At 63.1% G+C, this 111,903-nt stretch carries 109 protein-coding genes, 1 tRNA gene, 1 other RNA gene and 2 pseudogenes (2 of these 113 only partly in view); 46 read left to right on the top strand and 67 right to left on the bottom strand.

Translation table 11 applies throughout. The features are described from left to right. Positions 1–14 carry the start of a MarR family winged helix-turn-helix transcriptional regulator gene (locus AC56QP_RS14220; RefSeq protein WP_057143123.1) on the bottom strand. Its footprint begins 337 nt before the window's first position, so the window shows 14 of its 351 coding nt (coding positions 1–14); its start codon is at positions 12–14; its stop codon lies beyond the left edge, outside the window. Positions 15–140: 126 nt separating this feature from the next. After that, positions 141–1,505 carry a leucyl aminopeptidase family protein gene (locus AC56QP_RS14225; protein WP_489859315.1) on the bottom strand — a complete coding sequence of 455 codons (1,365 nt, stop codon included), beginning with the start codon at positions 1,503–1,505 and terminating at the stop codon, positions 141–143. Between the two features lie 125 nt (positions 1,506–1,630). On the opposite strand from AC56QP_RS14225, the gene AC56QP_RS14230 reads away from it, so the two are divergent. After that, entirely contained in the window at positions 1,631–2,452 is an 822-nt protein-coding gene (locus tag AC56QP_RS14230; RefSeq protein ID WP_489859314.1) for a tetratricopeptide repeat protein, read from the top strand. 91 nt (positions 2,453–2,543) lie between these two features. Here AC56QP_RS14230 and AC56QP_RS14235 read toward each other — a convergent pair whose 3' ends face one another. From AC56QP_RS14235 to AC56QP_RS14275, 9 genes are all read right to left on the bottom strand, one after another. After that, positions 2,544–3,566: a type II secretion system F family protein gene (locus AC56QP_RS14235; protein WP_489859313.1), complete on the bottom strand. Its 1,023-nt coding sequence runs from the start codon at positions 3,564–3,566 to the stop codon at positions 2,544–2,546. 9 nt (positions 3,567–3,575) lie between these two features. Continuing rightward, complete coding sequence (locus AC56QP_RS14240) at positions 3,576–4,589, bottom strand: type II secretion system F family protein (RefSeq protein WP_489859312.1); 1,014 nt, start codon at positions 4,587–4,589, stop codon at positions 3,576–3,578. Between the two features lie 29 nt (positions 4,590–4,618). Next, the gene (locus AC56QP_RS14245; RefSeq protein WP_489859311.1) at positions 4,619–6,124 is read right to left on the bottom strand and encodes a TadA family conjugal transfer-associated ATPase; all 1,506 of its coding nucleotides are present in this window, start codon (positions 6,122–6,124) and stop codon (positions 4,619–4,621) included. Positions 6,125–6,153: 29 nt separating this feature from the next. Then, positions 6,154–7,437, bottom strand: coding sequence for a CpaE/TadZ family protein (locus AC56QP_RS14250; RefSeq protein ID WP_497100441.1), 1,284 nt, complete (start codon positions 7,435–7,437; stop codon positions 6,154–6,156). Positions 7,438–7,483: 46 nt separating this feature from the next. Continuing rightward, positions 7,484–8,215 (bottom strand): CpaD family pilus assembly protein, encoded by a 732-nt coding sequence (locus AC56QP_RS14255; RefSeq protein ID WP_489859310.1) that lies wholly within the window; start codon positions 8,213–8,215, stop codon positions 7,484–7,486. Positions 8,216–8,229: 14 nt separating this feature from the next. Beyond that, positions 8,230–9,747 carry a type II and III secretion system protein family protein gene (locus AC56QP_RS14260; RefSeq protein WP_489859309.1) on the bottom strand — a complete coding sequence of 506 codons (1,518 nt, stop codon included), beginning with the start codon at positions 9,745–9,747 and terminating at the stop codon, positions 8,230–8,232. Beyond that, a complete protein-coding gene (gene cpaB, locus AC56QP_RS14265; protein WP_489859308.1) occupies positions 9,744–10,556 on the bottom strand; it encodes a Flp pilus assembly protein CpaB in 813 nt (270 codons plus the stop codon). Before cpaB ends, AC56QP_RS14260 begins: the two co-directional genes overlap by 4 nt. Before the next feature lie 213 nt (positions 10,557–10,769). Beyond that, entirely contained in the window at positions 10,770–11,288 is a 519-nt protein-coding gene (locus AC56QP_RS14270) for an A24 family peptidase (RefSeq protein ID WP_497100440.1), read from the bottom strand. Between the two features lie 180 nt (positions 11,289–11,468). Beyond that, a complete protein-coding gene (locus AC56QP_RS14275; protein ID WP_489859307.1) occupies positions 11,469–11,645 on the bottom strand; it encodes a Flp family type IVb pilin in 177 nt (58 codons plus the stop codon). Between the two features lie 335 nt (positions 11,646–11,980). Between AC56QP_RS14275 and AC56QP_RS14280 the strand changes: the two genes are divergently transcribed. The 3 genes from AC56QP_RS14280 to AC56QP_RS14290 all read left to right on the top strand — a co-directional run bounded on the left by AC56QP_RS14280 (position 11,981) and on the right by AC56QP_RS14290 (position 13,788). Further along, positions 11,981–12,403: a pilus assembly protein N-terminal domain-containing protein gene (locus tag AC56QP_RS14280; RefSeq protein WP_256748916.1), complete on the top strand. Its 423-nt coding sequence runs from the start codon at positions 11,981–11,983 to the stop codon at positions 12,401–12,403. A gap of 136 nt (positions 12,404–12,539) precedes the next feature. Continuing rightward, positions 12,540–13,121 (top strand): TadE/TadG family type IV pilus assembly protein, encoded by a 582-nt coding sequence (locus AC56QP_RS14285; protein WP_489859306.1) that lies wholly within the window; start codon positions 12,540–12,542, stop codon positions 13,119–13,121. 46 nt (positions 13,122–13,167) lie between these two features. Continuing rightward, positions 13,168–13,788, top strand: a complete 621-nt coding sequence (locus AC56QP_RS14290; protein WP_489859305.1) for a TadE/TadG family type IV pilus assembly protein — start codon at positions 13,168–13,170, stop codon at positions 13,786–13,788. A gap of 6 nt (positions 13,789–13,794) precedes the next feature. Here the strand turns inward: AC56QP_RS14290 and AC56QP_RS14295 are convergent, their stop codons facing one another. Next, positions 13,795–14,715: a phosphate/phosphite/phosphonate ABC transporter substrate-binding protein gene (locus tag AC56QP_RS14295; protein WP_489859304.1), complete on the bottom strand. Its 921-nt coding sequence runs from the start codon at positions 14,713–14,715 to the stop codon at positions 13,795–13,797. Between the two features lie 265 nt (positions 14,716–14,980). Here AC56QP_RS14295 and AC56QP_RS14300 point away from each other — a divergent pair, with 265 nt between their 5' ends. From AC56QP_RS14300 to AC56QP_RS14340, 9 genes are all read left to right on the top strand, one after another. Beyond that, complete coding sequence (locus AC56QP_RS14300; protein WP_489859303.1) at positions 14,981–16,240, top strand: phosphopentomutase; 1,260 nt, start codon at positions 14,981–14,983, stop codon at positions 16,238–16,240. Next, a complete protein-coding gene (gene mutM / locus AC56QP_RS14305; RefSeq protein WP_489859302.1) occupies positions 16,233–17,123 on the top strand; it encodes a bifunctional DNA-formamidopyrimidine glycosylase/DNA-(apurinic or apyrimidinic site) lyase in 891 nt (296 codons plus the stop codon). The genes AC56QP_RS14300 and mutM overlap by 8 nt, the downstream gene beginning before the upstream one ends. Positions 17,124–17,156: 33 nt before the next feature. Further along, positions 17,157–17,930 carry an enoyl-CoA hydratase gene (locus tag AC56QP_RS14310; RefSeq protein WP_489859301.1) on the top strand — a complete coding sequence of 258 codons (774 nt, stop codon included), beginning with the start codon at positions 17,157–17,159 and terminating at the stop codon, positions 17,928–17,930. A 159-nt stretch (positions 17,931–18,089) separates the two neighbouring features. Next, the gene (gene rpsT, locus AC56QP_RS14315) at positions 18,090–18,356 is read left to right on the top strand and encodes a 30S ribosomal protein S20 (protein WP_091579634.1); all 267 of its coding nucleotides are present in this window, start codon (positions 18,090–18,092) and stop codon (positions 18,354–18,356) included. A gap of 850 nt (positions 18,357–19,206) precedes the next feature. After that, a complete protein-coding gene (gene dnaA, locus AC56QP_RS14320; RefSeq protein ID WP_497100439.1) occupies positions 19,207–20,751 on the top strand; it encodes a chromosomal replication initiator protein DnaA in 1,545 nt (514 codons plus the stop codon). Between the two features lie 303 nt (positions 20,752–21,054). After that, on the top strand, positions 21,055–22,173 hold the full coding sequence (dnaN, locus tag AC56QP_RS14325; protein ID WP_256748923.1) for a DNA polymerase III subunit beta: 1,119 nt from the start codon (positions 21,055–21,057) through the stop codon (positions 22,171–22,173). 209 nt (positions 22,174–22,382) lie between these two features. Beyond that, on the top strand, positions 22,383–23,522 hold the full coding sequence (recF, locus tag AC56QP_RS14330; protein ID WP_489859299.1) for a DNA replication/repair protein RecF: 1,140 nt from the start codon (positions 22,383–22,385) through the stop codon (positions 23,520–23,522). Between the two features lie 99 nt (positions 23,523–23,621). After that, positions 23,622–24,377: a molybdopterin-synthase adenylyltransferase MoeB gene (locus AC56QP_RS14335; protein ID WP_489859298.1), complete on the top strand. Its 756-nt coding sequence runs from the start codon at positions 23,622–23,624 to the stop codon at positions 24,375–24,377. A gap of 3 nt (positions 24,378–24,380) precedes the next feature. After that, a complete protein-coding gene (locus tag AC56QP_RS14340) occupies positions 24,381–24,869 on the top strand; it encodes a GNAT family N-acetyltransferase (protein ID WP_489859297.1) in 489 nt (162 codons plus the stop codon). Between the two features lie 46 nt (positions 24,870–24,915). Here the strand turns inward: AC56QP_RS14340 and AC56QP_RS14345 are convergent, their stop codons facing one another. Further along, positions 24,916–25,917 carry a 2-hydroxyacid dehydrogenase gene (locus tag AC56QP_RS14345; protein WP_489859296.1) on the bottom strand — a complete coding sequence of 334 codons (1,002 nt, stop codon included), beginning with the start codon at positions 25,915–25,917 and terminating at the stop codon, positions 24,916–24,918. Positions 25,918–26,063: 146 nt separating this feature from the next. On the opposite strand from AC56QP_RS14345, the gene AC56QP_RS14350 reads away from it, so the two are divergent. Continuing rightward, positions 26,064–26,624 carry an SH3 domain-containing protein gene (locus tag AC56QP_RS14350; protein WP_489859295.1) on the top strand — a complete coding sequence of 187 codons (561 nt, stop codon included), beginning with the start codon at positions 26,064–26,066 and terminating at the stop codon, positions 26,622–26,624. Between the two features lie 47 nt (positions 26,625–26,671). Here the strand turns inward: AC56QP_RS14350 and AC56QP_RS14355 are convergent, their stop codons facing one another. Both AC56QP_RS14355 and irrA read right to left on the bottom strand, forming a co-directional pair. Next, the gene (locus AC56QP_RS14355; protein ID WP_489859294.1) at positions 26,672–26,989 is read right to left on the bottom strand and encodes a DUF4260 domain-containing protein; all 318 of its coding nucleotides are present in this window, start codon (positions 26,987–26,989) and stop codon (positions 26,672–26,674) included. A gap of 52 nt (positions 26,990–27,041) precedes the next feature. Next, positions 27,042–27,473, bottom strand: coding sequence for an iron response transcriptional regulator IrrA (gene irrA / locus AC56QP_RS14360; protein WP_489859293.1), 432 nt, complete (start codon positions 27,471–27,473; stop codon positions 27,042–27,044). A 243-nt stretch (positions 27,474–27,716) separates the two neighbouring features. On the opposite strand from irrA, the gene fabA reads away from it, so the two are divergent. From fabA to AC56QP_RS14380, 4 genes are all read left to right on the top strand, one after another. Next, entirely contained in the window at positions 27,717–28,235 is a 519-nt protein-coding gene (gene fabA, locus AC56QP_RS14365; RefSeq protein WP_091579611.1) for a 3-hydroxyacyl-[acyl-carrier-protein] dehydratase FabA, read from the top strand. A 37-nt stretch (positions 28,236–28,272) separates the two neighbouring features. Further along, positions 28,273–29,493, top strand: a complete 1,221-nt coding sequence (fabB, locus tag AC56QP_RS14370; protein WP_489859292.1) for a beta-ketoacyl-ACP synthase I — start codon at positions 28,273–28,275, stop codon at positions 29,491–29,493. A gap of 12 nt (positions 29,494–29,505) precedes the next feature. Further along, entirely contained in the window at positions 29,506–30,318 is an 813-nt protein-coding gene (fabI, locus tag AC56QP_RS14375) for an enoyl-ACP reductase FabI (protein ID WP_489859291.1), read from the top strand. A 124-nt stretch (positions 30,319–30,442) separates the two neighbouring features. Further along, entirely contained in the window at positions 30,443–31,987 is a 1,545-nt protein-coding gene (locus AC56QP_RS14380) for a putative bifunctional diguanylate cyclase/phosphodiesterase (protein WP_497100437.1), read from the top strand. A gap of 48 nt (positions 31,988–32,035) precedes the next feature. Here AC56QP_RS14380 and AC56QP_RS14385 read toward each other — a convergent pair whose 3' ends face one another. From AC56QP_RS14385 to rimP, 10 genes are all read right to left on the bottom strand, one after another. After that, positions 32,036–33,055, bottom strand: coding sequence for a class I SAM-dependent methyltransferase (locus AC56QP_RS14385; protein WP_489859290.1), 1,020 nt, complete (start codon positions 33,053–33,055; stop codon positions 32,036–32,038). A gap of 71 nt (positions 33,056–33,126) precedes the next feature. Further along, on the bottom strand, positions 33,127–35,274 hold the full coding sequence (gene pnp / locus AC56QP_RS14390) for a polyribonucleotide nucleotidyltransferase (RefSeq protein WP_489859289.1): 2,148 nt from the start codon (positions 35,272–35,274) through the stop codon (positions 33,127–33,129). 279 nt (positions 35,275–35,553) lie between these two features. Beyond that, positions 35,554–35,823: a 30S ribosomal protein S15 gene (rpsO, locus tag AC56QP_RS14395; protein WP_006337962.1), complete on the bottom strand. Its 270-nt coding sequence runs from the start codon at positions 35,821–35,823 to the stop codon at positions 35,554–35,556. 193 nt (positions 35,824–36,016) lie between these two features. Continuing rightward, on the bottom strand, positions 36,017–37,111 hold the full coding sequence (gene corA, locus AC56QP_RS14400) for a magnesium/cobalt transporter CorA (protein ID WP_489859288.1): 1,095 nt from the start codon (positions 37,109–37,111) through the stop codon (positions 36,017–36,019). 43 nt (positions 37,112–37,154) lie between these two features. Further along, the gene (gene truB / locus AC56QP_RS14405; RefSeq protein ID WP_489859287.1) at positions 37,155–38,123 is read right to left on the bottom strand and encodes a tRNA pseudouridine(55) synthase TruB; all 969 of its coding nucleotides are present in this window, start codon (positions 38,121–38,123) and stop codon (positions 37,155–37,157) included. Next, positions 38,123–38,563, bottom strand: a complete 441-nt coding sequence (gene rbfA, locus AC56QP_RS14410; protein WP_489859286.1) for a 30S ribosome-binding factor RbfA — start codon at positions 38,561–38,563, stop codon at positions 38,123–38,125. Before rbfA ends, truB begins: the two co-directional genes overlap by 1 nt. Before the next feature lie 110 nt (positions 38,564–38,673). After that, positions 38,674–41,244, bottom strand: coding sequence for a translation initiation factor IF-2 (gene infB, locus AC56QP_RS14415; protein WP_489859285.1), 2,571 nt, complete (start codon positions 41,242–41,244; stop codon positions 38,674–38,676). Beyond that, on the bottom strand, positions 41,241–41,891 hold the full coding sequence (locus tag AC56QP_RS14420) for an RNA-binding protein (protein ID WP_091580046.1): 651 nt from the start codon (positions 41,889–41,891) through the stop codon (positions 41,241–41,243). Before AC56QP_RS14420 ends, infB begins: the two co-directional genes overlap by 4 nt. A gap of 38 nt (positions 41,892–41,929) precedes the next feature. Beyond that, positions 41,930–43,525, bottom strand: coding sequence for a transcription termination factor NusA (gene nusA / locus AC56QP_RS14425; protein WP_489859284.1), 1,596 nt, complete (start codon positions 43,523–43,525; stop codon positions 41,930–41,932). A gap of 48 nt (positions 43,526–43,573) precedes the next feature. Then, the gene (rimP, locus tag AC56QP_RS14430; RefSeq protein WP_256748941.1) at positions 43,574–44,209 is read right to left on the bottom strand and encodes a ribosome maturation factor RimP; all 636 of its coding nucleotides are present in this window, start codon (positions 44,207–44,209) and stop codon (positions 43,574–43,576) included. Between the two features lie 287 nt (positions 44,210–44,496). On the opposite strand from rimP, the gene AC56QP_RS14435 reads away from it, so the two are divergent. Next, on the top strand, positions 44,497–44,661 hold the full coding sequence (locus AC56QP_RS14435) for a hypothetical protein (RefSeq protein ID WP_256748942.1): 165 nt from the start codon (positions 44,497–44,499) through the stop codon (positions 44,659–44,661). 6 nt (positions 44,662–44,667) lie between these two features. Here the strand turns inward: AC56QP_RS14435 and AC56QP_RS14440 are convergent, their stop codons facing one another. From AC56QP_RS14440 to AC56QP_RS14455, 4 genes are all read right to left on the bottom strand, one after another. Further along, positions 44,668–46,224, bottom strand: a complete 1,557-nt coding sequence (locus AC56QP_RS14440; RefSeq protein WP_489859283.1) for a tripartite tricarboxylate transporter permease — start codon at positions 46,222–46,224, stop codon at positions 44,668–44,670. A gap of 25 nt (positions 46,225–46,249) precedes the next feature. After that, positions 46,250–46,735 carry a tripartite tricarboxylate transporter TctB family protein gene (locus tag AC56QP_RS14445; RefSeq protein WP_489859282.1) on the bottom strand — a complete coding sequence of 162 codons (486 nt, stop codon included), beginning with the start codon at positions 46,733–46,735 and terminating at the stop codon, positions 46,250–46,252. Beyond that, positions 46,732–47,676 carry a Bug family tripartite tricarboxylate transporter substrate binding protein gene (locus tag AC56QP_RS14450; RefSeq protein ID WP_489859281.1) on the bottom strand — a complete coding sequence of 315 codons (945 nt, stop codon included), beginning with the start codon at positions 47,674–47,676 and terminating at the stop codon, positions 46,732–46,734. Before AC56QP_RS14450 ends, AC56QP_RS14445 begins: the two co-directional genes overlap by 4 nt. A 308-nt stretch (positions 47,677–47,984) precedes the next feature. Continuing rightward, a complete protein-coding gene (locus AC56QP_RS14455; protein WP_489863602.1) occupies positions 47,985–49,049 on the bottom strand; it encodes an ABC transporter substrate-binding protein in 1,065 nt (354 codons plus the stop codon). A gap of 119 nt (positions 49,050–49,168) precedes the next feature. Between AC56QP_RS14455 and AC56QP_RS14460 the strand changes: the two genes are divergently transcribed. Both AC56QP_RS14460 and AC56QP_RS14465 read left to right on the top strand, forming a co-directional pair. Next, positions 49,169–49,843 carry a response regulator transcription factor gene (locus AC56QP_RS14460; RefSeq protein ID WP_489859280.1) on the top strand — a complete coding sequence of 225 codons (675 nt, stop codon included), beginning with the start codon at positions 49,169–49,171 and terminating at the stop codon, positions 49,841–49,843. A gap of 11 nt (positions 49,844–49,854) precedes the next feature. Continuing rightward, a complete protein-coding gene (locus tag AC56QP_RS14465) occupies positions 49,855–51,258 on the top strand; it encodes a sensor histidine kinase (protein WP_489859279.1) in 1,404 nt (467 codons plus the stop codon). Here AC56QP_RS14465 and trmB read toward each other — a convergent pair. The 18 genes from trmB to AC56QP_RS14555 form a co-directional block, all read right to left on the bottom strand. Then, positions 51,234–51,935 (bottom strand): tRNA (guanine(46)-N(7))-methyltransferase TrmB, encoded by a 702-nt coding sequence (trmB, locus tag AC56QP_RS14470; RefSeq protein WP_489859278.1) that lies wholly within the window; start codon positions 51,933–51,935, stop codon positions 51,234–51,236. The genes AC56QP_RS14465 and trmB overlap by 25 nt on opposite strands. Before the next feature lie 21 nt (positions 51,936–51,956). Continuing rightward, positions 51,957–53,222, bottom strand: a complete 1,266-nt coding sequence (gene metK, locus AC56QP_RS14475) for a methionine adenosyltransferase (RefSeq protein WP_269906113.1) — start codon at positions 53,220–53,222, stop codon at positions 51,957–51,959. Positions 53,223–53,390: 168 nt separating this feature from the next. Continuing rightward, positions 53,391–53,810, bottom strand: coding sequence for a helix-turn-helix domain-containing protein (locus AC56QP_RS14480; RefSeq protein ID WP_091579562.1), 420 nt, complete (start codon positions 53,808–53,810; stop codon positions 53,391–53,393). Positions 53,811–53,948: 138 nt separating this feature from the next. Beyond that, positions 53,949–55,541 carry an apolipoprotein N-acyltransferase gene (lnt, locus tag AC56QP_RS14485; protein ID WP_489859277.1) on the bottom strand — a complete coding sequence of 531 codons (1,593 nt, stop codon included), beginning with the start codon at positions 55,539–55,541 and terminating at the stop codon, positions 53,949–53,951. Positions 55,542–55,657: 116 nt separating this feature from the next. Further along, positions 55,658–56,128, bottom strand: a complete 471-nt coding sequence (locus tag AC56QP_RS14490; RefSeq protein WP_489859276.1) for a VOC family protein — start codon at positions 56,126–56,128, stop codon at positions 55,658–55,660. A 16-nt stretch (positions 56,129–56,144) separates the two neighbouring features. Next, positions 56,145–57,221: a hemolysin family protein gene (locus AC56QP_RS14495; RefSeq protein ID WP_489859275.1), complete on the bottom strand. Its 1,077-nt coding sequence runs from the start codon at positions 57,219–57,221 to the stop codon at positions 56,145–56,147. 28 nt (positions 57,222–57,249) lie between these two features. Beyond that, positions 57,250–57,756, bottom strand: a complete 507-nt coding sequence (gene ybeY, locus AC56QP_RS14500; RefSeq protein WP_489859274.1) for an rRNA maturation RNase YbeY — start codon at positions 57,754–57,756, stop codon at positions 57,250–57,252. An 18-nt stretch (positions 57,757–57,774) separates the two neighbouring features. Further along, positions 57,775–58,767, bottom strand: coding sequence for a PhoH family protein (locus AC56QP_RS14505; RefSeq protein WP_256749320.1), 993 nt, complete (start codon positions 58,765–58,767; stop codon positions 57,775–57,777). An 83-nt stretch (positions 58,768–58,850) separates the two neighbouring features. Further along, entirely contained in the window at positions 58,851–60,260 is a 1,410-nt protein-coding gene (miaB, locus tag AC56QP_RS14510) for a tRNA (N6-isopentenyl adenosine(37)-C2)-methylthiotransferase MiaB (protein WP_489859273.1), read from the bottom strand. Between the two features lie 86 nt (positions 60,261–60,346). Then, positions 60,347–61,147: a lyso-ornithine lipid O-acyltransferase gene (gene olsA, locus AC56QP_RS14515; RefSeq protein WP_489859272.1), complete on the bottom strand. Its 801-nt coding sequence runs from the start codon at positions 61,145–61,147 to the stop codon at positions 60,347–60,349. A 20-nt stretch (positions 61,148–61,167) separates the two neighbouring features. Next, on the bottom strand, positions 61,168–61,662 hold the full coding sequence (gene rimI, locus AC56QP_RS14520) for a ribosomal protein S18-alanine N-acetyltransferase (RefSeq protein ID WP_091579544.1): 495 nt from the start codon (positions 61,660–61,662) through the stop codon (positions 61,168–61,170). A 61-nt stretch (positions 61,663–61,723) separates the two neighbouring features. After that, complete coding sequence (gene tsaB / locus AC56QP_RS14525; protein ID WP_489859271.1) at positions 61,724–62,401, bottom strand: tRNA (adenosine(37)-N6)-threonylcarbamoyltransferase complex dimerization subunit type 1 TsaB; 678 nt, start codon at positions 62,399–62,401, stop codon at positions 61,724–61,726. A gap of 111 nt (positions 62,402–62,512) precedes the next feature. After that, on the bottom strand, positions 62,513–63,619 hold the full coding sequence (locus AC56QP_RS14530) for a DUF1513 domain-containing protein (protein ID WP_489859270.1): 1,107 nt from the start codon (positions 63,617–63,619) through the stop codon (positions 62,513–62,515). 65 nt (positions 63,620–63,684) lie between these two features. Next, positions 63,685–64,764: an imelysin family protein gene (locus tag AC56QP_RS14535; protein WP_489859269.1), complete on the bottom strand. Its 1,080-nt coding sequence runs from the start codon at positions 64,762–64,764 to the stop codon at positions 63,685–63,687. After that, the gene (locus AC56QP_RS14540; RefSeq protein ID WP_489859268.1) at positions 64,764–66,365 is read right to left on the bottom strand and encodes a di-heme oxidoreductase family protein; all 1,602 of its coding nucleotides are present in this window, start codon (positions 66,363–66,365) and stop codon (positions 64,764–64,766) included. Before AC56QP_RS14540 ends, AC56QP_RS14535 begins: the two co-directional genes overlap by 1 nt. A gap of 9 nt (positions 66,366–66,374) precedes the next feature. Continuing rightward, entirely contained in the window at positions 66,375–66,860 is a 486-nt protein-coding gene (bfr, locus tag AC56QP_RS14545; protein ID WP_489859267.1) for a bacterioferritin, read from the bottom strand. After that, the gene (locus tag AC56QP_RS14550; RefSeq protein WP_489863601.1) at positions 66,826–67,137 is read right to left on the bottom strand and encodes a (2Fe-2S)-binding protein; all 312 of its coding nucleotides are present in this window, start codon (positions 67,135–67,137) and stop codon (positions 66,826–66,828) included. The genes bfr and AC56QP_RS14550 overlap by 35 nt, the downstream gene beginning before the upstream one ends. Before the next feature lie 133 nt (positions 67,138–67,270). Continuing rightward, positions 67,271–68,563, bottom strand: a complete 1,293-nt coding sequence (locus tag AC56QP_RS14555) for an imelysin family protein (RefSeq protein ID WP_489863600.1) — start codon at positions 68,561–68,563, stop codon at positions 67,271–67,273. A 460-nt stretch (positions 68,564–69,023) separates the two neighbouring features. Here AC56QP_RS14555 and AC56QP_RS14560 point away from each other — a divergent pair, with 460 nt between their 5' ends. From AC56QP_RS14560 to AC56QP_RS14570, 3 genes are read left to right on the top strand one after another with little or no spacing between them, the layout of a single operon-like run. Further along, positions 69,024–70,277, top strand: a complete 1,254-nt coding sequence (locus AC56QP_RS14560; RefSeq protein ID WP_489859266.1) for an NAD(P)/FAD-dependent oxidoreductase — start codon at positions 69,024–69,026, stop codon at positions 70,275–70,277. 37 nt (positions 70,278–70,314) lie between these two features. Next, entirely contained in the window at positions 70,315–70,545 is a 231-nt protein-coding gene (locus AC56QP_RS14565; protein ID WP_489859265.1) for a ribbon-helix-helix domain-containing protein, read from the top strand. 5 nt (positions 70,546–70,550) lie between these two features. Beyond that, on the top strand, positions 70,551–70,877 hold the full coding sequence (locus AC56QP_RS14570) for a type II toxin-antitoxin system RelE/ParE family toxin (RefSeq protein WP_489859264.1): 327 nt from the start codon (positions 70,551–70,553) through the stop codon (positions 70,875–70,877). A 54-nt stretch (positions 70,878–70,931) separates the two neighbouring features. Here AC56QP_RS14570 and AC56QP_RS14575 read toward each other — a convergent pair whose 3' ends face one another. Next, entirely contained in the window at positions 70,932–72,209 is a 1,278-nt protein-coding gene (locus AC56QP_RS14575; protein ID WP_489859263.1) for a 4-aminobutyrate--2-oxoglutarate transaminase, read from the bottom strand. A 58-nt stretch (positions 72,210–72,267) separates the two neighbouring features. Continuing rightward, positions 72,268–72,621 (bottom strand): hypothetical protein, encoded by a 354-nt coding sequence (locus AC56QP_RS14580; RefSeq protein ID WP_489859262.1) that lies wholly within the window; start codon positions 72,619–72,621, stop codon positions 72,268–72,270. Between AC56QP_RS14580 and AC56QP_RS14585 the strand changes: the two genes are divergently transcribed. From AC56QP_RS14585 to AC56QP_RS14595, 3 genes and pseudogenes are all read left to right on the top strand, one after another. Beyond that, entirely contained in the window at positions 72,587–73,573 is a 987-nt protein-coding gene (locus tag AC56QP_RS14585; RefSeq protein WP_489859261.1) for an efflux RND transporter periplasmic adaptor subunit, read from the top strand. The two genes, AC56QP_RS14580 and AC56QP_RS14585, sit on opposite strands and share 35 nt — an antisense overlap. Beyond that, entirely contained in the window at positions 73,570–74,652 is a 1,083-nt protein-coding gene (locus AC56QP_RS14590) for an efflux RND transporter periplasmic adaptor subunit (protein ID WP_489859260.1), read from the top strand. The genes AC56QP_RS14585 and AC56QP_RS14590 overlap by 4 nt, the downstream gene beginning before the upstream one ends. Beyond that, positions 74,649–77,751 (top strand): annotated as a pseudogene (locus AC56QP_RS14595) (efflux RND transporter permease subunit). The gene AC56QP_RS14590 and the pseudogene AC56QP_RS14595 overlap by 4 nt, the downstream one beginning before the upstream one ends. A 6-nt stretch (positions 77,752–77,757) precedes the next feature. Here the strand turns inward: AC56QP_RS14595 and AC56QP_RS14600 are convergent. From AC56QP_RS14600 to ffs, 12 genes are all read right to left on the bottom strand, one after another. Continuing rightward, entirely contained in the window at positions 77,758–78,507 is a 750-nt protein-coding gene (locus tag AC56QP_RS14600; protein ID WP_489859258.1) for an ABC transporter ATP-binding protein, read from the bottom strand. Next, entirely contained in the window at positions 78,504–79,352 is an 849-nt protein-coding gene (locus tag AC56QP_RS14605; RefSeq protein WP_489859257.1) for an ABC transporter ATP-binding protein, read from the bottom strand. The genes AC56QP_RS14600 and AC56QP_RS14605 overlap by 4 nt, the downstream gene beginning before the upstream one ends. Next, complete coding sequence (gene nikC / locus AC56QP_RS14610) at positions 79,349–80,275, bottom strand: nickel transporter permease (RefSeq protein WP_489859256.1); 927 nt, start codon at positions 80,273–80,275, stop codon at positions 79,349–79,351. Before nikC ends, AC56QP_RS14605 begins: the two co-directional genes overlap by 4 nt. 196 nt (positions 80,276–80,471) lie before the next feature. Next, positions 80,472–81,533 (bottom strand): ABC transporter permease, encoded by a 1,062-nt coding sequence (locus AC56QP_RS14615; protein ID WP_489859255.1) that lies wholly within the window; start codon positions 81,531–81,533, stop codon positions 80,472–80,474. 18 nt (positions 81,534–81,551) lie between these two features. Beyond that, entirely contained in the window at positions 81,552–83,195 is a 1,644-nt protein-coding gene (locus AC56QP_RS14620) for an ABC transporter substrate-binding protein (RefSeq protein ID WP_489859254.1), read from the bottom strand. A gap of 263 nt (positions 83,196–83,458) precedes the next feature. Beyond that, entirely contained in the window at positions 83,459–84,709 is a 1,251-nt protein-coding gene (locus AC56QP_RS14625) for a lytic murein transglycosylase (protein ID WP_489859253.1), read from the bottom strand. 25 nt (positions 84,710–84,734) lie between these two features. Continuing rightward, positions 84,735–85,340, bottom strand: coding sequence for a recombination mediator RecR (gene recR, locus AC56QP_RS14630; protein ID WP_091584573.1), 606 nt, complete (start codon positions 85,338–85,340; stop codon positions 84,735–84,737). Between the two features lie 190 nt (positions 85,341–85,530). Then, positions 85,531–86,526 (bottom strand): cell wall hydrolase, encoded by a 996-nt coding sequence (locus tag AC56QP_RS14635; protein ID WP_489859252.1) that lies wholly within the window; start codon positions 86,524–86,526, stop codon positions 85,531–85,533. 133 nt (positions 86,527–86,659) lie between these two features. Continuing rightward, the gene (locus tag AC56QP_RS14640) at positions 86,660–87,067 is read right to left on the bottom strand and encodes a hypothetical protein (RefSeq protein WP_489859251.1); all 408 of its coding nucleotides are present in this window, start codon (positions 87,065–87,067) and stop codon (positions 86,660–86,662) included. A gap of 19 nt (positions 87,068–87,086) precedes the next feature. Continuing rightward, positions 87,087–87,410: a YbaB/EbfC family nucleoid-associated protein gene (locus AC56QP_RS14645; protein WP_477225316.1), complete on the bottom strand. Its 324-nt coding sequence runs from the start codon at positions 87,408–87,410 to the stop codon at positions 87,087–87,089. A 30-nt stretch (positions 87,411–87,440) separates the two neighbouring features. Continuing rightward, complete coding sequence (locus tag AC56QP_RS14650) at positions 87,441–89,264, bottom strand: DNA polymerase III subunit gamma/tau (protein ID WP_489859250.1); 1,824 nt, start codon at positions 89,262–89,264, stop codon at positions 87,441–87,443. Between the two features lie 105 nt (positions 89,265–89,369). Next, an RNA gene (gene ffs / locus AC56QP_RS14655) (signal recognition particle sRNA small type) lies at positions 89,370–89,466 on the bottom strand. Positions 89,467–89,621: 155 nt separating this feature from the next. Between ffs and AC56QP_RS14660 the strand changes: the two genes are divergently transcribed. From AC56QP_RS14660 to AC56QP_RS14670, 3 genes and pseudogenes are all read left to right on the top strand, one after another. Beyond that, a complete protein-coding gene (locus AC56QP_RS14660) occupies positions 89,622–90,041 on the top strand; it encodes an HIT family protein (protein WP_091584565.1) in 420 nt (139 codons plus the stop codon). Between the two features lie 54 nt (positions 90,042–90,095). Then, positions 90,096–91,037, top strand: coding sequence for an NAD(+) diphosphatase (nudC, locus tag AC56QP_RS14665; protein WP_489859249.1), 942 nt, complete (start codon positions 90,096–90,098; stop codon positions 91,035–91,037). Between the two features lie 37 nt (positions 91,038–91,074). Further along, positions 91,075–91,379: pseudogene (locus AC56QP_RS14670) on the top strand (Dabb family protein). On the opposite strand, the gene AC56QP_RS14675 reads toward AC56QP_RS14670, so the two are convergent. Both AC56QP_RS14675 and AC56QP_RS14680 read right to left on the bottom strand, forming a co-directional pair. Continuing rightward, entirely contained in the window at positions 91,376–92,239 is an 864-nt protein-coding gene (locus AC56QP_RS14675) for a prephenate dehydratase (protein WP_489859248.1), read from the bottom strand. The pseudogene AC56QP_RS14670 and the gene AC56QP_RS14675 overlap by 4 nt on opposite strands. A 43-nt stretch (positions 92,240–92,282) precedes the next feature. Further along, positions 92,283–93,011, bottom strand: coding sequence for a 3-deoxy-manno-octulosonate cytidylyltransferase (locus AC56QP_RS14680; RefSeq protein WP_489859247.1), 729 nt, complete (start codon positions 93,009–93,011; stop codon positions 92,283–92,285). 193 nt (positions 93,012–93,204) lie between these two features. Between AC56QP_RS14680 and AC56QP_RS14685 the strand changes: the two genes are divergently transcribed. From AC56QP_RS14685 to AC56QP_RS14715, 7 genes are all read left to right on the top strand, one after another. Next, complete coding sequence (locus tag AC56QP_RS14685; protein ID WP_489859246.1) at positions 93,205–93,876, top strand: c-type cytochrome; 672 nt, start codon at positions 93,205–93,207, stop codon at positions 93,874–93,876. Between the two features lie 169 nt (positions 93,877–94,045). After that, positions 94,046–95,923 carry an extracellular solute-binding protein gene (locus AC56QP_RS14690; RefSeq protein ID WP_489859245.1) on the top strand — a complete coding sequence of 626 codons (1,878 nt, stop codon included), beginning with the start codon at positions 94,046–94,048 and terminating at the stop codon, positions 95,921–95,923. Beyond that, the gene (locus AC56QP_RS14695) at positions 95,923–97,791 is read left to right on the top strand and encodes an extracellular solute-binding protein (RefSeq protein WP_489859244.1); all 1,869 of its coding nucleotides are present in this window, start codon (positions 95,923–95,925) and stop codon (positions 97,789–97,791) included. Before AC56QP_RS14690 ends, AC56QP_RS14695 begins: the two co-directional genes overlap by 1 nt. A 30-nt stretch (positions 97,792–97,821) precedes the next feature. Continuing rightward, the gene (locus AC56QP_RS14700; RefSeq protein ID WP_489859243.1) at positions 97,822–98,916 is read left to right on the top strand and encodes a microcin C ABC transporter permease YejB; all 1,095 of its coding nucleotides are present in this window, start codon (positions 97,822–97,824) and stop codon (positions 98,914–98,916) included. Continuing rightward, on the top strand, positions 98,916–100,061 hold the full coding sequence (locus AC56QP_RS14705; RefSeq protein ID WP_489859242.1) for an ABC transporter permease: 1,146 nt from the start codon (positions 98,916–98,918) through the stop codon (positions 100,059–100,061). Before AC56QP_RS14700 ends, AC56QP_RS14705 begins: the two co-directional genes overlap by 1 nt. Then, positions 100,058–101,689 carry an ABC transporter ATP-binding protein gene (locus AC56QP_RS14710; protein ID WP_489859241.1) on the top strand — a complete coding sequence of 544 codons (1,632 nt, stop codon included), beginning with the start codon at positions 100,058–100,060 and terminating at the stop codon, positions 101,687–101,689. Before AC56QP_RS14705 ends, AC56QP_RS14710 begins: the two co-directional genes overlap by 4 nt. A 29-nt stretch (positions 101,690–101,718) precedes the next feature. Then, positions 101,719–102,660, top strand: a complete 942-nt coding sequence (locus tag AC56QP_RS14715) for a 2-hydroxyacid dehydrogenase (RefSeq protein ID WP_489859240.1) — start codon at positions 101,719–101,721, stop codon at positions 102,658–102,660. A gap of 13 nt (positions 102,661–102,673) precedes the next feature. On the opposite strand, the gene AC56QP_RS14720 is transcribed toward AC56QP_RS14715, so the two are convergent. The 3 genes from AC56QP_RS14720 to AC56QP_RS14730 form a co-directional block, all read right to left on the bottom strand. Further along, positions 102,674–103,201: a P-loop NTPase family protein gene (locus AC56QP_RS14720; RefSeq protein ID WP_489859239.1), complete on the bottom strand. Its 528-nt coding sequence runs from the start codon at positions 103,199–103,201 to the stop codon at positions 102,674–102,676. 66 nt (positions 103,202–103,267) lie between these two features. Further along, a complete protein-coding gene (locus tag AC56QP_RS14725; protein WP_489859238.1) occupies positions 103,268–103,564 on the bottom strand; it encodes a hypothetical protein in 297 nt (98 codons plus the stop codon). Positions 103,565–103,748: 184 nt separating this feature from the next. After that, a complete protein-coding gene (locus AC56QP_RS14730) occupies positions 103,749–104,666 on the bottom strand; it encodes a class I SAM-dependent DNA methyltransferase (RefSeq protein ID WP_489859237.1) in 918 nt (305 codons plus the stop codon). Between the two features lie 107 nt (positions 104,667–104,773). Here AC56QP_RS14730 and AC56QP_RS14735 point away from each other — a divergent pair, with 107 nt between their 5' ends. Both AC56QP_RS14735 and AC56QP_RS14740 read left to right on the top strand, forming a co-directional pair. Then, positions 104,774–105,781 carry a ligase-associated DNA damage response exonuclease gene (locus tag AC56QP_RS14735; RefSeq protein WP_489859236.1) on the top strand — a complete coding sequence of 336 codons (1,008 nt, stop codon included), beginning with the start codon at positions 104,774–104,776 and terminating at the stop codon, positions 105,779–105,781. A 4-nt stretch (positions 105,782–105,785) separates the two neighbouring features. Continuing rightward, complete coding sequence (locus tag AC56QP_RS14740; RefSeq protein WP_489863599.1) at positions 105,786–107,387, top strand: cisplatin damage response ATP-dependent DNA ligase; 1,602 nt, start codon at positions 105,786–105,788, stop codon at positions 107,385–107,387. A 15-nt stretch (positions 107,388–107,402) separates the two neighbouring features. Here the strand turns inward: AC56QP_RS14740 and AC56QP_RS14745 are convergent, their stop codons facing one another. Then, entirely contained in the window at positions 107,403–108,542 is a 1,140-nt protein-coding gene (locus AC56QP_RS14745; protein WP_489859235.1) for a hypothetical protein, read from the bottom strand. A 333-nt stretch (positions 108,543–108,875) separates the two neighbouring features. Here AC56QP_RS14745 and AC56QP_RS14750 point away from each other — a divergent pair. The 7 genes from AC56QP_RS14750 to AC56QP_RS14780 form a co-directional block, all read left to right on the top strand. Next, positions 108,876–108,951 (top strand) — tRNA-Thr (locus AC56QP_RS14750). 120 nt (positions 108,952–109,071) lie between these two features. Then, positions 109,072–109,260, top strand: a complete 189-nt coding sequence (locus AC56QP_RS14755; protein WP_489859234.1) for a YodC family protein — start codon at positions 109,072–109,074, stop codon at positions 109,258–109,260. A gap of 214 nt (positions 109,261–109,474) precedes the next feature. Next, entirely contained in the window at positions 109,475–109,942 is a 468-nt protein-coding gene (locus tag AC56QP_RS14760; RefSeq protein WP_489859233.1) for an EF-hand domain-containing protein, read from the top strand. Between the two features lie 45 nt (positions 109,943–109,987). Continuing rightward, a complete protein-coding gene (locus AC56QP_RS14765; protein WP_489859232.1) occupies positions 109,988–110,530 on the top strand; it encodes an RNA polymerase sigma factor in 543 nt (180 codons plus the stop codon). 149 nt (positions 110,531–110,679) lie between these two features. After that, on the top strand, positions 110,680–111,102 hold the full coding sequence (locus tag AC56QP_RS14770) for a hypothetical protein (RefSeq protein WP_489859231.1): 423 nt from the start codon (positions 110,680–110,682) through the stop codon (positions 111,100–111,102). Next, entirely contained in the window at positions 111,099–111,554 is a 456-nt protein-coding gene (locus AC56QP_RS14775; protein ID WP_489859230.1) for a periplasmic heavy metal sensor, read from the top strand. Before AC56QP_RS14770 ends, AC56QP_RS14775 begins: the two co-directional genes overlap by 4 nt. A 108-nt stretch (positions 111,555–111,662) precedes the next feature. Beyond that, a protein-coding gene (locus tag AC56QP_RS14780) for a GCG_CRPN prefix-to-repeats domain-containing protein (RefSeq protein WP_489859229.1) crosses the window boundary here: on the top strand, positions 111,663–111,903 show its 5' portion. It continues 44 nt past the right edge of the window; only the first 241 of its 285 coding nucleotides appear in the window; the start codon lies at positions 111,663–111,665; its stop codon lies off the right edge, out of view.

The raw sequence follows: 111,903 nt of genomic DNA on the forward strand, positions 1-111,903 counted from the left end.
ATCGCAATCGACATCCGGCCAGCATGACGACAAATTGTTTCGGTTCCGTTTCAGTCACGAACCTTCTTGTTGAAGCAAGATCTTATCCGAAGGCCGTTTCCCACTTTTTGCTTCGCTGCCCCTTCGGTTCGCGATCACGGTCAGCCGTAGCGTGTCGAGATGATCCGCTCCAATGCGCGAATGCCTTGCGCCTCGCCGCCGGCAGGGCCATGCGCACGATCGGCGGGGTTCCAGGCGAAGATGTCGAAATGCGCCCAACTCGCGGTCTTCTCGACAAAGCGCTTGAGGAACAGGGCCGCGGTGATCGAGCCGGCGAAACCGTCCGTGGTGACATTGTTGATGTCGGCGATCCTCGACGACAGCTTTGCATCGTAAGGCCGCCACAACGGCATGCGCCACAGCGGATCCTCGACCGTCAGCGATGCCGCGGCCAGCTCCGAGGCCAGCGCCTCGTCACCGGTGTAGAACGGTGGCAGGTCGGGGCCGAGCGCGACACGAGCAGCCCCGGTCAGCGTCGCCATGTCGATCAGCAGCTGCGGCTCCTCCTCGTCGGCCAGCGCCAGGGCGTCCGCCAGCACCAACCGCCCTTCGGCGTCCGTATTGCCGATCTCGACGGTGATGCCCTTGCGGCTCGTCAGCACGTCGCCGGGCCGGAAGGCGTTGCCGGCGATCGAATTCTCGACCGCGGGAATGAGCACGCGCAGCCGCACCTGGAGCCTGGCGGCCATGATCATCGAAGCCAGACCAAGCACATTGGCGGCACCGCCCATGTCCTTCTTCATCAACAGCATCCCGGAGGACGGCTTGATGTCGAGACCGCCAGTGTCGAAACAGACGCCCTTGCCGACCAGCGTCACCTTCGGCGCGCTTGGCGGCCCCCATCTCATGTCGATCAGGCGCGGCGCTCCGGCCGACGCACGGCCGACGGCATGGATCATCGGGAAATTCTGCCTGAGCAGATCGTCGCCCTTGATCACGGAGACATCGGCCTTGTGCGCCCCGGCCAGGGTCCGCGCCGCCTTCTCCAACTCTTCCGGGCCCATGTCGCTGGTTGGCGTGTTGACCAGATCGCGCGTCAGGAAGACGCCGTCGGCGATGCGGCGAACACGCCCCGCATCGACGCCGGTCGGCAGTTCGAAACGCAGCGCCTTGCCAGGCTTCTTGCCGTATCGGGTAAAGACATAGCCGCCGAGCGCCAACGCGATTGCCGCGAGTTCCGGCTCGGCAGGTGCCGAAGCGAAATGCCAGTCGCCTTCCGGCAGGGCTTTCGACAGCGCGCCGAGAGCGAGTGCGCCCTCGCCCTCGCCGACGCCGAACAACGCACCGCCGAGCGCTCCGTGCTCACCGGGTACGGCAAGCGTTTTGCCTGCCTCGCCCGAAAAGCCATTCGCCTTGGCCCAGGCGACAGCGGATGGCGATAGGCCGGCGGTCTCCACATCGTCCCTGGCGACTAGGTGGACCGGCAGCGCACCCTGCATTTTCTTTTCGACGAGTTCGACAGGCATTCAATGTTCTCCGTCCGACGGATTCCGAGTCGGCGTTCTTAACCATCCGTTAGGGTTAACAGAATATTTCTGCGGGAGGAAAGACGGCCACGCAATGGCCGCGCATGAATGGAGGCCCGGTGCCGATGCCTACCAACCGCAAGATCAACGCCAAGGGAAAGCGGCTCATCACCACGGTCCTCATGCTGGCGCTAGCGGCTGGCGTTGCCGGCTGCGGAACCAGCAAGCTCACCACCGGCTCGATTGGTCGTACCAGCGGCAAGCCGCTGGAAACCATGTCAGCCGGAGAACTGCACACCGCCACCGCGTCGCTTGGCCAGTCTTACGCCAGGAACCCCAACGACAAGCGAATCGCGACAAACTTCGCCGCCGCGCTGCAAATGGACGGCGACGCCGACCAGTCGCTTGCCGTCATGCGCAAGCTGGCGATCGCCTTGCCGAAGGATCGTGACGTGCTCGCCGCCTATGGCAAGGCGCTGGCCGCCAATGGCCAGTTCGAAGCCGCGCTGGACGCCGTACGCCGCGCTCAGACGCCGGAATATCCCGACTGGAGGCTGGTGTCGGCCGAAGCAGCCATTCTCGACCAGATCGGCCAGAAGGCCGACGCCCGCCAGCTTTACCGCAAGGCGCTCGAACTCAAGCCGAACGAGCCCTCCGTGCTCTCCAATCTCGGCATGTCCTATGTGCTGGAAGGCGACCTGCGCACGGCTGAAACCTATATGCGCTCCGCCGCGCAGCAGCCCAGCGCGGACAGCCGGGTCCGTCAGAACCTGGCGCTGGTCGTTGGCCTGCAAGGCCGATTCGACGAAGCCGAGAAGATCGCCTCGCAGGAACTGTCGCCCGAACAGGCGCAGGCGAACGTCGCCTATCTGCGCCAGATGCTGGCCCAGCAAAATGCCTGGAGCCAACTCAAGGATCAGGATAAGCCCAAGTCCGCGACCAACTGAGGCGACGATCTGCAGCGACCCTGAATTGACAGAGAAGCGGCGCTGCGTTCAGCGCGGCTTCTTCGCCTTTCGTGGAGGACATGCCTTGCCGCTACTTGGCAGATGATGCCGATCCCGAATGATCGCCGAAGACGCCGCGCTGGCTGACCTGGATACCGGCAGGGCCCAGGATGATGGCGAAAAGCACTGGCAGGAAGAACAAGATCATCGGGACGGTGAGCTTTGGCGGCAGGGCAGCGGCCTTCTTCTCGGCCGCATTCATGCGCATGTCGCGGCTTTCGGCGGCAAGCACGCGCAATGCAAGCGCGACCGGCGTGCCGTAACGCTCTGCCTGAACGAGCGCTTGCGAGACCGACTTGACCGATTCCAGGCCGGTGCGGCCTGCCAGGTTCTCATAAGCCTGCTTGCGCTCCTGCAGATAGGAAAGCTCGGCGTTGGTGAGGATGAATTCTTCCGCCAGCGGCACTGATTGCGCGCCGATCTCGTCGGCGACCTTGCGCAGGGCCGCTTCCACCGACATGCCGGATTCGACGCAGATCAGCATCAGGTCGAGCGCGTCCGGCCATGCCATCTGGATCGACTGCTTGCGCTTGGTGGCACGGTTGTTGACATAGACAACCGGTGCGTAGAAGCCGCCATAGGCAACGAGGATACAAACGAAAAGCTTGATGACGAGCGGCTTGTCGGGCAAGCCGCCGAGCACGAACAGGTAGACCAGCGCCAACCCGAAGCCGACAAAAGGAAGCACGAGGCGGAAGAAAAGAAATCGCGTCAGCGGATTCTGCCCGCGAAACCCCGCCACCTTGAGCTTCTGCAAGGTGCCCTCGTCGGCCAGTGCGCGCCGCAGGTCCAGCCGGTCGACAATGTTGCGCATGCCAACCGACTGTTCCTCGCGTAGGCCCTTGCGACGGCGATCCGCCTCGACGGCAAGCCGGGCGCGCTGCTTGGCGCGCAGCTCGTCACGCTCCAGCGCAACCGATTTCATGCGCGACTTGAGCTGGTTTCCGCCAAACGCCGGCAGCAAGGTGAAGACGGTCGCAAACACCGCTACACCGACCAGCAGCGCTATCAGGAAGCTCGGATCCGTCAGGGATTTGACGACTTGGTCGGTCATGCTGACATCCTAGACATCGAAGTTCATCATCTTGCGCATCACCAGGATGCCGATCGACATCCAGACCGCCGCGCAACCAAGGATCAGATTTCCAACGCTGGTGTTGAACAGCGGCATCAGGTAGGTCGGGCTCGACAGGTAGACGAGGAACGCTACAATGAAAGGCAGCGCGCCGATGATGGCGGCGGACGCCTTCGCCTCCATCGACAGTGCCTGGACCTTGGCTTTCATTTTCTTGCGATCGCGCAGCACGCGCGAAAGATTGCCCAGAGCCTCGGAGAGATTGCCGCCAGCCTGGGACTGAATCTGGATGACGATGCCGAAGAAGCTTGCCTCCGTGCAAGGCATGGTTTCGGGCATGCGCAATGTCGCTTCGGGAATCGACAGGCCCATCTGTTGCGAATCGACGACGCGGCGAAACTCGGTCTTCACGGGCTCTGGAGATTCGCTGGCGATCAGGCGCACGGCATCGTTCAGCGGCAGTCCCGATTTGACCGCGCGCACGATGATGTCGAGCGCATTTGGAAATTCGTTGAGGAACGCCTTGACCCGTCGGGCGCGACGAAACGAGACGAACCAGCGTGGCAGGCCGAGGGCGCCGGCCAGCAGAACACCTGGCAAGAGAAACAACGGTGCTCCAGCTACAAAGGCGACAATCGTCAAAGCGAGGCCGCATATGGCGGAGTAGATATAGAAGCGCTCGACGGTGGTTTTCAGGCCGGCCTGACGGAGCAGGGCTTTCAGCGGCGGTTTCTTGACGGCGCTGTCCTTGGACTTCTGCTTCGCATCGAGCTCGTTCAGCGAATCCTGAACCGATTTGCGCCGCTTGGCGGCTTCCGCAACGCGGTCACGCGAGGCCTTGACGACGGAACGGTCCGTCTCGGCGCTCTTGATCGTTTCAAGCCGCTTGCCGACCTGTTTCTCGTTGCTGATCCGGGTGAACAGGAATGCATAGGCGACCGCGCCGGCGCTGAGGCCGGCGAGCACGACAAACGCCAGTACGGTGCCGTCAATTCCGAACATTGGCCAGAACCTTCACGCCTCCAGATGCGTCAGTCAGCGCGTTTCTCCATCGCCTCGAGCGCGATGGCGAGGCGCTGTTCCTCGCCATAGTAGCGAGCCCGCTCCCAAAAATGCGGGCGGCCGATGCCGGTCGATACATGCTCTCCCAGCAGCCTGCCATTGGCGTCCTCGCCCTTGATGTTGTACAGGATAATGTCCTGCGTGATGATGACGTCACCCTCCATTCCAATCACCTCGGTGATGTGGGTGATGCGACGCGATCCGTCGCGCAGGCGCGCCGCCTGGATGATCACGTCGATGGAGCCGACAACAATTTCGCGCACGGTCTTCTGCGGTAGCGAATAGCCGCCCATTGCAATCATGGATTCCATACGGTTGAGACATTCGCGCGGACTGTTCGAGTGGATCGTTCCCATCGAGCCGTCATGGCCGGTATTCATCGCCTGCAGAAGGTCAAACACTTCGGGTCCGCGCACTTCGCCGACGATGATGCGCTCTGGCCGCATGCGCAGGCAGTTCTTCACGAGGTCGCGCATCGTCACCTCACCCTCACCCTCGAGATTGGGTGGACGGGTTTCGAGGCGCACGACATGCGGCTGTTGCAATTGCAACTCGGCCGAGTCCTCGCAGGTGATGACGCGTTCGTCGCGATCGATATAGTTGGTCAGGCAGTTGAGCAGCGTCGTCTTGCCGGAACCGGTACCGCCCGAGATAACGATGTTGCAGCGAACACGACTGATGATCTTGAGAACCTCGGCTCCCTGCGGTGAAATGGCGCCGAACTTGACCAGCTGATCGAGCGTCAGCTTGTCCTTCTTGAACTTGCGGATGGTGAGCGCGGCGCCGTCGATGGAGAGCGGCGGCGCGATGACATTGACACGGGAGCCATCGGGAAGACGCGCGTCGCAGATCGGGCTGGATTCGTCGACACGGCGGCCAACCTGGCTGACGATGCGTTGGCAGATGTTGAGAAGCTGCTGGTTGTCACGGAAGCGGATGCCGGTCTGCTCGACCTTGCCGTTGACTTCGATGTAGACGTTCTTGGATCCGTTGACCATGATGTCGGCGATGTCGTCGCGTGCAAGCAACGGCTCGAGCGGCCCATAGCCGAGCACATCGTTGCAGATGTCCTCGAGCAGTTCTTCCTGCTCAGCGATGGTCATCGCGAAATTCTTGATAGCGATGATGTCGTTGACGATGTCGCGGATTTCCTCGCGGGCGCTTTCGGGATCAAGCTTGGCGAGTTGCGACAGATCGATCGTGTCGATAAGCGCGGAGAAAACCTGGCTCTTGGTGTCGTAATAGGTTTCGCTCTTTTCGCGCTGTGCCCGCTTCGGCTCCGGCGCCAATGGCGGCGGCTCGACGGCGCGGCGGGCCGGCGGCGCGACCGGTGCGCTTGGCGGCGGAGCCGTAGGCCGGGCCAGGACCGCCGTATCCACAGAACTTGCAGCCGCCGGCGCGACAGGCGCCGGTGCTGGCTGGCGAAATTCCGGCTTGAACCGGTTTCCGTCGTCGCTGCCTCTTTTACCAAACATGATCGGCTACCGATTCCACTGCTGAAACGTCACTTCTTGTTGCGCGAGAGTTTGCCGAGCAGATTACCAAGCCCCGCTTTCTTCTTCGCCTTGATCTCACTGCGCCCGGTCAGCACATGCGCAATTTCGTTGATCATTGCGACGACCGGGTTCTTGGCATCCATTTCACCGAGCATGCGTCCGTTGTTGGCGGCATTGCCGAACAGCAGCGGATCGAAACCGATCACCGACATCGGCGACAAGCCCAGCGGCTCGGCGAAATCGGATGGCGAAATCTCCGGGCGTTTGGGGACGCCAGCCTGGTTGATGATCAGCTTCGGCGGCGGGTCGTTGGGACGAAGCCGCTTGAGCATGTCGACCAGGTTCTTGGTGTTGCGCAGATTGGCCAGTTCCGGCGTCGCGGTGATGACGATCTCGTCGGCCTTGATCAGGGTGTTCTTGGCCCAGCCCGTCCAGACATGGGGAATATCGAGCACCAGGAGCGGCACGCTGCGCTGGGCGGTATCGATGAGCTGGGCGAAGGCCTCGGGATCGAAGTCATAGACCCGTTCCAGGGTCGAAGGTGCCGCCAGCAGCGACAGGTGCTCGGCGCACTGGGTCAGCAGCCGGTCGAGATAGACTTCATCTATGCGTTCGGGTGAAAACACCGCCTCTGCGATGCCCTGAGCCGGGTCCTGATCGAAATTGATGTTGGCCGTCCCGAAAGCGAGATCGAGGTCGGCGACGACCACTTCGGATTTGAACAGCGAGGACATCGCCCAGCCGACATTGTGGGCAATCGTCGAGGAGCCGACGCCGCCCTTGGCGCCGACAAAAGCAATCGAGCGGCCAAGCGGCTCGGCTTCCGGATCGACGAAAATCGACGACACCACGCTGACGATGTCGGCCATCGAAACCGGCGCGATCACGTATTCGGAAATGCCATTGCGGATGAGCTCGCGATAGAGGCCGACGTCGTTGTAATGACCGATCACCACCACTTTCGAGGTCGGATCGCAATATTCCGAGAGCTGGGCGAGCTGCTCCAGCAGTTGCTTCGGTTCGCTGCGCGATTCCAGCAGGATCAGGTTGGGTGTCGGCGCCGACTGGTAGAATTCGATGGCGGTGGGGACGCCCCCCATATGGACCTTGAGGTGCGCCTTCGCCATGCGGCGGTCCTCGCCGGCGCGCTCGACCGGATTGGCAACGCCCTCGGTCTCGCAGAACGCCTGGATCGAGATGCGCGGAATCGGCCGCAATGCCTGCATCGCGGCGATGTCCTGCTGCGAGGTGTCGCTGCTATCCACCGAAGCGTCGTAGGCAAGGTTGCTCATGATCATGCTCTTTCCCGTGGCCTGTTCTTTCCGAGACTGGCGTGGCTCAGTACGTCACTTCCGAATTGCCGAGGAACTCGTCCGAAATGCCTCTCGTACGGTAGATATCGATCACCGCGCCGCGATTTTCGGCATCGATGGTGGAAGACTTCCGCGGGCCGAGCAGATCGGCCGGGTTGGCCATCTGGGCGGCAAGATTGTTCTGATAGGAGCAGCCGAAGTCGGCGTAGTGCTTGTTTTCCGACGTATCGACCAGGTCAGCGGGCCAGCGTCCGCATTTGTCGGTCTGCGCTCTCACTGCGATATAGGAGACGCGAACCGGGGCGGATGTTTCGCTTGAGCCGGCTTGATAGTAGGTCACGACAATCCGGTTGCGCTTGACGCCGGCGGCGACCGCCAGCCGGGCGAAATCGCGGCCTGCCGCCGCTGCGGCAACCTCGTTTGCCGACCCGCTCGGGACCTGGATCGTCAATGTAGCAGCGGCACTCTTGTCGTAGCCGTCAAGGAAACCCAGGAGCGTATCGCGCTGGGAGCCGGTCATGCCGCGATCACCGGCGCCGACCGGCAGGTCGATCTTCAGATTCTTCTCCGCGATCACGATCGGATGGTTCGTGCGATAGTCGTCCGGGATGGCGCCGACAGTGATGCTGTCCCTATGGGCACAGCCGGCCAGCAATGCCGCGACCGCAACCGCCAGGACTGGAACGGCTCGCCGGTGCAAACGACCGACGCGCATCGTCTTGGCGATAGCCCTTGCCTTCAATGCCGACTGGAACATGTCCGCTTCCCCGCTCACTTGTAGATGAAGCCGACAACGCCGTGGTAGCGGCCGTTGGGCTTGTCGGTTTGCATGGTGCCGTAGACACGATTGACGCGGCCAAGGAATATGCCGGCGCCATCGCTGGCAGCGTTGAAATTGTCGTCCGGTTTGGCAAGGTCGTTGCGCGCTACCGGCTTCACCAGATAAGGCGTGATGATGATGACCAGCTCGGTCTCGTTGCGTACGAAGTCCCTGCTTCGGAAGAGCGCGCCGAGCACTGGAATCTTTGTCAGTCCGGGCAACCCGTTGACCGCTTGCCTGACATCGTCGCGAACCAGGCCGGCGATCATCATGGAGCCACCCGAGGGCAATTCGACCGTCGTATCGGCGAGACGCTTGCGCAGCGACAGCGCGTTCATGCCGGGGCTCGTCACGCCCTCGGACAGCGACACCGACCCTTCTGTCGTCGGCTCGGAAACCGAGGTTCTGACTTTCAGGCTTATGCGGCCGGGCGACAGAACCACCGGCTGGAATTCCAGGCCGATGCCGTATTCGATCTTGTCGATGGTATAGTTCTTCAGACCGGTCTGATTGTCGGTGGATACGTTCTGGGAGACGCTGCTCACCATGTTGTATTCGCCACCAACCTTGAAGGTCGCCTTCTCCCCGGACACGGCGGTCAAGGTCGGCTCAGCCAAGGTCTTCATGACCCCCGACTGCTCCATGGCGTTGACATAGGCCTGCAGCCCCGAGGCGCCGATGTTGAAGCCTGAATTCGAGAGATGCTTGCCAAGGCCGGTGAAATTGTCACTGAGCGCGCCGTAGCTGATGCCGTTGCTGCCGCCGCTGCCGACCATGTTGACGCCGAGCTGCTTCATCACGGAGCGGCTGACTTCGGCGACCGTCACCTTCAGCGTGACCTGATCGTCGCCGATGATCTGCAACAGGTTGACGATCTTGCTGACGCGACGCTCCTGGTCGGGATTGTTGATGTCGACACCGCCCTGGGCAGAGCCGCCTGACGCCGTCTGCGAATATTGTCCCGTCGTCGCCTCACCACCCGAGACGAAGATCGTCGCCAGATCGACCGCCCGTTTCGCGTCCAGAGGCGTGTCGACCGTTCCGGTCAGGACGACGTTGTCGTTCAGCAGCTCAACCTTGATGGTCGACGTCGGAAGGAAGCGCTTGATATAATCCTCAAGGCCGGCGACATCGCGTTCGACGGCCAGGTCCAGGCTGACGATCTGTTCGCCATTCGGACCGAAGACGAAGATGTTCGTCTCGCCGACCGCCTTGCCGAACAGATAGATGCGCCTCGCGGTGCGGGTCACCGCATCGGCGACCGCCGGGTTGGCGACAAGAATGTCGTAGGCATCGCTCGGCAGGTCGATGACCACCGATTTGTTGAGGCCGAGCTTGACACGCTGGGTGGCTGTCGATGCAGTGACCTGCGCGTTCTTTGCCTCGACAACGCCTTGCACATTCGTTCCGATGAGCAGCAGGCCGAATGCCGCAGCCATGATGGACGGTAGTTTACCGCTTAGCCTCATTTCCTTGCCCCTACTTCGGAAACTTCGCCCGACTTGATCAGCCTCACCGTTCCCCTGCGGCCATTGCCGGAAACGAGATAGTCGGCCTCGTCCAGATTCTTTTCCTGGGTGTCCGAGATCGCCCGCAGCGCCAGGGTCAGGCGATCCGCCATCTGCTGGGCAACCGTGATGATCTCAGCCTGCCGCGGTGTCAGTTCCAGCGTGGCGGTCTGCCCCACTCTGGTCTTCTTGCCTTCCTCATCTTCCTGGATGGTCTGGTCAATCGCCAGGACGCGAATGTTCTTGAGGATGGTTTCGGTGTTGAAGCTGGTGCCGCCATTGCCGGCGTCAGCCTTGCGGGTCATGATGACATCGACAAAATCGTTCGGGAGAATGAAGCCGCCGGCCGACGTGTCGGCTGAGATGGCCGTGGCCACCGCCCGCATACCGGAAGGAAGGATCGACGACATGAAGCTCTGCCCCTCGCCGATCAGCTTGGAGCGGCGCAGCGGCTCCCCGGCATACATCGTCATACGGGCAACGGACCCCTTCAGCTTCTCCAATGCTTCGGGTTCGGCAGCGCGGGTGATGAAGTTCGCGTTGATGCCGTCGGCCGGCCAGGATTGCCAGGCTATGTTGTTTTCGAGTTGGTTGCCCATCGGAACATCGCCCGAAAGCACAAGTACATCTTGCAGAGCCACCGCCGGCGCCTTGGGGCCGGATTCGACGGTGACCTGCGGCGGCGGCGCCACCATGTTTTTCGCGACATAGCCAGCGCCACCCGCCGCGGCAACCGCCACGCTCAGAATAATCAATCGCGATGCTGGCATCTGTCCGAACCCTCGCCCTGGCAAACCACGTAGCCAAGCGGGACTTTGCAGCGGCAATCGTCAAAACAAGGTTAATGTAATGCTTACGATCGTGATTAATTTAAGGTTTACATAAATTAGCTGAAATGTGTGTGGACCGGGCAGGATAGCGGCCCCGACCTTGTTAAGGCCGGCTGCGGCAAAGCAGATAGTCCATGGAAATCAGGGGCGCGTTCAGGTCGCCAGCCTTGTCAGCGCCCACACCATCAAAGGCGAATCCGGATAGGTTATCAACCCGCCAAGGCCAAGCGCGATGCCATAGGGAACACCAGTCGTCTCGTCGGCGAAATGGCGCAGAAACGGGTTTCGGCCGGTAACGGTCGAAAGCGGGGATTTCCGGTAAAGGAGGACGGCGAGCGTCAGCAGGCCGCCGATGAGTGTCGAGGCCACGAGATACTCGACGAGATGCACGTTGAGGCCCATCCACACCGCGGTGGCGGCCAGCAGTTTGGCGTCGCCGCCACCCATGCCACCCATCGCGAACAGGCCGAACGTCACGGCCAGGACAAGGGCGCCGGCGGCGAAGTGCGCGCCATAGGCAGCCCACCCCATATCGGTCAGGGGGGCGACCAAAGCAAAGACGACGACGAGCAGCACCGACACGCGATTGGCGATCGTCATCGACAGCATGTCGGAGATCGCGGCAAACAGCATGCAGAACGGAAAGACGACGAAGATCAGGGCTTCAAGCATCGGCGCTATACCTATTGTCCGATTCCACGGGGTCCAATCTAGGCATCTTCAATTAACGATTGATGAGGCTCGGACCAAAAAGACGACTGGTATTGGCTGCGGCATAGAACAAGGGCCGCCATGTGGCGGCCCTTGTCCAGAACACAATCCGAGCGCCTGGGCGCTCAGCAATACGACAGATCAGCCGCCGCTGGTGTTCAAGGTGGACCCGATAGAAGTGAACTTGGCGTTGATTGCATTGCCGAGCGCGCCGGCGCCGACGATGATGGCAAGCGCGATGAGAGCGGCGATCAGACCATATTCGATAGCGGTCGCGCCGGATTCGTCCTTCACAAAACGTGCAACGAGTTTAGACATTTGAGAGCTCCTACTCCACGTGTTACAGCACTTCCGTCAACTTCTGTGATGGTTGATCGGATGCTGCCAATCTAGGGAGAAGCTCTTTCGATCGGCTTAATAAACAGCCTTACCGATTCCTTTCCCGGTTCGAACCTATTGCGTGGTTAATCCCGAGCTAAGTGCTGTCCGAACCTTCCGTTTCCCACGTCGGTGGAGCTTGCGATCCGTCCCCGACCACGTCACGCAAGTACTCATGTCAGCCAAGGCACCATCGGCAAGAGCGCCCGCTTAACAGTTGGTTCACCAATCTCGTTCATGTTCCGTTGAACAGTCCGCATGCGTGGAGCGCCTCAATGGCCGAGCCGAGATCATCAATTCTGGTTGCAGTGCTTCTTGCCGCCACGACCTTCGCCATGCCAGCCATGGCCGGCGCCGGCATCGAGGTCACGATGAACCAGGCCAAAATTGTCAAACTGTCGCGTCCCGCCGACACGATCGTGGTCGGCAACCCGGCTATCGCCGACGCTTCCGTCCAGGACGCCTCGACGATCGTGCTGACCGGCAAGGGCTTCGGCGTCACCAATCTGGTCGTACTCGATCCGGAAGGCAGCCCGATCGTCGACGAGCAGGTGACCGTCGTGCGGCAGGCCGCCTCGTCCGTGCGTATCTATCGGCGCGCCGAAATCCAGACCATGTCCTGCACGCCCTATTGCGAAAGCTCCTACAAGAGCGACGCGGAGAAATCCTCCGAAGCCGAGATGAGTGTCAGCCGATAGTGTGGCGCGGCCGAATGCTCTGGTTATCAGCCGGTTAAGACGCCAACGCCGACTTTAACGATCATTCAAACCGGACTTCAATTGGTTTCCGCTAATACTCCTTCCGAGACCCTTCAGAGATCGGCAGGATCGGGACATGAGCAAGGAAATCGAGACCGCGGGCGAGCGCAAAGCGAGACACCCACGGTTTTTTGATCGCTTTATGCGCGACCGGCGCGGCAGCACGGCGTTGGAATTCGCAATCCTTGCAATCCCATTCGCGCTGCTTGTCTTTGCGATTCTGGAAAGCTGCATTTCATTTGCCGGCCAGGAAGTGATGGCCAACATCACCGACGATATCGCGCGCCAGTTGCGCACCGGCCAGTTAAGGGCGGCAGACGTCGCCGGAAACAATTTGAGGGACAAGATCTGCGCAAAACTGGAGATCATCGTCTCCCAGGATTGTCCCAATCAGCTGCTGGTGGATCTTCGCCAATATACGACGTTCGCCGACGCGGCCTTGGCTGGCTTCAAGATCCAGAACAACGACGTCGTGCTGACCCAGGGCTCCGCCACACAGTCCTTCACTGTTGCGCCGGGTCCGGCGGAATCGAGGAACATGCTGCGGGTCTTTTACAAATGGCCGATCATGACCGATCTGTTGGCCCAGTCGATGGGCGGTAACAAGACGCTGCATTTCGCATCGGTGACTTGGCAGAATGAACCGTTCGGCAGCTAAGGTCGTGGCGGATGCACGTACTGCAAAAGAAAAAAGGGTAATGGGCATGATGCGTGCGGGGGCACATCCGGGGATTACAGGAACCTGGCGGAAGGCGATCCGGTTCTGGTCCGATCGCCGTGGCATCGCGGCGGTCGAATTCGCCTTGATCATGCCTATCCTGCTGATCATGTATTTCATCACCATGGAGGCGTCCCAGGCCATCGAGACCAGCAAGAAGGTCAGTCGTGTCGGCAGCATGGTGGCTGATCTCGTCACGCAGCAGACGACCATCGTCAAGGCGGATGTCGACGCCATCATGAAGATCGGCACCGTCACCCTTCAGCCCTACACCCGCTCGACGCCGAGCATCACGATCACGGCAATACAAGTTACGACCGATGCAACGCCGAAGGTGCTGGTGGTATGGTCACGCAAGCTGGTCAATGGCGTCACCGGCGTCGGCGCTGCCGCGAACTCGACCACGACGGTCCCGGCAACGCTCAAGGTCGCCGGCACATTCCTCATCCGCGTCGAAAGCAATCTCGACTACAAGCCGGTCATCACCTGGTCGTCGGGCAGTCAGCAGCAGCTTGGGTTGACCTCGGCTTTCAATGCCATATCGATGGGCGAAACCTACTATCTGCGTCCCCGCAGAAGCGTGACGATCCCTTGCGGCGACTGCTGACGGTCTTTATCGCCGCGAGCCGCCATCCGAGACCAGACGCACGATGGCTTGCGCCATCTCGTAGTCCGCGGCGGCGGCGGCGGTGAAGCCACCGGAATGCTTCGATTCCAGAAGATCGTAGACGTCCGGCGTCATCGACTTGAGGTTGGTGAGGAACACGGTAAGCCGGCGCTTCGCTTCCGGGTCGAGATCACTGCGGACGGCATGGGGACCGTATCTCAAGAGGCCCGACATCCACACAACCTGAAGTGCCGTTGCTGAAAGCCCTGCCGCTTCGAGCCTCGCCTGCGTGCCCGATGCTTCCGGCTGGCCGTCGGCAGCGGCCGTCACCCAGCCGAACAAGGCATCGGCCTTGCCATCGACCAGCATCGTTTCCGCTGCCTCGGCCGAATCGGCATGGACCAGAAATGGTGCATCTTCCGGGACTTTGCGGCCTTCCGCGGCCAACGCCGCCAGCGGCAGGAGAGAACCGCCGACGCTGCTCGAAGGCGCCATGGCGATACGATGGTTCTCCATTGCCGCCAGATCAGGCAGCTTGCCGTCCAGCGTCAGCAGAACGGAGCGGATGCCGATCGCGCCGTCGGAATCAACCGGAGCCACAAGTGGCTCGACACATCCGCAGCGCTGCGAGGCCGTCGCATAGGCAGTCGCCGAATAGATCGCATATTCGATGCGGGCATTGGCCTGCGCCTCGATCAGAGCGCCATAGTCGCTGGCGACGACAAACTCGACCTTCATGCCCAAGGCCTTGGTGTAGGCATCGGTCAACAGCGCCAGTCCCGGAACGGTGTTGCCGGCGCCGGGTTCGGCGACGATGCCTATGCGAAATATGCCGATATCTTCGCGCCAGTCGGCCCGCGCCGGACCAGACCAGACCACGCCCTGCGCGACCATGAGGGCAGCACACGCCTTCAGGGCAGCTTTCATGACAAGACGGCGTCTGTCATGATCAGACGGTCGTCTGTCATGACAAGCCGGCCCTCTGTTTTCTTCGATCCATGTCGTCCCATGCCCGGCGTGTCGCGACACTATAGTCTTCTCTATTGTGCATGTCGTTGTCCCAAAACCGCTGGGCACTTTTGGGCGAGATGCACCAGACTATCGTGCCAAGCCGTTGCCGTTTGGTTTCCGAATTGCCAATGCGGCCGGGGAACCCTATGTCTGGTCGTCCAAACCGGCAACAATGGCTCCGATGGCGCGTGCTTTCCTCTTCGTTCTGGACTCCTTCGGCATCGGCGGCGCGGCCGACGCCGAGCGCTATGGTGACGCCGGCGCCAACACATTGGGGCACATCGCGGAAGCCTGCGCGGAAGGCCGCGCCGACCGCGAAGGACTCCGCAACGGGCCTCTGTTCGTCCCGCACATGGCCTCGCTCGGGCTTGGCAAGGCTGCCGAAACCGCGACGGGGCTAGGCTTCGACACCGGTGGAAAGGATCTGCTCGCGACTGCCTTCCACGGCGCGGCGCAGGAGGTTTCGAGCGGCAAGGACACGCCGTCGGGCCACTGGGAGATCGCCGCCCTGCCGGTGCGCTTCGACTGGGGCTATTTCCCGGATACGGTTCCCGCCTTTCCGGCCGATCTGACCGAGGCCATGATCCGCATGGGCAAGGTGCCGGGCATTCTCGGCAATTGTCACGCGCCGGGCACCGAGATTATCGAGCGGTTCGGCGAGGAGCACATCCGTACCGGCAAGCCGATCTGCTACACATCGGTCGACTCCGTCCTGCAAATCGCGGCGCATGAAGTTCATTTCGGCCTGGAGCGGCTTTATGAATTCTGCAAGGTGGTGCGTAAGCTGGTTGACCCACTGAGGATCGGACGGGTGATCGCGCGGCCGTTCATCGGGGAAACCGCCGCCACCTTCGAGCGAACCTACAACCGGCATGACTATGCCGTGCCGCCGCCGGAGCCGACCCTGCTCGACCGGCTGACGGCGCGTGGAAGCCGCGTCATCGCCGTCGGCAAGATCGGCGACATCTTCGCCCATCGTGGAATCTCGGAAGTGCGTAAGGCGGCGGGCAACATGGCCATGTTCGATGAGGCGCTGGGGGCAATGGACGACGCCGGCGACGGCGACCTGGTCTTCGCCAATTTCGTCGACTTCGACACCGAATTCGGACATCGCCGCGATGTCGCCGGCTATGCCGCTGCGCTCGAGGCCTTCGACCGGCGACTGCCGGAGGCTCTGGCAAGGTTGAAGCAAGGCGATCTTCTCATCCTGACGGCCGATCACGGCAACGATCCGACCTGGCGCGGCACCGATCATACGCGTGAACGCATCCCGGTGATTGGCACCGGACCAGGCTTCAAAGGCGGCGACATCGGGCTGAGAGCAACATTTGCCGACATCGGTGAAACCGTGGCCGAGCATCTTGGGCTGGCGCGCGGCCGGCATGGCACTTCCTTCTATAAGACGATTGGCTTCCATAAGACGATTGGCGGTCATGCCTGAATTGCCCGAGGTTGAAACGGTCCGCCGCGGGCTGCAGCCGGTCCTGGAAGGCGCCACCATTACCCGTATCGAGACGCGCCGACCGGATCTGCGCTTTCCATTTCCGGAAAAATTCTCACAGCGGCTGACCGGCAGGACGATCACCGCGCTCGGCCGCCGGGCCAAGTATCTGACGATGGATATCGAAGGCGGCCCGGCGCTGATCTGCCATCTCGGCATGTCCGGCTCATTTCGTATCGAGACGGCGGATGACAGCGAAATGCCTGGCGTGTTCCATCATGAGCGCTCGAAGAGCACGGCACACGACCATGTGGTGTTCGATGTGGCGTCCCCGGCCGGCGCCAGATCCCGGGTGATCTTCAACGACCCGCGCCGCTTCGGCTTCATGCTGTTTTCGGAAGGGCCGCCCGACACGCATCCGATGCTGAGCGGGCTGGGCGTCGAGCCTACGGGCAATATATTGGACGGTGTGCTGCTTGCATCGCTGATGAAAGGGCGGCGATCGCCGCTGAAGGCAGCACTTCTCGACCAGAGATTGATCGCCGGGCTGGGCAATATCTATGTCTCCGAGGCCCTGTGGCGCGCCGGCCTGTCGCCGCTGCGCGAGGCCGGCACGATAGCCAAGCCGGGAAAGAAGGCCCAGGCTCAAAGCGAAGGCCTTGCCGAAGCCATTCGCTCGGTCATATCAGATGCGATCGCGGCCGGCGGATCCTCGCTCAGGGATTTCATGCAGACCGACGGATCGCTGGGATACTTCCAGCATTCCTTCGCCGTCTATGACCGCGAAGGCGAACCCTGTTCCAAGCCCGGCTGCGGTGGTCACATCGAGCGCGTCGTGCAGAGCGGCCGCTCGACCTTCTATTGCCGGACGTGTCAGCGGTGAGTTAGACGATGGGTCGAGCGAGGAGATGCAGCCATGCCCTATGAGACAATCATCACCGAGACGCGCGGCAAGGTCGGGCTGATCACCTTGAACAGGCCGAAGGCGCTCAACGCGCTGAATTCCCAGATCCTCGCCGAACTGGTGGCAGCCGTGAACGGGTTCGGTGCCGATGCCGGGATCGGTGCCATGGTCATCACCGGTTCCGAAAAGGCTTTCGCCGCCGGCGCCGACATCAAGGAGATGCAGTCAATCTCCTATGCGGATGCCTATAGCCAGGACTTCTTCGTCGGCTGGGAAGAATTTACGCGGGCACGAAAGCCGATCATCGCGGCGGTGGCCGGCTATGCGCTCGGCGGCGGCTGCGAGCTGGCGATGATGTGCGATTTCATCATTGCCGCCGACAACGCCAAGTTTGGCCAGCCGGAGATCACGCTCGGCGTCATCCCAGGCATGGGCGGATCGCAGCGACTGACCCGCTTCGTCGGCAAGTCGAAGGCGATGGACATGTGCCTGACCGGGCGGATGATGGACGCAGCCGAAGCCGAACGCTCGGGCCTGGTGTCGCGGGTCGTGCCTGCCGGCGACCTCGTCGAGGAGGCGCTCAAGGCGGCAGCCAAGATCGCCGATTTCTCGCTGCCATCGGTGATGATGGCCAAGGAGGCCGTCAACCGCGCCTTCGAGACGACGCTTGCCGAGGGATTGCGGTTCGAACGACGGCTGTTTCACTCGCTGTTCGCGCTCGATGACCAGAAGGAAGGCATGGCGGCCTTTGCAGAGAAGCGGAAGCCGAATTTCACCAACCGCTGACGCCCGCCCGATAGCCGCCAAAAAGAAGGCTAGGCAGCGTTGACGCGCCGGAAAAGCTGAACTATAAGCCGCACCAACCGAGGCGGCCCCGTGGCTGCCCGTTTGTTTTTTGCGCCCTGCGGCATGCCGCATGCGCCGACAGATCAGAAGAGAGGCATCATGGCCAACACATCCTCGGCCAAAAAAGCAACGCGCAAGATCGTACGCCGCGCAGCGATCAACAAGAACCGCCGTTCGCGCGTCCGCACCTATGTGCGCCAGGTCGAGGAGGCACTTGCCTCCGGCGACAAGGCCGCCGCACAGGCAGCCTTCAAGATCGCAGAGCCCGAATTGATGCGCGCCGCAACCAAGGGCGTGATCCATAAGAATACGGCATCCCGCAAAGTTTCGCGGCTGGCCCAGCGGGTCAAAGTACTGTCGGCCTGACATTACTTTCCTAGACTGACGTTCTTCGAACCCGGCCGATTGTGCCGGGTTTTTTTCGTTTGCCGGCAAGCACTTAAAAAGAATACTCGAAAATGGCGTCTGTTGCGGATTCCGCCGTTCGAAATGCTTTGCCGGCACAGCCGTGCAAGCCAATGGCCGATATCCCTGAAAAGCGACTGCAAAGATAAAGTCGGCACTCAGAAATAGTCTTTATTTTTCAGATAGTTACCGATGGTCATCCACAGCTTGTTCACATCGAGCCGGGGCGATGGGGGACAAGTGGCTGTCAAGCAAATTATTTCAGAAAATTTCAGATCGCACCGGCTTTTTCATATTCGCCGGAAAAGGGTTTGAATCACAATGGCTTTGTCAAAATATGCCGTTGCGGCGCCGCGTTCCAACCTCTCTGCGGTAACCAGATTCCTTAAAAATCGGTTAGTAGTGGCCTTGCCCTATCCACAGCGATTTCGGTAATGTCGACAGATCGAAAGGGACGGGCCCTTGGCCCTCAACCCAGCCTGAACTGGCCAGCTTAAATTGGCGGGATTTGCAACGCGGATCAAGTCCGCGGATGGGTTGGTTTGTCTTTTTTGATGTGGGTAAGGGGACTGGCGTAACGAGACATGGCAGGTAGGCAGCGCGCCGGCGCGATTTCGCCGGACGGTGTTGTATTGCCCTGACATACCAAAAACGCGGACTGGCTTCCATGGCCGGCACCGGTTTCCCTGGATAGTGGGCGACGTTCATTGCCGGCGGCGGCAGCGGACATCGTAGCGAAGATGCAGGTCGCTGGAACAAGGATGCAGGAGGCGCATCCCCAGCGGAAAACAGGTACAGAAAGGCAAGGATCATGCAGAGCGGCATCGAAAGGGAGCTTACGGGCGACCTCCCATTTCCAGGAACTTTGATCGGAGCAAGCGACATGGCTGTTTCCAGCGACGCGGAGCAGAAGTTCGACCGGGTCAAGGCTCAGTTGAAGGCGCGCCTGGGAACCGAAGTCTATTCGAGCTGGTTCGGACGCATGAAGGTCGCGGAAGCTTCCAAGGGCATCGTCCGCATCTCGGTGCCCACCGCCTTCCTGCGCTCATGGATCAACGGTCACTATCTCGACCTCATTTCCGAACTGTGGAAGCACGAGGATCCGGATGTCCTCAAGATTGAAATCGTCGTACGCACGGCCACTCGCCAGGGGCGCAGCCAGGCCGAGCCCGAGGTGATCCCGGCACGCAAGATGACACGACAGACGCAGACGGCCCTCGCCGCCGGCACTGTCAGCCCCGGCAGGACAGATCGTGCACCGGCTCCGCGTCCGGGCACACCGATCGAGAGCGAGTTCCGGCACAACGTGCTCGGCTCTCCGCTTGATCCGCGCTACACATTCGGCTCCTTCATCGAGGGGCCGTCGAACCGGGTGGCCTTCGCCGCGGCCAAGGCGGTAGCGGAATCGCAGTCAAGCGCGGTGCGGTTCAATCCGCTTTTTCTTCACGCAACCGTCGGGCTAGGCAAGACCCACCTTTTGCAGGCCATCGCAGCGGAATCGCTGAAGCAGAACCCAAAATCGCGCGTCGTCTATCTGACGGCCGAGTATTTCATGTGGCGCTTTGCCACCGCGATCCGCGACAACAATGCGCTGACGCTCAAGGAGCAGCTGCGCGACATCGACCTGCTCATCATCGACGACATGCAGTTCTTGCAGGGCAAGTCGATCCAGCATGAATTCTGCCACCTGATCAACATGTTGCTGGACAGCGCCAAGCAAGTCGTTGTTGCCGCCGACCGGCCGCCGTCGGAACTGGAATCGCTCGAACCGCGGGTGCGGTCGCGCCTCAATGGCGGCGTCGCGCTCGAAATGTCGGCGCCCGATTTCGCCATGCGCATCGGCATGCTCAAATTGCGCCTTGCGACCGCCAGGATCGATGACGCGTCGCTCGACATCTCGGAGGAAATCCTCAATCACGTCGCCCGCACCGTGACCGGCAGCGGACGCGAGCTGGAAGGCGCATTCAATCAGCTGCTGTTCCGCCAGTCCTTCGAACCGCAGATCACCATCGACCGTATCGACGAGATACTCGGCCACATCTATCGCACCGGCGAGCCGAAGCGGGTCCGTATCGAGGATATCCAGCGCATCGTCGCGCGCCACTACAACGTGTCGAAAACCGAATTGCTGTCCAACCGGCGCACGCGCACCATCGTCAAGCCGCGGCAGGTCGCCATGTACCTGTCGAAGGTGATGACGCCGCGCTCACTGCCCGAGATCGGGCGCCGCTTCGGCGGCCGCGATCACACCACCGTGCTGCACGCCGTGCGCAAGATCGAAGACCTTTCCGGCAACGACAACACGCTGGCGCAGGAACTCGAACTGCTGAGAAGGCTGATCAACGACCAGGCCTGACTGGCCCGGGAAGCGCGAGCCGGAACAACGCGGGAATTCAATGGGTTACCTGTGCGGGCCTGAACCCGAAATGGGCTCGTTGGCCAGCCCGGAAGCGGTCCGGATTTCGGATTTTCCACACCGGCTCCCGGACTTCGTGCCGTTTATCCCCAGAAAGCCCGCGCAGCCGGCCAGAACCGGTGGCGCGGGCTTGCGTTTGCTGGTTTTTTCCTGTCAGTTTACGCAGATTCTGAGCCTGTTCAGACTTTTCGCGGGACGCCGCTTGCCGGAGCCCGTCATTCATTCAAGCGAGCCTGTTTCGTCATGCGTGTTATCCTGGAACGGTCAAATCTCCTGAAGTCGCTTAACCACGTCCACCGCGTGGTCGAACGGCGCAACACCATTCCGATCCTTTCCAACGTGCTGCTCAGCGCCGAGGGCGCCAGCCTGGAAATGAAGGCGACCGATCTCGACCTGGAGGTGACGGAAGCGACGCCCGCCAAGGTTGAGCGGGGCGGGGCAACGACGGTTCCGGCGCATCTGCTGTACGATATCGTGCGCAAGCTCGCCGACGGCGCCGAAGTGATGCTCAAGACAGACGAGGACGGCAACGCCATGACGGTGACGTCCGGCCGCTCGAGCTTCCGCCTGCAGTGCCTGCCGCAATCCGACTTCCCAGAGCTTTCGGCCGGATCCTTCTCGCATATCTTCCGTCTCGACTCGGTCGCCCTGAAAGGCTTGATCGAGAAGACCCAGTTCGCCATCTCCACCGAAGAGACGCGCTACTATCTGAACGGCATCTACCTGCACACGCATGAGGTTGGCGGCAAGCTGAAGCTGCGCTCGGTGGCGACCGACGGCCACCGTCTGGCGCGCGCCGAGATCGACGCACCGGCAGGCTCCGAGGGCATGCCGGGCATCATCATTCCGCGCAAGACGGTGAGCGAGTTGCAGAAGCTGGTGGATGACCCGGACGTCGCCGTGACCACGGAACTGTCGGACACCAAGATCCGCTTCACCATCGGCAGCGTCGTTTTGACCTCGAAGCTGATCGACGGCACCTTCCCCGATTATCAGCGGGTCATTCCGACCGGCAACGACAAGAAACTGATCATCGACCGCCAGAGTTTCGCTGCCGCGGTCGATCGCGTCTCGACCATTTCCTCCGAACGCGGCCGCGCGGTGAAGCTTTCGATCAGCGAGGGTCAAGTGACGCTGGCGGTCAACAATCCGGATTCCGGCAGCGCCACCGAGGAACTGGCCGCCGACTATTCATCCGACCCGATCGAAATCGGCTTCAACGCCAAGTATCTGCTTGACGTCGCCGCGCAGTTGACCGGCACGGAGGCCAAGTTCATGCTGGCCGACGCCGGTTCGCCGACGCTGATCCACGACATGGCCGACGAAACCGCGCTTTATGTGCTGATGCCGATGAGGGTGTAGCCGGCGCTGCATCATCAATCCGGGTCTGCCATGAGACCGGCAACGGGAACGATGGTGCGGCGACTTCTGGAGCAGTTCCAGGAAAAGTGTGAAACGGTTTTCTCGGGAAAAGCGCACAGCGCTTTCCCTTGGAGATTGCGTGAAAACAAAGAGATAGGGCGGTTTCGCGTTTCCGTGAAACGACGAGCCGCTCTATAGGCGGATGGCGGTTGCCGGTACAGACTCATATAAGTAAGCTTACACTTACCAACTTTCGCAACTACGCTGCATTGGCGATCGACCTCGCTCCCGGCGCCGTGGTTTTTTCCGGCGATAACGGCGCCGGCAAGACCAATCTTCTCGAAGCGATTTCCTTTCTGACGCCGGGACGTGGCTTGCGCCGCGCTCCATACGCGGATGTAGCACGCGAGGGCGGTGACGGCGGCTTCGCCTTGCACGCCCGGCTCGATGGACCCGACGGCCCGGTCGAGATTGGTACTGGCATTTCAGGCGGCGACAGTGCCGGCGAGGGCGGCAGACGGGTACGCATCAACGGGGCTGCGGCGCGTTCGACCGAGGACATGCTGGAATGGCTGCGCGTGGTGTGGCTGACGCCGGCCATGGATGCGTTGTTCACCGGACCGGCCGCGGATCGCCGACGCTTTCTCGACCGACTGGTGCTGGCGATCGATCCGGGCCACGGCCAGCGCGCGCTCGACTACGAGAAGGCGATGCGCGGCCGTAACCGGCTGCTTACTGAAGGCTCCCGGGACGATCGCTGGTTCGATGCGATCGAGACACAGATGGCCGAGACGGGTGTGGCGATCGCCGCCGCACGTGCGGAGACGGTGCGCCTGCTGGCCGCGATGATCGACAAGCTGCCCGACACAGGGCCGTTTCCGCAGGCCGACATCGGCCTTGCGGGCGAACTGGAAGCCGCGGTTGCCACCACGCCGGCGGTCGATGTCGAGGAGCGATTCCGCCGGGCGCTCGTCGAGGGCCGCGACCGCGACCGCGCCGCCGGGCGCACTCTAGAGGGCCCGCACCGTTCGGATCTCGTGGTTCGACACCGTCCCAAGGCGATGCCGGCCGAGCTCTGTTCGACAGGCGAACAGAAAGCGCTGCTGGTCGGCATTGTCCTGTCGCACGCCCGGCTGACCGGCGAAATGTCGGGCATGACGCCGATCCTGCTGCTTGACGAAATCGCCGCGCATCTCGATGGCGGCAGGCGCGCGGCGCTGTTTTCCATTCTGGAGGAGCTTAACTGCCAGGCGTTCATGACCGGCACCGACGCGGCGCTGTTTTCCAGTCTCAAGGGACGTGCGCAGTTCCTCACCGTCGACCACGGTACGGTTGGGCCAACTGTCTAGATTTTGTTGCATGATGTCGGCATTCCAAAACCGCTCCGCACCTTTGCGCGACATGCATGAAGGCCTGACAAGGTTTTCCAGCCACTATATGGTCCGGCGATGACCAGCTCCGCCCTGACCGCCGACGAGATCGAACGCTATGCCCGCCACATCGTGCTGCCCGAAATCGGGGGCGCCGGCCAGCAGAGATTGAAGCGGGCGCGGGTTCTGGTGATCGGCGCGGGCGGGCTGGGCGCACCGGTGCTTGAGTACCTTGCCGCCGCCGGCGTCGGCACACTCGGCGTGGTCGATGACGACACCGTGTCGCTCTCCAACCTGCAGCGCCAGGTGATTCACGGCACGGATGCTGTCGGCATGCTGAAAACCCACAGTGCGCAGGCGGCGATCGCTCGCATCAATCCCAACACCATTGTCGAAACGCACACATTCAGGCTGACCCCGGACAACACCGCGGCCCTCGTCGCCCGTTATGACATCGTCGTTGACGGTTCCGACAATTTCGAAACCCGCTATGCGGTGGCCGATGCCTGTGAGAGCGAAAGGAAACCGCTGGTGCACGCCGCCGTCGGGCGCTTCGACGGCTCCGTGACCGTGCTGAAGCCATTCGAGGACGGCAAGGATGGCAAGCCCAACCCAGGCTACCGCGACCTGTTTCCGGAAGCGCCGCCTCCCGGCGTGGTGCCATCCTGTGCCGAGGCCGGGGTGCTCGGTGCGCTGACCGGTGTCATCGGCACGCTGCAGGCGATGGAGGCGATCAAGCTGATCACCGGCATCGGCGAGCCGCTGGTTGGCCGGCTGCTGCTCTACGATGCGCTGGCCGCGCGCTTCGAAACGATCCGCTACAAGAGAAACTGACCCGTGGGCCGGACCGGAGCCGTTTCCGTTACCCAGATCCCAGCCGATTTCGACCGTTGGAACGATGTGCTCGCATTGATCATGCGTGCCTTCGCTTCGATGGAGGGCGTCATCGACCCGCCCTCCTCGGCGCACCTGCTTACCGCCGACACTCTGCGCGACAAGGCGCGGCGGGAGACCGGTTTCGTGGCCTTGAAGGGCGACAGGATCGTCGGCTGCGTCTTTGCGCTTGAGAAGGAGGCGGAGTTCTATGTCGGCAAGCTCGCCGTCGCGCCGGACTGTCAGGGGCAAGGCATTGGCCGGCGGCTGATGCAGGCGGTCGAAGATCTTGCCCGCAGGCGCGGCAAGGCCGCCCTCGAGCTTCAGACCCGGATCGAGCTGACCGGAAACCATGCGGCCTTTGCCCGCTTCGGTTTTCGCGAGACCGAACGGACAGCACATGCGGGCTATCCCAGGCCGACTTCGATCACCATGCGCAAGGTACTCGCGTAAGCCCGGGCTTTCATTTGAAAGGCCGCGAAATGTCGCTTCGATAGGATCAGGATCTGAGCGGCAGCACGCGGTCCGGCGGGCGGTGGCCGTCGACGAACGCCTTTATGTTGATGATGACCTTTTCGCCCATGTCGATGCGGCCCTCGAGGGTCGCCGAGCCCATATGCGGCAACAACACGACCTTGCCCTTGGCGGCGAGCCTGAGCAGCTTGCTGTTCAACGCCGGCTCGTGCTCGTAGACATCGAGGCCGGCGCCGGCGATCTTGCCGTCCTGGATCAGCTTGACCAGCGCTTCCTCGTCGATGATGTCGCCGCGCGCGGTGTTGACGATGTAGGCCGTGGGCTGCAGCAGCGCCAGCCGCCGCGCCGAAAGCAGGTGAAAGGTTGCCGGCGTCGACGGACAATTGACCGAGATGATGTCCATGCGGGCCAGCATCTGGTCGAGGCTTTCCCAATAGGTCGCCTCCAGCCCGTCCTCGACCTCCGGCAGCACGCGATGGCGGTTGTGGTAGTGGATGGAAAGGCCGAACGCCTTGGCCCGCCTGGCGACCGCGGTTCCAATGCGCCCCATGCCGACAATGCCGAGCCGCTTGCCCCAGATGCGCCGCCCAAGCATCCAGGTCGGCGACCAACCGGCCCATTTCTTGTCACCGGTGAGCACATTGGCGCCTTCCACCAGCCGCCGCGGTACCGCCAGCATCAGCGCCATGGTCATGTCGGCGGTATCTTCGGTCAGCACGTTCGGCGTGTTGGTGACGGTGATGCCCCGCTTCGCGGCAGCCGCCACGTCGATCTTGTCGACGCCGTTGCCGAAGTTGGCGATCAGCCTGAGGTTGTCGCCAGCCTGGGCGATCAGCGCCGCGTCGATCTGGTCGGTCACGGTCGGGACGAGGACATCGGCCTCCTTGACGGCCGCAACCAGTTCCGGCTGTGTCATCGGCCTGTCCTCGACGTTCAGCCGGGCATCGAACAGCTCGCGCATGCGGGTCTCGACCGGGTCAGGCAACTTTCGCGTGATGACCACGAGAGGCTTCTTTTTGCCTACCATTGTTTCCCTCGTTGAGACCTCTTTAACCAAGACCGGCGAAACTGAGAGCCGGTCGCGGTGCCGATTACCCATGTAACAAGCGGTGCCGCCGAAGACAAAGAAAAAGGGGCGCCGACGCCGGCAGGCAAGCGCCGAAAGGAATGAAAGTGTCTGGTTTCGCGTCGCTTCGCCTGACCCTCAGCGCAGCATTTCTCGGCGCTCTCCTTTATTCCCCGCAACTGGCCGCACAAGGTGCGGCGGCACCCGCCCAGAGCGTCGTCACGCTCGGGCCGAGCGGCCTGCCGCTGCCGCGATTCGTCAGCCTGAAATCCGGCCGCGTCAACTCACGCGTCGGCCCCGGCGCCAACTACTCGGTCGACTGGATGTATATGAAGGCTGGCCTGCCGATGGAGATCATCCAGGAATTCGATACATGGCGCCGCGTGCGCGATGCCGACGGTTCGGAAGGCTGGATCAACCAGTCGCTGCTTTCAGGCAGGCGCACGGCGATCGTCGCGCCGTGGCAACGCGGCAAGGGCGGCCAGATCAACATGGTCAACAGCCCTGGAAAAGACGCAAGGGTGGTCGCGCTCGTCGAGCCGGGTGTCATGGGCACGATCAAATCCTGCGACGGCCAGTGGTGCGAAATGACGCTCGACGGCCACACCGGCTGGCTCGCCCAGTCACTTGTCTGGGGCGCCTATCCCGGCGAACGGGTCAAGGATTGATTTTCTGACTGTCTGACGTCGATCTTTCCCAGAGACAGGGTCCCGATCTAGCGCCCGATACGGCCGAGATGAGTGTCCTGAAACCCAGTTGACAGCTTCAGGCCGTAGCCCAGCGCCCGGTCGATGGCGATGTGGGCGATCCAGATCAATGCAACCGCCATCGCGGCCGCATTGCCGGACATGTGCCCCGCAAGCAGCAGCAGCACCGGTACAACAAGGATGTGCAGGGCGTTATAGGCGATGGCGCCGACGCGCGGCCCGGCAAGATAGCCCAACATCGACAGGTCCGGCGCCAGGATGAGCAATCCGAAGAGCCACCAAGAAACACCGACCGATCCGTAGAATAAGACGGCGGCGACCGCCACGGCGGCCCATTCTAGCCGGATTATCAAATCGAGGGGTATCATTCCTCGCGGATCATGTTGGGCGTTTGGGGCGCAGCCTCACCACGATGTCGACATTGGCGATCTCCATCCCCTCCGGCGGCTCCGGCAGGTTGGCAACAGTCACGGGACCGCCGGCGATGTCGAATATCCGGTTTTCGCCTTCGACGTAGAAATGGTGGTGGTCGGAAGTGTTGGTGTCGAAATAGGTCTTGGCGCCCTCGACCGCGAGGATGCGCAACAGCCCGGCCTGGGTGAACTGGTGAAGGGCGTTGTAGACGGTGGCCAGCGACACCGGCACGCCGGCGGCAACCGCCTCCTCGTGCAGTTCCTCGGCCGACAGATGGCGGTCGCCCTTGGCGAAAAGCAGGTCGGCCAGCGCAATGCGCTGGCGTGTCGGCCTCAGGCCGGCTTCACGGACCCGCTTGTCCACAGCGACATTTTCCTTCCGGCAGCCCAGGTCCATCTATTCGTCCAAGCTCACAGTTCCGCCTCAAGACGCGCCCAGAATGGCAAAAAAATGAACGCCTGCCCAAACCGGACCCCTGCTGACATATATTCTGTCGTCCGAATGCGATCAATAGCGCGCATTGACCCAGGCAGACGGGCGGGTTAAGCGCAAACGCCGGTTTCCGGCCTGAAACAGATTGTGTTAGGAAACCAACGACAAGGGCGCGCTATAGCCCAAGACGACATGGGGACGAGATTGATGGCGGGTTCGAAATCCAGCTACGACTACGATGAATTGCTGGCCTGCGCCCGCGGCGAACTGTTCGGACCGGGCAATGCCCAACTCCCCTATCCGCCCATGCTGATGTTCGACCGCATCACCGAGATCAGCGAGACGGGCGGTGCCTTCGAAAAGGGCTTCATCCGTGCCGAATTCGACATCAAGCCGGACCTGTGGTTCTTTGCCTGCCATTTCATCGGCAATCCGATCATGCCGGGATGCCTCGGCCTCGATGCGATGTGGCAGCTGACGGGCTTCTACCTCGGCTGGCTCGGCGAGCCGGGCAAGGGAATGGCGCTGTCGACCGGTGAGGTCAAGTTCAAAGGCATGGTCACGCCCGCCGTGAAGAAGGTGGAGTATGGCATCGACTTCAAGCGCGTGATGCGCGGCCGGTTGGTGCTCGGCATCGCCGATGGCTGGCTGAAAGCGGATGGCGAACCCATATACTCGGCAACGGATTTGAAGGTCGGTCTGTCCAAGCAATCGGCGGCCGGCTGACCGGTCGCTGACCGGGCCCCCCTGGAAGGAGTTGCGAATGAGACGTGTCGTAGTCACAGGCCTCGGCATTGTGTCGTCGATCGGCAACAATGCCAACGAGGTGCAGACCTCGCTGCATGACGCCAGATCCGGCATCAGCTTCTCCGATTCCTTCGCCGAGCATGGCTTCCGTTGCCAGGTGTGGGGCGCGCCGACGCTCGACCCATCCGCCATGATCGATCGCCGTGCGATGCGGTTCCTGTCGCAAGGGGCGGCCTGGAACCACGTCGCCATGGATCAGGCGATCGCGGACGCTGGCCTCGGAGAGAGCGACATCACCAATGAACGCACCGGCATCGTCATGGGATCGGGCGGGCCATCCACCCGCACCATCGTCGAAGCGGCTGAAATCACGCTGAAGAACGGCAGCCCCAAGCGCATCGGCCCGTTCGCGGTGCCGAAAGCGATGTCGTCGACCGCATCGGCGACGCTTGCCACATGGTTCAAGATCCACGGCGTCAACTATTCGATCTCGTCGGCCTGTTCGACCTCGGCGCACTGCATCGGCAATGGCTACGAATTGATCCAGTGGGGCAAGCAGGACATGGTCTTTGCCGGCGGCCACGAGGACCTCGACTGGACGATGTCGGACCTGTTCGACGCCATGGGCGCCATGTCGTCGAAATTCAACGACAAGGCATCGACTGCTTCGCGCGCGTATGACGCCAACCGCGATGGCTTCGTCATAGCCGGCGGCGCCGGTGTGCTGGTGCTCGAAGAGCTGGAGCACGCCAAGGCGCGCGGCGCCAAGATCTACGCCGAGATCGTCGGCTATGGCGCGACCTCGGACGGTTACGACATGGTGGCGCCGTCGGGCGAAGGCGCGATCCGCTGCATGCGCCAGGCGCTGTCGACGGTTTCCACGCCGATCGACTACATCAACACGCATGGTACGTCGACGCCGGTTGGAGATTCCAAGGAGATGGGCGCGATCCGCGAGGTGTTCGGCGAGAAGATGCCGTACATCACCTCGACGAAATCGCTGACAGGCCATTCGCTCGGTGCCGCCGGCGTGCAGGAATCGATCTACTCGATCCTGATGATGCAAGGCGGCTTCATCGGCGAAAGCGCCCATATCGAGAACCTCGATCCGGAATTCGAGGGCATGCCGATCGTGCGAAAGCGCATCGACAACGCCAGGATCGACACCGTTTTGTCAAATTCGTTCGGTTTCGGTGGCACCAACGCAACGCTCGTTTTCCAGCGCTATTCCGCATAAGGACTGCCGACCATGGACGGATTGATGAAGGGCAAGCGCGGGCTTGTCATGGGTGTCGCCAACGACCATTCGATCGCCTGGGGCATCGCGCGGAAATTGTCCGAACATGGGGCGGAACTCGCCTTCACCTACCAGGGCGACGCCTTTGGGCGCCGGGTCAAGCCACTCGCCGACAAGCTCGGCGCCTCGCTGGTCGTTCCCTGCGATGTCGAGGACAGTGCTTCGGTCGCCGCCACCTTCGAGACCTTGGGCAAGGAATGGGGCGGGCTGGACTTCATCGTCCACGCCATCGGCTTTTCCGACAAGAATGAGCTGAAGGGCCTCTACGCCGACACCAGCCGGGACAATTTCGTCCGCACCATGGTGATCTCCTGCTACTCCTTCACCGAGATCGCCCGCCACGCCGCGACCTTGATGCAGGACGGCGGATCGATGATCACGCTGACTTATGCGGGGTCGGTGCGCGTCATGCCGAACTACAACGTCATGGGCGTCGCCAAGGCCGGACTGGAGGCCAGTGTGCGTTACCTCGCCAACGACTACGGTCCGCGCGGCATCAGGGTGAACGGTATATCGGCCGGACCGGTGCGCACGCTTGCCGGCGCCGGGATTTCCGACGCGCGCCACATGTTTTCCTACCAGCAGCGCAACTCGCCGCTGCGCCGCACCGTGACCATCGACGAGGTCGGCGGCTCCGCGCTTTATCTGTTGTCCGATCTCGCCTCCGGCGTTACCGGTGAAATCCACTATGTCGATTCCGGCTATCACATCGTCTCGATGCCGACGCTCGATGAATTGAAGCAGACCGACGGCGCGCGGGAATAGGCTGCGCTGGGAAATAGTCTTTCCCAGTAAAGAGATGATTCCTTCCAATAAAATTGGACGCATTCGCGGAAACTCATTTTAAGGAGGTATCTGCTAGAAAGCCCCGCACTCTGGGGACCTTTGAATGCCCGCTGTCAGCAACCCGAAGCGAACACCGGTGTTCCGGCTGCTCACCATAGCAAGCTCGGGCATTGGCAGTTTCGTCCTCGGTATCTGGGGTCTGAAGCTCGGTCTCGGCGATGGCATTGCCGGAATAACCGCGGGCATGATGGTCGCGATCATGGCCGCCCTCTGCGCCCTGGCGGCGGCGGGAGCCGCGATGTCCTTCTTCGCCGGCGTCGATGAATCGGCGGATTTCGTCTTCAACGAAACTCACTTCGACAAGCTGACCGGCCTGCTGGCACGCCCTGCGATGGTTGGCAAGATTGCCGAGGCGGCATGCACGACCAGCCGGACCGGCGAACCGATGTTCCTCATCGACATCGACATCGATCGGTTCAAGCAGGTCAACGACGCGATCGGCTACAGTCAAGGCGACGAATTGATCCGCGCCTTCACCAAGCGACTGAAGGCTTGCGTGCCTCAGCGAGCGCTGATCGGGCGTATCGGCGCCGGCGAGTTCGCGGTGCTGCTCCCCGACAATCAGGTGCAGGGGACGCTGGAAAGCTTCATCGAAAGGCTCATCGACGAGATGATGGAGCCCTATGAGCTCAGCACCCACATGCAATCGGTCAGCCTGTCGGTGGGCATAGTGGCGACGCCAAAGGACGGTATCGATCCCGTCCTCATCCTGCGCCGCTCCAATCTGGCGCTGCAGAACGCGCGCGCCAGCGGGGTCGGCAACTGGTCTGTCTTCCATGCCGAAATGGGCAGGGTTGCCGACCATCGCCAATGGATCGAATCCGAGTTGCATACTGCCTTCGAGCGCGGCGACTTCGATCTTCACTACCAGCCACAGCTGGATCTCCCGACTGGCCGCATCATCGGTTACGAAGCGCTGATCCGCTGGCGGCATCCAGAGCGCGGCATGATCCCCCCAATGGATTTCATACCGATCGCCGAGGAAACAGGCATGATCGGTCCGATCGGCGAATGGGTGCTGCGCAAGGCCTGCAGTGACGCCCGTCATCTGCCCGACGACTGCTTCGTCGCGGTTAACATCTCGCCCGTGCAGTTCATGACCAAGGACTTCGTCGGCATCGTGCGTGACACCATGACGAGCACCGGTATCAAGCCGTCGCGGCTGGAGCTGGAAGTGACCGAGACGGCGATGATGCAGGACCGTGACCGCGCCGCCACCATCCTGAAGCAGCTTGCCGACATGGGCATCTCGGTCGCTGTCGACGATTTCGGCACCGGCTATTCCAACCTGAGCTACCTGATCGATTTCTCGTTCGGCAAGCTGAAGATCGACCGCTCTTTCGTCAGCCGCATCGACACCGATACCAGCTCCGGCGCGGTCGTCTCGACCATCGTCGGGCTTTCGCGCGCGCTCGGCGTCAGCATCATTGCCGAAGGTGTCGAGACCGAAAGCCAGGCGACGCTGCTGAGGGCAGCCGGCTGCGACGTGGTGCAGGGCTTCCTGTTCGGCAGGCCGGCGCCACTCAAGTTCAGGGCTGGCGACGGGTATGCCACCGACGAGGTCCGGCGCGTCGCCAATCTGCATTGAGCACGGCGCGGCGCCTGCCCACGCGGACCTTCGGTTCGGACCAATGCTTCAACGACGTGCCGAAAGCACCTTGAACATGCCGTCGCGGGCAAGCTCGGCATGGCTCGAGAAGGCGGCCGACAGAATTGGCTCATAGGGAAGCTGACGGTTGGCCACCATGAACAGCCGCCCTCCAGGCTTCAAGGCCTTGGCTGCCGCGCGGATCATGCCGGCCCCGATCTCGGGCTCGGCCGCGCGGCTGCGGTGAAACGGCGGGTTCATGACGATCGCGTCATAGCGCCGTTCGACCGGCTCGCTCAGCAGATCGGTCCAGAAGAAATTCCGTGTGATCGACTGGCTAACCCCTGCCAGATTGAGCTTTGCAGCTTCGAGCGAGGCGAAGTCGGCCTCATGAAGGTCGAGCGCCAGAATGCCCGGCGAGCGCGCGGCGACTTCGGCTGCCAGGTAGCCCCAGCCGGCGCAGAAATCCGCTACGCTGCCACGCAGATCATCGGGCAAGTTCTCGACCAGCAATTTCGAGCCGGTGTCGATCCGGTCAAAGGAAAACATGCCCGGTGCGGTATGGAAGCGGCCCTCCACCAGCAAGGCTGGATTGGCGGCGCGCAGTTTTTGCGCCGCTGTCAGATCCGCGGGACGGCGGAGCCAGAAGGCAATGCCGTGATATTTCGGCAAATGGCCGTCGAGCGGCACAAGCTCGTCAATGCGCTTGCGCAGGCTGGCGATACCATCATCCTTGCCGCCGGCAATGACAATCAACCCACCCGGCGCCACGCTCTCGAGCGCCTGGGCGATACGCAATTCGTTGAGGCCGCGATGGCGGCCGGCAAGCACAAGCGCCATCCCAAAGCCATCGCCTTCCGCTTGCGGCGTGACGACGACACCGGAAGCCTGCAGCGCGCGAAAGTACGGCCGGAAGCCTTGCACGAGGTGAAGCTCCGCCTCGAAACCGTCAGGCAGGCGAAAGCCCGGTTCTGCGCCGAGAAAGAGAACGCGCTCGCCCGTTCGCGGCAAGGCGACAGCCTCGGCCTCGAATGGATGGAAAAGCGTCTTCAGCGCCTCAGCCGGCATTCCGATGTTCCTTCAAATGAAAACGGGCGCGACCTACCGGCGCGCCCGTTTTGATTTACTGGCCGGACCGATCAGGCGGCGTTTTCTTCGCCTTCGGTCTTCTTGTCGCGAGCGAGTTCCTTGCCGGTGGCCTGGTCGACGACCTTCATCGACAGGCGAACCTTGCCGCGCTCGTCGAAGCCCATCAGCTTGACCCAGACCTTGTCGCCTTCCTTGACAACGTCCGAGGTCTTGGCGACCCGGTCATTGGCAAGCTGCGAGATGTGGACGAGGCCGTCACGCGGGCCGAAGAAGTTGACGAAAGCGCCGAAGTCGGCGGTCTTGACGACCGTTCCTTCGTAGATCTCGCCGACTTCCGGCTCGGCGACGATGGTGTGGATCCACTTCTTGGCCGCCTCGATCTCCTTGGCGTTGGACGAAGCGATCTTGACCGTGCCGTCATCCTCGATGTTGATCTTGGCGCCGGTCTTCTCGACGATCTCGCGGATGACCTTGCCGCCCGAACCAATCACGTCGCGGATCTTGTCGGTCGGGATGTGCATGACCTCGATGCGCGGCGCGAACTCGCCGAGTTCGGGGCGGGCGCCGGTCAGGGCATGAGCCATTTCGCCGAGGATGTGCTGGCGGCCATCCTTGGCCTGGTCCAGCGCGATCTTCATGATCTCCTCGGTGATACCCTCGATCTTGATGTCCATCTGCAGCGAGGTGATGCCGTTGGCGGTGCCGGCGACCTTGAAGTCCATGTCGCCGAGGTGATCCTCGTCGCCAAGGATGTCGGAGAGCACGGCGAAGCGCTCGCCTTCCTTGATCAGGCCCATGGCGATGCCGGCGACCGGCTTGGCCAGCGGAACGCCCGCATCCATCAGCGCCAGCGAGGTGCCGCAGACGGTGGCCATCGACGACGAGCCGTTGGACTCGGTGATCTCCGAGACGACGCGCAGCGTGTAGGGGAACTGGTCAGCGCTCGGCAGCATCGGGCGAATGGCGCGCCAGGCGAGCTTGCCGTGGCCGATTTCGCGGCGGCCCGGCGACCCCATGCGGCCGGTCTCACCGACGGAATAGGGAGGGAAGTTGTAGTGCAGGAGGAACTTCTCCTTGTACATGCCGGTCAGCGAATCGACATACTGCTCGTCCTCGCCGGTGCCGAGCGTGGCAACGACCAGTGCCTGGGTCTCGCCGCGGGTGAACAGCGCCGAACCATGGGTACGCGGCAGGACGCCGACTTCCGAGACGATCTTGCGGACCGTCTTGAGATCGCGGCCATCGATGCGCGAGCCGGTGTCGAGGATGTTCCAGCGCACGACCTTGGCCTGGAGTTCCTTGAACACGGTGCCGATCTGCTCGGAGGTGTACTTGGCCTCTTCGCCTTCAGCCGGCGCAAACGCGGCCTTGACCTTGGCCTTGACGGCGTCGACGGCGGCGTAGCGCTTCTGCTTGTCGACGTTCTTGTAAGCGTCGCGAAGTTCGCCTTCGACGATCTTCAGCATCTCGGCTTCAAGCGCGGAATAGTCCGGCGCGGTGAAGTCGCGCGGCTCCTTGGCGGCAACTTCGGCCAGCTTGATGATGGCGTCGATCACCGGCTGGAAGCCCTTGTGGCCGAACATGACGGCACCGAGCATCAGCTCTTCGCCAAGTTCCTTGGCTTCGGACTCGACCATCAGTACGGCGTCGGCGGTGCCGGCGACGACGAGGTCGAGTTTCGATTCCTGCATCTCGTCGACATGTGGGTTGAGCACATATTCGCCGTTGATGTAACCAACGCGGGCACCGCCGACCGGGCCCATGAAGGGCACGCCCGACAGGGTCAGCGCCGCCGAGGTGGCAACGATCGACAGGATGTCGGGATCGTTCTCGAGGTCATGCTGAACGACGGTGACGACGATCTGGGTGTCGTTCTTGTAGCCTGCTGCGAACAGCGGGCGGATCGGGCGGTCGATCAGGCGGGAAACCAGCGTTTCCTTTTCGCTCGGGCGGCCTTCGCGCTTGAAATAGCCACCCGGGATCTTGCCGGCGGCGTAGGTCTTTTCCTGGTAGTTGACGGTCAGCGGGAAGAAATCGAGGCCGGGCTTCGGCTCCTTCATCGAAACGACGGTGGCGAGAACCTTGGTCTCGCCGTAGGTGGCGAGCACCGCGCCGTCAGCCTGGCGCGCGATCTTGCCGGTTTCGAGGATGAGCGGACGGCCGCCCCATTCGATTTCCACTTTGTGGTAATTGAACATGTCTTGTCCTTAATAAGCGGAAAGGGCCGCGCCGTTTCACGGTGCGCGGATGCCCTTTCCCTGGCTTCCTTTCTCGGGCAGCCACGGGCAAGACAACGGGAAGCTCGGGTAATTTCGGCGCGGCGAGCGCGCGCGAGCGTCCTGCAATCCTGCCCCATGACCGTCCATGGGCGGTTTCGAGTGGCCCTCTGCACGCTCGAAACCGGGTCTGGCCAATCGATACGATTGGCAGAATGCGCGACCGGCGGGCTCTCCGAAGAAAGCCCGCCGGTCAATTCGTCAACGGCGCAGACCGAGCTTCTCGATCAGCGTCTGATAGCGCGCGTCGTCCTTGCGCTTGAGATAATCAAGCAGGCTGCGGCGCTGGGAGACGAGAGCGAGCAGACCACGGCGGGAATGGTTATCCTTCTTGTGGTCCTTGAAATGGTCGGTCAGGTTCTTGATGCGCTCGGAAAGGATGGCCACCTGGACTTCCGGAGACCCGGTATCGCCCTTGGCGGTTGCGAATTCACCCATCAATTCCTTTTTGCGCTCGGCAGTAATCGACATCGTGTTTTTCCTTATCTGTTTGAGGAAACGGGTCGCCCTCAGCCGGGATGTCGTCCAGCAGGGGCCGGTGCACGCAACGCGTCAGGGCGCGATGCTGCGGCGCATATAGTGCAATTCCCCGGAAAACACCAGCCCAATTCACAAGCCGGCTTCGTCGCAGCTTTTGTGGTCCAAAAGAAGACTTTCGCCGCGGCTAGAGCCACTTCTTCCATCTGAAGAAGGCGATCAGCCCGATCGCGACAAGCAGCATGAAGACGAGTGCGGCCGGATAACCGTAGTAGGATCGCAGTTCCGGCATGTTCCATGGAGAGGCGTCGGGACTGAAATTCATGCCCCACACGCCGACCAGGAAGGTCAGCGGCATGAAGATGACGGAGACGATGGTCAGGTAGCTGATGACATCATTGGTGCGCGCCTGGCTCAGCGACAGATGCATCTCGATCAGGCCGGTCAGCATGTCGCGCTGGGTTTCCACCAATTCGATCAGCCGCAGCGAGTGATCGAGCGTGTCGTTGAGGAAGACCTTGGTCTCGGCCTTCACGTAGGGCACGTCGTTGCGGATCAGGGTCGCCAGCGCATCGCGCATCGGCCACAGCACGCCCTTCAACACATTGGCGTCGCGCCGCAATTCGTGCAGCTGCCGCATCTGATGCTTGTGCGGCATATTCATCATCTCGTCCTCGATGCTGTCGACCAGGTCGCCGGCAGTCTCGATTGGCGGGAAATAGCTGTCGACGATGGCATCGATCAGCGCGTAGGCAAGATAATCGGCGCCACGCGCGCGCAGCCGGTTGGGCGCCGAGCTCTCGATGCGCTTGCGCACCGGATCGAACGGATCGCCTTCCCGTTCCTGGAAAGTGACTACGAAACCCTTGCCGAAGAAAACGGCGATCTGCTCGTAGCGGTGCGCGGTGACGTCGTCGATCATCCTGACGACGACGAAGGCATGGTCCTCGAAGAAATCCACCTTCGGCCGCTGGCCAGTGTTGACGACGTCTTCCAGCGCCAACGGGTGAAGGCTGAAAATGCGGCCGATCTCCTCAATCAGCGAAATGTTGGCGAGTCCGGTACAATCGAGCCAAATGATCGGCCATTTTTCGCAATTGGCGGCGACGTCGTCGATGCTGGCGTTGTCGATGGTCTTGAACTTTTGCGGCGAGATCAGGGTCAGCCGCAGTTCCGAGCGCCGCGCCGTCGGGTCAGCGATCAGCGTGCCGGGCGACGCGCCGACCGGTGGCCGCCGCGTCCTCACGGGCGCCCGCTTCTTGACCGTCTCAGCCTTTGTCATGATCCCCTCGCGCGTCGTGTCGAAAGAAACTAGACGAGCGCCGTCACCCGGCAAAGACCCGCTTGGGCTTGAACATGCCTTGCTCGATCGCACCGATGGCGACCAGCTTGCCGCGTGCGGTGGCGCAGGCTTCTTCCGCTTCGACCGGCGCATCGCGCCCGCGAATAATGACCGGATTGCCGAGGCGGATCCTTGTCGCCGCATCGTCGCTGATGGCGATCTGCGGCAGACAGTCGAGCGCGGCCGACGTGTCGACCAGCAGCGCGTCGATCGCACCGAAATCGATCGGCTTTTCCACTTCATCGGCCGTTTCCGAACCTTCGTCGCCCTTTTCACCGAAGCGAGCAGCTTCCAGCTCGGCGATGGTGACGAAGTCTTCCGGCGTGAACGGCTCGACCTCGACCCGGCGCAGTTCGGAAATGTGGCCGAAACAGCCGAGATCGCGGCCCATGTCGCGGGCCAGCGAACGCACATACGTGCCCTTGCCGCACTCGACCTCGAAAACAGTGTGGTCGGCCTCGTGCTCGACAAGATCGAGACGGCCGATCTCGACCTCGCGCGGCGGGATGTCGACCGTCTCGCCCTCGCGGGCCAGGTCATAGGCGCGCTCGCCGGCGATCTTGATGGCCGAGAATTGCGGTGGCGTCTGCATGATGACGCCGGTGTATTTCGGCAGCAGCGCCAACACCTCGGCCTCCGACGGACGCTGGTCAGAGTCCTTGGTTACCGGACCCTCGAGGTCGTCGGTCGAACGCTCCTGCCCCCAGGCAACGGTGAAACGATAGATCTTGGCGCCATCCTGCACGTAAGGCACGGTCTTGGTGGCTTCGCCGAGCGCGATCGGCAGCATGCCGGAAGCCAGCGGATCGAGCGTGCCGGCATGGCCGGCCTTGTCCGCCTGGAACAGCCACTTGATCTTGGAGACGGCTTCGGTCGAACCCATGCCGACCGGCTTGTCCAGCACCAGCCAGCCCGAGATCGGCCGGCCCTTCTTCTTGCCGCGACGCGCCACTATTCGGTGTCCTTGTTGTCGTCTTTGTTCTGGTCGGCTTTATCTTGGTCGTCCGGGTCCAGGTCGCGCGCCACTTCGGGCGACTTGAGGAGCTCATTGATCCTCGCGAAATTGTCGAAGGAGGTGTCGAGCTTGAAGCGGAACTCCGGCATGAACTTCATCTGCCGCAGCGCGCCGGAGACACGGCCACGCACGAATTTCGCATGCTTGTTGAGCGCCTCGACCACCGCTCCGGTGTCCTTGGCGCCGAGTGGCGAAACGAAAGCGGTGGCGACCCTCAGATCGGTAGACATACGCACTTCCGAGACCGAAACCACGGTATTCTCGATCAGCGGATCGATGATCTCACCGCGCTGCAAGGTTTCGGACAGCGCATGGCGCACCTGTTCGGCGACACGCAGCATGCGCTGGGATGGGCTTGAAGTGGTTGGACGGGGCATTTTTCTCAATCCTGAAAGCGTGAGGCGCGGGATGGGACCGTGCCGCATGTCTCATATGTGTTGGGCGGCGGTCTTTCGACCACCGCCCGGTATGGACAAGTCACTCGAACTCAGAGCGTCCGGGTCACCATCTCGACGCGGAAGCACTCGATGACGTCGCCGACACGCATGTCCTCGTAGTTCTGGAAGGCCATGCCGCACTCCTGGCCGCCTGGAACTTCCGAAACCTCGTCCTTGAAGCGCTTCAGCGTCTTCAGCGTGCCTTCGTGGATGACGACGTTGTCGCGGATCAGGCGCACGCCCGCGCCACGCTCGACCTTGCCTTCGGTGACACGGCAGCCGGCGATCTTGCCGACCTTGGTGATGTCGAAGATCTCGAGAATCTGCGCATTGCCGATGAAGGTCTCGCGGCGTTCCGGCGACAACAGGCCCGACAGAGCCGCTTTCACGTCATCCACAAGATTGTAGATGATCGAGTAGTAGCGGATCTCGATGCCCGCCGCCGCGGCAGCGGCACGCGCCTGGACGTTGGCGCGGACATTGAAGCCGATAATCGCCGCACCCGAAGTCTCCGCCAGCGACACGTCGCTTTCGGTGATGGCGCCGGCGCCGGCATGAACGATGCGCGCACGCACCTCGTCGGTGCCGAGCTTGTCCAGCGCCGCGTTGATCGCCTCGATCGAGCCCTGCACGTCGCCCTTGATGACCAGCGGGAATTCCTTCAGTCCGCTCGTCTGCAATTGCGACATCATCTGCTCGAGCGAGCCGCGCTGGCCGGCATGCTTGGCAACCGCCTTCTCACGCGCCAGACGCTGGCGGTACTCGGTGATTTCGCGGGCACGGGCCTCGTTGTTGACCACGGCAAAGCGGTCGCCGGCCTGCGGCGTGCCTTGCAGGCCAAGCACTTCGACCGGCATCGCCGGCGGCGCTTCCTTGATCTGCACGCCACGATCGTTGACCAGAGCACGCACCCGGCCCCATTCGTTGCCGGCGACAAGGATATCACCCGGCATCAGCGTGCCGGTCTGCACCAGCACGGTGGCAACCGGGCCACGGCCCTTGTCGAGCTGAGCTTCGATGACAACACCCTCGGCGGTGCGGTCCGGATTGGCCTTCAGGTCCAGAATTTCGGCCTGCAGCAGGATCGCCTCGAGCAGCTTATCGAGATTGGTGCCCTTGGTCGCCGACACTTCGACGTCCAGCACTTCACCGCCCATCGATTCGACGAAGACCTCGTGGCGCAACAGTTCCGAACGCACCTTCTGCGGATCGGCATCATGCTTGTCGATCTTGTTGATCGCCACGATGATCGGAACACCGGCCGCCTTGGCATGGCTGATGGATTCGATCGTCTGCGGCATCACGCTGTCGTCGGCCGCCACCACCAGGATGGCGATGTCGGTTGCCTGGGCACCGCGGGCGCGCATTGCCGTGAAGGCGGCGTGGCCGGGCGTGTCGATGAAGGTGATCTTGTGACCATTCTTCTCGACCTGATAGGCGCCGATGTGCTGGGTGATGCCGCCGGCCTCGCCGGACACGACATTGGCGTTGCGGATGGCGTCGAGCAGCGAGGTCTTGCCGTGATCGACATGGCCCATGATCGTCACCACAGGCGGACGCGACACCAGGTCCTCGGCATTGTCGGCGATGTTGAACAGGCCTTCCTCGATGTCGGATTCGGCGACGCGGCGAACCGTGTGGCCGAATTCGGTGGCGACCAGCTCGGCCGTGTCGGCGTCGATGACGTCGCCCGGCTTCAGGATCTGGCCCTGCTTCATGAAGAACTTGACCAGGTCGACGGCGCGCTCGGACATGCGTTGCGCAAGTTCCTGGATGGTAATGGTTTCTGGCAGGATCACTTCGCGCATGACTTTCTCGCGCGGCTCATTGTGCATCGCGCGCTTGAATTTCTCCTGGCGGCGACGCATCGACGACAGCGAACGAGCCCGCGCGTCTTCGTCGGACAATGCTGAATTCAGCGTCAGCTTGCCCCGGCGGCGGTCTTCCTCGCTCTTGGTCGGCTTGGCCGGGCGCGCCACTTCGGGCGTGACCGGACGGCGCACCGGCGCACCGGCGCCAGTCCGCTTCGGCTTGACCTCTTCCTCGTCGTCGACCGTCGCCAGTTCAGCGGCCAGCGGCGCACGGCGGCGTGCCTCTTCCTCGGCCCGGCGGCGGGACTCGGCCTCGGCCTGCAACCGCGCCTCTTCCTCGGCCTGGCGGCGGGCGGATTCCTCGCGTTCGCGCTTGCGGCGTTCTTCGTCCTCGGCGCGGCGCTTGGCGTCCTCGGCGGCGCGCTGACGGTCCTCGACCTCACGCACCTTCGAGCCTTCGAGCGCCCTGCGGCGCGCTTCCATTTCACTGCGCGACAGTTCGTTCAGCACCATGCCGCTGCGCTCGACCGGAGGCTGCGGCGGTGGCGGCGGCGCCTTGGGCGCTTCCTGCACGACGGGCGCTGCCACGACCGGCGGCTTCGGCGTGAACACCGGTGCGGCAACCGGCTCCGGCTTGTCGCCGGGCATCGAGAACTTGCGCTTCTTGGTTTCGACGACGACCTGCTTGGTGCGGCCGTGCGAGAAGTTCTGGCGCACAGTGCCCTGTTCCATACCGGGGCGCTTCAGCGTCAAGGTCTTCTTCGGCGTCACACTCAGCGTATTGTCGTCACCCGATTTCGTATCGCTCATTCCATATCCTCTGCGGCATCATCTTCGTCAGCAACAGCCGCAAGCATTGCCAGATCGTCCGGGGAACCGCCCCGATACCGGTCGAGCGCAACCATGCGCTTCTGGACCGCCCTGCCCGCGTCTCCCGCGAGAACGGCAGCATGTATCACATTTGTACCCCCCAATGCCAAGCTCAACTCGGCCTCGGAGAAAAGTTTGTAGGCAAGGATAGCAGGCCCGCCGAGATGGACTGTCGCCCGCCGCGCCTGGCTGATCTTGCGTACGCCGTCGTCGGATGCCTCGGCCGCATGGAGCACGAAAAGCGCCAGCCCGCCGCGCACCGCGCTCTCCACCTTGGTGGCGCCAAGCGAAATTGCGCCTGCCTTGCGTGCAAGCCCCAGCATGCCCAGGGCGTATCTGGAGAGCAACCCGTCGACCATGCCGCCAAGATCGGGCGGCACGACCACCTGTGCCTTGAAGGCGCGGGCAAAGAGGTTTTTCGCCGCAGCCTTGTCGATATGTAGGCGGTCGGCGCTCACCCAGCAACCACGGCCGGGCAGATTTCTCTTGATGTCTGGAACGACGGCCGAATCCGGGCCGACGACGAACCGGATCAGTTCATCCGGTTCGGCCTGCCTGCGGGTGACGATGCAGGTGCGATCGTTCATCTCGTCCAAGGGCGGGTTCGGTGCGATGCGGTTTCACCTCACGCACCAACGGCTTCGTCAGCCGGTTCTTCTTCGGCTGCAAGCTCGTCTTCGGTGATCCAGCCGGCCTTGAGGCGGGCGGCCAGAACCATCTGCTCGGCATCGGCGCGCGTCACGCCATGGCTGGCGAGCACACCCGGAAATACCTTTGTCTCGCCGTCCTTGCGTTCCTTCCAGCCGGTCAGGTCGTCAGCCGCGTAGCCAGCGAAATCCTCGATCGTCTTGATGCCGTCCTCACCGAGCGTCACCATCATGGCGGTGGTGATGCCGGGAATTTCGCGCAGCTCGTCCTTGACGCCCAGCGCCTTGCGCTTGTCGTCGTGCTCGGCCTCGATCTTCTCCAGATACTCGCGGGCGCGGGTCTGGATCTCCGAAGCAGTGTCTTCGTCGAAGCCATCGATCGAGGCGATCTCGCCGGCATCGACATAGGCGACTTCCTCGACGCTGGTGAAGCCTTCGGAGGCCAGCACCTGGCCGACCATCTCGTCGACGTCGAGGGCTTCCATGAACAGCGACGAGCGCTCGACGAATTCCTTCTGGCGGCGCTCGGATTCCTCGGCCTCGGTCAGGATGTCGATATCCCAGCCGGTGAGCTGCGAGGCGAGCCGCACGTTCTGGCCGCGGCGGCCGATGGCCAGCGACAGCTGGTCGTCGGGAACCACGACCTCAATGCGTTCGGCATCCTCGTCGAGCACGACCTTGGCGACTTCGGCCGGCTGCAGCGCGTTGACGATGAAGGACGCGGCGGAAGGCGACCACGGAATGATGTCGATCTTCTCACCCTGCAATTCGCCGACGACCGCCTGGACGCGGCTGCCGCGCATGCCGACGCAGGCGCCGACCGGATCGATCGATGAGTCCCGCGAGATGACGGCGATCTTGGCACGCGAGCCCGGGTCGCGGGCGACCGACTTGATCTCAATGATGCCGTCATAGATCTCAGGCACTTCCATGGTGAACAGCTTCGCCATGAACTGCGGATGGGTGCGCGACAGGAATATCTGCGGGCCGCGCTGCTCGCGACGCACATCGTAGACATAGGCGCGGACGCGATCGCCATATTTGTAGTTCTCGCGCGGGATCAGCTCGTCGCGACGGATGATCGCCTCGCCACGGCCAAGATCGACAATGACATTGCCGTATTCGACGCGCTTGACCGTGCCGTTGACGATTTCGCCGATGCGGTCCTTGTATTCGTCGTACTGGCGGTCGCGCTCTGCCTCGCGCACCTTCTGCACGATGACCTGCTTGGCCGACTGGGCGGCGATGCGGCCGAAATCCATCGGCGGCAGCTGTTCGGCGATGAAGTCGCCGAGCTGGGCGTCGGGATTGCGCTCACGCGCCGAGGATATGGCGATCTGCGTGGCGTAGTCATCGACCTTCTCGACCACTTCCATCAGCCGCTGCAGCTTCATCTCGCCGGTGTTGGGATTGATGTCGGCACGGATGTTGGTCTCCTGGCCGTAACGCGAACGCGCTGCCTTCTGGATCGCATCGGCCATGGCGGCGATGACGATCGACTTGTCGATCGACTTTTCACGCGCGACCGCATCGGCGATCTGCAGCAGTTCAAGCCTGTTGGCGCTTACAACCATGTTTTTTCTCCCGAGCTTGTTGCCGAGCTTTTACGCCCGGCAGCCCAATCACATTTCCTGTTCGGTTTCGTTTTCCGCGCCCTCTGGCGCCTCGTCTTCCGGCTCGCCGCGGCGTTTCTTCGCTTCCTTGCGCGCCCTGTTGTCCTTCGACAGCGCGTCACGGATGAGATCGTCGGTCAGGATCAACCGGGTTTCGGCGATCGCATCGTAAGGTACGCGCACCGTCGGCTCTTCGCCATAGGCGGCCTTGTCGCGCTCGATCAGCACGTCATTTTCACCGGCCTCGACGATCTTGCCCTTGAACCGCTTGCGATCGGCGACAATGATCGATGTTTCCATCTTGACCAGATGACCCGTCCACGTCGCGAAATCAGACTTGCGGACCAATGGCCGGTCGATACCGGGCGACGAGACCTCGAGATGATAGGCCTTTTCGATCGGATCATCGACATCGAGCGCCGGCGACACCGCGCGGCTGACCTCTTCGCAATCCTCGACGGTCATGGTGCCGTCCTCGCGTTCGGCCATGATCTGCAGCGTCAGCCCGTTCTGGCCCGACAGATGCACCCGCACAAGGCGGAAGCCGATCGCGCGCAGCACCGGCTGGACGATCAACGCGATGCGCGCATCGATGCCGCTCTCGCGGATGATGCGATCGTCGCCCTCGCTTGCCGTTGCAGTCATTCGATCCCTGTCGTTCGATTCGAAGCTATCGGCAGGTAACAAAAAAGAGCGGGACCGGGTGGACCCACTCTTCGTCATACCGACCAAGAATTTGAAGCTGATATAAACGAAGGTGGCGCGCCTTTCAAGTCCCGTAGGCGGCAGCGCCCCCCGAACGGAATTCAACCGACTGTTGCAGCACGCGCATGGCAAGCATGCAGTCGCGCCACTAACCGGCTGTCTTTCCAGTACCTATGTGCTGTGGGTCGTGCAATTTCGATGATGCACGGCAGCAAGGAAGAAAACAAATGAATACCTACAAGCCGTTTGGCGCTATTGGCGAACTGATCCGCCTGTTTGGCAGTGCAATTACCGTATCGGCTGCTGTTGAGCGCGGTCGCCGTCCCGACAATCGGGACCTGGTGGCGCTGGGCATCGAACCGCGCGATTTCCACCGAATCCGGCGCTTCTAGAGCCTGTCAGTCCTCATTGGCGCCAAGCTGAGCCAGAACCTTGCCTCGGCCACGGGCCCGCAGATAGAGCGGCAAAAGCACCGCGGTCGCCGCTAGCAGCAACAGAATCACCGCAATCGGAGATCCGACCAGGATCAACAGATCGCCCTGGCTGATGGCCAGCGCGCGGCGCAGTTGCTGCTCCGCCATCGGCCCCAGGATCAATCCCACCACAACCGGCGCAATCGGATAGCCGAAGCGGCGCAGGCCGTAGCCGAGCAGGCCGAACGCCAAAAGCATGCCCAGTTCGAACGAAACGGGCAAAGTGAACAGACCCAGGACGTTGACCTGCGACACGGCTGCATTGGCACCGATCGTTCCGAGCGTCGCAAACGTCAGGATGCCGGCATAGAGCCAGGGTGTCGGTATCGTCAAAAGCTTGATCCAAACACCGATCAGCGGCAGGTTGAGCACCAGAAGCATCAGATTGGCAACGAGCAGGCTGGCAATCAGACCCCAGACAAGCTGAGGATTCGTGGCGAACAGCAGCGGGCCTGGTTGCAGCCCGAACTGCTGGAAGCCAGCCAGCATGATCGCAGCCGTGGCCGTGGTCGGCAGTCCCAGCGTCAGCAACGGCACCAGCGTGCCGGCAGCCGAAGCGTTGTTGGCCGCTTCCGGACCTGCAACGCCTTCGATCGCGCCGTGGCCGAATTCTTCCGGTTTTTCCGCAAGCTGCTTTTCCACCGAGTAAGAAAGGAACGTGCCGATTTCGGCGCCACCAGCCGGCATTGCGCCGATCGGGAAGCCTATGGCGGTGCCACGCAGCCAAGGCTTCCATGAGCGGCGCCAGTCCTCGCGGGTCATCCAGACCGAACCCTTGACCGCCTGTATGGTTGAACTGCTGCTCTTGCCGGCGGCAACGCTCAGTGCTTCGCCGATGGCAAAGAGCGCCACCGCTAGAGTGGTCACCTCGATACCATCGAGCAGGTCGGGAATACCGAAGGCGAGACGCGCCTGCCCTGTCTGCAGGTCAATACCGATCAACCCGAGCCCCAGACCGATGAACAGCGCGGTGAGACCGCGTAGCGTCGAGTCGCCGAAGGCAGCCGAAACGGTCATGAAGGCGAGGATCATCAGCGCGAAATATTCGGCCGGACCGAACGACAACGCCATCTTGACGATCGTTGGCGCGATGAAGGCGAGGCCGATAGTGGCAATCAGCCCGGCGACGAAAGAGCCAATGGCGGCCGTCGCCAGTGCCGGCCCGCCGCGCCCGGCGCGAGCCATCTTGTTGCCTTCCAGCGCGGTAACGATCGAGGCACTTTCGCCCGGCGTGTTGAGCAGGATCGACGTCGTCGAGCCGCCATACATGCCGCCATAGTAGATGCCGGCAAACATGATCAGCGAGCCGGCCGGGTCCAGTTTGTAGGTAACCGGCAGAAGCAGCGCCACGGTGAGCGCCGGGCCAATGCCGGGAAGAACGCCGACAGCCGTGCCGAGCGTGACGCCGATGAGCGCATAAAGCAGGTTCATCGGCTGGAGAGCCGTCAACAACCCTTGCGCCAGCAGACCGAACGTATCCATCAGGGCCGAACTCCCACGAAAATCGCTAGAACAGCTGTTCGAGCGGGCCGGCAGGCAGCGAAAGCTGCAGCCCCTTGGCGAAGATGATCCAGATGATGAATGACAGGACGAAGCCGATCGGGATCGTCTGCCACAACGGGCCACGGCCAAACGCGCGCGCGGTCGCGGCAAAAAGCAGGCCCGTGGCAATCGCGAAGCCGGCCACCTTCAGCAGCAGCATCTGGGCCACGAGGCCGCCGACGATCCACAGGATCGGACTGATCTCCTGATGTTCGCGTTCGGGAAAATCGCCGCGAAAGGCCTCGAAAGCCGTCCAGATCGACAGACCAAGAAACACCGCGGCAATGAAGTATGGAAAGGTCGTGGGGCCGACGCGCGCATAATTGGCCCCGGCACCGTGGCTGGCGGTGCTCCACGCAATCACCACGGCCACGATGGCGAGGGCGGCGGCGATGACAAGCGCCGCCCGATCCGGGCGGCGCTTCGCTTGCTGGTGGTCGGTCTGGCTCATTTCACCAGACCGATATCTTTCAGGATCGCCGCCGTCGCTTCGGTGTCCTTCTTGAGCTGGGCGGAGAATTCGTCACCGGCGAGATAGGTGTTGGCCCAGCCCTTGTCGGCGAGAATCTTCTTCCACGACGCCGACTGCACCATTTTGTCCACGTCGGCAAGCACGGCGGCTTTCTGATCGGCGGAGAGGCCGGGAGCGGCAGCAACCATGCGCCAGTTCTGGATGGAAACATCCACACCGCCTTCCTTGAAGGTCGGCGCATCGATGGCTTCGACCTTGGTCTCGCTGGAGATGCCGATGATGCGAAGCTGACCGGCCTTGATCTGCGATTCGAATTCGCCATAGCCCGAAATGCCGACCGTCACCTGGCCGCCAAGAATGGCGGCAAGAGCTTCACCACCGCCGGAAAAGGCGATGTAGTTGATCTTGGTGGGGTCGACGCCAACGGCCTTGGCAAGAAGGCCCGCGGCAATGTGGTCGGTCCCTCCGGCAGAACCGCCGCCCCAGGAGACCGCGCCCGGATCAGCCTTGAGCTTGGCAACCAGCCCGGCCATATCCTTGATGTCGGACGCGGCCGGAACAACGATCGCTTCATATTCGCCGGTCAGGCGGGCGATCGGGGTGATCTGGTCGAGCGTCACCGGCGAAGCGTTGGTAAGGATCGCGCCGACCATGACATAGCCACCGACGATGAGCTGGGTCGGATCGCCATTGGCCTGATTGACGAACTGCGCGAGGCCGATGGTGCCGCCGGCTCCAGGAACGTTGTTGACCTGCACGCTGCTTGATATCTTTTCGTCCTGGAGCGCGGTCTGCATCGAGCGTGCCGTCTGGTCCCAACCGCCGCCGGGGGCTGCGGGAGCCATGATCTTGTAGTCGGCCGCCGCGGCCGGCAGGGCGAGTGCGCCCGCGATGATGGATGCCAACACGAATTGCTTCATTTGCCGTTCCTCCCTTGCTACCCGCATGTGCGGGGCAAATGCTTGTTCAGTTTCGAAGCCCGCGTCAGGCAGCGTCCCGAAATAACAAGGAAGGAGCTGGCCGGCTCAGCGTCCGGCCACTATGGGCAGCGTTTCCAGGCCACCTGCACGGCGGCAGTGCCGGCCGTCGGTAGTCTTTGCGGAAACGTGTTCGAAGTCCTCCCGAACTTTCCGAGCCTCGCCGCCTCCACGGATGGGCCAAAACCTACCTAGCATGGCAACCTGACATCAGACTGACACCGATGCAACAGGATAGGCATATCGCGCTATCAGGGACTGCGCAGCGCCGCGTTCCAGCGTTCGATGAGGCGCATGCGCTTTACCTGGTCGAGATAGACCATCAGGCCCGGGCTGACCGGGACCGGACGCAATTGTGCGCCGAGAACCTCCTGCATCCTGTTTGCCGTGTTCTCACCCGATACCTCTGGATTGACGGCAGCGATCTCGAGTTCGCGCGCCATCACCGTCTGTCCTTCCGCGGACATGAAATATTCAAGATAGCGGCGACCGAGGTCGGGTGAGTGGGAGCCGGTCGGCACCAGCCCGATGCGCGACATCACTACCGTATAGTCCTTGGGCAGGACAATGCCGACGTCGGGATCTCTGGCGGCCCAATCGGCGGCATAAGAACCCAGGATGTTGTAGCCAAGCACAAAGCGGCCATCGGCGATCCGCTCGAGGATGGCGGAGCTGGTCGAATAGAGCTTCACTCCTGCCGCTCCCATGGCGCGGATCACCGACCAGATGTCCGGATATTGCTCCTGGTCGCGCGCCATGAACATGAAACCAACGCCGGAACGCTCGATGTCGTAAGTGGCGATGCGGCCATAGACCTTGTCGCCCTGGGTCCTGAGGAAATCGACGAACTGGCCGCGCGTGGCCGGCGGCGGAACGTCCTTGAAGCTCGGCTTGTGATAGACGAACACCGCGGGCTCGAAGGTCAGCGCATAGGCCGTGTCGCGCCAGTTTGCCCAGCGCGGCCAGCGATCGGAGAGCGGCAGACGGCTTTCCTGAGCATAGCCGTCATTGGCGAGCTTGACCTGGAGGTCCATGGCCGAGGAAAAAGCAATGTCGGCGGTGCCCTTGCCGGCGTCCGTTTCGGCCACGACACGATCATAGATGTCGGTCGTCAGCAAATCCTCGTAGCGCACGGCGACATCGGGATTGGCCCTCTGGAAGCCGTCGATCATCGGTTTGGCCAACGGCGCGTCAAGCGAGGAATAGACGACCAGCGTGCGTGCATTCGAAGCGCCGTCAAGTGCGGGAAAGAGGGTGACCTCGGCCCGCGCGGGCGGCGAAAGACAAACCAGAACGGTGAGTATGGCCAAGCGCATGGTCGCCAGACCATGCATCAACAATGCGGGTCGTACAACGGCGACACGCGATGGACGCAAATGACGCGGCTCTGGACCTTTGCCTGTCGAATAGGCATCGTCCGTGCAGGGAGAACCCAGTGCGCATTCTGGTGGTAGAGGACAATCAGACGTTGGCCGATGGACTTGCAGCCGTGCTGAGAGGCAGCGGCTACGCCGTCGACGTGGTCGGCGATGGTGCGTCGGCGGTGGCGGTACTTGCCACCGAGCGGTTCGACCTCGTCATTCTCGACCTTAACCTGCCCCAGATGGATGGTCTCGAGGTGTTGCGCACCATGCGCGGCCGCCAGCATGACGCGGCGGTGCTGATCCTGTCGGCACGCCACTCGCTGGACGAAAGGGTCAAGGGGCTCGACCTTGGCGCCGACGACTACATGGTCAAGCCCTTCGATGTGGGCGAACTGGAGGCGCGGGTCCGCACGTTGCTGCGCCGTCGCGCAGGCCTCAAGGCAGCCACCGTTGCCTTTGGCGAGGTGGTGCTCGACCTCAACACGCGCAGTTTCTCGTCCCAGGGCGCAGCAATCGACATTCCCGCGCGGGAGCTGGCGTTGCTCGAAACGCTGTTCATGCGCGCCGGCAAGGTGGTGGCCAAGCAGGCGATTATCGAATCGCTTGCCGGTTTCGACGAGGACCTGAGCGCCAACGCCATCGAGCAATATGCCAGTCGCCTGCGCAAGCGGCTGGCGCCTTACGGACTGACGGTCAGAACCGCACGCGGCATTGGCTACTATCTCGAAAAGATCCCAAGCGCCTGATGGTGCGGACAATGCCATATTCGCTGCGAGGGCGGCTGCTGGTCTGGCTGCTGGTGCCGCTGGTCATCATGGGCCTGATTGCGCTCGCCGACACTTATCGCGAGGCCGTGAACACGGCAAACGCCGTATCAGACCGCGTGCTGGCCGGCTCGGCGCTGGCCATTGCCGAGCGCATCGTGGTGGCCGAGAACGGCATGCTGGAGGTCGACGTTCCCTATGTGGCGCTCGAAATGCTGACGTCGGCGGCGCAAGACCGCGTCTTCTACCGCGTCGACGGCCCCGGTGGCGTCTTCATAACCGGCTATCAGACGTTGCCGGTGATCAAAGGGCTTGCGCGGGAGGAAAGCGGCTATGCCGATGGCAGTTTTCGCGGCGAGCCTATCCGACTGACATCGCTGTCCCGCGCCGCTTCGACGGGGGCGAGTTCCGTGCCCTTTGTCGTTACCGTCGCCGAAACGACCATTGCCCGCTCGCAACTGGCCCGCACCATCCTGTTGCGCTCCGCATTGCGCCTGGCCATCCTGATCGGCGGTGCAGCGGCGATCGTGTGGCTCGCCGTCACCTTTTCGCTGAGGCCGCTCTATCGGCTGCGCGATGCCATTGCCGAGCGCAACCCCGACGATTTGCACCCGATCGAACAGTCGGTGCCAAAGGAGGTGCGCGGGCTGGTCGACACCGTCAACTCGTTCATGGGAAGACTTGGTTCGGCGCTCGGCGCGATGCGGCATTTCACGGGCAATGCCAGCCATCAGCTGCGCACGCCGCTGGCCATCATCCGCACACAGCTGGCGCTTTCGGCGCGCGCTCATTCGCTTGAAGAGGCACGCCATGCCGCCGCGATCGGTGACGAGGCGATCGCCCATGCCGAGCGGGTCATCGCCCAGCTCCTGTTGCTTGCCAAGGTCGACGAAGCGCTGTCCGATCGGCTGAAGAGCCTTGGCGCGATCAATCTGACCGAACTTGCGCAGACGCTGACTGCCGACTTTGTCGCCCACGCCCGCAGTGTCGGCATCGACCTCGGCTTCGAGGGCGAGCGGTCGCTGTTTGTCCGCGGCGAGCCGATGCTGTTGAGCGAGATGATCCGCAATCTGATCGAAAATGTGCTTGCCTATGCCGGCAGCGGGGCGGAGGCGACCGTCAAGGTTTTCGGTAGCGGCGCTGATTTCGTTCTGGAAGTGGAAGACACCGGACCCGGTATCGCGGCGGACAAACTGGACAGCGTACGCCAGCGCTTCGTGCGCGGCGATGCCGGCGGCAAGCCGGGCGCTGGGCTGGGCCTGCCGATCGTAGAGGAGATCGGGGCGCTGTTCGGCGGCCGGCTCGATCTGTCGGCGGGCAAGGACGATCGCGGTCTGCGCGTGCGCGTCACCTTTTCAACGGCGAACCGGGATCAGCCCCGCACGAAGGTAAGATAGGCCGGCCGCCGACCCTCACGAATGGCCTTCGCCTCGTAGCGTGTGCCGGGCCAGCCGTGATAGGGACGATGCCAGTCCGCCGCCTCCGAAGCCTGCCAGGCGAACCCGCCATGCGCCCGGCAATGCAGCAAAGTCCAGTTTACATAGGTGTCGATGTCGGAGGCGAAGCGGAATTTTGAACCCGGCTTCAGGACGCGCGCGAAACGGTCGAGATTGACGGGGCTGACGAAACGGCGCTTCCAGTGCTTCTTCTTCGGCCAGGGATCCGGATAGAGAAGGTCGATGCCGTCGAGCGAAGCTTGCGGCAACCAGTCGAGCAGCCGGGTGGCGTCGTCGTCATAAACCCGAAGATTGGCGAGTGGCTTTTCCTTGACCGCCATCATCATCTTGGCCATGCCGTTGACGAAGGGTTCGACGCCGATAAAGCCGATCGTCGGCGCCTCGGTGGCGCGATGCAGCAGATGTTCGCCGCCGCCAAAGCCAATTTCGAGGCGAACGGCCGAAACATCCGCCTCAAACAGAGAGCGCGGATCAGCCGGCGGTTCAGCCGTCAGATCGAGCCGGTATCTGCCGAAGCCGCTTTCCAGCGCGGCCGCCTGCTGCGGACGCATGGTCTTGCCGCGCCGGCGACCGAAAAATGCTTCGGTCGCGCGGCGTGGTCTGTCCTTCGGTTCCATAGCGAGGCCTTGGCGCCGCTATCAGGCGGCAACCGCGTCCTTGAGTGCCTTGGCGAGATCGGTCTTCTCCCAGGAGAAAGACCCATCCCGGCCGGCCTTGCGGCCGAAATGGCCGTAGGACGACGTCTTGGCATAGATCGGCTTGTTGAGATCGAGATGGCGACGGATGCCGGACGGCGAGAGATCCATGACGGTGCGCAGCGCTTCCTCGAGCTTGGCCTCGTCGACCTTGCCGGTGCCGTGCAGGTCGACATAGACCGACAGCGGCTGGGCGACGCCAATGGCGTAGGAAAGCTGGATCGTGCAACGGTCGGCGAGTTTCGCCGCGACGACATTCTTGGCCAGATAGCGGGCCGCATAGGCCGCGGAACGGTCGACCTTGGTGGTGTCCTTGCCGGAGAAGGCGCCGCCGCCATGGGGTGCCGCACCACCATAGGTGTCGACGATGATCTTGCGCCCGGTCAGCCCGGCATCACCATCCGGTCCGCCAATGACGAACTTGCCGGTCGGATTGATGTACCACATGCAATTGTCGGCGATCTTGAGGTCGCCCAGGGCCTCGCGGATATAGGGCTCGACAACCTGACGCACCTTCTTGGAGTCCCAGCTTGCATCGAGGTGCTGGGTGGAGAGCACGATCTGCGTCGCTTCCGCCGCCTTGCCGTCGACGTAGCGAACGGTGACCTGGCTCTTGGCGTCCGGCCCGAGCTTGCCGGCCTCGCCGCTGCCTTCGTGGCGGGCCGCGGCCAGCAGTTCGAGGATCTTGTGGCTGTAGTAGATCGGCGCCGGCATCAGGTCCGGCGTCTCGCGGCAGGCATAGCCGAACATGATGCCCTGGTCGCCGGCACCTTCCTCGCCCTGACGGTCGGAAGCGTTGTCGACGCCCTGGCCGATATCGGGCGACTGGCCGTGCAGCAGAACCTCGATCTTGGCCGTCTTCCAGTGGAAGCCGGCCTGCTCGTAGCCGATCTCACGGATCGCCTTGCGGGCGACCGACTTGAACTTGGCCGGGTTGACGATCGGGTGACCGGCGGCATCCTTCAGGATGTTGCCTTCTTTGTCCTTCTTCAACAGCGTCTCGGGGACGCGCACCTCACCGGCGATGACGACGCGGTTGGTGGTTGCCAGCGTCTCGCAGGCGACGCGGACTTTCCACGGATCCATGCCGGTCTTCTTGGCTTCGCGATAGACCAGATCGACGATCTCGTCGGAGATCCGGTCACAGACCTTGTCGGGGTGGCCCTCGGAAACGGATTCCGAGGTAAAGAAGTAATTCTGCCGCGTCACGGGTGTCCCCTCTTGAAAAACGATCGGCAGGCTGCCGATTTTGGCGCGCCACGTGTTAGCGGGGCGGAGCGTCGCTCGTCAAGCGGTGCCGCCGTACTGGCATGAATGTCAATGCAGTTATCTTGTGCCACCGGCGGCAAGTTACCGCCGGTGCAACGGGATTGCGGATCAGTCGGGATCGTCGGCCGAGAGGGACTTGACCAGATCTATGATCCTGCGACGCACCTTGGCGTCGGCGATCTTGACAAAGGCCCGGTTGAGCTGAAGACCTTCGGGACTGCCGCAGAATTCGACGGCGAAAGCCATCGACGCATCTTCGGCAAAGCCACGGCCGGCAACGGCCTCCTGGCCGGGCGCATCCTCGAAAAAGAAGGCAACAGGCACGCCGAGTATGGAAGCGATCGCCTGCAGGCGGCTGGCGCCGACGCGATTGGTGCCCTTTTCATATTTCTGAATTTGTTGAAATGTGATGCCGAGATTCTCGCCCAGTTTCTCCTGGCTCATTCCCAGCATATTGCGGCGAAGCCGGATGCGGCTCCCAACATGGATATCGATCGGATTCGGTTTTTTCTTGTTGTCTTCTGCCATTTTTTCCTCGCCGAATTTTTTCGGCTTTCTCTATTTTTTCCTGCCCAAATGGAGCCGGAGGCAACTGCCCCAACAGAACGATCAACCGACTTCGAGAAATTTCAGGCGTTACAGTATGAGTTTCTAATGTGCGGGCTGTCAATTCACCCGTAGCCTTTGCCTTACGTTCAACAGCGCCGCCGCAACGGCAAACAGCAACATGATCAGCATTCCGTTAATCCACCGCTGGCCGGAGGATACGATCCTCTGTTCGGAAATCGGCACATGTGCATCGATGGCTCCGCGCGCATCGATCGCCAGCGCATCGACGATGCGTCCGCGTGGATCGACAACGGCCGAGATGCCGTTGTTGGCAGCACGCAACAATGGCAATCCATTCTCCACCGCGCGAATCTGAGCCTGCCTGAAATGCTGGTACGGACCAGGCGTATCGCCGAACCAGGCATCATTTGTGACGTTCACAATAAGCTGCGCTGACGTTGCGTCAACTGCCACCAGATCGGGAAAAATCACCTCATAACAAATAAATGGCAGCGCGCGGATGCCGCCCGGCAGTGTGAGGGCGTGCCGCTCGTTGCCGGCGGTAAACGTCATCGGCCCGGCAACCAGCTGCTCGATGCCGAAGCGCTCGAGCAGGTCGGCGAAAGGCAGGTATTCGCCGAACGGCACCAGATGAACCTTGTCCACGGCATCAGTGATTTCACCCTTGTCGTCGATCGCCACCACGGAGTTGTAGTAGCGACTGTCGGCGTTGGCGGCCGAGCCGCCTTCCTCGCGCACGACGCCGGCTATCAGCGTCTGGCCATCGCCCAGCATGTCGCCCAGCGCCGTCAACGCGTCGGGCCGCTCGGTGAACAGGAACGGCACCGAGGTTTCCGGCCACAGGATCAGTTGCGGCTCTGCATGACCGGGGTCCGGTGCCTTGGCCGACAGGCCCATCAGGACCGCGAAGATGCGGTCGCGAACCGAGGCGTCCCACTTTTCCGACAGGTCCACGGCCGGCTGAACGATACGGACATCCAGGCTGCGCGCCGCCGGCTTCTCGGGAGCGGTAAGCCTGACATAGCCGAAGCCGGCATGGGCAGCGGCGAGGATGACAAACAGCACCGCGCCAAGGCGAAGATGCCGGCGTGCCACCAGCAGCGCCGGCAGTGCGAACAGGAAGACGGCGAGCACGTTCATGCCGATCATGCCGGTGACCGAGACGCTCTGCATCAGCAAGGGAACGGGCATTGCGGCGTAGCCGATCGCATTCCAGGGAAAACCGGTGAACAGGAAACCGCGCAGCCACTCCGCCAGCCCGAAGCCGAAGGCAAGGGCGGCAATACGGCCTATGTCGCTGCTCCACAAAAGCCGCGCCACCATTGCCGCAAAGCCATAGAAAAAGGCGAGCGCGAAGGGAATGCCGACCACCGCGAAGGGAAGCGCCCAGGCAAAGCTGTCAGCCTCGACCAGCAGCGCCGAGCCGATCCACCACAGGCCGGCAAGGAAATAGCCGAAGCCGAACCACCAGCCGACGGCAAAGGCCGGACGCAAGCGCCGGAACAGGCTCCCGGACGCTTCGCCAGTGGCGCCGTCGAGCAGCCAGACCAGCAAGGGAAACGAGATGAAACAGGCGGCGAAGAAATCGTAAGGTGCCTGGCCAAGCACCGCCAGCGCCCCCGCGAGAAACGCGACGAGCGCGCGCCGCCAACCCCAAAGCAGAATTATCCGGCCGGCAAGGCGCTCCATGCATACTTCCGAGTCGCGCGAATCAGGAAGCAAGATTTAACAGGCTGCGGTCCGCGCTCCAAACGGCAGTGATCCCGCGAGAAGCGCGCCCGGGCCGGTACAGCGATGCCAGCCGTCTACCGATGCCAGCCATCGATGCGCAGACCGCCCAATCGCTCCGCCTCCTCGCGCGGAACCAGGCGAATGGGTTGCGTGAAGGTCCAGACATGGCCCTCGGGATCACGGGCCCGATACTGACGTTCGCCATAAAACTGATCGGCGGGCTCCTGGAGGATCTCCGCGCCCTGTGCCCTGGCTTGTTCGCAATGGGCGTCCAGCCCATCCTTCAGGCGCACATAGACGCACTGGGTGTTCCTGCCGCCGACCGAAGCCGGACTGGCGACGTAGTCGGCCCATTCGGAATCGACGATGATGTAGCTGTCGCCGAACCGCATCTCGGAATGGACGAGCTTTCCCTCGGCATCGCCGACCACCATGCTGCGCACGAAGCCGAAAGCCGCTTCAAGCCAGTCCAGCGCGGCACGAGGATCCTTGTAGAAAACACCCGAGCCCAGACTTGAGTGCTTGAACGGGTCGTCGAGCGTCATCGGGCGAGCGAAAGGCTCACGCCTGCTCGGCACGGGCGGCGGCGCGCCGGCGGCGTTCAGCCTTCTGGATCTGCACGATGCGCACGCGCTTGACGCGGCGCGGATCTGCATCGAGCACGTGAAACTCGAAGCCGGGAATGGCCTGCACCACCTCGCCCCGGGCCGGAACGCGGCCAAGCGTGTTGAAGATCATGCCGCCGATGGTGTCGACATATTCGCCGTGTTCGCCGGCGGCGAAATCCCCACCGATCATCTTGGCGACATCGTCGATCTCGGCCTTGCCGTCGACGATGAACACGCCGTCACCGCTCTGGGTGATCATCGGCTCGTCGTCGTCATGCTCGTCCTCGATATCGCCGACGACCATCTCGACGATGTCTTCCAGCGAGACGAGGCCGTCGGTGCCCCCATATTCGTCGATCACCAGCGCCATCTGCGTGCGTGTCGTCTGCATGCGGCCCATCAGGTCTGAGGCAAGCATCGACGGCGGCACGAACAGCACCGGGCGGATCAGGTTGAGGTCGCCAATGGTGCGCGCAAGGTCGACCTGCGCGAGATCGAGAACCGTGGCGGCAGGGGTTTTCCTGCTCGTGCGGCCCTTCTTGACCCGCGCGATCTTGGTGATGTGGGCCAGCACGTCGCGAATATGGACCATGCCGCGCGGATCATCGAGGGTCTCGGAATAGACCGGCATGCGGGAATGGCCGGATTGCTCGAAAGTGCCCAGGAGATCGCCGAGCGTCGTCGTGATCTCGACCGCCTCGATGTCGGCGCGCGGCACCATGACGTCCTCGACGCGCACTTCGCGCAGCCGCAGGATGTTGTTGAGCATGGCGCGTTCGCCGGGCGAAAAGGCGCCAGTATCGCTCGTCGTTTCGGCAAGCGCGCCGGCGATTTCCTCACGCAGGCTGGTGCCATTGCGTTGCCGGAACAAGCCCAAAACGCGTTCGAACAGGGAAGGACCGGCAGGCGAAGACTCGCTGGCAGCGCTGCCGGTAACGGTACTCGGACTTGATCCCTCTTCCGAAGTATCGGAAGCCTTGGTAGCACTGCCGGCGTCGGGGCGGGCGGCAGTCTCTGGTTTGTCGTTCATCGTCGTCCGGTCAATTGGTCTTTTGTAGTTACGCGTAGGGATCGGGAATGGCAAGCCTTGCGAGCGCTGCGCGTTCGATGGCCTCCATCTCCTCGGCCTCGGCGTCGGTCTCGTGATCATAGCCCATGAGATGCAGCAGGCCATGGATGACGAGATGGGAGATATGGTTCTCCAAGGGCTTCTCTTCCAGTGCCGCTTCGCGCGCGACCGTTTCAGCGGCCAGCACGATATCGCCCAGCATCGGCGGCAGCGGACCACCCTTGGGAAACGGAAAAGCCGGGAAAGACAGGACGTTGGTTGGCTTGTCCTTGCCGCGCCAGCCCGCATTGAGCGTGCGTATATGGGCATCGTCGGAAAAAACGACGCTGAGTTCGGAGCGTCCCGCCGCGCCGGTTTCGGCGAAGGCGGCACCGGCAGCCCGTTCGACCAGCCGCAAAAGTCCGGCCTCTTCAGGCCAGTTTCCCGCTTCGACTGCCAAGTCGATGTCGACGGGAAGCGAAATCTCCCCACCGACCGGTTTTATGTCCTCAGGCATGACGCCGCATCATCAAAATCAATTCTCGGCGCCGAGGCCGCGCGCCAGCTTGGCATCCCGGTCGTACGCCCTGACGATTTCAGCCACCAGCGGATGGCGAACCACATCGACATCGTTGAAGCGCACGGTCACCGCGCCCGCCACGCCGTCGAGGACACGCAAGGCTTCGACCAAGCCGGATTTGGTGCTTGGAGGAAGGTCGATCTGGGTTGGATCGCCGGTGACGATCATGCGCGAGTTCTCGCCCAGACGCGTCAGGAACATCTTCATCTGCATCGGCGTGGTGTTCTGCGCTTCGTCGAGAATAACCGCGGCATGCGCCAGCGTGCGGCCGCGCATGAAGGCGAGCGGCGCGATCTCGATCACCTCGGCGGCAATGGCCCGCTCGACCTTGTCGGCCGGCATCATGTCGTAGAGCGCATCATAGAGCGGACGCAGGTAGGGATCGACCTTCTCCTTCATGTCACCCGGCAGGAAGCCAAGCCGCTCACCGGCCTCGACCGCCGGCCGCGAGAGGATGATGCGTTCGACCATGCCGCGCTCGAGTAGCATCGCCGCATGCGCCACCGCCAGATAGGTCTTGCCGGTGCCTGCCGGACCGATGCCGAACACCAGTTCCGACCGCTCCAGCGCCCGCATATAGGCGTCCTGGTTCAGCGAGCGGGCATAGATGGTCTTCTTGCGGGTGGTGATCTGGGCGGCGGAGACCTTGCCCTTGCGCTCCAGCGTCGGCAGGGTCAGCTGATCATCGGCGGCGACCGCCATGCGCACGGCGCCGTCGACGTCGGACTGACCGATATCCACGCCCTTCTGCAGGATGCCGTAGAGATTATCCAGGGCGCGGCGTGCCTGCTCGGCGGCTGAAGCGGACCCCTTGATGGTCAGCTGGTTGCCGCGCGAGCGAATGTCGACGCCGAGCTTCTGCTCGAGCCTGGCGAGATTTTCGTCGAACTGACCGTAAAGGGCGCTGGCAAGCTTGTTGTTGTCGAAAGTCAGAACGATGTGCGCCATGTCAGAAGCCCCAGATGCCGGTACCGGGGGCAGGTTCTTCAGCTCTGCTGCGCTCAACCGTCTCTCCTCATCTGCCGAGACCCTCAGGCCAATTCGGCGAACAGGCTGTTGTAGCCCGTCTTCGTGATTCGCACCTGGATAATGTCACCGATTTCGCCGGCCTTTTCATCAACAATAACCGGCTGCAGCCAGGGAGAGCGGCCAACCTTCTGGCCGGCCTGGCGGCCGGGCTTCTCGATCAGCGTGTCGATGGTGCTGCCGACGAGGCTCAAGCCGAAGTCCTGCTGCTGCTTCACGAGCAGCGCCTGCAGCCGCTGCAGGCGCTCATCCTTGACGGTTTCCGGCACATGGTCGGCCATCTCGGCGCCTGGCGTGCCGGGGCGCGGCGAATATTTGAACGAAAAGGCCGAGGCGTAATTCACCTGGCGCACCAGTTCCATGGTCGCCTCGAAATCCGCTTCGGTCTCGCCGGGGAAACCGACGATGAAGTCGCCGGAAAGCGCGATATCCGGCCGGGCGGCACGGATGCGGTCGAGCAGCGCCAGATAGTCCTTCGCCGTATGCCGTCGATTCATCGCCTTGAGGATGCGGTCGGACCCCGATTGCACCGGCAGGTGCAAATAAGGCATCAACGCCGGCAGATCGCGGTGGGCGGCGATCAGTTCATCATCCATGTCGCGGGGGTGGCTGGTGGTGTAGCGCAAGCGCGCCAGCCCGGGGATTTCGGCGAGCCGGAACAGCAGCCGGCCAAGGCCCCATTCCTCGCCATTTTCGCCCTGTCCATGCCAGGCATTGACGTTCTGGCCGAGCAGCGTCACCTCGCGCACGCCGGCTTCCGCCAGACGCTGCGCCTCCGCGACGATCTGCGCCACCGGCCGCGACACTTCGGAGCCCCTGGTATAAGGCACGACGCAGAAGGTGCAGAACTTGTCGCAGCCTTCCTGCACGGTGAGAAATGCAGTGACGCCGCGCTTGATGACCTCGGCGCGCTTCGGCTGTGGCAGGTGCTCGAACTTGTCCTCGATGGCGTAGTCGGTTTCGACGATCTTTTCGTCGCCGCGCACCCGCGCCAATACGTCGGGCAGCCGGTGATAGGTCTGCGGACCGATGACCAGATCGACGGCCGGCGAACGCCGGATGATCTCGGCCCCTTCGGCTTGCGCCACGCATCCGGCGACGCCGACCAGCATTTCGCGGCCTGTGCCGGCGCGTTCTGCTTTCATCTCGCGGATACGGCCAAGCTCGGAATAAACCTTTTCGGCTGCTTTCTCCCTGATGTGGCAGGTGTTGAGCAGCACCAGGTCCGCCTCGCCGATGGTGTCGGTCGCGGTATAGCCGTCGGCGGCCAGCGCATCGGCCATGCGCTGCGAATCATAGACGTTCATCTGGCAGCCATAGGTCTTGATGAAGACCTTTCTGGTCGCTCCAGCCGGCGCGGCCATCCCTTCGGCGCTGGTGTCGATGTCGTCACGCTCTATCGTGTTCAAGTCCATCCGGCGGCTTCTAACGCCTTTCCGTGACAAAAAACAGACGATTCTCCGCTGCCACCGTCAGGCTTGCCGGCGGACGCGCAGCCCGGCTAACGGCTGGGGCGTGGATCGGCAAGCGCCGCCTGCATCATCTCGCGCACCCTGCTTTCCATCAGCTTCGATGTTTCCTTGCGGTTCGAGCCCTTGGAAAAGGCGATCGGCTCGCCGAAATGCACCTCGACATCGAGGGCGCCCTCCGCCAGCAGCACCCTGAGATGTGGCATTAGGTCCTCATCGCCGATCCAGGCGGCAAGCGGCCGGTGCCGGCGGCCGAGCGGCACGCCATGCAGACGCGTGTAGGCGATCGCCACCGGCTGGATAAACACCTGCTCCGCCGCGCCCTCCGAAATCGCCATCGAGGCGGCGCCAAACAGCGTGCTCTTGAAGGGCAGGACGACGTTGCCGTCGCCTGTCGAGCCTTCGGCGAACAGCACCATGGCGTCGCCCTTGGCCATGCGGCTGGCGATTTCGCTTGCCTGGTCGCCCGACGAACGCTTGCGCTCGCGCTCGATGAAGACGGTGCGCTGCAGCTTCGACAGCATGCCGATCAGCGGCCAGCCTTCCATATCCGCCCTGGCGATGAACTTCACGTCGACCATGGATCCAAGCACCATGATGTCGGTCCAGGAGATGTGATTGGCAGCCACCAGCAACGGGCGCTTGGTCGAAAGCGCGCCGTGGACATGGACGCGCATGCCGAGCGCCCTGATGATCAGCCTGTGCCAGATCTTCAGGATGAACGTTTCCGGCCACCAGCCGGTCTTCATCGACAGGATCTGCAACGGCACGAGGATCAGCGAACCGGCAACGACTAGGCCCAGCGCCAGGAAAATCCTGATTTTCTTGATCATCGCCCTATCCCGGCCTCTGGCTAGCGAAGATCGCGGCGCATGACAAGCGCACCGGTCGGGCCGCGCTCGGGCGACTTGTAATAATTCGGACGCTTGCCGACCTCGCGGAAGCCCAGCCGCCGATACAGCGCGATCGCGGCGACATTGGTCTCGTCGACCTCGAGGAACAGCGCTTCGGCACGCTGCGCGTGCAGTTCGCGCAGCACCGCATCCATCAACTGCCAGCCAAGCCCCTGCCGGCGATGGGATCGCGCCACCGCGACGGTCAGGATCTCGCCCTCGCCGGCGGCCAGCCTGGCCAGCACGAAGCCGACCGGCGGCTTGGAGCCCTGCCCGGTTTCGCGCGCGGCATAGCCGAACACGGTGTCCTGTTCGAGCAAGGCGGCGAATTCGCCGTCGGTCCACGGGCGGACAAAGTCCTCGCGGTGCAGCAGCGAGACCGCCGGGCTGTCGGCGATCTTCAGCGGCTCGAGCGCATAGTCCCGGCGACGCGGCTGGAGAAAAGGTATGCGCATTAACTTCCGTTTTCTTGTTTGGCCATGATCTTCTCCGAAAACCGGCTTCCACTTTTCGGGATCATGGTCCGAGCCTCGACAATATGAACCCGGCCTGCGGCTTGGCGTCCGCACCGCGTAGATAGAGCGGTTTCGGCCTTTCGCCTTCCCCCTTGGCGGCAGCCAGCCGAGCGTATGTGAGAATGTCGGCGGTAGCCGTCCGAGGGCCGATGTCGAAGGCGCGCCCGGCCGATGCGGCAATCTGCGCCGCGGCGGTGCCGGCAAGCACGGACGAGCTTTCCGTCGCCATGGTGGTGGCATCCGCCAGCGTGGTCACCGCCGGACCGTAAGTCAAAACCGACATTTCATCGTAAAGGGCGGCATGGATTTCCTCGCGCCCGGCATCGAGCGCCGCCAGCACGGCGCGGCCCGGAAATGTCACAGCTGCATCAGCCGCCAGTGCCTCGAGCGTTGTTACCCCGATCGCGGGAATCTTCAACGCCAGCGCCAGACCGCGCGCGGTCGAGACGCCGACACGCAGGCCGGTGAAGGAACCGGGGCCGACAGAAACGGCGATGGCGCCCAGACCGGCATAGCTGGTTGCGCTCGCCTTCAGCGCCTCGGCAATGACCGCCATCAGGTGCTCGGCGTGGCCCTTGCCGAGGTCGAGCACCGAGCGACCGAGTTCCTGCTTCGCCTCCGCGTCATAGACGCAAGCGGCGCAGAGATTGGCGGCACAGTCGATGGCGAGCACTTTCATGAAACGACCGGTTCGAGAAACAGTTTCCCTGTGCCCGCCACGGCGCGCCACCGCAAGGGGATAGTGCATAATTTGTTAAGCGGCTTCGCTTCGGCCTGGCCGGTAGAGCATCTACGCGACTGGCGCGATACGCAGCATATGGTTGTCCCAGACATAGTCTGGCTCAGAGCGTGTCGCACCACTGCCCGCGACGATCTCGCCAGCGCCGGTCGTCGCAATGAAGCCGGTTCCGTCGGGCGCCACGCCGCAGACCTCGACCAATGTACTGGTCGAGACGACCTTGCCGCTCGCCGCATCGATCACCGCAAGCGAATTGCCTTCCGGCGACGAGACGGCGACGGTGCCGGCAACCGGATTGGCGGCGACCGAGCCGATATAGTTGCGGAAGCCGGTCAGCACGTCCCGCGGCATGTCGAGCAGTTGCAAGTCCTTGCCGCGCGCGGCGCGGCCGACCAGCAGTGGACGATCGGTGGCCGCCCCTCTGTACTGGCAACCGAACCAGACGGTGCCGCTCTGGTCGGTGTCCATGTGGCGGATCGACAGCTGATGTAGAGCTGCCGGCAGTTCGTGCCTCTCGACGAGGTCGCCGGTGACGCGGTCGATGAGCACATAGGACGGCTTCATGGTCGCGATGTTGAGTTCGGCGCGGCCGTAGTCCGGATGGGTCTCGATGCCGCCATTGGCGACGGCAATCGTCCTGCCGTCCCCCATGAGCAGAAGCTCGTGCGGGCCCATTCCATAGGTCGGAAACTCGCCGACACGGTTGAATTTCGCGCGCGCATCATAGACGCCGACAACGCCGGCGGCATTGTCGAAGTCGTTCTCTGTGGCGTAAAGCAGCGCCCCGTCGGTCGAGAACACGCCATGGCCGAAGAAATGCCGGCCGGTGATGCTAGCGATGGTCAGCGGCGCGTCGCGTCCGTTGTGATCGAAGACGACCGCAAAGGTGCCGGGCTGGCGGGCAAAGACCACCGAACGCTTCGACACCGGATCGAAGGTGACGTCGTGCCCGCGATCGGGCAGATCGATCGCATGCAGGACCTTGCCGGCCTCGGACAGCACGGCGGCGCCATAACTGCCATCGCGCTTGACGAAGGCGGTGGCGAAGACGGCGTCGGCGACAAGCGTCTTCGCCCACGCCGATGGCGCCATTGCAGCGATGAAGCCTGCCCCGGCGGCCCTGAGGAAATCACGGCGATCTATGAGTGGCGTTTTCAAGGATCAGTCTCTCTTCTTGAGCGTGATCTTTTCCGAAAACCGGCTTCCACTTTCCGGGGTCATGCTCAGTCCCCATCCAGCGACGAGAAGCCGGCGGTCAGGCCGAATTCGGCGGTCAGCCGGGTGCCGAACAGGGTCGACAGGCTGGAGGTGATCAGCGCGAAATGGTCGAGTTTGTCGCGCAGCACCGGATCGGCAAGTGCCTTGTCGATCGGACCTCTGACGGCCTTGGCGGTGGCAACGCCGTTGACCAGCTGGATATGGATCGATTCTGCCATCCAGCGCGCATCGGGCGGCAATGCGTCGCCAAGCTTCGAAGCCTGGAACAGCGTATCGATGCCGGTGAGGTTTCCAGCCAGTGAATTGGTGGTGTTTTGCGAGCGCCAGTAGATCGCCTGTTTCGGCTTGTCCGCATCCGGCTTGCCGCCGAAAAAGCCTTTCAGGCGGACATCTCGGACCATTTCCAGCCCATTGATGAAGACGCCGACCAGTTCCGTCACCGCTTCGTTGCCGTCGCGGTAAAGCGGGTTCTGCGGCCCCGGATTGGCCCAAAGGGCGGCAAATCCGTCCGGCTTGTCCCAGGCATCGCTGACGTCGCCGGCCATGGTTTCGATGTTGCCGGCAAGCGCGGCGCCATAGGCGCAGCGATAGGAACCGCCTTTGCCGGTCAGCGCATCGGCGCCGTCGCCATAAAGGACGAATTCCAGCGCCCCCAACCCTTGCATGGCAACGCTCTTGCCGGCCAGTTGAGCCGGATCGGTGGCGGTCGGGTCCTTGTCCGCCAAGGCAGCCTGCACCTGTTTCAGGCCGATGCCCTTGCGGTCCGGCCAGAACAGCATGCGCTCCAGCCGGTTGCTTTCCTTGATCGGCCCGAAGCCGATGATTTCGGCTGACGACCAGGTATCGACCGTGGCCGAAAATTCGGAACGCGCCGCATCAAGCTTCCCTTGCGAGGGCGTGGCGCAGAGCCTGCGCACGGATGCGGTCAAGGTTTCAGCATGCTCGCGCAGGCTGGCATAGGCCGGGCGGACAAACCCATCGATCGCTCGCTGGATGATGTCGGAGGCTTTCACCGCCGCCGACGCCGGGAAGACGCCCAGCAGAGCCAGAGGCAGAACGAGAACCAGTGCGGAACGCTTCAGCATCAGAGTGACTCCAGGAATTTGACCAGGGCATCGCGGTCAGTGGCACTGGCGGCGGCAAAACGGTCACGCGCCTTCTGCGCCTCGCCGCCATGCCACAGGATCGCCTCGGCCAATGTGCGCGCGCGGCCATCATGCAGAAAGAAAGAGTTGCCGTTGACCGTTTCAGTGAGGCCGACACCCCACAGCGGCGGCGTGCGCCATTCATTGCCTGTCGCCTCCCCCACGGCCTGGCCATCGGCCAGATCAGGTCCCATGTCGTGCAGCAGGAAGTCGGAATAGGGCCAGATCAGCTGGAAAGCCTGCGCCTTGTTGGGCGTGTCGCGACGGGTGACGAATTTCGGCGTGTGGCAGGCAATGCAACCGATGTCGTAGAAGACCTTCTTGCCGGCCAGCACGTCCGGCTTGTCGAGGCCGCGGCGTGCCGGCACGGCCAGGTTCTGCGAATAGAAGGTCACGAGATCCATCACCGGCGGCGGTGCCTCGACCGGGCCGAGGCGCTGCTGCGCGCCGTTCGGCATGGCGAGACATTCTGGCTGAGCGGCGGTGCAATCCCCCCAGTGTTTCGGCACTTCGGGCGTCGAGATGCCGATATCGCCGGCAAAGGCGTCCGCCGCCTGCTGTCGGATCGACGCGCTCTGTGCCTTCCAGCCGAAACGGCCAAGCGTCGGCTCGCCGCTCTGGCCGTCGCGCACGATGTTCGGCCGGCCGGAAATGCCGTCACTGTCGCGGTCGTCGGGGTCGGCGTTGGCGAGGATGTCCGCCGGCGCAATCTGTTCGATCAGGCCAAGGCCAATCATCGGTGGGGTCAGGCGCGGCGACAGCGTGGTGCGCGGATCAAGCGGTCCATAGGCGGGATCGGCGACCGAATAGGTGGGTTTACGCAGCGAAATCACGCTGCCTCCCGCCAGCGTCACCTTCCGTTCCCGGTAGTCGACATGCATCCTGCCTTCGCCACGCAGGCCGGGCACGGCCAGTTCCTGCAACTGCGTGCCATAGACCGGGTCGGGGAAATTGAGCACCTTGTGGTCGGCAAGCGCGGCTTTCTCCTGCGCGCTGCTCGCCTCGCGCGCCAGTCGCAGGAACATCGACGTGGTGCCGGCGCCGCCTTCCGGTGGATGGCCGCGGCCATCCTTAAGATGGCAGTTCTGGCAGGCGCGTTCGTTGAACAGCGGACCAAGGCCGTCCGATGCCTGCGTCGAGGATGGCGACGACACCCAGTTCTTGCGGAAAAGGGCGTTGCCGAGCTTGAAGGTGCCCTCTTCCTCGAAGGTGATGTTGGCCGAGGATTGCGAGAAGGAATCGCGGCTGACGTCCTTTCTGGACGTGCCGGCGCCGCCTTGCATCAGTTCGAACTGTTCGGGTTTGGAAAAATCAGTGGTCGGCCTGACGATGGCGGTGACGCGCGCCTGATCCTTCGCATCGAGGTCGGTGCGCGTGGTGGCGAGGCCGGGAGGCTGAGGGCCGCCGGCCATCGCGGAAGAGGTGAACGCCACCACGAAGATGAGGCAGCGCCTGCCGACCAACCTGGCTGGTGTTTTCTGACGGAGCGGCGAGCCTTCGGCCCGCCGCAAGCGGCGCACGAATTCTAGCAGGCGCCGCATTCCATGCCCTTAATCCGCCTCGTCCGCCGATGCGGCGTTGAGCTGGCCGTATTTTTCCTCGCCGATCGAGGCAAGCAGGTCGAGCTGCGTCTCGAGGAAGTCGATGTGACCCTCCTCGTCAGCCAGCAATTCCTCGAACAGTTTCATCGTCACGTAGTCGCCCGCTTCCTCGCAGATCTCGCGCGACCGCTTGTATGCCGTGCGCGCGTCATACTCGCCGGCGAGATCGGATTCGAGCACTTCCTTCACATTCTGCCCGATGCGCAGCGGCGCCACGGACTGCAGGTTCGGGTGGCCTTCGAGGAAGATGATGCGAGCCACGAGCCGGTCGGCATGGTGCATCTCCTCGATCGATTCCGCGCGTTCCTTTTTTGCCAGCTTGGCATATCCCCAGTCTTCAAGCAGACGGAAATGCACCCAGTACTGATTGACAGCACCGAGCTCCAGAAACAGAGCCTCGTTAAGCCGCTCGATGATCAGCTTTTCGCCTTTCATAGGTTCTGCTCCCGTATTGGACGCGCAGGCCTCTGACGCGATCCAGGTGTGAAACGACATCCACGCCGCTCGCCTCCGAGCGGGCGTGGTAATTTTCGGTAACCCGAATGATCGTTTCGACCACATTTGGAAAGCAGCCGCAACAACGACCGCGCTTGTGCATGGCGTGATAGACCTTCGCCGGCACGATCAGTTGCCAGGGGTCCTGATCCAGCAGACCGACGATCGTCTGCTCGATCTCCTGCTCGGTGATGATGTTGCAATGGCAGATCAGCATTACGTTGCTCTGGCTGACGGCGCTCCCGCACCGCTTGGCTGGTATTTCCTGGTCGGCGCGACCTTCTCCGAAAACCGGCTTCCACTCTTTCGCTTGCGCGGACCTCCGGTTCGGGGCCATGCCATGACGGCTCTTACTTGAACACCTTGTCCGGCGCGTCGAGACTGTCGGAGCCCTCGAAGGCAATGTTGTTGAGCTTCAGCGAGCCGACAGCGCGTTCGATCGACTTGGTCTGGTCGACCAGTGCGTCGATCGCTGCCTGCACGGTGGCGTTGCCTTGCGTATTGCCCTCGGCGATCTGCTGGTCATAGGCCTCGCCGGCCAGTGCCCGCGCCTTGATCGCCTCCATCCTGGCGACGCTGACATCGAGCTTGTCCGACAGCTCCTTGTCGATCGCCGGATCGGCCGCTTTCACCATATCCGACACCGAAGGACCCGAAACAACGGTGCCGTCGAGCCTTGCATAGCTGGCATGATAGGCGGCGCGAATACCGACGGCGTCGTAGAGATGCGAGTTGTAGGTGTTGTCGGAAAAGCAGTCATGCTCCTCTTCCGGATCATGCAGCAGCAGACCAAGCTTCATGCGCTCGCCGGCCAGTTCGCCATAGGACAGCGAGCCCATGCCGGTGAAGATGATCGAGATGGCGGTGTTCGGTTCGCCATCGACGAGGTTCTTGCGCGCGGCGCCGTCTTCCTTCCAGTCGTTGACCATCTTCTGCAGGTCGGAGACCAGAAGGTCACTCGCCGACTTCAGGTACTGGGCGCGGCGGTCGCAATTGCCGCCGGTGCAGTTTTTGAGATCGTAGTCGGTATAAGGGCGCTCGCCGGCACCCGGACCGGTGCCGTGCAGGTCCTGGCCCCAGAGCAGGAACTCGATGGCGTGATAGCCGGTGGCGACGTTGGCTTCGATGCCGCCGGCTTCCTGCAGCGTGCCGGACAGGAATTCCGGCGTCAGGTTCGAGGCGTCGACCTTCTTGCCGTTGATCTCTATCTCCTTGTTGGCGATCACATTGGCCGTATAGAGCGAATTCGCGTCCGACTCGCTGCCGTAGCTCTTGGCGACATAGTCGATAAGGCCTTCGTCCAGCGGCCAGGAATTCACTTCACCTTCCCAGTCGTCGACGATCTTGTTGCCGAACCGGTAGACTTCGGTCTGCTGGTAGGGAACGCGGGCCGCCTTCCAGGCTTCGCGAGCCGCATTGAGCGTTTCGACCGAGGGCTTGGCGAGCAGCGCGTCGACCGCCTTGTCTAGCGCCTGCGCCGTGGTCAGCGAGTCCTCATATTTGGCGAGCCCGATATCGGCATAGGTCTTGATGACCGTCTTCACGTCGGTTTCCGCCTTGGCCGGCAACACGAACACCGCCGCCGTCAGCAGCGCCGTGGCGCCGATCGCTGCAAGCCTGGCGCCATACCGTGCCGTGATCATTGCTCTCATGACAGCTATCTCCTCGAAATTCAGTGAAAAGCCGGCGCCAATGGCGCGGCAACGGACGGCCCATGCCAGGGCATGTGCATGCAACCGGAGGGGACAGGGACCACGCGACGGCGCGGCTGGCGTAAGAAAGACACCGAAATGCCTCCAATCGAAAGGGTTCAAGGCCCAGACATCAAAGGGATGCGCTTGATGCGCGAGCCCTCCATAAAGCGTCGGCGCCGCTGGAAGTCAACTGGCGAAAGAGATAAAATTCAATTGAAACAACAGTTTAGAATTATTCTAAACTACAACTGTCAACTTTAACCGCACCTCCAGTGTCACTCGCGCCGTGGAACCGCATGATTGACAGACGCCATTCCGGGTGCGACCCGAACGCATACTCTCGCGACGGTGTCAGGCAGATGCCAACTGGCGAGACGTCCTAGAATCTGTCGGGGGAATTTGGGCTGCGATGAAGAACGGTGTGGTCATTGTCGGTGCTGGTCATGCGGGCGTGCAAGCGGCCGCCAGCCTGCGCGAGGAGGGGTATGACGGGCCCGTGATCCTCGTCGGCGACGAGAACGAGCTGCCTTATCACAAGCCGCCGCTGTCCAAGACCTTCATCAAGGATGCCGAGGCGAAACCACAGCCCTTGCGCGGCGAAGCCTTCTACAGCGGCAGCGCGATCGACTATCGGCCGGGCGTCAAGGTCGACCGGATCGATGCCGGCGGACGGCTCCTGGACATTGCCGGCGGCGGCTCGCTTGCCTTCGACCACCTGATCCTGGCGACTGGCTCGCGGCCGCGCACCCTGCCGCTGCCAGGCTCCGATCTGTCCGGCGTGGTGTCGTTGCGCTCGCTCGCCGATGCGCGGCTGATCCGCGATCTCAGCGTGCGGAGCGACGAGGTCGTCATCCTCGGTGGTGGCTTCATCGGGCTGGAGATCGCCGCCACGCTCAGGGCAGCCGGCCGCACGGTTACGGTGGTCGAGGCGGTCGACCGGCTGCTCGGCCGCGCCGTGGCGCCGGTCGTGGCGAGCCATGTACGGCTAAGGCTGGAAACGATCGGCGTGCGCATCCTCACCGGCACCAGCATTGCAAGGCTGGAGGGCGAAAACGGCGACGTCACGGCTGCGGTCACCTCGTCCGGTGAAAGGCTGCCCGCACGCATGGTCATTGTCGGCATCGGCGCCGTGCCGAACGTCGAACTGGCGCAGGCCTCCGGCCTCGCCATAGCCAACGGCATTCGTGTCGATCACCAGATGCGGACCTCGGCGCCGGAAATCCTGGCGATCGGCGATGCCGCCTCCTACCGGCACTGGTTCACCGGCGGCGACGTGCGCCTGGAATCGGTGCAGAACGCCACCGACCAGGCGCGGCTTGCCGCACGCACGATCACCGGCCACGCGGACGCCTATTCGGCGGTGCCGTGGTTCTGGTCCGACATTGGCGACATGAAGCTGCAGATGGTCGGCCTGACCGCCGGCGGCGACAGCCACGTCGTGCTGGGCGACCTGCCCGACAACAAGTTCTCGATCTACCACTATGCCGGCGACCGGCTGCTCGGCATCGAATCGGTCAACCGCCCCGGCGACCACATGCTTGGCCGCAAGATGCTCGGCGCCGGCTTCTCGCCGACACCGGAAACGGTGGCTATGGGTCCCGAAGGGCTGAAGGCAGCACTTGCCACGTTTCAGACCATGGAGCCAGCTAGGGCCGGTGCGTAGGATTGCCAATTTTTGCCATACGCTATAAAATGGCTGAATGAGCACCATGAATATCTCGCTGCCAGAAAGCTTGAAGCATTTTGTCGATCAGCAGGTGACGGATCGCGGCTATGGCACGAGCAGCGAGTATGTGCGTGAATTGATCCGCCACGATCAGGATCGTCAACTTCTGCGCGGTTTGCTCATCGAGGGCGCATCATCCACACCGGGCGCTCCCGTCGACGATGATTATTTCGCCGCGCTGCGAAAACGAGCGCAGGGCCAATAAATTAGGTGGCCGCAAAGGCAATTATTCCCCGAACCCGCGCTCTGCGGGATATCGATGACGCTGTTGATTATTATGCCCGCGAAGTTGGTTCGCATATGGCGTTGGGCTATGTCGAGGATCTTCAAAACGCCTACAAATTGATAGCCAGCCATCCGGCATCAGGCTCTCTGAGGTATGGCTACGAAATTGGGTTGCCTGGTCTGCGTAGCGCGCAACTCAAACGCTATCCATATCTGATTTTCTATCTTGAACAGACCGACCATATCGATGTGTGGCGGGTGCTGCACGCCAAGATGGACATTCCAGCTTGGTTGCAGAATCCAAGCTCCTGACGGCACGTTCACCGGGTTCGGCGTCGACCGTCAGGAGAAATGGGCACCGCCCCTTCAGGCGGCGCAGACTTCTCGGATCGAGCTTTCCAGAATGTCGAGCGCCTCGTTCATGACGCTATCCTGGATGGTGATCGGGGCGAGGAAGCGGATGACGTTGCCGTAGACGCCGCATGTCAACAGGATCAGGCCCTTGTCGAGCGCCTTCAGCCTGATCGCGTTGGCGATCTCGGCCGACGGCAGGCCCTTCTTGACGTCGTTGAACTCGACCGCGTTCATGAAGCCCGGGCCTCTGATATCGACGATTTCGGGCACCTCGTCGCGGATCGACTGCAGTCGCTGCTTCAGTCGCCCGCCCAGCGCATTGGCCCGGTCACAGAGCTTTTCCTCTTCGATCACATCGAGCACGGCGTGCGCCGCGGCGACGCCGATCGGGCTGCCGCCATAGGTGCCGCCGAGGCCGCCGGGGCCGGGTGCATCCATGATTTCGGCGCGGCCGGTGACCGCGGCCAGCGGGAAACCGCCGGCCAGGCTCTTGGCCATTGTGGTGATGTCGGCCGCCACGTCGTGATGATCCATCGCGAACATCTTGCCGGTGCGGGCAAAGCCGGTCTGCACCTCGTCGGCGATCAACAGCATGCCGTGCTGGTCGCAGAGCTTGCGCAGCGCCACCATGAAATCGCGCGGCACTTCATAGAACCCGCCCTCGCCCTGCACCGGCTCGACGATGATGGCGGCAACGCGGGCCGGATCGACATCGGCCTTGAACAGGCGGTCGAGCGCGGCCAGCGAATCGGCAACCGATACACCATGCAGCGGCACCGGGAACGGCGCGTGATAGACGTCGCCCGGCATGGCGCCGAAGCCGACCTTGTAGGGAACGACCTTGCCGGTCAGCGCCATGCCCATGAAGGTGCGGCCGTGGAAGCCGCCGGCAAACGCGATGACCGCCGGTCGCCCGGTGGCGTTGCGGGCGATCTTGATGGCGTTCTCGACCGCCTCGGCGCCGGTGGTGACGAAGATCGTCTTCTTCTCGAACTTGCCGGGCAGCATGGCGTTCAGCCGTTCGGCCAACCGCACATAGCTCTCATAGGGTACGACCTGATGGCAGGTGTGGGTGAAGCGGTCGAGCTGCGCCTTGACCGCCTCGATCACCTTGGGGTGGCGATGCCCGGTGTTGACGACGGCGATGCCCGACGAGAAATCGATATAGCGGCGACCCTCGACATCCCAGATCTCCGAGTTTTCAGCCCGGTCGGCGTAGATCTGCGTGGTCATGCCAACGCCGCGTGAGATCGACTGGTTCTTGCGTTCGGAAATGGCTGAATTCTTCATGGTATCCCTCATCGGGCTGGCGCCCGTTCTCGTTTGATCACCGTCTTCTGACCTTATTTCACGTTTTCCTCAAGTCGGCACCACCGGCGGTCGATTGGGCCTGCGGCTCCGGCACGCCCTTAACCAGTCGGGCGATACGCGTGCGAGACCGGTTTTCTTTTTCCGAGGATCGATTATCCTCCCGATTGTCCGCGAGGCATCGCGATCGGCCGCGGCTGAGGGAGCCCATGAGCAGGAACGCGACATCGTCCGTCTCGCCGCCATCGGTCAAAGCTTCCAGCCTTTTGTCTTTTCCTGCCGCCTCGGCAATTTTTGCCTGCACGGCCGCGATGTTGCTGACCGGCTGCCAGAAGCAGGAGGCGGCAAGAAAGCTGCCGGTGATGGTGCGCACGGAGACGGTGGCGATCGCCAACTTTGCGCCGCGAACCTCGCTGACCGGGGTGATCGCCGCGCGCACGCTGAACAATCTGTCGTTCCGGGTCGGCGGCCGCGTCGCCGAGCGGCTTGTCGATGTCGGCCAGCATGTCGATCAAGGTGCCGTGCTCGCCCGCCTCGATCCGCAGGAGCAGGAGTCCGATTTGCGGTCGGCGCAGGCCGACCTCGACGCCGCCCAGGCGCAGTTGACCCAGTCCGCCGCCGCCTTCGAGCGGCAGAAGACACTTCTGGCCCAGGGTTTCACCACCAGGCGCGACTATGACGCGGCCGACCAGGCGCTGAAGGTGGCGCAAGGCAGCGTCGATGCCGCGCGGAGCGCGTTCGCCAACGCTCAGCAGAACCTGTCCTTCACCGAACTCAAGGCAGGGGCCGCGGGCGTGATCACCGCCCGCCAGGTCGAAGCGGGGCAAGTGGTGCAAGCAGCGCAAACCGTCTTCACCGTCGCCGAGGACGGCGACCGCGACGCGGTGTTCAACGTCCAGGAAACTCTGGTCGCCAGGGCGCCGGCCTCTCCGGCGGTGACGATCACGCTGTTGTCCGACCCCCAGGTCAAGGCGATGGGCAAGGTCCGCGAAATCTCGCCGGTGGTTGATCCGGCTTCGGGTTCGATCCGGGTCAAGGTCAGCATTCCCGACACGCCCGCCGGCATGCCGCTGGGGGCAGCGGTCATCGGCTCGGTCAGCGCCAAGCCGACGAAGGCTGTTCTGCTGCCCTGGCAGGCGCTGACGTCGAGCGCCGGCAATCCGGCAGTGTGGGCGGTCGACCCCGCGACCAAGGCGGTGACCACGACGCCGGTCGAGGTGCTGGCTTTCGAATCGGGCACGGTCGTGATCGCCAAAGGGCTGGACGAAGGCCAAAGCGTCGTTACATCAGGCGGACAGTTGCTCAGCCCTGGACAGACGGTCGAGATATCGGGAGCGGGCCAATGAACCGGCTGCCGCGCATCCTGCTTGGCCTGTTTGCGCTTGGCGCGCTTCCCGGCTGCTCGAAGTCGGATGAGAAGCCGCCGCCGGAGATCGTCCGCCCGGTGCTGTCGGTCGTGGTCGAACCGCGCACCACCCAGACCTTCGGCTTCGCCGGCTCGGTCGAGCCGCAATACAGTGCAGACTTGGCCTTCCGCCTGCTTGGCCGGGTGGTCTCGCGTGACGTCAAGGTCGGCGACATCGTCAGCAAGGGCACGACGATCGCCGCGCTCGACCCGACCGCGCTGGAGCTGGCCGTCCAGGCGGCCAGCGCCGAACTTTCCAATGCCGAGGCACAGTTCGCCAACGCCGCCGCCAGCGAGGAACGCCAACGCCAGCTGCTTGCCGCCGCCAACACCTCGCAGGCCGTCTTCGATGCCGCACAACAGGCGCGCAAGGCAGCCGAGGCCGGTGTCGAGCGGGCCAAGGCCGCGCTTGCCAAGTCGCAGGAGCAGCTTGGCTATGCCAGACTGTTCTCGGATTTCGACGGCGTCGTCACCGCCACCGGCGCCGAGGTCGGGCAGACAGTCTCGGCGGGCCAGACTGTCGTCACCGTGGCACGCTCCGATCTGCGCGAGGCGGTGGTCGATATTCCCGACCAGTTGACCGATGATCTGACAGCCGGCACGCCGTTCCAGGTCATCCTGCAATCGCTGCCGACGATCGAGACCCAGGCCAAGCTGCGCGAGATCGCGCCACAGGCCGAGGGCTCGACCCGCACCCGCCGCGTCCGGCTGACGCTCATCGATCCGCCGCAGGCCTTCAGGCTCGGCTCGACGGTGACCGCGACGCGCATGACCAAGGTGGCGCCGACGATCGAACTGCCGCTGTCGGCGCTGCTCGAAAAGGACGGTTCCGACAGAGTGTGGATCGTCGATCCGCAGACATCGAGCGTCAGCGCGCACGAGATCAAGGTTGCCGCCAAGGGCGCCGCCACCTTTACCGTCGCCGAAGGACTGGAGGCCGGCATGCGCGTCATCACCGCCGGCGTACATAGCCTGGCCGAGGGACAAAAAGTCAGGATTCTCGAAGGAGGGGCCACGTGAAAGGCTTCAACCTCTCCGACTGGGCGCTCAGCCACCGCTCCATGGTCTGGTATTTCATGCTGGTCTTCGTCGTCGCCGGCGTGTTCTCCTACCTCAATCTCGGCCGTGAGGAAGACCCCAACTTCACCATCAAGACGATGATCATCCAGGCCAACTGGCCGGGCGCGTCGGTCAAGGAGACCCTGCAGCAGGTGACCGACCGCATCGAGAAGAAGCTCGAGGAGCTCGATAGCCTCGACTTCACCAGATCCGTCACCACCGCCGGCCAGACCGTCATCTTCGTCAACCTGAAGGACACCACCAGGGCGCGCGATGTCGTGCCGAACTGGATTCAGGTGCGCAACATGGTCAACGATATCAAGGGGCAGTTTCCGCAAGGCGTGCAGGGACCGTTCTTCAACGACCGCTTCGGCGATGTCTACGGCAACATCTACGCCTTCACGTCGGACGGGCTGACCCCGCGCCAATTGCGCGACTATGTCGAGGATGCCCGCACAAAAATCCTGACCGTGCCCAATGCCGGCAAGGTCGATCTCGTCGGCGCGCAGGACGAGGCGATCTATCTCGAATTCTCGACCCGCCAGATCGCGGCCCTTGGCCTCAATCAGCAGGCGATCGTGGCCAGCTTGCAGGCGCAGAACGCGATAACGCCGTCGGGCGTCATCCAGTCGGGGCCAGAGCGGATCAGCGTGCGGGTCGGCGGCCAGTTCACCTCGGAGGACAGCCTTCGCGCCATCAATCTGCGCGTCAATGACCGCTTCTTCCGGCTGAGCGACGTGGCGACGATTTCCCGCGGCTATGTCGATCCGCCGACGGCGCTGTTCCGCTTCAACGGCGAGGATGCGATCGGGCTCGCCATAGGTATGAGGCCCAACGCCAACCTGCTGCAATTCGGCGAAGCCCTGCATGAGGAGATGAACAAGGTGCTGGCCGACCTGCCGATCGGCGTCGGCGTGCATCTGGTCGCCGACCAGCCTGTCATCGTCGAGGAGGCCGTCTCCGGCTTCACGCGCGCTCTGTTCGAGGCGGTCGCCATCGTGCTCGCGGTGTCGTTCATCAGCCTCGGCATGCGCGCCGGCTTCGTGGTGGCGCTGTCGATCCCGCTGGTGCTGGCCATCACCTTCACGGTCATGGCCTATCTCGGCATCTCGCTGCAGCGCATTTCGCTCGGCGCGCTGATCATCGCGCTCGGCCTTCTGGTCGACGACGCCATGATCGCGGTCGAAATGATGGTGGCGCGGCTTGAGGTTGGCGACAATCTGCGCAAGGCGGCGACCTATGTCTACACCTCTACCGCCTTCCCGATGCTGACCGGCACGCTGGTGACGGTCGCCGGCTTCATTCCGATCGGCCTCAACAACAGCGCCGCGGGCGAATACACCTTCACGCTGTTCGTGGTCATCGCCGTGTCGCTCTTGGTGTCATGGATCGTCGCGGTGCTGTTCGCGCCGCTGCTCGGCGTCACCATCCTGCCGGCGACCATGAAGCAGCAACATCACGACCAGCCTGGCCGTTTCACATCGCTGTTCCGGCGTGTCCTGATCGGCTCCGTGCGCCATCACTGGCTGACCATCATCGCCACGGTGCTGTTGTTTGCCGCCTCGATCGCCGGCTTCGGCCTCGTCCAGCAGCAGTTTTTTCCGCCGTCCGACCGGCCGGAGCTGATCGTCGACTGGAACCTGCCGCAGAACTCATCGATCGCCGAGACCCGCGACCAGATGGAACGCTTCGAGCAGCGGGCGCTCGTCGGCAATCCCGATATCGACCATTTCAGCTCCTATATCGGCCAGGGCGCGGTGCGCTTCGTGCTGGCCTATGACGTGCAGCCGGCCAATCCCTATTTCGGCCAGACCGTGATCGTCACCAAGAGTATCGAGGCACGCAACCGGGTCAAGCCGGCGCTGGAAAAGCTGCTGCGCGAGGAGTTCGTCGGCACGGACGCCTTCGTCAAGCCGCTCGAACTCGGGCCGCCGGTCGGGCGCCCCGTGCAGTACCGCGTCGGCGGCCCCGATATCCAGACGGTGCGGGAGCTGGCACAACAGTTCTCCGGCGTGATTTCCGCGAATCCGAAGCTGGCAGCACCCACCTTCGACTGGAACGAGCCGCAGCGTGTGCTGAGGGTCGAAGTGCTGCAGGACAAGGCGCGCCAGCTTGGCATCACCTCTTCCGACATTGCCAGCGCACTGAACAGCACGGTCGGCGGCGCCACCATCACCCAGGTGCGCGACGCCACCTACCTGATCAATGTGGTGGCCCGTTCGCGCGAGGCCGAGCGCGGCTCGATCGGAACGCTGCAGAACATGCAGCTGCCGACCGGCACGGGCGAGATCCATCCCGCTCGCCGCGGTGGCCAATTTCCGCTACGAGCTCGAACAGCCAACGGTGTGGCGGCGCGACCGCATTCCGACGATCACCGTGCGCGCCGGGCTGGTCGGCGACGTGCTGCCGGCCACCGTGGTCAACGAACTGAAGCCCGCGGTCGACGCCTTCATCGCCAAGCTGCCGCCGCGCTATTCGATCGCCACCGCCGGCTCGGTCGAGGAAAGCGCCAAAAGCCAAGGGCCGATCGCCGCCGTGGTGCCGCTCATGCTGTTCATCATGGCGACCATCCTGATGGTGCAGTTGCAGAGCTTCCAGCGCCTGTTCCTGGTCGTGGCGGTGGCGCCGCTCGGGCTGATCGGCGTGGTGGCGGCACTGGTGCCGAGCGGCGCGCCGCTCGGTTTCGTCGCCATCCTCGGCGTGCTGGCGCTGATCGGCATCCTGATCCGCAACTCGGTCATCCTGATCGTACAGATCGAGGATCTGGTGCGCGAGGGCAAGGACCGCTGGGCGGCCGTCATCGAAGCCACCGAGCACCGCATGAGGCCGATCGCGCTGACGGCAGCGGCGGCCAGCCTGGCGCTGATCCCGATCGCGCGCGAAGTGTTCTGGGGCCCGATGGCCTATGCCATGATGGGCGGCATCATCGCCGGCACCGCGATTACATTACTGTTCCTGCCGGCGCTTTATGTGACGTGGTTCCGGATCAAGGAGCCGAAGCCGGGGCAGCACGGTGAAGGTACGCACAGCGATGTCTTGGCGGAAGACGGAGCGGCCTGAAGCCGCTCAAGCCGTGCGGACGAAACCCTCGCTGGCTCGTAACAGGTTGCGCGTATAATCCTCTGTCACGCGGTGCGCGACAAGTTGGGCCGCCGTCAGATTCTCAACCGCCTCGCCGCTCTGCATCACCATCAGCCGCTCGCACATATGGGTGATGATGGCGAGGTCGTGGCTGACCATCAGGAAGGTCAGCTTGCGCCGCCGGCGAACCTCTTCCAGCAGGTTGAGCACTTCGGCCTGCACCGAGGCATCGAGCGCCGAGGTCGGCTCGTCGAGCAGCAGGATCGAGGGTTCGAGGATCAGCGCGCGCGCGATCGCCACACGCTGGCGCTGGCCACCCGACAATTGATGCGAGTAGCGGAAGCGAAAGCCGTTGCCGAGACCGACCTCATCGAGCGCCCGCTGGATGCGCTTTTCGCCGTCGGCAAAACCATGGATGGCGAGCGGCTCCTGCAGCAGGCGGTCGACGGTCTGGCGCGGGTGCAGCGAGCCGTACGGATCCTGGAAGACCATCTGCACTTCGCGGTAAAAGGCCTTGTCGCGCCGCGCCCCAAGCTTCTTGCCATTGACGGTGATGCTGCCGGAAGCGACCGGCGCGAGGCCGGCGATGGCCCGCAGCAGCGTCGATTTGCCGGAGCCGGATTCGCCGACAAGGCCGAAGGATTCGCCTGACCTGACTTCGAGGCTCACGCCCTTCAACGCGCGAAACCGGTCGAAGATCACTTCCAGCCCGTCGATGGCAATCGCTGCTGTCATGCCGCCCACTCCGGCTTGCGGTCGAGCACCGGCAGCGGATGCCGTTCGAAGCCGATCCTGGGCATGCAGTTGAGCAGGCCGCGCGTGTAGGGGTGCTGGGCCCGGCCGAGTTCCGACGCCTTGAGCTGCTCGACCACCTTGCCGGCATACATGACGATGACGCGGTCGCAGAAGGACGAGACCAGGCGCAGATCGTGCGAGATGAAGATCAGCCCCATGCCACGCTCGCTCACCAGCCGGTCCAGGATGCCGAGCACGTCGAGCTGAACGGTGACGTCGAGCGCCGAAGTCGGCTCGTCGGCAATCATCATTTCCGGTCCGGCGATCAGCATCATGGCGATCATGGCGCGTTGGCCCATGCCGCCGGACACTTCATGCGGATGCAGGTCGAAGACACGGGCGGGGTCGCGGATCTGCACCGCCTCCAGCATGGCCAGCGCGCGGTCGCGCGCCTCGGCCTTGCCGACCTTCTCATGCGTGCGCAGCGTCTCGACGATCTGGCGGCCGATGCTCATCACCGGGTCGAGCGAATATTTCGGATCCTGCAGGATCATGGCGATGCGTTTTCCGCGCAGCGCCCGGCGTTCGCGTGGCGACGCGGCGAGCAGGTCGATGCCGTCGAAGGCGAGCTTGTTGGCCGATATCCTGGCCTGCGGCGGCGTCAGGCCCATGATGGCGCGGCCGGTCTGCGATTTGCCCGAGCCGGATTCGCCGACGATGCCGAGCCGTTCGCGGCCGAGCGAGAAGGAGACGCCACGCACCGCCTCGATCAGCCCGGTGCGGGTCGGAAAGGTGACGCGCAGATCGTCGACGTCAAGAAGCGTACCCTTTGGCTGCGTGCTCATTGGTCACCACTGCGGGGATCGAGCGCGTCGCGCAGGCCATCGCCAAGCAGGTTGAAGCCAAGGCTGACGATGAGGATGGCGAAGCCCGGCGCACCGGCCACCCACCACTGGTCGAGCACGAAGCGGCGGCCCGAAGCGATCATGGTGCCCCACTCGGGCAGTGGCGGCTGCGCGCCGAGGCCGAGGAAACCGAGACCCGCGGCGGTGAGGATGATGCCGGCCATGTCGAGCGTCACCCTGACGATCAGCGAGGAGATGCAGAGTGGCATGATGTGGCGCAGCACGATGCGGAAGGGTGAGGCGCCCATCAATTGCACCGCCTTGATGTAGTCGGAATTGCGCACGGTCAGCGTTTCGGCGCGCGCAATGCGAGCGTAGGGCGGCCAGGATGTGATGGCGATGGCAAGCACCGCGTTTTCGATGCCGGGCCCAAGCGCGGCGACGAAGGCGAGCGCCAGGATCAGCTTGGGGAAGGCGAGGAAGATGTCGGTGATGCGCATCAGGATGGCATCGATCCAGCCGCCGGCGTAGCCGGCGACGGTGCCGACCAAAAGGCCGATCGGCGCCGCTATGATGGCGACCAGGATGACCACATAAAGCGTCCAGCGCGAACCATAGAGAATGCGCGAAAGGATATCGCGGCCAAGATCGTCGGTACCGAACCAATGCTCGGCGCTCGGCGCCAGCAACCTTGCATTCTTGAGGTCGCCGAAAGTCGGCGAATAGGGCGCCAGCACGCCGGCGAGCGCGGCAACGACCAGCAGCGCGATGATGATGAGCAGGCCGAGAAAGGCCAGCCGGTTGGCGGAAAAACGCCGCCACGCCACATAGGCGCGGCCGAGCCTTGCCTGCGTGCGCGACGCCGGCCGCTCGCTGAGCAGCCAGTCGCGACGAGAGAAAGGGCGGGCGTCGGAGGCGGTCATGACAATGCCCCCTGAAGCTGTCGCCCCCCACTCCGGTCTGCTTCGCAGACCACCTCTCCCCCGTTCGACGGGGGAGAGGAAAGGCGCCAAGCGTGCGACCGCCTTTTCCTCTCCCCCGGGCAGGGGGAGAGGTGGCCCGAAGGGCCGGAGTGGGGGTGATTGGCCGCAGCCGAGCCCAAAAGTGGGATGCCTCTGCTCATCCCGTCTTGGTCCTCGGATCGAGCACGCGGTAGAGCAGGTCGGACAGGAGATTGATGCCGATGAAGACCGAACCGATGACGATGGTGCCGCCGAGAACGGCGTTCATGTCGGCGTTCTGCAGCGAATTGGTGATGTAGAGACCGATGCCCGGCCAGGAGAACACGGTCTCGGTCAGCACCGAACCCTCGAGCAGCCCGGCATAGGACAGGGCGATCACGGTCACCATCGGCACCGCGGCGTTGCGCAGTGCGTGGCCCCAGATGATGCGGGTTTCCGACAGGCCTTTCGCGCGTGCCGCGACGATGTATTCCTGGGTGAGTTCGTTCAGCATGAACGAGCGCGTCATGCGGCTGATGTAGGCGAGAGAGAAGTAGCCGAGCAGCGAGGCAGGCAGGATGATGTGGCGGAAGGCGTCGTAAAAGACGTCCCACTGTCCCTGCATCGCAGAGTCGAGCAGATAGAAGCCGGTGATCGGCGTGAAGGTGTATTCATAGACGACGTCGAGCCGCGCCGGGAAGGCGACCCATTGCAGCTTGGCGTAGAACAGCACCAGCGCCAGCAGCCCGAGCCAGAAGATCGGAACGGAGTAACCGATCAGGCCAATGATGCGCACGATCTGGTCGATGAGGCTGCCGCGCTTGACCGCGGCCAGCACGCCAAGCGGCACGCCGAACAAAGCACCGATCAATGTCCCCAGCGTCGCCAGCTCCGTCGTTGCCGGAAGGGCGCGGCGAATGTCGGTCATGACCGGATTGGTGGTCAGCACCGAGGTGCCGAAATCACCGTTCAGCGCGCTTTTCACATAGATGTAGAACTGCTCGATCAGCGGCAGGTCCAGACCCATTTCGCGACGCGTGCGCTCGACGACATTGGCCGGCGCCCGGTCGCCGAGCACCGCCAGCACCGGGTCGATCGGGATGACCCGGCCAATGAAGAAGGTGACCGCGAGAAGACCAAGATAGGTCGTGATCGCGATGACCAGGAAACGGCCAATGAACGATGCAAGGGCGACGGCGCGGGCGCTGCCGCGCCCGCCCTCGTTTTCAACCGCACTCATGCGGCGCGTCCGCGGGCGTTACTCTTTCGAGACCGGCCCGACGAAGTTGCTGTCGAAGCTCGGGCCGAGCGCGAAGCCCTTGAGGTTCTTGCGCAGGCCGGCCACTTCCAGCTGCTGGTGGATGACCACGAAAGGACTGGTGTCGAGGATCTTCTTCTCGAGGTCCTGGTACGTTGCAGCGCGCTTGGCCGAATCCTTCTCGAGCAGAGCCGCTTCCGTCTCCTTGGTCAGGTCCGGAATGTCCCATGCATTGCGCCAGGCGAGCGTCTTGGTCTTGCCTTCATCCGAATTGTCCGGGTTCGAGGCAAAGGTCTGGGCGTTGGAGTTCGGATCGAAATAATCCTGGCCCCACTGGCCGATATAGATGTCGTGGTTGCGGGCGCGGTACTTGGTCAGCGTCTGCTTGCCGTCGCCGGGGATGATCTCCAGCTTGATGCCGGCCTGTCCCAGTGTCTGCTGGATCGATTCCGCCATGCCGGTCGTCGGCTGGCCGGTGCGTACGTCCATGGTTACGCTGAAGCCGTCAGGCAGGCCGGCCTTGGCCAGCAGTTCCTTGGCCTTGGCGACATCGAGCTTGAACGGATTCTCGTCCAGTTCACCCAGAACGCCCTTGGGCAGGAAGGTCTGGTGGATCTCGCCAATGCCCTTGAGGATGGTCGAGCTCAACGCATCATAGTCGACCAGATACTTGAACGCCTGGCGAACCTCGGGCTTGGCCAGGTTCGGGTTCTTCTGGTTGAGGCTGATGTAGTAGACGGTACCCTTCGGCGCGCTGGTGGTGGTTAGATCGGCGTTCTTGGCGATGGCATCGAGGTCGTTCGGCTCGAGGTTGCGGGCAACGTCGATGTCGCCGGCTTCAAGCGCCAGGCGCTGGGCCGAGCTTTCCTTCATGTTGCGATAGATGACGCGGGCAAGCTTGGCCTTCTCGCCGTAGTAATTGTCGTTGCGCTCCAGCACGACAGCCTCGTTGGCACGCCATTCGCGCAGCTTGAAGACGCCGGAGCCGGCATAGCCGGTCTTCAGCCAGGCATTGCCGAAATCATTGTCCCATTTGTAGTCGGCGCTCGGCGTGACTGCCGCGACATGTTCCTTGACCAGCTTGGCATCGACCACCGAAGCAACGGTTGCCGAGAGGCAATTCAGCACGAAGCTCGGCGCATAGGCCTTGTCGACGACGAACTGGAAGGTGGTGTCGTCGACGGCCTTGGCTTTTTCGGCGACGTTGTCGCCGCTGATGCCGAACTGGTCGATGATGAAGGCCGGGCTCTTGTCCAGCTTGACGGCGCGCTCGAACGAATAGGCGACGTCGGCCGCCGTGATCGGATTGCCCGAGGCGAATTTCAGGCCTGGCTTGAGCTTGAACGTGTAGGTCAGGCCGTCGTCGGAGACGCTCCAGCTATCGGCGAGGTCGCCCTTGACCTTGGAGGTGTCGCCGAGGTCGAGACGGACAAGCAGATCGTAAGTGTTGCCGGTGACCTCTGCGGTCGACAGTTCGAACGCCTCGCCCGGATCCATGGAGATGATGTCATCGATGGCGAAGCCCTCGACCAGCGTGTCGGCGGGCGTGACAGCGAAGGCAGGTGCCGCGCCAATGAGCAGCGCCGACATCGCCGCGCCCGCAAGCAGTGTGCGCGAGCGAAGAGCAAACTTTTCCATCATCATGGTGATCGTTCCCTGTTTTGTTGGTTTGTTGACCTGAGTTCCCGGCTCAGGGTTGCAGAATTCTTGTCGGAGCCAGACGATGGCCCTCTAACCCCTTACCGTCGTGGTTTTTGTCCAATTGGTCAACACCCTATCCGGCCGCCTGTCAGCCGGCAACGGGCATTCGCAGGACAGTGCATTGGACCAGAATGGGGCATGGCGTGTCGATGCACATGCCAGCCAATTGCGGCCGCAGATCGGGAAAAATCTGCTAATTTCGGGGGCTATTTCAGCGCCGCGACCAGGCTTGCGTCGGGGAAGCAGGTGGCGGCCTGACCATTCTTAGCCTGCCATTCGCCGATCGACCGGCGCGTCTTGAAGCCGGGCAGGCCGTCAGCGCTGCCGACATCGTAGCCCTTGGCTTCGAGCGCCCGCTGCAGGGCTGCGATGTCGGAGCGGTAAAGCCCGCCGACCGCGCCCCAATTGCCGGCAAAATTGGCGTCGCCATGGGCGATGCGATCGGCGCCGTGGCCGATGAACAGCGCGTAGAGATCGCTGGTGTTGTATTCCTTCAGCACGTAGAAATTGGGCGTCGCGATAAAGGCCGGCCCGCTGCGCCCGGCCGGCATCAGCAGAAAACCCTCGGCCTTCAGTTCGCTCGCAGGAAACGCTTTTCCGCCGACGCGCTTGATGCCCATCGCCGCCCACGCGGAAATCTTCTTGCCCTGGTCCGGACCTTCGAGCGAACAGGAGACGGTCTCCGGAACGGTCACCTCGAAGCCCCAGCCCCGCCCCCTCACCCAGCCATAGTGAACGAGGTAGTTGGCGATCGAGGCCAGCACGTCCGGCGTCGAGTTCCAGATGTCGACACGGCCGTCGCCATCGAAATCCACAGCATGCTTCAGGAACGACGTCGGCATGAACTGCGGCTGGCCGAGCGCACCGGCCCAGGATGATTTCATCGCACCGACCGGAGCCAGCCCGCGTTCGACGATTTCCAGCGCGGCCAGAAGCTCGGTGCGGAAGAAATCCTTCTTGGTCGACATGAACGCCTTGGTGCCCAGCACCTCGAAGGCGTCGTAGGGCATTTTCGCCGCACCGAAGCCGGTCTCGCGGCCCCATATCGCCAGCAACACTTCGCCTGGCACGCCATAGCGCTTTTCGATTGCGGCAAGTGTCCTGGCATTGGTGGCCTCGCGCGCGCGGCCGCCCGCGGTGACGGCGCCAATGGTCTTTTCGGCGAAGTAGGCGCCGGGTGAGCCGAACTCAGCCTGGTGCTGCTTCTGCGGCGTCGTCGCCTTCTCGCCCGGCTTCACCAGGTCGGGCAGCTTCAGATTGGGCTTGATGCCATCGAAAGCGGCGTCGAAGGTCTTTTTGGAAATGCCTTTCGCCTTGGCTTGCGGCCACAGGTCGTTCTGCAGCCAGGCGTGGAACTGATCGTCGATCCTGGCGGCTGACGCCGGAGCGGTCGAGACCGTCACCGCGAAGGCGAGGCAGAGAAAGACGAGGGTCGATTTCACAAAAGCAGGAACCATCTGCATCCCCTGCCCGCCAATTGCGTCAAAACGCCGTTCGCGAGCGCAGCGCCGCGGCCAGCGTTCCCTCGTCGAGATAGTCGAGTTCACCACCAACCGGCACGCCATGCGCGAGCCGCGTCACCTTGATGTCGAAGCCGGACAGCTGGTCGGTGAGATAGTGCGCGGTCGTCTGGCCCTCCACCGTCGCGTTGACGGCGATGATGACCTCCTTGACCTCACCACCGGCGACGCGGTCGATCAACGAGCGGATGTTGAGCTGGTCGGGGCCGATGCCGTCGAGCGGCGACAGCGTGCCGCCGAGCACGTGGTAGCGCACATTCATCGCCGCCGCCCGTTCGAGCGCCCACAGGTCGGAAACGTCCTCGACGACAATGATGGTAGCGGCGTCACGGCGCGGATCGGTGCAGATCATGCAGGGGTCCGACGTATCGACATTGCCGCAGGTCGAGCAGATGCGCACCTTTTCGGCCGCCTCGCCCATGGCGGCGGCGAGCGGCGACAACAGCTGCTCCTTCTTCTTGATCAGATGAAGTGCGGCGCGCCTGGCCGAACGCGGACCCAACCCCGGCACCTTGGCCAGGAGCTGGATCAGGCGTTCGATCTCGGGACCGGCGATTCGCTTGGACATCGCTCTGATCTAGAGCAATTCTAGGAAAAGTGCGAAGCGGTTTTCCGTCCGGAATTGCGTCAAAATGAAAAGTGGGAACGGTTCACCGTTTCCACGAAACGGTGAGCCGTTCCAGGATTTTTCAGAGCGCTTTGGAACATCCAGAGTCGGCAAGACCCGCCATATTGCGCTGGCGGACCCTGGAGTGCGATCAGTTGGCTTCGAGCGGCCGGCTCTGGCTGACGATCATCGCGCCGATGGCGTCGGTGTCGTCCGGCGTCGACTGGAACCCCATCGACGCCTCCTGCGGCGCGTTCTGGACCGAGCTGATGACCCTTTTGTTCAACGTTCCGCCAAAACGGGCGGCATCGGGTTCTTCCATCGGCTCCTGCATCGCCACCACTATCGGCTTGGCCGAGACGCGCGCCGACTTTGCCGCCGGCGCAGCAGATGCGGTCACATAAGCCTGCTGGGCAGGGGCGGTGCGGGCGGTCGCCGTCTTGGGCTGATGTGCCGGTTCGACCGAGGCAGTCATAAAGGCCTGTTGCGCCGGAGCGGTCCGGACAGACGTCTTGGCCGGACGCGCCGGGTCCGCGGAAGCGACAAGCACGGCCGGAACAGGGGCTGGCGTCGCGGCCGAGGCGATGGCGACGGTCGGCTCATCCGGCAGCGGCTGCCAGTTGCGGCCGCGCTTCTCGTAGAAGGCATTGCCGCCGGCAACCATGGTGTAGTGCATGTTCTTGTAGGGGAACCGCAGCCCGGCGGTGTGGAAATACATCGTGTTCTTGAGCTTGGCCTTGCGCTCGCCTTTGAGCACGGCGTCGGCGGCTTCCTCGACATCGGGCATCGCCCGCGAATTCATTGGCCGGGTCATGACGCCGGGCGCGAACTGCCCGCGCTCGCCCACCACCTCGCAGATGGTGCTGCCGTGGTTGCCGGAGCGCAGCCGATTCATCACCACAGTGCCGACCGCGATCATGCCGTCGCGGCTCGACCGGTTGGACTCGAAGAACATCGCCCTCTCCAGGCATTCCTTGTCCTTCGGCGTGTGGCTGTAGGCCCGCGAGCTCAGGAAACTCGGCGTTATGGCGTCAGTCAGGCTTGCCACGGACATGCCGTGCGAAGTGGTCTGACTGCAAGCGGCCAAGAACAGGGGAGACGTAACGACGCCGAGCAACAGCGGCGTCTTCCATCGCATGGCAATCAACAGGTAACCCTCTCACTTCGATGCCCGCCCCCAGGCTGCGGCAAGAATGAGACACTTTCAGGCAAAATGATGGCTAAAACGTTATTAATGAGGCACTGTTGCCAAATGGGCACAAATGCATGGTTTTTCCCGGTTAGCGCGCGGCCGGCATCGCGGCTGGCTGGCCAGGCTCGACCTCTTCGACTTTCTCGGAAAACAGCCCTCTATCGAGGAACAATTCCCGCGCGTTCCTGGCCGCGGGAGCGATCTTTCCCGGCCAATCGCTCTCGATGAACTCAGCCTTGGTGAAGTCCGGATTTGTCTCGCAGGCCGCCTCGAGGAATTCAGCGATCTCCAGCACGATCGCGCGTTCGTCCCGCGAAAGAGCCGATGTGCCGGCCTCGATCGACGGGAGATGCACGAAATCCTCGAACAGATCGAAATAACCCTTGATGCCGACGAGATCGACGCCCGCATCGCAATCGGCCAGGATTTCCAGAATCTCGTAGATCCGGTTGCGGATACGCTGCTCGATCAGTCTTTCGGACGGCTCTTCGGTCATGGCGTGCCGCCACTGAACGCTAGAAGGGCAGTTTCATTCCTGGCGGGATCGGCAGTCCCGCGGTCAGCGCCTTGGTCTTTTCCTGCATGATCTGCTCGACCTTGGTCTTGGCGTCATTGTGGGCGGCGAGAACCAGGTCCTCCAGGATCTCGACATCGTCCTCCTTGAACAAGGACCGGTCGATCTTCAGCGACTTCATCTCGAATTTTCCGGTCAGCGTCACGTTAACCAGGCCGCCGCCGGCCTGGCCGGATGCTTCCAGCGTGGCGATCTCGTCCTGCATGGCCTGGAACTTGGCCTGCATTTCCTTCGCCTTGCCCATCAGGCCGAGAAGATCTTTCATGGTCGGGTCCTTTGCGAATACTTGCTGGGATCAGGTCTCGTCGTCGTCCGCCGGCGGTTCGACCGGCACATCGGCTTCAGCCGTCTCGGCTTCCGGCGCGTCGGGAATGCGCACGTCGATGATCTTCGCACCGGGAAAGCGCGCCAGGATGGCGGCGACGGTCGGGTCGCTCTTGGCATCCAGGAAGGCATTCTCGCGCTTGGTCGATTCCATTTCGGCGAGGGTCTGGCCGCCCTCCTCCTTCGACAGCGAGACCAGCCAGTTGCGCCCGGTCCAGGCGCGCAACTTCGTCGTCAGATCGTTGAGCAGCATCTTGGGCGCGTCGCTGGTGAGGCCGACATCGATACGGCCGGGCTCGATACGCACGAGACGGATGCAGCTCTTGACCAACACCTTGAAGGCGATGTCACGCTGCGCGTCGGCAAGGGCAACGATGTCGGCCAGCGATTTCAGCGGTACCTGCTGCGTCTCCAGCACCGGTTGCGGTGGCGCGACAAAGGCGACGGGAGCAGGCGCCGCGTCGACCAGCCGCATGGTCTGCGCACCGCCCGGTCCGGCAGGCATGCGCGTCTGCGCCACCGCGCTGGCGCCGCCGCCATTGCCATTGCCGGAAGCTGCTGGCGCTCCATTCGGGCGCGGCGCGCCATTTTGAACCGGTGCCGCGCCCTCAAGCGATCTCAGCGCCTCGTCCAGCGTCGGCAGGTCGGCGGCATGCGCCAGCCGGATCAGCACCATCTCGGCGGCACTGACCGGCCGGTTGGAGGACTGCACCTCGGGAATGCCCTTGAGCAGCATCTGCCATGTCCGCGACAACACCCTGACCGACAGCGTCCTGGCGAAATCGGCGCCGCGCTGCCGCTCGCCCTCGGACAGCGAAGCATCCTCGATTGCCGTCGGCACGAAACGCAGCCGGGTGACGAGGTGGTTGAACTCGGCAAGATCGGTCAGAACGGCGGCCGGATCGGCGCCGGTGTCGTATTGCGTGCGGAATTCGGCCAATGCCGCCGCCACGTCGCCCTTCATCACATGTTCGAACAGGTCGACGATGCGGGCGCGGTCGGCCAGCCCCAGCATCGCCCGTACGGCATCGGCACTGACGGAGCCGGCGCCGTGCGCGATCGCCTGGTCGAGGATGGAGAGCGAATCACGGGCCGAGCCCTCGGCGGCGCGCGCGATCATCGCCAGCGCATCGTCGTCGACCGAAATGCCTTCCTTGGCCGAAATCGAGGATAGGTGGGCGACCAGCGCACCGGCATCGATGCGCCTCAAGTCAAAACGCTGGCAGCGCGACAGGACGGTGATCGGAACCTTGCGGATCTCGGTGGTGGCGAAGATGAACTTGACGTGCGGCGGCGGCTCTTCCAGCGTCTTCAGCAGGCCGTTGAAGGCCTGCGTGGAAAGCATGTGCACTTCGTCGATGATGTAGACTTTGTAGCGGGCCGAGACCGGTGCGTAGCGCACGCGCTCGATGATATCCCTGATATCGTCGATGCCGGTGTGCGAGGCGGCATCCATCTCGATGACGTCGACATGGCGGCCTTCCATGATTGCCTGGCAATGCTCGCCGAGCACGGCAAGGTCGACCGAAGGCTGGTCCATATCGGCGGTTTTGTAGTTCAGGGCCCGCGCAAGTATGCGCGCCGTCGTGGTCTTGCCGACACCGCGCACGCCGGTCAGCATCCACGCCTGGGCTATGCGGCCGCTGGCAAAGGCGTTGGTGAGGGTACGCACCATCGGCTCCTGGCCGACCAGCTCGGAGAAGTTCGAAGGACGGTACTTGCGCGCCAGCACGCGATAGGCGACGGCCTTGCCATTCTCCAGGCTTTCTGGTCCCGAATTTCCGGCTTCGCTCATTCGCCCGTTAAGCTCCAAATGGCCGCGCCCGCAGGCGGCCGATTCCTGCGCATAGTCTCGCTCGCGCTGCAATGCGTCGTCAATGTCGCGAGAGGGGCCAATGAGGTGGGAGGCTGGAACAATGACCCGTTCCGGGCTCGTTAGGGCTGCTTCCTTCCGGACCTGACCCGGTTGGCGAGTGGATCGTCCACCACCAACCTCCCGCTTTCCATATCGGCAATTCGGCGATGAAATGCAAGTGCGCACGAGAATTGGCACACCAAACCGTGAGGGGCATAATGATTCGCTTGCAGCCCCTGTGCCGCCGCTCTAGCGTTTATGCGGTTGAAAAAAACACGAAACGTAAGGGAAACGCCGATGCTGCCGGGCCTGAAGGCCGGATTCACGCTGGATGCCCGGCTGGAGGCGGACAGCGAGCAGTTGATGTGGCTTGGGCTATGCGAATTGCGGGTGATGAACGATCGCCGCTGGCCATGGCTGCTGCTTGTGCCGCAGCGGCCCGGTGCGGAGGAAATCCACGACATGACCCCTCTCGACCAGGCAATGCTGACCTTCGAGACCAATATGGTGGCGCAAGCGCTGAAGAAGGCGACTGGCTGCACCAAGATCAACACCGGCGCGCTCGGCAACATCGTGCGCCAGTTGCACATCCATGTCATCGCACGTTCGGAAGGCGATCCCGGCTGGCCCGGCCCGGTGTGGGGGCACGGCCTGCGCGAGCCCTACAAGCGTTCCGACCTGCGCCGGTTTGCCGAAACGATAAGGGCGGCGCTATAAGCCTTCCCCTGTGTTCATCCCAAAACATGTCCATCCCAAAACACCAGAGTCCGTATGAGCTTTCGCCTGTTTGACGCGCCCTTGCGCGAGCCGAGCCAGTTCGTCGGCTTTGCCGGCAACACGATCGACCGGCAATCCGAGAACCGCGCCGACGATTCGGTCGACCAGGCGCTGGCCGATCCGACGACGCGGCTGCTTTTGATGAATGGCGGCCGGCTCTACCTGAAGCTCGGGAACAGCAGTCTCGACCCCTGGTTCGGCGTCGCCGAGAGCCAGCCCTTCAAGGTTTCGCTTGCCGATGGCGTCCTGCTCGGCTTTTCCGCACAAGGACCCGTGCTGGCCGTGCCGGCCGGCGTCGATGCCGAACAGCTGCCCGAAACCATCAAGGCGATCGACTACCGCTCGGTCTACATGCAAGGGCTGATCGATGAAGCGGCCGCCGGCGCGATGGCGCAAGGGGCTGCCCTGCTCGCCTGGCATGCAAGCCATCGTTTCTGCAGCAAGTGTGGTACCGAATCACAGATGCGGGCGGGCGGCTACAAGCGGCATTGCCCGAATTGCGGTACCGAACATTTTCCGCGCACCGACCCGGTGGCGATCATGCTGACGACGACGCGGGAGAAATGCCTGCTTGGGCGCGGCCGGCATTTCGCGCCGGGCATGTATTCGGCCCTTGCCGGTTTCATCGAGCCGGGCGAAACGATCGAGGCGGCGGTGCGCCGCGAAACGCTGGAGGAGGCCGGCATAAGGCTGGGCCGTGTCGTCTACCATGCCAGCCAGCCTTGGCCGTTTCCCTATTCGCTGATGATCGGCTGCTTCGGCGAGCCGCTCAATGAAGACATCCAGGCCGACCTCAACGAGTTGGAAGATTGCCGCTGGTTTGCCCGCGACGAAGTGCGCCTGATGCTTGCCAGGGAGCATCCCGGCAATCTGATAACACCGCCGAAAGGCGCCATTGCGCACCATCTTATCCGCGCCTGGGTCGATGCCGAATAATGCCCGCGAGTACTGAAAGACATTCCAGGAGAGACAAATGATCCGTCACACCGTCGTCTTCACGCTGAAGCATGCGCCACACTCGCTGGAGGAAAAGCGGTTTCTCGTCGACGCCAGGAAAATCCTCTCGGCGATCCGGGGCGTCACGCATTTCGAACAGTTGCGGCAGGTCAGCCCAAGAACGACTACCAGTTCGGCTTCTCGATGGAGTTCGCCGATCAGGCCGCCTATACGAGGTACAACGACCACCCCGACCACGTCGCCTTCGTGCGCGATCGCTGGATTCCGGAAGTCGAGAAATTCCTCGAAATCGACTATGTGCCGCTCGGCGCGGTGATCTAGTCCGCCACCTTCCACTGCTCACGCGACTCGCTGGCCGGATAGACGCCAAGGATCCGCACCTCGCGCGAGAAGAAGCGAAGCTCGTCCAGCGCCAGCTTGACCAGCGGATCGTCGGGATGGCCCTCGATGTCGGCGTAAAACAGCGTCGCCGTGAAAGCTCCCAGCTGGTAGCTCTCCAGCTTGGTCATGTTGATGCCGTTGGTGGCGAAGCCGCCCATCGCCTTGTAGAGCGCGGCCGGCACGTTGCGGACGCGGAAGATGAAGGTCGTCATCATCTTGGCGTCGGCCGAGGGGCGTTCGGCCCACTGCTTGTTCTTGGTCAGAACGACGAAGCGCGTGACGTTGCTGTCGGTGTCCTCGACATTCTCCTCGATGATGTCGAGCCCGTAGAGCTTCGCTGCCAAAGCCGGCGCCAGAGCGGCCATCGTGCGGTCCTTGACCTCGGAGACCAGCTTGGCGGCGCCAGCCGTGTCGCCAGCGACGATCGCCTTCCAGCCGTTCTTGCGGATGTATTTGCGGCACTGGCCAAGCGCGTGGATATGGCTGTGCACGGTCTTGATCTCGTCGCGCTTGACGCCCGGCAGCACCATCAGCTGGAAATGGATCGGCAGGAAATATTCGCCGACGATGTGCAGCTTCGATTCCGGCAAAAGGTGATGGATGTCGGCGACGCGCCCGGCAATGGTGTTCTCGATCGGGATCATGGCGAGATCGGCCTTGCCCGTCTCGACGGCATTGAATGCGTCCTCGAAGGTCGGGCACGGCAACGGCTCCATCGTGGGATAGACGTTGCGGGAGGCGGTGTCGGAATTGGCGCCCGGCTCGCCCTGGAACGATATTCTGTTGGTCTTTTCAGGCATGGGCCAAGTCTCGGTTCAAGGTTCTCGGGTTCGAAGGGATGTCTCAGGTCGAAAGGATGGTTCTGGCGCGTTCGAGGTCTTCGGGCGTGTCGACGCCGAGCGGCAGCGAACGCACGATCTCGGCATCGATGCGCATGCCGGCCTCCAGCGCCCGCAGCTGTTCCAGCCGCTCGCGGCGTTCGAGCTGGGACGGCTTCAGCGCGACGAAGCGCTCGAGCGCGGCGCGACGATAGGCATAGAGGCCGACATGATGATAGAGCGGCCCTTCGCCCCATGGCGCGGTGGCGCGGGTGAAATAAAGCGCCCTCAGCCGCGTGCCGGAGAGCGGCGAACCGACGATCTTGACGACGTTCGGGTTGGTCCTCTCCTCGTCGCGGACGATCTCGACGCCGAGCGTGGCGATATCCACGGCCGCGTTCTCGAAAGGCCTGAGCGAAGCGCCGATCAAATCGGGATCAATGGTCGGCAGGTCGCCCTGAACGTTGACGATCGTTTCGACCTTTTTCTCAGGATCGAGGATCGTCAGCGCTTCGAAGATGCGGTCGGAACCCGATTCGTGGTCCATGCGCGTCATCACGGCCTCGAAACCATGCGCGCGCACCGCTTCCGCCACGCTTTGCGTGTCGGTCGCCACCACCACTCGGCCGAGGCCGGCCTCGGCGGCGCGGCGGGCGACATGGACGATCATCGGCGCGCCCGCGATGTCAGCCAGCGGCTTGCCCGGCAGGCGCGTCGAGGCCATGCGGGCCGGGATCAGGATCAACGTGGACATCGCAAGCGACAGGCATCTCAAAAGGGGAAGGGAAAAGTGGCAAAAGGTCTCACTGGAAGCGCCCTTATAGGTGTTGCAACGCCCGAGCAAAAGACCTAGTTTCCGCCCGATTTGACCGGCTCTGGAGGGCAGGTCTCGATACCGACGGACGGAGTGGACGGTTCGGTCCGCCGGAAAAGGGAGCAAGGGGCGTATGGATTCCAACGAAGTCAACAAGCTGCTCGCCGGATTGCTCGGAACCGTTTTCGTGGTGTTCTCGGTCGGCCTTGTGTCCAATGCGCTGTTTGCCTCGCCGCCCCCGGAAAAGCCCGGTTTCGCCATCGAGGCCGCCGAGCCCGCCGAAGGCGGCCCGGCCGCTCCGGCTGCCGAAGCCAAGCCGATCGCCGACCTGCTGGCGACCGCCAATGTCGAAGCGGGCGCAGCGGTCTTCAAGAAGTGCCAGGCCTGCCATTCCGGTGAAAAGGGCGGCCCGAACAAGGTCGGCCCCGATCTGTGGGATCTCGTCGACCGCCCCGTCGCCGAACATGCGGGCTTCGCCTATTCGGCCGGCATGAAGGAATTCTCCAAGGGCGGCACCGAGAAGTGGACCTACGACAACATCAACCACTTCATCACCTCGCCGAAGAAATTCGTGAAAGGCACGGCCATGGGCTTCGCCGGCCTGCCCAAGGACGAGGACCGCGCCAACGTCATCGCCTATCTGCGCACGCTTTCGGACAATCCCAAGCCGCTGCCGGCGCCAGGGGCTGCCGCCGACGCGACGGCACCCGCCAAGCCGGCGGAGGCCGCCCCGGCAAAGCCGGCGGCGCCAGCCGCCCCCGCTGCACCGGCTCCGGCCGCACCGGCACCGGCACCGGCCCAATAACCAGATAGCATTTCGACGACCTTGAAAAAGCCGGGTTCAGCCCGGCTTTTTCGTTAGGACAAACGCATATACGGCGACAAAGCCGCGCATAGCGGTTTTCACGAGCGCCAAATCATCTAGATTGCCTTTCTGGACTGATCCGGGACAGGCATGGCGAAGAGGATAGTGCATGACGGTTGGCCGAACGCTTCTCAAGTCGCTGCTGGCGGCAGCCCTTCTGGCGGCGGGATTGCAGACCACCCGTGCCGACGAATGGCGCACCACCTCATCGCTGATCGGCGAGTCCAAATACGGCGACAATTTCCAGCACTACGACTACGTCAACCCTGATGCGCCAAAGGGCGGCACGTTGAATTCGGTGGTGCTCGGTACCTTCGACAGCTTCAACCCCTATGTCGTCCAGGGATCGCCGGCGGCGGGCCTTGTCGGATTCGGCGGTGGCCTGCTCTACGACACGCTGATGGAGCAGGCCACCGACGAAGGCAGCACCAGCCATCCGCTGATCGCCGATGCCTACAAATATCCGGCCGACTATTCCTCGGCGACCTACCGGCTCGACCCGCGCGCGAAATGGCACGACGGCCAGCCGATCACCGTCGATGACGTGATCTGGTCGTTCCAGGTGCTGAAGGCCAACAGCCCGCAATACAGCCGCTATTTCGAGAATGTCACCGACGCGGTGGCCGTCTCCGACCGCGAGGTCGAGTTCCATTTCAGCCAGAAGGGCAACCGCGAACTGCCCAAGATCATCGGCGATCTCGCCGTGCTGCCGAAACACTGGTGGGAGGGCACCGATGCCAGCGGCAAAAAGCGCGACGTCACCAAGCCGACACTGGAAATTCCGCTCGGCTCGGCCGCCTACAAGATCGCCAGCTTCAAGCCGGGCTCGGAAATCATCTGGCAACGCGTGCCGGACTACTGGGCGGCCAAGTTGCCGGTAAAGATCGGTCGCGAGAATTTCGACAGGCGGCGCTATACCTATATCCTCGATGACAATGCCGCCTGGCTGGCCTTCACCAAGGGTGGGCTGGAAGACATCCACCGGGAGTACAGCTCGCGCAAATGGGCGACCGCCTATAATTTCCCGGCATTCCAGACCGGCGACGTCATCAAGAAGGACTTCCAGACCCAGTCGCCAGAACCGATGCAGGGCTTCGTCCTCAACCAGCGTCGGCCGCTGTTCCAGGATCGCCTGGTGCGGGAGGCGCTGACCATCCCGTTCGATTTCGAGAGCATGAACCGCACCCTGTTCTTCGGCTTCAACACCCGCACATCCAGCTATTTCCAGGGCACAAACCTGGCGTCGAGCGGATTGCCGCAAGGCAAGGAACTGGAGATCCTGGAAAAGTTTCGCGACAAGCTGCCGCCCGAACTCTTCACCCAGGAATTCAAGCTGCCCGTCTACGATTCGCCGCAAGCGGAACGGAAGTACCTCAAGCAGGCGGTCGATCTCTTAGCCAAGGCCGGCTGGGTCATCAAAGGTGGCAAGATGGTCAATGCCAAGACCGGCGAGCCATTGAAGTTCGAGATCCTTGGCTGGAACGACACGGATCAGGTGATCGCCAGTCCCTACATCGCCAATCTGCGCAAGATCGGAATTGCCGCCACTTTGCGCATCATCGACCAGACCCAGTATATCAACCGCGTCAACAATTTCGATTTCGATGTCGTCACGGGCCTGTTCGGCCAATCGGATTCGCCCGGCAATGAGCAACGCGATTTCTGGAGCTCGAAGGCCGCCGACGCGCCTGGTTCGCGCAATCTGATGGGCATCAAGGACCCGATCGTCGACGCACTGGTCGACCGCATCATCTTCGCCACCGACCGTGATGACCTTGTCGCCGCCACCCACGCGCTCGACCGCGTCTTGCTGTGGAACTTCTACGTCGTGCCACAATATCACCGGTCCGCGGTCTGGCTGGCCTATTGGAACAAGTTCGGCTTCCCCGACAAGCAGCCTGCTTATGTCGGCGCCGATATCGACTCCTGGTGGATCGACCTCGACAAGGAGAAGGCGCTGGCGGCCAAATACAGGGGCAGCAATTGATGGCGGTCCTGCCTCGCCGCGATTTCCTGGCATTGGGCGGCGCGGCTGCGGCCGCCGCTCTTTTGCCCGGCCGGGCCTTCGCCAACATCGCGACCGGCACCAAGCTGCACGGCCTGTCTGCCTTCGGCGACCTCAAATACAAACCGGATTTCACACATTTCGACTATGTCAACGTCGACGCACCGACTGGCGGCATTTTCAATTTCGCGCCACCGAACTGGGGCTACAACCAGGACACGCAGACCTTCAACACGCTCAATTCCTTCGCCAACAAGGGCGACGCGCCGCCGCGCATGGAGATGTGTTTCGATGCGCTGATGGTATCAGCGCTCGATGAGCCGGACGCTGTCTATGGCGAGATTGCCGACGGTGTAACGCTGTCGGACGACCGCAACGGCTTCACGTTCTCGCTTCGCCCGCAGGCGCGCTTCCACGACGGCACGCCGCTGACGGCACAAGACGCCGCCTTCACCTTCAAGCTCTACAAGGACAAGGGCCACCCCGACCTGTCGCTGTCGCTGACGCATATGGTCGACGCCGTCGCCGTGGACGACCGCACGCTGCGGCTGACTTTTTCCGGCAAGCAGTCCGCCCGCACCGTACTCAACATCGTGCAGTTCCCGATCCTGTCGAGGGCTTTCTACACGGCAAACCCGTTCGACAGTTCGCAACTGAACCCGCCGCTTGGCTCGGGTGCCTACAAGGTCGGGAGCTTCTCGGCCGGCGCATGGATCGAGTATGAGCGTGTGGCGGACTATTGGGGACGCGACCTCCCGGTCAATCGTGGCCTGAACAATTTCGACATCATCCGCATCGAGTTCTATCAGAATCGCACCGCCGGTTTCGAAGCCTTCAAGAAGGGCGAGATCACCTATCGCGAAGAATTCACCTCGCGCGTCTGGGCCACCGCCTACGACTTCCCCGCACTGACGGCCGGCAAAGTGGTCAAGCACGAATTTCCGGCTGAAAAGAAGCCCGCCATGCAGGGGACCGCGGTCAATCAACGACGCGAGCAGTTTCGCGACGCCCGGGTGCGGCAGGCGATCGCATTGTGCTTCGACTTTGAATGGACGCGGCGCAATTTCTTCTACGGCTCCTACGAACGCTCGCAATCCTGCTTCGAGAAATCGGCCTTCCGCGCCGAAGGGCCGCCTTCTCCGGAAGAACTGGCCCTGCTGGAGCCGCTGCGCAGCCAGCTTCCGGCGGAAGTCTTCGGCGAGGCTGTGACGCAGCCCGCATCCGACGGCTCCGGCCGCGACCGCAAACTGCTTGGCAAGGCGGCAAAGCTTCTGGGCGCCGCGGGCTGGAAACGGTCGGGCGACTTTGTCGTCAACGACAAGGGCAGCAGGCTTTCGGCCGAGTTCATGGTCGATGACGATACCTTCGTGCAGATATATTCGCCCTGGGTCGCGAACATGAAGGCGATCGGCATCGACGCCACCATCCGGCTGGTGGATTCGGCGCAATATCAGTCCAGACAAGCGACGTTCGACTTCGATCTGCTGTCGGCCGCCTTCTCGTTCAGCGCGACGCCGACGCGCGACGACATCGAAGTCTTCTTCCACTCGAGCACCGCCAACGTCTCCGGCTCGCGAAATTTGCCGGGCGTGGCGGACCCCGCGATCGACACGCTGATCGATGCCGTGGGCACCGCAAAGGATCGTGAAACCCTGACCGTGGCGATGCGGGCGCTTGACCGGGTCTTGCGCGCGCGGCGCGATTGGATTCCTAGTTGGTTCCTGGCGAATCACCGAAGCGCCTATTGGGACATGTTCGGCTTTCCCGAACAGAAGCCCGATTTCGGCTTTCCGGTCGAGGCGCTGTGGTGGTTCGATAAGGGCAAGGCGGCAAAAATTGGCAAAGGCTGAGATATCAGTCCAACAAGGGCAGAAAGCCTGATGGGCGCCTATATCCTGCGCCGCATCCTTTTGATGATCCCGACCCTGTTCGGCATCATGGCGATATCCTTCGCCGTCATCCAGTTCGCGCCTGGCGGTCCGGTCGAGCAGGTCATCGCCAAGCTGACCAACCAGGGCGGCAGCGATCGCCTTGGCGGCGGCGGTGGCGACGTGGGCGGCGGCAATTTGGATGTCGCCGGCGACGTCGGTTCGAAATATCGCGGCGCGCAGGGCCTCGATCCGGAATTCATCAAGAAGCTGGAAAAGCAGTTCGGCTTCGACAAGCCGCCGCTCGAGCGCTTCGGCATGATGCTGTGGAACTACGCCCGCTTCGATTTCGGCGACAGCTATTTCCGCGACATCTCGGTGCTCGACCTGATCCTGGAAAAAATGCCGGTGTCGATTTCGATCGGGCTGTGGATCACGCTTCTCTCCTACATGATCTCGATCCCGCTCGGCATCCGCAAGGCGGTCAAGGACGGCACTCCCTTCGACGTCTGGACCAGCGGCGTTGTCATTGTCGGCTATGCCATCCCAGGCTTCCTGTTCGGCATCATGCTGATGGTGCTTTTTGCCGGCGGATCCTTCTGGGACTGGTTTCCGCTACGCGGCCTGACCTCCGACAATTGGGACCAGCTGTCCTGGTGGGGCAAGATCGTCGACTATTTCTGGCACATGACCTTGCCGCTGACGGCGCTGGTGCTGTCGGCTTTCGCCACCACGACGCTGTTGACCAAGAACTCGTTCCTGGAAGAGATCCGCAAGCAGTATGTGGTGACGGCGCGCGCCAAGGGCCTGTCGGAACGGCAGGTGCTCTACGGCCACGTCTTCCGCAACGCCATGCTGATCGTCATCGCCGGCTTTCCGGGCGCCTTCATCTCGGCCTTCTTCACCGGCTCGCTGCTGATCGAGAACATCTTTTCGCTCGATGGCCTCGGCCTGCTCGGTTTCCGGTCGGTGGTCGAACGCGACTATCCCGTGGTGTTCGCCAATCTCTACATCTTCTCGCTTCTCGGCCTGTTCGTCGGATTGCTGTCTGACCTGCTCTACACCTGGGTCGATCCGCGCATCGATTTCGAGCGGAGAGACGTCTGATGTCGGAGGCCAGCGCCACCGCGGAGACGGCGCCCGCGCGGATCAAGCGGCCCTTCCTGTCGCCGCTCAACAAGCGCCGCCTGCAGAACTTCAAAGCCAACCGGCGCGGTTTCTGGTCGCTGTGGATATTCCTCGTCCTGTTCGTGCTGTCGCTGTTTGCCGAATTCATCGCCAACGACAAACCGATCATCGCTTCCTACAAGGGCGAGATCCTGTTTCCGGTGCTGGTCGCCTACCCCGAGGAAAAGTTCGGCGGCTTCTATGCCGTCACCGACTACCGCGACCCCGTAATCCAGGACGAGATCAACGCCAATGGCTGGATGATCTGGCCGCCGGTGCGCTACTCCTACCAGACCGTCAACAACGCCATTCCGGAAGCGGCACCGGCCAGGCCGTCCTGGGAGTATGACGCCAAGACACGCTGCAACCAGTACCCGCAAGGCGCTGCCGACCCGGCCTGCATCGTCGGCAACTGGAACTGGCTTGGCACCGACGACCAGGCGCGCGACGTGCTGGCGCGCGTCATCTACGGCTTCCGCATTTCGGTGCTGTTCGGCCTGATCCTGACCGCCGGCTCGGCTTTGATCGGCGTCGCGGCCGGCGCCGTACAAGGCTATTTCGGCGGCTGGACCGATCTGCTGTTCCAGCGCTTCATCGAAATCTGGTCGGCGATCCCGGTGCTCTACCTCCTGCTCATCGTCGCCGCCATCCTGCCGCCGGGCTTCTTCATCCTGCTCGGACTGATGCTGTTGTTCTCCTGGGTGGCGCTGGTCGGCGTGGTGCGGGCCGAGTTCCTGCGCGCCCGCAACTTCGAATATGTCAACGCGGCCCGGGCGCTCGGCGTGCCCAACCTCACCATCATGTTCCGGCACCTCCTGCCCAACGCCATGGTGGCGACATTGACCTTCCTGCCATTCCTGCTCAGCGGCTCGATCTCGACGCTGACCTCGCTCGACTATCTCGGCTTTGGCCTGCCGCCCGGCTCCGCCTCGCTCGGCGAGCTGCTCAAGCAGGCGCAGCGCAACCTCAACGCGCCGTGGCTCGGCATTTCCGGTTTCGTCGTCATTTCGCTGATGCTGTCGCTGCTGGTCTTCGTCGGCGAGGCGACGCGCGACGCCTTCGATCCGCGCAAGACGTTCCGATGAGCGAGGCTCCCCTGCTCAGCGTCCAAGACCTCAGCGTCGCCTTCGGCCAGGGCGGCGACCAGTCGATGGCGGTCGACCACATCTCCTTCGACATCGCCAAGGGCGAGACAGTGGCGCTCGTCGGCGAATCCGGCTCCGGCAAATCGGTATCGGCACTGTCGGTGTTGAAGCTCTTGCCCTATCCGAGCGCCAGCCACCCCTCGGGAAAGATCCTGTTCCGGGGCGCTGACCTGCTTGCCATGAGCGAGAAGCAGTTGCGGCAGGTGCGCGGCAACAAGATCACCATGATCTTCCAGGAGCCGATGACCTCGCTCAACCCGCTGCACACGATCGAGCATCAGATCGTCGAGATCCTGAAGCTGCATCAAGGCATGGCCGACCGCCCGGCCAAGGCGCGTACGCTGGAACTGCTCAACGAGGTCGGCATTCGCGATCCGCAGAAGCGGCTCGATGCCTATCCGCACCAGCTGTCCGGCGGTCAGCGCCAGCGCGTCATGATCGCCATGGCACTGGCTAACGAACCCGAACTGCTGATCGCCGACGAGCCGACGACGGCGCTCGACGTCACCGTGCAGGCACAGATCCTCGAACTGCTGGCCGGCTTGAAAAGCCGCAAGGGCATGTCGATGCTGTTCATCACCCATGATCTCGGCATCGTGCGCAAGATTGCCGACCGGGTGTGCGTGATGACCAAGGGCAAGATCGTCGAGACCGGACCGACCAAGGAGATCTTCGCCAATCCGCGGCATGCCTATACGCGGCATCTGCTTGCGGCTGAGCCGAAGGGCAAGCCGCCGGCGGCCAATGCCGCCGCCAAGCCGGTGATGACGGGCAAGGACATCAAGGTCTGGTTCCCGATCAAGCACGGCTTCTTCCGCCGCACCGTCGACAATGTGAAGGCGGTCGACGGCATCGATGTCACCGTGCGTGCCGGCCAGACGCTTGGGGTGGTCGGCGAGTCCGGCTCGGGCAAGACGACGCTCGGCCTGGCGCTGGCGCGCATGATCTCGTCGACCGGGACCATCCAGTTCAACGGGCACGACATCAACCAATTGTCCTTCAATGCCATGCGGCCGCTCAGGCGCGAGCTGCAGATCGTCTTCCAGGACCCGTTCGGCTCGCTCAGCCCGCGCATGTCGATCGCCGAGATCATTGAGGAGGGCCTGAAGATCCACGAACCGAAGCTGTCGCCCGACCAGCGCGACGACAAAGTAGCCGCCGTGCTGAACGAGGTCGGCCTCGATCCGGCGACACGCAACCGCTATCCGCACGAGTTTTCCGGCGGCCAGCGCCAACGCGTCGCCATCGCGCGCGCCATGGTGCTCAACCCACGCTTCGTCATGCTGGACGAGCCGACGTCGGCGCTCGACATGAGCGTGCAAGCGCAGGTCGTCGACCTGTTGCGCAGCCTGCAGGCCAAGCACGACCTCGCCTATCTCTTCATCAGCCACGACCTCAAGGTCATCCGGGCGCTGGCCAATGACGTCATCGTCATGCGCAACGGCAAGATCGTCGAAGCCGGCCCTTCCGAGCAGATTTTTGGAAATCCGCAAACCGACTATACTCGGGCGTTGATCTCGGCCGCCTTCAAGATAGAGACGGCCCCTGTCGGCATCGTCAGCCAGTGATTTGCGTAAAGAGGGACTAGAAGATCGCGATGGAAAAAGGCCGTATCCTGCTTGCCGTCACCGGCTTTCATCCGCAGCGCTGGCGCGAACTGTTGTCGGCGGAACGCGAGGTGGTGCTGGAGCCGGATGGCGCCAAAGACCCTTCGATCACCTATGCCGTGGTGTGGAAGCAGAAGCCGAACATCCTGGCGTCGCTGCCCAATCTGCGCGCCATCTTCTCGATCGGTGCCGGCGTCGACCATATCTTCGCCGATCCCGGCCTGCCCGATGTGCCGATCGTCAAGGTCGTCGCCGACAACCTTACCCAGTACATGACCGAATATGTCGTCTGGCGGGTGCTCGATCACCATCGCCAGGGCCTGCTCTACCGGTCGCAGCAGCCGAAGAAGATCTGGCATGAGCCGCAGCAGAGGCCGGCCGGCGACATTTCCGTCGGCATCATGGGGCTCGGCAATCTCGGCCGCGCCGCAGCCTCGGTGCTTTTGTCGCTCGGCTTTGCCGTCAATGGCTGGTCGCGCAGCGACCGACCGATGGACGGCGTTGCGACCTATTCCGGCGAGGCCGGATTGATCCCTTTCCTCAAGGCAACCGATATCCTGGTCGTTCTGCTGCCCCTGACGCCAGACACCCGTGGCATCATCAACTACGGGGTGCTGAAGGAGCTGAGGAAACGCAACGGTCTTGGCGGCTCGGTGCTGATCAATGCCGGGCGCGGCCGCCTGCAGAAGGACGCCGACATTTTGCGGGCGCTGGATGACGGCACGCTGAAGGAAGCGAGTCTCGACGTGTTCGAGGTCGAACCGCTGCCAAAGACCAGTCCGTTGTGGAGCCATCCCAAGGTGTTCGTGACGCCACATACGGCCGCGACCTCCGACCCTGTCCACCTGGCGCCGATCATGCTGCGCCAGATGGATGCCTTCGAACGGGGCGAAAAGCTCGTCAATCTGGTGGACCGCAAAGCGGGGTATTAGCCGGAACACGACCTCATCTGGCCAGGTCCCATTCCTGGAAGCATTTCTTGATTGCCCGCATGGAAGACAGTTCCAATCTTGGCAGGGCGAGTTGCTCGAACATCGCTCGGTACCGTTCGCGATTTCGCGGCGTGGCCACCGCAATATGATGGATCATGTCCCACTTGACGCTGTCGCGCCCGCCTTGCAAAGCACCGCGCCTTTCTTTCTCGAACAACGTCCGGCGAAAATACCGCAATAAACTTGCCGGCGTGGAGACATCCAGCAGGATCAATCCCGTCGCCCGCCGAAAGCGTTGCGGCATGCAAACCGAATAATTTCCGTCCATGACCCAATGCTCGCCGGCGATTGCGGCGTCGTGCAGGGCAATGAATTCGTCCTTTGGGCGCGCTTCCCAATCCGTGTTCGGAAGATGGAAGAGCTGGTCGAGGTGAATGACCTCCACATCGCGCTTCCGGCCAATGGCGTCGGCGAGGGTCGACTTGCCGCTGTTGGAGGGCCCCAGGATACATATGCGGTCACCGAGGTCCGAGAGATCCATCCGATCGTACCCTCGCAAGGACGTAGCCCGCTGCCTGCGATAAATTCCCGACCAACAACGGCTTCCTTAACCGGGCAGGGCCAACTTCTTCTGCTTGTCCGGGTGGCCGCAGTCACGGCGGTCGATCGACCGGTTCATGGCATCGATCTCGCCGGTCGCCTGGTCGGCATCGCGCTTGGCCTTGGAGCGCATGTCAAGCGTGAACGGGCCAAAGCCCATCGCCGGGTTGGAGAATGTCGGCTTGGCTTCCGTCGACAGATGGTATTGCTGCGCCAATCCGTTGCGCTGCGCGAGCAACTGGTCGCACGGGACGCTGTCATACTGCAGGGAGGACTGTATATTGGCGTCCTGCCTCTCGGACATCGAATTGCCCACGCAGCCGGCGGTCGCCAGGCAAGATGCCAAGACAATCATGTTCCAGCGCATCTGATATGCTCCTCCTGATATCCCGCCCTGATGCGACCAGATCGCAAATATCAGTCGCGCACGCAAATCAGACTTTTTCGCAGCACCGATGTCCGCGAGGGCGACGAAACAGGATTGGCATTCAACCTGCTGGCAGCCTGTCCGCCACAACGACCAGCCCTTCGACCGGTTCCCGGCGATCCTGCCGGATCACGGTTGTTTCCAGCGACAGGACTGAAAACCCGTTGGCAGCCAGGACTTCACGCACATGATGTTCCGAATGTGCGTAGCGACGCGATGGCAGCAACACGAAATCGCCATTGCCGGCCAGCCTCTCGACGGAAAAGGCGAACAGGCCATCCCCGGTCAGCAAGCCGCCAACCGTCTTCACCACGCCGTCCAGCGCGCCGACATAGATGAAGACATCGGCCACCGTCACCAGTTCGGCTTTCGGGCCGGCATAGGAAAAATCCCGCAAATCGGCCTTGCCAAGGAAATCGTAGACACCCTTGGCCCGCGCCTGCTTCAGCATCCTGGCCGAAATGTCGTAGCCCTCCAGCCGATCGGCGATGGGCCGCAGCCTTTGCCCCATCAGGCCGGTGCCGCAGCCAAGGTCGAGCGCCAGCGGGAAGCGGCCCGGCCTTGCCGTCCGGATGGCCTGATCGAGCAACTGCGGCAGCCGGTAACCCAGCTTCTCGACCAGTGATTCATCGAAGCTTTCTGCGTAGTGGTCGAACAGCGTCTCGACGAAGGCACTGGGGAGCGCGTCGGCGGCCGGCGCCTTGCCGATCAATTGCAGGTTCAATGCAGCACCCTGACGATCCGTCGGATCGAGTTGCAGCGACATCGTCCATGCCTGCGCAGCCAGATCCGGCGCACCCGCCGCCTGCTGCATTTCGCCGAGGCGAAACCAGCCCATCGCCCATTGCGGCGTCAGCTCCAGCGCACCGAGCAGCAATTCGGCCGCCGCCGCATGATCGCCGTCCGCACAAAGCATCTCGGCATAATCGGCGCGGCGATCGGCGTTCAAGTCGCCGGACGAGGCCTGTAGCGGTTTCATGGCGATGGGTCCTGTCGGCAAATGCAGCCGGCGATGCTGTATGCGGGAGTCAGCAGTCTCTGATAACAGGCTTCCCGTGGCGGAATTATATCCTATCTTGGAGAAACATGCGCGCCAGCGACCTGCTTCACCCCCGGCCCGAGGGCCTCTATTGCCCACCGGGCGATTTCTTCATCGACCCGGTGCGGCCGGTGAACCGGGCGCTGATCACGCACGGCCATTCCGACCATGCGCGTTCCGGCCACCGCTCGGTGCTGGCGACGCAGCAGACGCTCGACATCATGGGCCTGCGCTATGGCGAGCGTTTTGCCGAGACGACGCAAGCGGCGCGGCTCGGCGAGACGATTGTCCTCGACGGCGTCGGCGTCAGCTTCCATCCGGCCGGTCATGTGCTGGGCTCGGCGCAGATCGCCGTCGAGCACCAGGGCACGCGCATCGTCGCTTCCGGCGACTACAAGCGGCAGAAGGACGCAACGTGTCGGCCATTCGAGCCGATCCAGTGCGACGTGTTCATCACCGAGGCAACCTTCGGCCTGCCGGTGTTCCGCCATCCGCCCGACACCGAGGAGATCGGCCGCCTGCTGAAGTCGGCGGCGCAGTTCCCCGAGCGCTCGCATCTGGTCGGCGCCTATGCGCTGGGGAAGGCGCAGCGGGTGATGCGGCTGTTGCGCGACGCCGGCTACGACAGGCCGATCTACATCCATGGCGCGCTGGCGAGACTCAGCGAGTACTACCAGGGCCAGGGCATCGACCTCGGGACGCTCGCACCGGCAACGGTGGAGGGCGGCAAGCAAGATTTCGCGGGCGCCATCGTCGTTGGCCCGCCATCGGCCTTCGCCGACCGCTGGGCGCGGCGCTTTCCCGATCCGATCTCGTGCTTCGCGTCGGGCTGGATGCGCATCCGCCAGCGCGCCAAGCAAGGCGGCGTCGAACTGCCGCTGATCATATCGGACCACGCCGACTGGGACGAGCTGACCGGCACCATCAAGGAGACCGGAGCCGAGGAGATCTGGGTGACGCATGGCCGCGAGGAAGCGCTGGTGCGCTGGTGCGAGCTCGAAGGCATAGCCGCCCGGCCACTGCACCTTGTCGGCTATGAGGATGAGGGCGATTGATGGCATGAACCGCTTCGCCGAGCTTCTCGACCGCCTCGTGCTGACGCCTTCGCGCAACGGCAAGCTGACCTTGCTGACCGACTATTTCCGTAGCGTCGAGGATCCCGACCGCGGCCTGGCGCTGGCCGCCATCACCGGTGACCTCAACATCGCCGCGATCAAGCCGGCGATGCTGCGTGCCTTGGTCACCGAACGCATGGACCCGGTGCTGTTCGGCTATTCCTACGACTATGTCGGCGATCTCGCCGAAACGGTGTCGCTGGTCTGGCCGCAATCGCCCGGACACATTCCGAACCGTGAGCCGACGCTTGGCGAGGTCGTGGCGAAACTACAGGCGGCAAGCCGCTCCGATGGACCGAAGGTGCTGGCCGGGCTGCTCGACAGCGCCGGCATCTCGGCGCGCTTTGCCATCATCAAGCTGGTCACCGGGGGGCTGCGTATCGGCGTATCGGCGCGGCTTGCCAAACAGGCTCTGGCGGATTTCGGCAAGGTCGATGTCGCCGAGATCGAGGAGCTCTGGCACGGGCTGTCGCCGCCTTACACGGCACTGTTCGCGTGGCTGGAAGGCAAGGCCGAAAAACCACAAAGCACGGCGATGGCGCTGTTCAAACCGGTGATGCTGTCGAACCCGGTCGGCGATGGCGATCTCGAAAAGCTTGACCCCGCGGACTATGCGGCCGAATGGAAATGGGACGGCATCCGTGTCCAGGCGGCAGCCGAAGGCGGCAGTCGAAGGCTCTATTCGCGCACCGGCGACGATGTCTCCGGCGCCTTTCCAGACCTCGCCGACGCCATGCATTTTTCCGCCGTCCTCGACGGCGAGCTGCTGGTCGGCGATCCCCGGGAGGCGACGGGAACCTTCTCGGATCTGCAGCAGCGGCTGAACCGCAAGACAGTGACCGCCAAGATGCAGCAGCAATACCCGGCATTCATGCGCTGCTACGATTTGCTGCAGATCGGCGACGAGGATTTGCGCGCCTTGCCGTTTCGCGAGCGGCGCGGCCGTCTCGAAACCTTCGTGCAGACGCTCGATCCGAGCCGCTTCGATCTTTCGCCGTTCGTCCAATTCGAGGACTGGCAAGCGCTGGAGGACCTGCGCCGGGCGCCGCCGCATCCGGTCATCGAAGGCGTGATGCTGAAGCGCTGGGACTCACCTTATGTCGCCGGCCGGCCGAAAGGTCCCTGGTTCAAGTGGAAACGCGATCCGCACACGGTGGATGCGGTGCTGATGTACGCCCAACGCGGTCACGGCAAGCGCTCGAGCTTCTACTCGGACTATACGTTCGGCGTCTGGTCCGGCAGGGAAGGCGAGGAGGAACTGGTGCCGGTCGGCAAGGCCTATTTCGGCTTCACCGACGAGGAGCTGAAGCAGATCGACAAATATGTCCGCGACAACACCATCGAACGCTTCGGACCGGTGCGCTCGGTGCGGGCCGACCGCGACAACGGCCTGGTGCTGGAAGTCGCCTTCGAGGGGCTCAACCGCTCGACCCGGCACAAATCCGGCGTTGCCATGCGCTTCCCCCGCATTTCACGGCTGCGCTGGGACAAGCCGGCCAACGAGGCGGACCGCATCGAGACGCTGCAGGCGCTGCTCGATCGCTAGGCCACTTCGTGCTGCTTACGGCTCGACCGAGACGCGGATTTCGTAGATGTCCGCTGCCTTGCCCTGCTTGTCGAAGTCGGAATTGATGGCGATCGTGCCGGCCGAGCCCGGGTGCTTGTCGGGAAACTTCACGTCAAACAGGTATTCGTTCTGCTGCTGGCCGACCGCATAACGCTTGCGGCCGCAGTCGCCGAGTTCGCCGAAGTTGCAGTCGACGGACATCTGCGTCTCCTTGCCTTCTTCGGAACGGGCGATGATGTCGAACACGGCATGCTTGCCGGCGAGTTTCTCCAGCACGCCTTGCCCGACATCGAAGCTGATCGCCGAACCGGAGGCGCCGGACTGGATGCGCAGGAACGACCCGGTGTCGTCCTTCATCACCTCGGCCTTGGCATCCGATGGGGCGCTGACATGCGTCGGGTCGGTCGGCGAGAACACATTGATCCAGTCACGCGTCTGGTCTGCCGCACCCGGCTTTGCCGGCCCAGTTTCGCCATCGGCCGGCGTGAAATCGTCGCCCTCGACTGTTGGCGGTGCTTGCGGCGGCGCGGTGTCGAGTTGTGCCGGCGTCTTGAACACGCCGGTCTGCATGGCGAAGAACAGGCCGATGCCAACCGCCGCAAGCAGCGTCACGCCGAGGAAGATGGCGGTCAGCGGCAGGCGGCGCCCCCTTATGCGCCGTTCATCGCGATCGGGCGCCACTTCGGCCGCGGCTTGCGCCGAGGCCGGGGCCGACATGTCGATGGCCGGCGCGCTGGGAAGAACCGGATCGGGCATGATGTCGGGAACGACCGGCAGCACGCGCGAGTGCGGCGCATCGGAGCCGGATTGCACAGGTCCGTCGACAGCGGGCGATGGCGCCGCCTGGCCACTCTCGACCGTGGGTGCGGTATCGGCCGCAAGCTCGACCGCCGGGGCTTCGCCCCGCGGCGTGACATCCGGCACCGCCGGCAGGAACTCGGATTCGATTTCGGTGATTTTCGCCTGTATCGACTTGCGGCGATTGATGGCGACTTCAACTGTTACACCAGGATTGGCCTGAAGCGCGCGGTCGAGCGCGGCAAAAGCCGATCGATAGACCTTTTCGCGGAACACGCGGTCCTCGGCATTGCCCTTCTCCAAGGCGTTCCGGATCGCTTTTTCGATCGCGTCCAAGCGGGTCCCTTTGCACGTTTGCCAACCTTGCCATGATCGTTAGCCGCAGGCGACCAATCAATCAACGGGCGAGCGGCGCATTCTGCCTTGTCGAGGTGTGCAAAGTCCATTCCGGCAGTGTTCCGATAACGAAATCAGCATGTTTCATCTATTTTCCCGCGCATGGCGACATCGATCCTGTCGAGCTATCCCTTCGCAACCAATTGGCGAAGGGTGCGTGAGCGGCTTTCGGCTGGCGGCAAGACACGCCGCATGAAATGCCAAGTCGCATCTTGAATTCGCGGCCGGTTGAGTCTATCACCCAGCCCATCTTGGAGGCCTTGGCTTCCCGGGGCCGCTTTAGCTCAGTTGGTAGAGCACCGCATTCGTAATGCGGGGGTCGCGTGTTCGAGTCACGCAAGCGGCACCATTTCCCCTCCATTCCTGTCATCTCGTCGCGGGCCGCATCAGGCATTCCCGCGAAGGTCATCGCCATTGTCGAGGCCCCGGTTTGGTGTGAAACTCGGGTCCTCAGAATGGGAGGTCGAAAATGTCCAACAGTTTCAGGACCGGAGACATCGTCAAGCTGAAGTCCGGGGGCCCCAGGATGACGGTGAGCGATGGCGCCGCCTCGGGCATGTATCTGTGCCATTGGTTCAATCGCGAGGGCGAGGTGTGGACCCCGCAACACGCCGCGTTCAAGCCCGAGCAGCTGGTAGTGGCCGACCAATCAGACTAGGCCACAGGCCGACACGGCTTCGCTGAGGGCGGCGGCGAGATACCGGGTTTGACGCGCCATCGCGGCGGCTGGCGGAACCCACGCGGAAGCCGCGTCCAGCCGCTTGAACGGATTTGCAGGCGCGACCGACGGATTTCTCTCGTCGCGGCGTTTAACGGTCGAAGCGTGACTGCGGCACAAGCCGTCGGTACCGCGCCAACCGGAGACGCAAAGCATGATCCGCCGTTCGATACTTGCCGCTGCCTTGAGCCTGCAGACCGTTGCGGCTCTCGCCCAGACAACGACACAGCTCCCTGCCCCGACGCCGCCGACCACCGCGCCCACTCCGCCGACTGCCGCACCGACGCCGCCGGCTGCCGCACCGGCTGCTCCGGCAAGGTCCGAGATCACGCTGGCCAAATTCCAGAAGCGGCGCGAGAAGGCGATCCTGGCGGCCGACACAGACGGCGACGGCAAGATCAGCCTGGCGGAATGGACGGCCTTCCAGGCCAAACGCACCGCCAAGGGCGACCCCGGTAAATCCTTCACCCGTATCGATTCCAACCATGACGGCTTCATCGACCGCGCCGAACTCGATGCGTTCTTCGCCAAGCGCTTTGCCAGGCTGGACAAGAATGCCGACGGCGTTCTGACGGCCGACGAAATGCCAGGCCATAAAACCGCTCCCAAACAGGAGCAATGACCAAGGGGCAATGACGCGCGATGACCTTCAGGGGTGCGCCAACTGATGAGCGCCGATCCGGACGAGGAGCTGGTTCGCCGCGTCGGCGACGGCGACCCGGCAGCCGTGCAAAGCCTGGTCGCGCGCAAGCTGCCGCGCATCCTGGCCCTGGCCGTGCGCATGCTCGGCGATGCGGCCGAGGCCGAGGATGTCGCGCAGGAAGCCTTCGTGCGGATCTGGCGCCATGCCTCGGGGTGGCGGCGTGGCAATGCGCGTTTCGACACCTGGGTCCACCGGGTGACGCTGAACCTCTGCTACGACCGGCTGCGCCGCAGGCGCGAATGGGTAACCGACGATGTGCCGGACGTGGCCGATCCCGCAGCGCTTCCCGATGCCCATCCGCGGGAAGATGCGCAGCGGGTCGAACGGGCACTGCAAGGCATAGCGCCGCGCCAGCGCGAGGCGATCATCCTGGTCTACTATCAGGAGATGTCCAACATGGAGGCGGCAGCGACCTTGCGGATCAGCGTCGACGCCCTGGAGAGCCTGCTTTCGCGCGGCCGGCGGTCGCTGCAGGTCATCCTGGCCAGGGATGGCGCCGATGGATGAGAACCGGGTGACCATGGCCGCGGAGCATTCATCCCGCCTTGCGGCCGCTGCCTGGTGGTCGGTTGCTGCCATTCCAACACCGCACGGGGACGCGGCGCCAACGGGCAAGGGGAAAACAGATGGCTGAAGACACAGAGGACGAACCGGCAATGGATGCCAAGCGCTTTGCGGCCCTGGCCGCGGCCTATGGCGGTGACTTGCGGCGATGGCCGGAGGCCGAACGGATGGCAGGCGCGATCTTTGCCCCCAGCGAGACGGGCGAGGCCATCTTGAGGCACGCCGGAAAACTTGACGCGCAGCTTGACAGCTATGCCGTAGAAGCGCCCGGCAAGGCCTTGCACGGCAGCATCCTGCGGGCCGCCGGCCGGCATCTCGTTCAGCGCCGGCGTCAGCTGCTCTGGCGGATGGGGCTGGTTCTTGCCGGCATTGGTCTGGCCGGCGCCGTCGCAGGATTGGCCCTGGTGACCATCGTCACGCCCGAGGTCCAGCCCGATCACTATGTTCTTGATACCAACGCGACGGCGTTCGGCGATGCGGGACCCGACGGCGACACGGTCGGGGAAGACCTATGAGCATGAGCCGCAACCTCATCATCGCGTCGGTGGTGCTCAACGTCTTCCTGGCTGGGGCGCTTGCCGGCGGTGCCATCTGGATACGAAGCGGCAAGTCGGGCCATGCCCATTCCCTGGAGACGGCCGGCGGTCGTCTTCCCGAGCAGGATCGCACGGCATTCCGCAAGGCCCTGCGCGAAGTTCGCCGCGACTCGCGCCAGGTCATTCTCGACGGCCAGCAGGCCAGGCGGGAAGCAGCGGACCTGCTGCAACAGCCGGTTCTGGACACGACCGCCCTGTCGGCGGCGCTGGAGCGGGCTCGCAATTCCGACGTCACCGTCCGCACGCGGCTGGAACAGCGCATCGTCGAGTTCGCGGCGGCTGGCTCAGCCGAGGGTCGTCGTGTGCTGGCGGAGGGACTGCTGCGGCGCGGCGGCCCGCAACCATCCGCCACGCCAAAAAAATCACCGTGACGACCGACGGAAAATGCCGACGACGCCGTTTAACCGGGGGAAGGGCAGACCTGCCGGACCCGTGTGGTTCAAACAGGTTTTCAACCTCGGAAACACTCGGAGTATGACATGAATCGTCTGACAAAATACGCGATCGCCGCAGCTCTTGCGGTGACCGGAGCCGTTGCGACGGTTGCGGCATCCTCGGCGATGCCGATGGCGCCGCTCGCCTCTGCCGCCCCGGGGCTGGTCGAGCATGTCGCCTGGGGCTGCGGGCCTGGATGGCATCCCAATCCCTGGGGACGCTGCGTCCCCAACCGTGTGGTGGTCTACCCTCGTCACCACTATCGGCATGGGCCGGCCTTCTATG

This window comes from Mesorhizobium sp. RCAM 05104, from assembly GCF_059683645.1.

What these genes read in the sequence shown, in the direction of transcription:
- pnp (WP_489859289.1), bottom strand. Translation starts at nt 35,274, where the DNA reads ATGTTCAATTACCACAAAGTGGAAATCGAATGGGGCGGCCGTCCGCTC.
- AC56QP_RS14740 (WP_489863599.1), top strand. Translation starts at nt 105,786, where the DNA reads ATGAACCGCTTCGCCGAGCTTCTCGACCGCCTCGTGCTGACGCCTTCG.
- AC56QP_RS14540 (WP_489859268.1), bottom strand. Translation starts at nt 66,365, where the DNA reads ATGCGGCGCCTGCTAGAATTCGTGCGCCGCTTGCGGCGGGCCGAAGGC.
- AC56QP_RS14300 (WP_489859303.1), top strand. Translation starts at nt 14,981, where the DNA reads ATGGCGCGTGCTTTCCTCTTCGTTCTGGACTCCTTCGGCATCGGCGGC.
- AC56QP_RS14710 (WP_489859241.1), top strand. Translation starts at nt 100,058, where the DNA reads ATGAGCGAGGCTCCCCTGCTCAGCGTCCAAGACCTCAGCGTCGCCTTC.
- AC56QP_RS14625 (WP_489859253.1), bottom strand. Translation starts at nt 84,709, where the DNA reads ATGGTTCCTGCTTTTGTGAAATCGACCCTCGTCTTTCTCTGCCTCGCC.
- AC56QP_RS14660 (WP_091584565.1), top strand. Translation starts at nt 89,622, where the DNA reads ATGCTGCCGGGCCTGAAGGCCGGATTCACGCTGGATGCCCGGCTGGAG.
- AC56QP_RS14735 (WP_489859236.1), top strand. Translation starts at nt 104,774, where the DNA reads ATGCGCGCCAGCGACCTGCTTCACCCCCGGCCCGAGGGCCTCTATTGC.
- irrA (WP_489859293.1), bottom strand. Translation starts at nt 27,473, where the DNA reads ATGGACCTGGGCTGCCGGAAGGAAAATGTCGCTGTGGACAAGCGGGTC.
- mutM (WP_489859302.1), top strand. Translation starts at nt 16,233, where the DNA reads ATGCCTGAATTGCCCGAGGTTGAAACGGTCCGCCGCGGGCTGCAGCCG.
- AC56QP_RS14760 (WP_489859233.1), top strand. Translation starts at nt 109,475, where the DNA reads ATGATCCGCCGTTCGATACTTGCCGCTGCCTTGAGCCTGCAGACCGTT.
- dnaA (WP_497100439.1), top strand. Translation starts at nt 19,207, where the DNA reads ATGCAGAGCGGCATCGAAAGGGAGCTTACGGGCGACCTCCCATTTCCA.
- rimI (WP_091579544.1), bottom strand. Translation starts at nt 61,662, where the DNA reads ATGCGCATACCTTTTCTCCAGCCGCGTCGCCGGGACTATGCGCTCGAG.
- rbfA (WP_489859286.1), bottom strand. Translation starts at nt 38,563, where the DNA reads ATGCCCCGTCCAACCACTTCAAGCCCATCCCAGCGCATGCTGCGTGTC.
- AC56QP_RS14480 (WP_091579562.1), bottom strand. Translation starts at nt 53,810, where the DNA reads ATGGCAGAAGACAACAAGAAAAAACCGAATCCGATCGATATCCATGTT.
- AC56QP_RS14675 (WP_489859248.1), bottom strand. Translation starts at nt 92,239, where the DNA reads ATGCCTGAAAAGACCAACAGAATATCGTTCCAGGGCGAGCCGGGCGCC.
- fabB (WP_489859292.1), top strand. Translation starts at nt 28,273, where the DNA reads ATGAGACGTGTCGTAGTCACAGGCCTCGGCATTGTGTCGTCGATCGGC.
- corA (WP_489859288.1), bottom strand. Translation starts at nt 37,111, where the DNA reads ATGACAAAGGCTGAGACGGTCAAGAAGCGGGCGCCCGTGAGGACGCGG.
- AC56QP_RS14620 (WP_489859254.1), bottom strand. Translation starts at nt 83,195, where the DNA reads ATGATGATGGAAAAGTTTGCTCTTCGCTCGCGCACACTGCTTGCGGGC.
- AC56QP_RS14310 (WP_489859301.1), top strand. Translation starts at nt 17,157, where the DNA reads ATGCCCTATGAGACAATCATCACCGAGACGCGCGGCAAGGTCGGGCTG.
- AC56QP_RS14685 (WP_489859246.1), top strand. Translation starts at nt 93,205, where the DNA reads ATGGATTCCAACGAAGTCAACAAGCTGCTCGCCGGATTGCTCGGAACC.
- AC56QP_RS14280 (WP_256748916.1), top strand. Translation starts at nt 11,981, where the DNA reads ATGGCCGAGCCGAGATCATCAATTCTGGTTGCAGTGCTTCTTGCCGCC.
- ybeY (WP_489859274.1), bottom strand. Translation starts at nt 57,756, where the DNA reads ATGCCTGAGGACATAAAACCGGTCGGTGGGGAGATTTCGCTTCCCGTC.
- AC56QP_RS14775 (WP_489859230.1), top strand. Translation starts at nt 111,099, where the DNA reads ATGAGCATGAGCCGCAACCTCATCATCGCGTCGGTGGTGCTCAACGTC.
- tsaB (WP_489859271.1), bottom strand. Translation starts at nt 62,401, where the DNA reads ATGAAAGTGCTCGCCATCGACTGTGCCGCCAATCTCTGCGCCGCTTGC.
- AC56QP_RS14245 (WP_489859311.1), bottom strand. Translation starts at nt 6,124, where the DNA reads ATGTTTGGTAAAAGAGGCAGCGACGACGGAAACCGGTTCAAGCCGGAA.
- nusA (WP_489859284.1), bottom strand. Translation starts at nt 43,525, where the DNA reads ATGGTTGTAAGCGCCAACAGGCTTGAACTGCTGCAGATCGCCGATGCG.
- AC56QP_RS14250 (WP_497100441.1), bottom strand. Translation starts at nt 7,437, where the DNA reads ATGAGCAACCTTGCCTACGACGCTTCGGTGGATAGCAGCGACACCTCG.
- rpsO (WP_006337962.1), bottom strand. Translation starts at nt 35,823, where the DNA reads ATGTCGATTACTGCCGAGCGCAAAAAGGAATTGATGGGTGAATTCGCA.
- dnaN (WP_256748923.1), top strand. Translation starts at nt 21,055, where the DNA reads ATGCGTGTTATCCTGGAACGGTCAAATCTCCTGAAGTCGCTTAACCAC.
- AC56QP_RS14755 (WP_489859234.1), top strand. Translation starts at nt 109,072, where the DNA reads ATGTCCAACAGTTTCAGGACCGGAGACATCGTCAAGCTGAAGTCCGGG.
- infB (WP_489859285.1), bottom strand. Translation starts at nt 41,244, where the DNA reads ATGAGCGATACGAAATCGGGTGACGACAATACGCTGAGTGTGACGCCG.
- AC56QP_RS14420 (WP_091580046.1), bottom strand. Translation starts at nt 41,891, where the DNA reads ATGAACGATCGCACCTGCATCGTCACCCGCAGGCAGGCCGAACCGGAT.
- AC56QP_RS14335 (WP_489859298.1), top strand. Translation starts at nt 23,622, where the DNA reads ATGACCAGCTCCGCCCTGACCGCCGACGAGATCGAACGCTATGCCCGC.
- AC56QP_RS14555 (WP_489863600.1), bottom strand. Translation starts at nt 68,563, where the DNA reads ATGATCACGGCACGGTATGGCGCCAGGCTTGCAGCGATCGGCGCCACG.
- AC56QP_RS14490 (WP_489859276.1), bottom strand. Translation starts at nt 56,128, where the DNA reads ATGACGCTCGACGACCCGTTCAAGCACTCAAGTCTGGGCTCGGGTGTT.
- AC56QP_RS14270 (WP_497100440.1), bottom strand. Translation starts at nt 11,288, where the DNA reads ATGCTTGAAGCCCTGATCTTCGTCGTCTTTCCGTTCTGCATGCTGTTT.
- rpsT (WP_091579634.1), top strand. Translation starts at nt 18,090, where the DNA reads ATGGCCAACACATCCTCGGCCAAAAAAGCAACGCGCAAGATCGTACGC.
- AC56QP_RS14240 (WP_489859312.1), bottom strand. Translation starts at nt 4,589, where the DNA reads ATGTTCGGAATTGACGGCACCGTACTGGCGTTTGTCGTGCTCGCCGGC.
- AC56QP_RS14290 (WP_489859305.1), top strand. Translation starts at nt 13,168, where the DNA reads ATGATGCGTGCGGGGGCACATCCGGGGATTACAGGAACCTGGCGGAAG.
- AC56QP_RS14450 (WP_489859281.1), bottom strand. Translation starts at nt 47,676, where the DNA reads ATGAAGCAATTCGTGTTGGCATCCATCATCGCGGGCGCACTCGCCCTG.
- AC56QP_RS14230 (WP_489859314.1), top strand. Translation starts at nt 1,631, where the DNA reads ATGCCTACCAACCGCAAGATCAACGCCAAGGGAAAGCGGCTCATCACC.
- AC56QP_RS14720 (WP_489859239.1), bottom strand. Translation starts at nt 103,201, where the DNA reads ATGGATCTCTCGGACCTCGGTGACCGCATATGTATCCTGGGGCCCTCC.
- AC56QP_RS14345 (WP_489859296.1), bottom strand. Translation starts at nt 25,917, where the DNA reads ATGGTAGGCAAAAAGAAGCCTCTCGTGGTCATCACGCGAAAGTTGCCT.
- olsA (WP_489859272.1), bottom strand. Translation starts at nt 61,147, where the DNA reads ATGATCAAGAAAATCAGGATTTTCCTGGCGCTGGGCCTAGTCGTTGCC.
- AC56QP_RS14285 (WP_489859306.1), top strand. Translation starts at nt 12,540, where the DNA reads ATGAGCAAGGAAATCGAGACCGCGGGCGAGCGCAAAGCGAGACACCCA.
- AC56QP_RS14275 (WP_489859307.1), bottom strand. Translation starts at nt 11,645, where the DNA reads ATGTCTAAACTCGTTGCACGTTTTGTGAAGGACGAATCCGGCGCGACC.
- AC56QP_RS14650 (WP_489859250.1), bottom strand. Translation starts at nt 89,264, where the DNA reads ATGAGCGAAGCCGGAAATTCGGGACCAGAAAGCCTGGAGAATGGCAAG.
- AC56QP_RS14640 (WP_489859251.1), bottom strand. Translation starts at nt 87,067, where the DNA reads ATGACCGAAGAGCCGTCCGAAAGACTGATCGAGCAGCGTATCCGCAAC.
- AC56QP_RS14715 (WP_489859240.1), top strand. Translation starts at nt 101,719, where the DNA reads ATGGAAAAAGGCCGTATCCTGCTTGCCGTCACCGGCTTTCATCCGCAG.
- AC56QP_RS14465 (WP_489859279.1), top strand. Translation starts at nt 49,855, where the DNA reads ATGCCATATTCGCTGCGAGGGCGGCTGCTGGTCTGGCTGCTGGTGCCG.
- cpaB (WP_489859308.1), bottom strand. Translation starts at nt 10,556, where the DNA reads ATGCCAGCATCGCGATTGATTATTCTGAGCGTGGCGGTTGCCGCGGCG.
- recR (WP_091584573.1), bottom strand. Translation starts at nt 85,340, where the DNA reads ATGTCCAAGCGAATCGCCGGTCCCGAGATCGAACGCCTGATCCAGCTC.
- trmB (WP_489859278.1), bottom strand. Translation starts at nt 51,935, where the DNA reads ATGGAACCGAAGGACAGACCACGCCGCGCGACCGAAGCATTTTTCGGT.
- AC56QP_RS14385 (WP_489859290.1), bottom strand. Translation starts at nt 33,055, where the DNA reads ATGCCGGCTGAGGCGCTGAAGACGCTTTTCCATCCATTCGAGGCCGAG.
- fabA (WP_091579611.1), top strand. Translation starts at nt 27,717, where the DNA reads ATGGCGGGTTCGAAATCCAGCTACGACTACGATGAATTGCTGGCCTGC.
- AC56QP_RS14445 (WP_489859282.1), bottom strand. Translation starts at nt 46,735, where the DNA reads ATGAGCCAGACCGACCACCAGCAAGCGAAGCGCCGCCCGGATCGGGCG.
- AC56QP_RS14770 (WP_489859231.1), top strand. Translation starts at nt 110,680, where the DNA reads ATGGATGCCAAGCGCTTTGCGGCCCTGGCCGCGGCCTATGGCGGTGAC.
- AC56QP_RS14575 (WP_489859263.1), bottom strand. Translation starts at nt 72,209, where the DNA reads ATGAAGAATTCAGCCATTTCCGAACGCAAGAACCAGTCGATCTCACGC.
- AC56QP_RS14550 (WP_489863601.1), bottom strand. Translation starts at nt 67,137, where the DNA reads ATGCTGATCTGCCATTGCAACATCATCACCGAGCAGGAGATCGAGCAG.
- AC56QP_RS14725 (WP_489859238.1), bottom strand. Translation starts at nt 103,564, where the DNA reads ATGTCCGAGAGGCAGGACGCCAATATACAGTCCTCCCTGCAGTATGAC.
- AC56QP_RS14505 (WP_256749320.1), bottom strand. Translation starts at nt 58,767, where the DNA reads ATGGCGCACATCGTTCTGACTTTCGACAACAACAAGCTTGCCAGCGCC.
- bfr (WP_489859267.1), bottom strand. Translation starts at nt 66,860, where the DNA reads ATGAAAGGCGAAAAGCTGATCATCGAGCGGCTTAACGAGGCTCTGTTT.
- AC56QP_RS14565 (WP_489859265.1), top strand. Translation starts at nt 70,315, where the DNA reads ATGAGCACCATGAATATCTCGCTGCCAGAAAGCTTGAAGCATTTTGTC.
- AC56QP_RS14700 (WP_489859243.1), top strand. Translation starts at nt 97,822, where the DNA reads ATGGGCGCCTATATCCTGCGCCGCATCCTTTTGATGATCCCGACCCTG.
- AC56QP_RS14695 (WP_489859244.1), top strand. Translation starts at nt 95,923, where the DNA reads ATGGCGGTCCTGCCTCGCCGCGATTTCCTGGCATTGGGCGGCGCGGCT.
- rimP (WP_256748941.1), bottom strand. Translation starts at nt 44,209, where the DNA reads ATGACTGCAACGGCAAGCGAGGGCGACGATCGCATCATCCGCGAGAGC.
- AC56QP_RS14690 (WP_489859245.1), top strand. Translation starts at nt 94,046, where the DNA reads ATGACGGTTGGCCGAACGCTTCTCAAGTCGCTGCTGGCGGCAGCCCTT.
- AC56QP_RS14440 (WP_489859283.1), bottom strand. Translation starts at nt 46,224, where the DNA reads ATGGATACGTTCGGTCTGCTGGCGCAAGGGTTGTTGACGGCTCTCCAG.
- AC56QP_RS14705 (WP_489859242.1), top strand. Translation starts at nt 98,916, where the DNA reads ATGTCGGAGGCCAGCGCCACCGCGGAGACGGCGCCCGCGCGGATCAAG.
- AC56QP_RS14600 (WP_489859258.1), bottom strand. Translation starts at nt 78,507, where the DNA reads ATGACAGCAGCGATTGCCATCGACGGGCTGGAAGTGATCTTCGACCGG.
- AC56QP_RS14645 (WP_477225316.1), bottom strand. Translation starts at nt 87,410, where the DNA reads ATGAAAGATCTTCTCGGCCTGATGGGCAAGGCGAAGGAAATGCAGGCC.
- nikC (WP_489859256.1), bottom strand. Translation starts at nt 80,275, where the DNA reads ATGACCGCCTCCGACGCCCGCCCTTTCTCTCGTCGCGACTGGCTGCTC.
- nudC (WP_489859249.1), top strand. Translation starts at nt 90,096, where the DNA reads ATGAGCTTTCGCCTGTTTGACGCGCCCTTGCGCGAGCCGAGCCAGTTC.
- AC56QP_RS14225 (WP_489859315.1), bottom strand. Translation starts at nt 1,505, where the DNA reads ATGCCTGTCGAACTCGTCGAAAAGAAAATGCAGGGTGCGCTGCCGGTC.
- AC56QP_RS14590 (WP_489859260.1), top strand. Translation starts at nt 73,570, where the DNA reads ATGAACCGGCTGCCGCGCATCCTGCTTGGCCTGTTTGCGCTTGGCGCG.
- AC56QP_RS14535 (WP_489859269.1), bottom strand. Translation starts at nt 64,764, where the DNA reads ATGCTGAAGCGTTCCGCACTGGTTCTCGTTCTGCCTCTGGCTCTGCTG.
- AC56QP_RS14730 (WP_489859237.1), bottom strand. Translation starts at nt 104,666, where the DNA reads ATGAAACCGCTACAGGCCTCGTCCGGCGACTTGAACGCCGATCGCCGC.
- AC56QP_RS14495 (WP_489859275.1), bottom strand. Translation starts at nt 57,221, where the DNA reads ATGAACGACAAACCAGAGACTGCCGCCCGCCCCGACGCCGGCAGTGCT.
- AC56QP_RS14380 (WP_497100437.1), top strand. Translation starts at nt 30,443, where the DNA reads ATGCCCGCTGTCAGCAACCCGAAGCGAACACCGGTGTTCCGGCTGCTC.
- AC56QP_RS14615 (WP_489859255.1), bottom strand. Translation starts at nt 81,533, where the DNA reads ATGAGTGCGGTTGAAAACGAGGGCGGGCGCGGCAGCGCCCGCGCCGTC.
- AC56QP_RS14605 (WP_489859257.1), bottom strand. Translation starts at nt 79,352, where the DNA reads ATGAGCACGCAGCCAAAGGGTACGCTTCTTGACGTCGACGATCTGCGC.
- AC56QP_RS14295 (WP_489859304.1), bottom strand. Translation starts at nt 14,715, where the DNA reads ATGAAAGCTGCCCTGAAGGCGTGTGCTGCCCTCATGGTCGCGCAGGGC.
- AC56QP_RS14260 (WP_489859309.1), bottom strand. Translation starts at nt 9,747, where the DNA reads ATGAGGCTAAGCGGTAAACTACCGTCCATCATGGCTGCGGCATTCGGC.
- AC56QP_RS14560 (WP_489859266.1), top strand. Translation starts at nt 69,024, where the DNA reads ATGAAGAACGGTGTGGTCATTGTCGGTGCTGGTCATGCGGGCGTGCAA.
- AC56QP_RS14235 (WP_489859313.1), bottom strand. Translation starts at nt 3,566, where the DNA reads ATGACCGACCAAGTCGTCAAATCCCTGACGGATCCGAGCTTCCTGATA.
- AC56QP_RS14455 (WP_489863602.1), bottom strand. Translation starts at nt 49,049, where the DNA reads ATGCGCTTGGCCATACTCACCGTTCTGGTTTGTCTTTCGCCGCCCGCG.
- AC56QP_RS14435 (WP_256748942.1), top strand. Translation starts at nt 44,497, where the DNA reads ATGAATACCTACAAGCCGTTTGGCGCTATTGGCGAACTGATCCGCCTG.
- miaB (WP_489859273.1), bottom strand. Translation starts at nt 60,260, where the DNA reads ATGGACTTGAACACGATAGAGCGTGACGACATCGACACCAGCGCCGAA.
- AC56QP_RS14680 (WP_489859247.1), bottom strand. Translation starts at nt 93,011, where the DNA reads ATGTCCACGTTGATCCTGATCCCGGCCCGCATGGCCTCGACGCGCCTG.
- AC56QP_RS14255 (WP_489859310.1), bottom strand. Translation starts at nt 8,215, where the DNA reads ATGTTCCAGTCGGCATTGAAGGCAAGGGCTATCGCCAAGACGATGCGC.
- lnt (WP_489859277.1), bottom strand. Translation starts at nt 55,541, where the DNA reads ATGGAGCGCCTTGCCGGCCGGATAATTCTGCTTTGGGGTTGGCGGCGC.
- AC56QP_RS14765 (WP_489859232.1), top strand. Translation starts at nt 109,988, where the DNA reads ATGAGCGCCGATCCGGACGAGGAGCTGGTTCGCCGCGTCGGCGACGGC.
- fabI (WP_489859291.1), top strand. Translation starts at nt 29,506, where the DNA reads ATGGACGGATTGATGAAGGGCAAGCGCGGGCTTGTCATGGGTGTCGCC.